Below are 114,938 nucleotides of genomic sequence, written 5' to 3'. Positions count from 1 at the left end.
ACGCTGGTCACCTGCACCCTGGGCGAGGAGGGCGAGGTGCTGGTGCCCGACCTGCACCATCTCGCCGCGGACCACGGGGACGAGCTGGGCGAGCACCGCCTGGGCGAGCTGGCCGACGCGATGGCGTGCCTGGGGGTGACCGACTTCGTCCGGCTGGGCGGCGACCACCGGTTCCGCGACTCCGGGATGGCGTGGGCCGAGGACGGCACGGCCACCGCCCGCGACAGCCTGCGCGAGGGCATCTTCTGGACCACCGACCTGCTCACCGCGGCCAACGAGCTGGTGCCGTTGATCCGGGACCGCCGGCCGCAGGTGCTGATCACCTACAACGAGATCGGGGGCTACGGTCACCCCGACCACGTCCAGGCCCATCGCGTCGCCATGTACGGCTACCAGCTGGCCGGGATGCCGCACTACCGGCCCGATCTGGGGCCGGCCTGGCAGGTGGACCGGGTGCTGTGGACGACCATGAGCGAGAACCGGCTCCGGGAGGGGCTGCGAGCCCTGCGGGCGGCGGGTGACACCGACACCTTCGGCGGGATGGACCCCGAGGGCCCGCTCGGGCCGATGGCCGCGCCCGACGAGGCGATCGCCGTGCAGGTCGACGGCGGTCCCTGGGTCGGTCGCAAACTGGACGCGATGCGCGCGCACGCCACGCAGATCACCGCCGACGGCCAGTTCTTCAGTGGCACCGACGTCCTGGGCGACTCGATGTGGTCGCAGGAGTTCTACCGGCTCGCCGCCGGCACGGCGTACCCGAAGACCGCCGGCTGGGCCGACGACGTCTTCGCCGGTCTCGAGCTCGCGGGCTGAGGGTTGACGGTCGGGTCGGAGGAGGGGGCTTGAGCGTCAGGTCCGAGGAGTTCCGCCACGCGCTCGCGCACTGGGCCACCGGCGTCGCGGTGCTGACCTGCCGTTGGCAGAGCGCGCCGTACGCGCTGACGGTCACGTCGTTCTCCTCGGTGTCGTTGGACCCGCCCCTGGTGCTGGTCTGCATCGGGAAGCAGTCCCGGTTCCACACCCCCGTCACCGCGGCCGGCACCTGGGCCGTGTCGGTGCTCGCCGGCGATCAGGGCGCCCTGGCCCGCCGCTTCTCAGCGCACGGCCGGGCGTACGCGACCCAGTTCGACGACGTCGCGACCACACCGGCGCCCTCGGGGACACCGGTGCTGGACGGTTCGCTGGTGTGGCTCGACTGCCGCACCGTGGCCGAGCACGACGCAGGTGACCACACGATCGTGGTCGGTGAGGTTGTTCACACCGGCCCGCTCAGTCAGACCGGTGCCCCGGTCGCAGAATCGCCCCGTCGGCACCCCCTCACGTACTATCGGGGGGCCTTCAGTGACGTCACCGCGCACTGATGCGTGTCCACTCGACCGCCGTCCGCACGATCGATGGGGTCGTGCTGCGCCCGGTCGGATCGAGCCGTAGCCGCCGGGTGCCGCCGGCCCGGTGAGGTTAGTCCGTGAGCAGCCAGTCCGACCCGTCCAGCGCTTCGCCTGACGACCAGTCCCACGGCTGGTCGGCCGACGACGGGCAGCCCACCGACCCTGACGCCACAGTGGTGCGGGGTCCGCTGCCCCCCGATCCCCGCCACGGGGCGGCCACCAGCAAGCGCTCCGGCGTGGTCGCCGCCCTGGTCGGCGGGGCGCTGATCCTGGTGGTCGGTGCGGTCTACCTGGTCGGCTACCTGATGGCCGGCGACAAGCTCCCGAAGGACGCCGAGATCGCCGGCATCGCCGTGGGCGGCCTGAGCACCGAGGCGGCCGTCCAGAAGCTGGAGACCGAGCTGGGTCCCCGTGCGAGCGCGCCGATCGCGGTGACCGCCGGCGACGAGAAGGCCGAGGTCGTGCCCGCTGACGCCGGACTGGGCGTGGACTACGCCGCCAGCGTCGAGCTCGCCGGCGGTGGACGCAGCCTCGATCCCCGCCACATCTGGCGGGTGCTGACCGGGGGGGCGCAGACCGACCCGGTGATCACCACCGATCAGGCCGAGCTGGATGCGGCGGTCGCCGAACTGGCGAAGACCGTCGATCGCGCCCCCAAGGACGCGAAGCTCTCCTTCGACGGTGGGAAGGTGGTGCAGACCGAGGGCAAGGACGGGGTCGCCCTGGACGCCGACCAGGCGTCGTCGGCCATCGAGAGCGCCTTCCTGGGCGCTGGGGCGCCGGTCCAGCTCCCGGCCGAGGTGACCGAACCCCAGATCACCACCGACGAGGTCGCCGCGGTCGCGACCTCGTACGCGAAGCCGGCCGTCTCCGGACCCGTGACCCTGGACGCCGGAGCCGCCGGCAGCTTCAAGGTGACCGCCGCCATGATCGGCGACTCGATCACCTTCGTCGCCGCCGACGGCACCCTGAAACCGCAGCTGGACGCCGAGAAGCTCCGCCGGGAAGCCGACGACGCGGTGGCCGAGGTCGAGCTGAAGAAGCCGAGGAACGCGACCGTCCGCCTGGTCGACGGCAAGCCGAAGGTGGTCCCGGCGGTCAACGGCACCACCGTCAGCGCCGAAAACCTGGCGGCGGCCGTCCAGCCGCTGCTCACCAAGACCGGCAAGGACCGCACCGGAGCGGTGGAGCTGACCGGGGCCAAGGCCCCCTTCTCCACCGAGGACGCGGAGAACCTCCAGATCAAGCAGGTGACCGGCCAGTTCACCACCCGCTTCCCGTACGCCACCTACCGCAACGTGAACATCGGCCGGGCCGCCGAGCTGATCAACAACACGGTCCTCAAGCCGGGCGACACGTTCTCGCTGAACGGCATCGTGGGAGAGCGGACGGCGAAGAACGGGTTCGTCGAGGGCTACATCATCTCCGGCGGCAAGTTCAAGAAGGAGCTGGGCGGCGGCGTCTCGCAGAGTGCGACGACCACCTACAACGCCATGTTCTTCGCCGGTCTCAAGGACATCCAGCACCAGCCGCACACGCTCTACATCGACCGCTACCCGCCGGGGCGGGAGGCGACGGTGGCCTGGCCGACCCTGGACCTCAAGTTCCAGAACAACACGAAGTACGGCGTGCTGGTGCAGGCGTACGTGAAGAAGGCCACGCCCAGCTCGCAGGGCTCCATCACCGTCAAGATGTGGTCCACCAAGACCTACGACGAGATCGACTCCTCGCCGCTGAAGAAGTCCAGCTTCACGACGGGTCGCGACATCACCGACGACGACCCGAAGTGCGAGCCGCAGGCGCCGGTCCAGGGCTTCACCGTCAACTACTCACGGATCTTCCGCAACGACGGCAAGACCGTGAAGACCGAACCGTTCCGCTGGACCTACGCTCCGACCGACCGCATCACCTGTAAGTAGGGGCGAGCCTGAGACCTCCGCGGACTCAGGTAGTTCTCAGGCGAGAGCAGGCTGAGCCACGCCGATCTGTTTGCCGGCGTCGGTGAGCACGTCGCCCAGGCGGTCGACGATCTCGTCCAGCAGGGCGGCGTCGGCGATCAGGGGCGGGGCGATCTGCATCACGGCGTCACCGCGGTCGTCGGTGCGGGCGATCAGACCGGCCTCGCGGAACCTCTTCGGCAGGAACCCGCGGATCAGGTGGTCACGCTGGGCCTGGTCGAGTCGGCTGTTCTCACCGTCGGCAACCATCTCGACGGCCCAGAAGAAGCCCGCTCCGCGGACGTCGCCGACGATCGGCAGCGACCGCAGCTCGTTCATCCGGGTCTCCAGGTGCGGCGCCAGGGTCCGCACGTTCTCCAGCACCCGGTCCCGCTCGAAGATCTCGATGTTCTTCAGGGCGATGGCGGCGCTGAGCGGGTGACCGGCGAAGGTGATGCCGTGCCGGAAGACCCGACCGGAGCCCTCGGACAGCGGTGCGGTCACCTTCGACCGGGCCAGCACGGCGCCCATCGGCGCGTACGCCGAGGTCAGGCCCTTGGCCACGCTGATCAGGTCCGGTGCCACCCCCTCGCGGGAGCTGGCGAAGAACTCCCCGATCCGGCCGAACCCGGTGATGACCTCGTCGGCCATCAGCAGGATGCCGTAGCGGTCGGCGATCTCCCGGAGTCCGGTCCAGTAGCCGGGCGGCGGGGTGATCGAGCCACCCGCATTCTGCACCGGCTCGGCGATGATCAGCGCCACCTCGTCGGCTCCGGCCGCCAGCGCCGCCTGCTCGACCTCGTTCAGCAGCCGGGCGCAGAAGGCGACCGGGTCGTCGCCGTCGGGGGCGCGGAACGGGTTGGTGTTGCTGACGTGACTGACCTCGATGGGCGAAGGGCCGAAGTCGTCCTTGAACTTGGGGATACCGGTGAACGACAGGGCGCCGAGAGTGACGCCGTGGTACGCCACGTGGCGAGCGATCGCCTTGCGACGCTGCGGCTGGCCCAGCGCGACGTAGTGCTCCCGGACGAGCTTCCAGGCCGACTCGACCGCCTCGGAGCCGCCGCCGGTGAAGTAGACGCGGTAGTCGTCCGCCGGCGCCAGCGACGACACCTTCGCGGCCAGCTCGAGCGCGGCCGGGTGGGCGGTGGCCCAGTTGGTGTTGAACGGCAGGGTGGTCAGCTGCCGGGTGGCGACCTCGGCCATCTCGGCACCGTAGGAGTAACCGATCTGCGCGCAGAAGAGGCTGGACAGGGCGTCGATGTACTGCCGGCCGGCGGTGTCGTAGACGTAGGGTCCCTCGGCTCGCTCCAGCACCAGCAGGTCGGTGACCTGGGGCTTGGCGAAGTGCAGCAGCAGGTGGTCTTCGGCCATCGCCTGGTAGTCGGTCACGATGTCTCCTTGGTCGTTCCGGCAACCGCCACGAGTCTCCTCGTCTCGATCCGATCAGCATAGGCCCGGCGCGGCTGCCAGATCGGCACGGCCACCACCCGCCGTGGACGCCCGCGAGCGGTCGCGGGAGGATGAGGCGTGGCAACCGTACGCGCGGCGATCACCCAGACGACCTGGACCGGCGACAAGGCGTCCATGCTCGACAAGCACGAGGGCTTCGCCCGCGATGCTGCGGCCGACGGCGCCCAGGTGATCTGCTTCCAGGAGCTCTTCTACGGCCCCTACTTCGGCATCACCGAGGACGCGAAGTACTACGACTTCGCCGAGCCGGCCGACGGTCCGGTCGTCCAGCGCTTCGCCGCGCTGGCCGCGGAGCTGTCGCTGGTGATGGTGCTGCCGATCTACGAGGAGGAGCAGCCCGGGGTCTACTACAACACAGCGGTGGTGGTCGACGCCGACGGCAGCGTGCTCGGCAAGTACCGCAAGCACCACATCCCGCACCTGGACAAGTTCTGGGAGAAGTTCTACTTCCGGCCCGGCAACCTCGGCTACCCGGTGTTCCGGACCGCTGTCGGTCCGATCGGGGTCTACATCTGCTACGACCGGCACTTTCCGGAAGGCTGGCGCGAGCTCGGGCTCAACGGGGCGCAGATCGTCTTCAACCCCAACGCCACCAAGCCGGGGCTGTCCAACCGGCTGTGGGAGATCGAGCAGCCCGCCGCCGCGGCGGCCAACGGCTACTTCGTGGCCGCACCGAACCGGGTCGGACGGGAGGACAACGAGTACGGCGAGCAGGCCGTCTCGTTCTACGGCTCCAGCCAGTTCGTCGACCCGCAAGGAAACCTGATCGGTCCGATGGGCAGCGCCGACGACGAGGAGATCGTCATCCGCGATCTCGACCTGGACATGATCAGGCAGGTGCGGAACGCCTGGCAGTTCTACCGGGACCGGCGGCCGGACTCGTACGCGGCGATCACCCGGCCCTGATGACCAGGCCCTGATCACCAGTCCCTGATCACCGGAGGAGCGGACAGATGAGCACGATCTTGATCACCGGCGGCACCGTGGTGAACGCCACCGGCACCGCGCAGGCCGATGTGCTGGTGGACGGAGAGGCGATCGCGGCGGTGCTCGCGCCGGGGTCCCAGCTGCTCGGGGTGGACCTGGCCCGGACGGTGGACCGGGTGATCGACGCGAGCGGTCGGCTGGTCATCCCCGGTGGCATCGACGCCCACACGCACATGGAGCTGCCGTTCGGCGGCACCAACGCCTCCGACACCTTCGAGACCGGCACCCGGGCGGCGGCCTGGGGTGGCACCACCTCGATCATCGACTTCGCCGTCCAACGCTACGGCGAACGGGTCGAGGACGGTCTGGCCGCCTGGCACGCCAAGGCGGCCGGCAACTGCGCGGTCGACTACGGCTTCCACCAGATCATCGGCGGCGTCGACGAGTTCTCCCTCAAGGCGATGGACTCGCTGATCGACGAAGGTATCACCAGCTTCAAGCTGTTCATGGCGTACCCGGGCGTCTTCTACTCCGACGACGCGCAGATCCTGAAGGCGATGCAGAAGTCGGCCGAGACCGGCCTGCTGACGATGATGCACGCCGAGAACGGGCCGGCCATCGACGTGCTGGCCGAGCAGCTCTACAGCGCCGGCAAGACCGGCCCGTACTGGCACGGGATCGCGCGTGCCTGGCAGCTGGAGGAGGAGGCGACCCACCGGGCGATCATGATCGCCGACGTGACCGGGGCGCCGCTCTACGTGGTGCACGTCAGCGCTCAGCAGGCCGTCGCCCAGATCGCGGCGGCCCGGGACCGCGGTCGGAACGTCTTCGGCGAGACCTGCCCGCAGTATCTCTACCTGTCCCTGGAAGACCAGCTCGGCGCCCGCAGCGAGGAGTGGGGTGACTTCGAGGGCGCCAAGTGGGTGTGCTCCACCCCGCTCCGGTCCCGGGCCGAGGGTCACCAGGACGCCATGTGGCAGGGGTTGCGCACCAACGACCTGCAGATGGTGTCCACCGACCACTGCCCGTTCTGCATGAAGGAGCAGAAAGAGCTGGGCCGGGGTGACTTCCGCGCGATCCCGAACGGCATCGGCAGCATCGAGCACCGGATGGACCTGCTCTACCAGGGCGTGGTCACCGGCCGGCTCACCCCGCCGCGCTGGGTGGAGATCACGTCGACCACCCCGGCGAGGATGTTCGGGCTGTACGGCCGCAAGGGCGTCCTCCAGCCGGGTGCCGACGCGGACATCGTGATCTACGACCCGAACGGCCACACCTCGATCGGCGTGGGGGAAGGTCGCAGTCACCACATGGCCATGGACCACTCCGCCTGGGAGGGCTTCGAGGTGGACGGTCACGTCGACCAGGTGCTGAGCCGGGGCGCGGTGATCGTGGACGAGCGTGGCTACCACGGCGCCAAGGGGCACGGTCGCTTCCTCAAGCGCGACCTCAGCCAGTACCTGATCTGACGGCGGAAGAAGAGGAGCTGATCATGGACTTCGGGGTGGTGCTGCAGACCGACCCGCCGGGTTGGCGGACCGTGCAGCTGGCCGAGCTGGCCGAGGCGCACGGTTTCTCCCACCTGTGGACGTTCGACTCCCACCTGCTCTGGCAGGAGCCGTACGTCCTCTACAGCCAGATCCTGGCCCGCACCCAGCGGCTGACCGTGGGGCCGATGGTGACCAACCCGAGCACCCGCGACTGGACGGTGACCGCCTCGCTGTTCGCCACCCTGAACGAGATGTTCGGCAACCGCACGGTGTGCGGGATCGGTCGGGGTGACTCCGCGGTTCGGGTCACGAACGGCAAGCCGGCCACCCTGAAGGAGGTGCGCGAGGCGACCCACGTGATCCGGGAGCTGGCGAACTGCCGACCCGTGGACTACAAGGGCTCCCGGCTGCAGTTCCCCTGGGCGCACAGCTCGTCGCTGGAGGTGTGGGTGGCCGCGTACGGACCGCTGGCCCTGAAGACGGCCGGTGAGGTGGGGGACGGCTTCATCCTGCAGCTGGCCGACGTCGACATCGCCCGCTGGATGATCACCAGCGTTCGCGAGGCGGCCGCGGCCGCCGGCCGGGATCCCGACGCCATCACCTTCTGCGTGGCCGCGCCCAACTACGTCGGGGACGATCTCGCGCACATGCGCGACCAGTGCCGCTGGTTCGGTGGCATGGTCGGCAACCACGTCGCCGACATCGTCGCCCGCTACGGCGACAGCGGCGCCATCCCGTCCGCTCTCACCGACTACGTCAAGAACCGGCAGGGGTACGACTACAACGAGCACGGCCGGGCCGGCAACACCCACACCGCGTTCGTGCCCGACGAGGTCATCGACCGGTTCTGCATCCTCGGCACCGCCGAGGACCACATCGCCAAGCTGAAGCAGCTCAAGGAGATCGGGGTGGACCAGTTCGCCGGCTACCTGCAGCACGACAACAAGGAGGAGACCCTGCGGGTGTACGGCGAGACGATCATCCCGGCGCTGCGCGACCACGTGGTGGCCCGGTCCTGACCTCTGCCGGACGGCCCCGACCCCTCCCGCGGAGCCGCCTGGGCTTGGTCCGGCTGGGTAGCGTCGACAGGCATGAGACGCCGGTGGGGAATCGTCGTGGCCGCGGTCGGACTGCTCGCTGCGTGCACCGCGAGCCCGGAGGGGGAGACGGTCACACCGTCGACCTCGTCGACGCGCACCGCGCCCTCGGGCGCCGAGCCCTCGGCAGCCCAGGGTTCGCCGGGCGGCACCGCACCGGATGGTCGACCCTTCCTGGTCGAGGAGATCGGTGACCTGGACGAGCCGTGGGCGATGACCTTCCTGCCGGACGGCCGGAGCTTGATCACGGGTCGGGGTGGCGAGCTGACGCTGCGGTCCACCGACGGTGACACGACCGAGGTGAGCGGTGTCCCCGACGTGGTGCACCAGGGACAGGGCGGTCTGGGCGACGTCATCGTGGCTCCCGACTTCGACTCGACCCGTCACCTCTACCTCAGCTGGGCCGAAGCCGGTTCGGGCGGCTCGGGTGCCGCGGTGGCCCGGGCGACGCTGACCACCGACGGCGGTGCGGCGAAGCTCGACGACCTGACCACCATCTGGCAACAGCAGCCGAAGGTGTCCGGCAACGGCCACTACGGCCACCGGCTCGCCTTCTCCCCCGACGGCGCGCACCTGTTCGTGTCCTCCGGCGAGCGGCAGAAGATGCAGCCCGCACAGGACCTGGACTCCCACCTGGGCAAGATCATCCGGCTCGATCCCGACGGCTCGGCCGCGGACGGCAACCCCTTCGCCGACCGCGGTGAGGTCGCTGCCGACGTGTGGAGCTACGGCCACCGCAACCCGCTCGGCCTGGCCTTCGACGGCGACGGCAACCTGTGGAACTCCGAGATGGGACCCCAGGGCGGCGACGAGCTGAACCTGGTCCGCGAGGGCGCCAACTACGGCTGGCCGGAGGCCTCCAACGGCTCCCACTACGGTGGCGAGGACATCCCCGACCACACCGCCGAGGACGGGTTCGAGGCGCCCAAGGCGTCCTGGAACCCGAGCATCTCGCCGGGCAGCCTGATGATCTACAGCGGCTCGATGTTCCCGCAGTGGCAGGGGGATGCGTTCATCGGTGCGCTCTCGGGCGAGGCGCTGATCCGCGTCGATCTGGACGGCACGGACGCCGCCGAGGGTGACACCTGGGAGCTGGGCCGGCGGATCCGGGAGGTGGAGCAGGCTCCCGACGGCTCGATCTGGTTGCTGACCGACGAGGGGACGATGCTCCGGCTGGTCGCTCCCTGACCCTGACCATCAGCCGGGGGCGGTGAGATAGCGGTAGCTGTGGTGCCGGACGAATCCCAGCCGACCGTACGCGTCATGGGCTGCGTGATTGTCCTGCGCCACCTGCAGGTAGGCGTTCCGGGCTCCACCCCGGGCGGCCCAGTGACCGAGTGCCCGCATCATCGCCGTCGCCAGTCCGCGGCGCCGGTGCTCGGGCTCGGTCCACACCGCGGCCATCCCCAGCCACGGGCCGCTCAGATGTCCGCGGGCGATGGCCACCGGCTCGTGTGCCGCTTCGGCCGCGTGCGCCCCGGGCGACGGGTCGGCCACTGCCGCGAACGCCCGGGGCGGGTGTCCGTCCAAGATCATCCGCACGGCCGCTCCGTCGGTCCGGTGGCCGGCGTCGGTGCGGAGATCGGCCTGGTGCAGCCGGTTCGGCCGGCTGCGTCCGTACGCCCGCACCCAGCCCTCGCTCAGCTGCTCGGTGACCCCTACGCGCGGATCGGGTAGACCGTCGCGCAGCAGGGTGGTCAGTCGGCAGACCAGCACGTCGGTGACCAGGTAGACCGGCTGCCAGCCGAGCCCCCGCAGAGCGATGTCCTCGGCCGAGTCCACGATCACCTGGACCCAGGGCTCGATGCCGTGGGCGGCGGCGTACGCGACCACCCGGTCCGCTGCCTCGGGCAGCGAGACTCCCGGGTCCCCGACGGCCAGCGCGGAGTTGGCCCGGGCGGTGAAGCCCCCGCCGTCCCGCAGGGTCCACTCGCCGAGTGGTTCGTGGTGCGCGATCCATCCGGGACGCGCCGCCCGTTCCAGCTCCTCGACCGGCGTCCGCATCGGGTCCGGCCCGCCACGGGCCGCGGGGGCACGGCGGGCCAGGATGATCACGTCGCGGTCGACGACGACCGGATCGGACCGCTCGGGGGCGATCTGCACGGTGGCCCGCTCGATCGCGGCGAGCCAGCCGACCACGTCCGTGGCCGAGCCGTCGGGTCGACGGCACCGCAGCACCCACCGTTCGCCCGGTCGGGCGCGGTCGAGTCCGATGTCCATCACGGAGGAGCCCCTCGGAGTCCGACGGCAGGAAGCGCGATACTAGGACCACAGCCGCGTGACCGCAGCGGCCGGGCGCACCGATGCCTGGTCGACCGACCCCAGCGGTCACGCACCAAGATCTGAGGAGAGTCACCCGTGACCTACGTCATCGCGCAGCCCTGTGTGGATCTCAAGGACCGTGCCTGCGTGGAGGAGTGCCCGGTCGACTGCATCTACGAGGGCAAGCGGATGCTCTACATCCACCCCGACGAGTGCGTCGACTGTGGTGCGTGCGAGCCGGTGTGCCCCGTCGAGGCGATCTTCTACGAGGACGACACGCCCGAGGAGTGGAAGGACTACTACAACGCCAACGTCGAGTTCTTCAACGACCTCGGTTCCCCCGGCGGCGCGGCCAAGATGGGCGTGGTGGACTCCGACCACCCGCTGATCGCGGCGCTCCCGCCGCAAGAGACCGCGGAGTGAGTGACGGCGCTCCTGCGAAGGCGCCGCGCCGGAGCCTGACCGCGGCCCTGCCCGACTTCCCGTGGGACTCGCTGGCCGGGGCCAGGACCCGGGCCGGCGCCCACGGCGACGGCATCGTCGACCTCTCGGTCGGCACCCCGGTCGACCCCACGCCGGAGCTCGGGAGACAGGCCCTGGCCGGGGCTGCCGACAGTCCCGGCTACCCGCTCACCTCGGGCACCGCCGCGTTGCGGGAGGCCATCGCGGCCTACCTCACGCAGCGCTGGGGTGCGGCCGGGCTGACGCCGACCGGCACGCTGCCGGCGATCGGCACCAAGGAGCTGGTGGCCTGGCTGCCGACCCTGCTCGGGCTCGGCCCCGACGACCTGGTCGTGTTCCCGACGATGGCCTACCCCACCTACGAGGTGGGTGCGAGGATCGCCGGGTGCCGGATCCAGGCCGCTGACGACCCGGCCGACGTCGACGGGCGTCCCGCCCTGGTCTGGCTCAACTCACCGTCCAACCCGACGGGACAGATCCTGGACGCCGCCGAGCTGCGGCGCCGGGTGGACTGGGCCCGTGGCCTGGGCGCGATCGTGGCCTCCGACGAGTGCTACGGCGAGTTCGGCTGGGACACCGAGCCGGTCTCCGTCCTGCACCCGTCGGTGTCGGGCGGCGACCTGACCGGTCTGTTGGCGCTGCACTCGCTGTCCAAGCGGTCCAACCTGGCGGGCTACCGGGCCGGTTTCGTCGCCGGCGACGAGGCCCTGGTGACCGAGCTGCTGGCCGTCCGCAAGCACGCCGGGATGATTCTGCCGCGCCCGGTGCAGGAAGCCATGCGGGTGCTGCTCGCCGACCAGCAGCATGTCGCCGAGCAGCGGGACCGCTACGCCCGTCGGCGGGCGCTGCTGCGTCCGGCCCTGGAGACGGCCGGCTTCACCATCGACCACTCGGAGGGCTCGCTCTACCTGTGGGCCACCCGCGGCGAGGACGGCCGGACGACCGTGGACTGGCTCGCCGAGCGCGGCATCCTGGTCGCGCCCGGCGACTTCTACGGTCCCGCCGCCGCCCAGCACGTCCGCGTGGCGCTGACCGCGACCGACGAGCGGATCGCCGCCGCCGCCGCCCGCCTCACCGCCTGACGCCACTCAGCCGCTCTGCTCGGGTTCGTGGGTCCTGCTCGATCTACAGCCCGAGCAGAACCGACGAACCCGAGCATCGGGGTGGGCATCAGGCTCAGCGCACCGTGATCCGGACCTGCTTCGCCTTCGCCTCGGTCTCCGCGGCCACCCAGCTGGGAAGGGTCATCGCGTTGGTGTCCCACTGGCGGTCGGCGACCACCACCTGCAACGTGCCGTACTGGGCGGAGTTCGCCACCGCGAACGCCCCGTACGCCCAGGCCAGGTCGGCCGACGCGGCGGCGACGGTGAGCACCTTGCCCTCGCGGGTGGCCTTGGCGTCCGCGCCGAAGGTCCTGGTCAGTGCCGCGGCCAGCCCCTTGGTGTCCCCGTCGGCACCCGTACGGTCCAGGCAGGTGAGGCCGGCCGGTGTCTGACCGGTCAGCGTGCTGGCCAGCACCCGGGCGTCGGCCACGTGATCGCGGTAGGCCTCCGGGTGGCCGCTGATCTGGACCGCCTGGGCCACGTCGTTGATGTCGCGGGTCCGCCAGCTCCTGATCTTGACCAGGGCGTCGTAGAACTCGCCCGTCGCGTAGTGCGGGTCCTTGAGCTGCTCCTCGGTGCCCCAACCCTGGGACGGGCGCTGCTGGAACAGACCCACGGAGTCCCGGTCGCCGTAGTCGAGGTTGCGGATGTCGCTCTCCTGGTACGCCGTGGCCAGGGCGATCGAGGCGGCCCTCGGCGGCAGGTCCCGCTTGACCGACACCCCGGCGATGATCGAGGCGTAGTGCGCCTGCTCGAGGGTGAGGGTCGTGCTGCCGTTCCCGGCGCTCGCCACGCACCGCTGCTGACCCGGGGCGGGTGCCGGCTCCCAACGGGCGGAGAACCAGGAGAAGCCACCGACCGCCAGCGCCACCACGAGGGCGAGCAGCAGGACGGCGACGATGATGCACCCGCCGAAGCGAGCGTTGGAGGGGGCCACGGCGCGGGGGATCTGCCTCAGTTGGCGTGCAGCGAGGCGTTCAGCTCGACCGCCCGGCCGGCCCGGCGGCGCACCTCGATGGCACCGCTGACCGAGTTGCGGAGGTAGAGCAGCCCGCTCTGGCCGGACAGCTCGGCCGCCTTGACCACCTGGCCGCCCGGCAGGCTGACCTTGGTGGCCGCGGTGACGTACAGACCTGCCTCCACGATGCAGTCGTCGCCGAGGGAGATGCCGATGCCGGCGTTGGCGCCCAGCAGGCAGCGCTGACCGACCGAGATCTGCTGCTTGCCGCCGCCGGACAGGGTGCCCATGATCGAGGCGCCCCCGCCGATGTCGGAGTCGGCGCCGACGACCACACCGGCCGAGATCCGGCCCTCGACCATGGAGGTGCCCAGCGTGCCGGCGTTGAAGTTGACGAAACCCTCGTGCATCACCGTGGTGCCGTCGGCCAGGTGCGCGCCCAGCCGGACCCGGTCCGCGTCGGCGATCCGCACCCCGGTCGGCAGCACGTAGTCGACCATCCGCGGGAACTTGTCGACGCCGTAGACGGTCACGGCACCGCGCTGGGCACGCAGTCGGAGCCGTACAGTCTCGAAGTCGAGGACCGCGCACGGGCCGGCGGAGGTCCACACCACGTTGGGCAGGGCGGCGAAGATGCCGTCCAGGTTGATCGACCGGGGCTGCACGAGGCGGTGGCTGAGCAGGTGCAGCCGCAGGTAGGCGTCGGCGGTGTCGGCCGGCGGTCCGTCCAGGTCGATGACGGTGCGGACCAGCTCGGTCCGCACGTCGCGGACGCCGTCCTCGCCGACCAGCGACGCCAGACCCTCCGGCTCGGCGCCGGGATCGGAGCCCAGGACCGGGGCCGGGAAGTACGCGTCCAGGACGCCGGTGGCATGCACGGTGGCGACCCCCCAGGCGGCAGCGGCGCGGGCGGCGTCGTCGATCTCGACCGGAGAGCTCATGGGCCGAGGATACCGGCGTCGGTAGGGTGCCCTGCATGTCCGTCGTCGGCTGTCGCGCTCCGCGCTCCGCGGTCATGAAGCTCCGCGAGTCCCGCTCGTTCGTCGCCGTACCGAACGACGAAAGGCGTGTCGCCCGGTACCGCTCCTGCACTCGCGAGAGGCTCCACACATGACCGAAGCCTCCGCAGACACCGTCCGGCTCGACCTCGCGGGGGACCCCGTCGAGCTGTTGACGACCCTGATCGACATCGAGTCGGTGAGCGGCGACGAGCTCGCGATCACCGACGCGGTCGAGGCAGCCCTGCGGGCGTACGGGCATCTGGAGGTGATCCGGGACGGCAACGTGGTGGTGGCCCGGACCCATCTCGGACGCCCCGAGCGGGTGGTGATCGCCGGCCACCTGGACACGGTGCCGATCGCCGCCAACGTGCCGCACTGGACGGTCAACGAGGGCGACGACCTGGAGGTCTGGGGGCGCGGGGCCTGCGACATGAAGGGCGGGGTGGCCGTCCAGCTGGTCTGCGCCGCCGCGCTCACCGCCCCGCAGCGGGACCTCACCTGGATCTTCTACGACAACGAGGAGGTCGCGGCCGAGCTCAACGGACTCGGCCGGATCGGTCGGGAGCGGCCCGAGCTGCTGGCCGGCGGCTTCGCCGTGCTCTGCGAACCGACGAGCGCCCAGATCGAGGGCGGCTGCCAGGGCACCATGCGGCTGATCTGCGAGCTGCCCGGGATCGCCGCCCACTCGGCCCGGGCCTGGATGGGGCACAACGCGATCCACGACGCCGGCGCCCTGCTGCAGCTGCTGGCCGAGCACGAGCCGGCCCAGGTGGTGGTCGACGGTCTCACCTATCGCGAGGGCCTGAACGCCGTGGCCATCAGCGGCGGCATCGCCGGCAACGTCATCCCCGACCGGTGCCGGATCGAGATCAACTACCGGTTCGCGCCGGACAAGTCGGCGGACGAGGCGGCGGCGTACGTCCGTGGGGTGCTTCCCGGCTACGAGCTGGAGGTTACCGACGTCGCCATCGGGGCCCGGCCCGGTCTGGACCGTCCGGCCGCCGCGGAGTTCCTGGAGGCGGTGGGGGCGAAGGCCAGCGCCAAGTTCGGGTGGACCGACGTGGCGCGGTTCGCCGAGATGGGTATCCCGGCGGTGAACTTCGGCCCGGGCAACCCGAGCAAGGCCCACGCCGACGACGAGTTCTGTCCGGCCGCCGAGGTCTACCGCTGCCGGGACGCCCTGCTCGCCTGGCTGACCTGATGCACGCCCGCCTGGCCTGACGCTCACCTCGCTGACCTGGTGCTCGCCTGTCGTGCGGGAGCACCGGGACCGGGAGCACCGGGGCCTACTAGGGTCGCGGATGTGAGTGACGAGAAGACGTCGGGGAAGCCCGAGCAGGTCGTCCGGAGCGGTCGTCGAGCGCGGTTCTTCCAGGGTCCGGTGATGCGCAGCGAGGACCAGGTGCTGCCGACCACGACCGACGAGCGGCTGCTGGACTCCCGGGGTCCGAGCGACTGGGTGCACACCGACCCCTGGCGGGTGCTGCGGATCCAGAGCGAGTTCGTCGAGGGTTTCGGCACCCTCGCCGAGCTGGGCCCGGCGGTCAGCGTCTTCGGCTCGGCCCGGATCCACCGGGATCACCCCAGCTACGCCGCGGCGGTGGAGGTCGGTCGCCGGCTGGTCGAGCGGGGCTTCACCGTGATCACCGGCGGCGGTCCGGGGATCATGGAGGCCGCCAACAAGGGGGCCGCCGAGGCGGGCGGCGTCTCCGTCGGGCTGGGCATCGAGCTGCCCTTCGAACAGGGTCTGAACGACTACGTCAACCTGGGCATCAACTTCCGGTACTTCTTCGCCCGGAAGACGATGTTCGTCAAGTACGCCCAGGGCTTCATCGTGATGCCCGGCGGTTTCGGCACCTTCGACGAGCTGTTCGAGGCGCTCACCCTGGTCCAGACCCGGAAGGTGACGTCGTTCCCGGTGGTGCTGTTCGGCTCCGACTACTGGCAGGGGCTGCTCGACTGGGCGCGGAGCTCGGTGCTCGGCTACGGGTGCATCGCCGAGCGTGACCTGGCCCTGCTGCGGGTGACCGACGACGTGGAGGAAGCCGTCGCGATCATGGGTGACTCCGGCCCGACGGCCTGACCTGCATCTCCGGCTCGGACCGACGTGGCACGATCGAGGGGTGGAGTGGTTCATCGCGGTGGTCGTGGTCGCCGCGCTCGGAGTGGCTGCGGTCGTCGCGGCAGGAGGACTGGGATCGATGGCGTCCGAACCGACGCGGGACGTGTTCCGCCAGGACCTCCCGGCGGACCGGGTGCTCACCGCCGACGACCTGCAGCGGCTGCGGTTCGGTGTCGCCCTCCGTGGCTACTCCATGAGCCAGGTCGATGACGTGCTGGACCGGCTCAGCGGGGAGCTGGCCGGACGGGACGAGCGGATCGCCGAGCTCGAGGCCCGGCTCGGTGACCAGGCCAGCGAGGCTCGGTTCGGCGACCGGCCCGACGAGGCTCGGTTCGCCGACCAGGGGGATGGGTCGGTGGACGTCGTCGGCACCCCGGGCGCGCACGCGTGAGCGTCGACCTGCGGGTGTCCCAGGACATCGCGGCGCCTTCCGACCTGGTGTGGTCGGTGCTGGTGGACTGGGAGGGCCAACGGCGGTGGATCCCGTTCACCACGGTCCGCGTGATCGGTGACCGCCACGAAGGTCTGGGCGTACGGTGCGTCGCCCTGTCGGGCTTCTGGCTCGGCCGGCTGCCGATCGGACTGCTCGACCGCTTCGTCGTCACCGCCTGGGAACCGCCGACCGACGACCAGCCGGGTCTGCTGGAGGTGCTGCACCTGGGCCCGTTCTTCACCGGACCGGGCACCTTCGTGGTGCACACCGCCGCCGACGGGGGGAGCGTGGTGCGCTGCGCCGAGATCTTCGACGTCGCGGGCGGGTCGCTGCCCACCCGCTTGGCCGGTCTGCTGCTGCCGGTGATGCGCGCCGGTTTCGCCACCAGCCTGCGGGCTCTCGGCCGGGTCTGCGTCGGCCGGGTCGGTTCCGGTGGGTTCAGCTCGCGGCGGGCTCAGTCGAGCTGACCGGTGAACACCGGCGGGCGCTTGGCCAGGAACGCCTCGACGGCCTGCCGGTGGTCCTCGGTCGCGCCGGTCGTCGCCATCATGTCCGCCTCGTACGCCAGCGCCTCGGTCAGCGAGGTGTGCGCCGCGTACGCCACTGACCGACGGATCGCGGCGTACGCCTGCGTCGGACCAGCCGCCAGTCGGCCGGCGACCTCCAGCGCGCGGTTCTCGAGCTCGTCGTCGGGGACCACCTCGGTGGCGATCCCGAGGTCCAGGGCCTCGTCGGCGCCGATGGTCCCGCCCGCGTAGAGGAGGCGTAGCGCCGCCGTCGGGCCCACCAACCGCGGGAGGCTCCAGGACGACCCCGTGTCGCACGAGAGCCCGATCTGGGCGAAAGCCAGGTTGAAGCCTGCCCCGGCCGCGACCAGCCGGAGGTCGGCGAGGAAGGCCAACGAGGCCCCGGCGCCCGCAGCCACCCCGTTCACGGCGGCGATCACCGGTTTGGGCATGGTGTGCACCAGGGTGGCGATCGGGTTGTAGTGCTCGGGCACGGTGACCATCAGGTCGTCGGGACCGCTCTGCTCCAGCTCGGCGCCGTGCTCGCGGAGGTCCTGTCCGACGCAGAACGCGCGGCCCGTCCCGGTGAGCACGACGCAACGGACGCCGGGGTCGGCGGCCACGTCCTGCAGGACGGCGAGCAGCGCGACCCTGGTGGCCCGATCGAGGGCGTTGAGGGCGTCGGGACGGTTCAGCCGGATCAGACCGACCCCGCCGACACGTTCGACCAGCACCGTCGACTCGCTCATGCCAGGGACTGTAGTGGTCGCGGTCCGTGGTTCGGCCGGTGCGGCCGGCCCCGGGCCGTCAGGATCGACCTCGGGGTGGCGACCCGCATGGTACGCAGTTGGCTGAGTACGGAATAATCGGGATCGATAGCTGCCAGTCGACTACAGATGAGGATGGGCACATGGCTGCCATGAAGCCGCGGACGGGTGACGGTCCGATGGAGGTCACCAAAGAGGGCCGGGGGATCGTCATGCGGGTCCCGCTCGAAGGAGGAGGCCGCCTGGTGGTCGAGCTCAACGCCGACGAGGCCGCCGAGCTGGCCGGCGCACTGAAAGAGGTCGTCGGCTAGGACCCTGACAGCCACGAGATGCGCGACGGCTCCCTGCTCCGGCAGGGGGCCGTCGTGGCGTCTCCGGCGAGGTGAGTCGGGCCCGAACGGGCCGCTCGTCGCCCGGCCGATCGCGGGCACCGACCGGATGCCGCCGGGCGACGATGATCACCGGCGCAGTCGACCATGATCAGCAGATCACCGGGTGATCACCGATCGCGGTGATCAACGATCGCGGAGGAGGCCAGCCGAGTCAGGCGCCGTGGACCGCGATCGCCGTGCGGTAGACGTCGACGGTCTCGGCGGCGATCTTGGCCCAGGAGAACTCGTCGATGCAACGCTGCCGACCGGCCCGACCGAAGGCCGCCGCCCGGTCCCGGTCCCGGGTCAGGGAGTTGATCTTGGTCGCCAGCTGCTGCTCGAACTCCGCCACGGCGGCCGGGTCGTCGGCCTTGGCCGGGTCGTACGGGACCAGGTAGCCCGTCTCACCGTCGACCACGACCTCGGGGATGCCGCCGACCGCAGACGCCACCACAGCGGTCTCGCAGGCCATCGCCTCGAGGTTGACGATCCCGAGCGGCTCGTACACCGACGGGCAGGCGAAGACGGTGGCCTGGGAGAGGACCTGACGGACCTGGGCCCGCGGCAGCATCTCCTCGACCCAGATCACGTTGCCCCGGCTCGCCTTGACGGCCGCGAACGCGTCGCCGATCTGCTGGGCGATCTCGGGGGTGTCCGGGGCGCCGGCCAGCAGCACCAGCTGGGTGTCGGGATCCAGGTGCTCGGCGGCCCGCACCAGGTGGATCAGGCCCTTCTGTCGGGTGATGCGGCCGACGAACACCACGGTGGGGCGGTCCGGGTCGATGCCGAGACCGGTGAGGACGTCAGTGCCCGAGTCGGGGGAGAACTCGTCGGTGTCGATGCCGTTGCGCACCACGTGCACCTTGTCCGGGTCGAGGTCGCGGTAGGAGTCCAGGGTGTCCGTCCGCATGCCGGCACTGACCGCGATCACGGCGTCGGCCGCCTCGAAGGCGGTGCGCTCGGCCCAGGACGACAGCCGGTAGCCACCGCCCAGCTGCTCGGCCTTCCACGGGCGGTGGGGTTCGAGGGAGTGGGCGGTCACCACGTGCGGGATGTCCTGCAACATGGCGCCGAGCATCCCGCCGAGCATCGCGTACCAGGTGTGGGAGTGGATCAGGTCCACCGGAGGCACAGCCGCCGCCATGGACAGGTCGGCCCCGAAGACCCGCAGCGCGGTGTTCGCGCCGTCGGGATAGGTCTCCGCGTGCGCCGTCGCGCCCTCGCGGGGCTCACCCATGCACTGCACGTCCACGTCGATGAGCTTGCGCAGCTGGGGCACCAGCTGGGCGACGTGCACCCCGGCGCCGCCGTAGATGGAGGGTGGGTACTCGCGGGTGAACAGGGAGAGGCTGAGTCGGTCACCGCTGGCTGCACTCATGCTCGGCATCGTTGCACAGCGGTGCGGGCGCCGGACAGGGCCTCCGCCCAGGTTCGGCGACAGCCGCCGTTCGCGGTCAGCCGCGCCGGTGAACGCCGGCCGTCGAGGTGATGACCAGACCGCGACATCGCCGGGGGATCTTGTCGGGCCGAGGTCGCACCACCTAGGTTGACACGGGTCCGGCAGTGCCGGGTCCAGCCTCAGAGTCGAGCAACGATAGGTTCACCGCATGGCTACCTCCCGTCCCAAGGTTCTCGCCATCGTCCTCGCCGGCGGTGAAGGAAAGCGGCTGATGCCGTTGACGATGGACCGGGCAAAACCCGCTGTTCCGTTCGGCGGGACCTATCGGTTGATCGACTTCGTGCTGTCGAACCTCGCGAACGCCGGCATGCGACAGATCGCGGTGCTCACCCAGTACAAGTCGCACTCGCTGGACAAGCACATCTCCGTGACCTGGCGGATGTCCACGCTGCTCGGCAACTACGTCACCCCGGTGCCGGCACAGCAGCGACTCGGCCCTCGGTGGTACCAGGGCAGTGCCGACGCGATCTTCCAGTCGATGAACCTGTTCGTCGACGAGGCTCCCGACTACGTGGTGGTCTTCGGCGCCGACAACATCTACCGGATGGACGTCGAGCAGATGCTGGACGCCCACATCGCCGGCGGTCTCGGCTGCACCGTCGCCGGCATCCGGGTGCCGCGTGAGCAGGCCACCGAGTTCGGCGTGATCGACGCCGCCGCTGACCACAAGATCAAGGAGTTCCTGGAGAAGCCGGCCGACCCGCCCGGGCTGCCCGACGACCCCAACGCCTCGTTCGCGTCGATGGGCAACTACATCTTCACCTGCGACGCCTTGGTCGAGGCGCTCTACGCCGACGCCGAGAACCTGGACTCCCGGCACGACATGGGCGGCGACATCATCCCCAGCTTCGTCTCCCAGGGCGAGGCGCAGGTCTACGACTTCACCTCCAACGAGGTGCCCGGGGTCAAGGACCGGGACAAGGCCTACTGGCGCGACGTCGGTTCGATCGACGCCTACCACGAGGCGCACATGGACCTCGTCTCGGTCGACCCGGTGTTCAACCTCTACAACAACGAGTGGCCGATCTGGAGCAACATGGCGCAGCTGCCCGGCGCCAAGTTCACCCTGGCCGGCACGGCGACCGACTCGATCGTCAGCCCCGGCTGCATCATCTCCGGTGGTCGCATCGACGACTGCGTGCTGTCCCCGAACGTGCGGGTGGCCAACCGGGCCACCATCAGCCAGTCGGTGATCCTGCAGAACGCGCGGATCGGCGAGGGCGCGGTGATCGAGCGCGCGATCCTGGACAAGAACGTGCTGGTCGAGCCGGGCGCGACGATCGGCGTCGACGTGGATGCCGACCGGGCCCGCGGCTACACCGTCTCCGCCGGCGGCATCACCGTCGTCGGCAAGGGCATCACTGTCCGCGCCTAGCTGGCGCTCGCCGGCGCTCTGGACAAGTCGTTCGTCGGTCGGAGCAGGACGGAGAGCGTGTCCTGCTCCGACTCTCGTGCACTCCCGGTCGCGCCGGCTTGCGCCGCCCTACGGCGCCGTGAGGTGCGCCTGCGTCAGAGCTTCACCGCGACGAGCAGACCGTCGCCGACGGGGAGCAGGACCGGGCGGAGCTGCTCGTCGTCGCTGACCATGCCGAGGGCGTCACGGACGGCGAGCACCTCGTCGTCCTCGTCGTTCGGGTCGGCGACCCGGTCGCTGCGCAACGCGTTGTCCACGGCCAGGACACCGCCGGCGCGGAGCAGTCGGACGCCCTGCTCGACGTACGCCGGGTACTCCACCTTGTCGGCGTCGATGAAGACCAGGTCGTACGCACCGTCGCTCAGCCGGGGCAGCACGTTCAAGGCGGCGCCGGCGATGAGCCGGAAGCGCTGGGTGGGGATGCCGACCGAGAGGAAGGCCTTGCGGGCGACCCGCTGGTGGTCGGCCTCGATGTCCACGCTGGTCAGGATCCCGTCGGGCGCCATCCCGGCGAAGAGCGCCAGTCCCGAGACGCCTGAGCCGGTGCCGATCTCGACCACGGCCTTGGCGTGCAGCACGGAGGCGAGGAAGGTCAAGGTGCTGGCGCCGCCCCGGCCGATCGGGGTCACTCCGAGGGGCCCGGAAGCGGCACGCGCCTCGGCGGCGGCCTCGGACTCGGCGACGAAGTCCTCCGCGTACGCCCAGGAGGCGGGCTTGGGAGCAGACTTCACAGCGGTCTTCGTGGGTGCAGCGGTCACGGCGGTAAGCGTAGTGGTTGGCGGCGCTCCCGCTCTCCCGGGCAAGCGTCGGAGGCAGCGGCCGCCGATCGGCCCGGCCGGGCGCCACAGCCGAGCGCCACTGCGGGCCGCTCCGTCGCCGGTCCGCCCGTCGGTCGGGGTCGGCCACACTATCTGTGGTTTCCCCGCCGTTGCGGCCGACCTCGCGAGAGATTCCGCGGCCTAGGATGATCCGCATGTCCCCCGCGCCCCCGTTCGGACGTCTGCTGACGGCGATGGTGACACCGTTCACCGACGACGGCGCCCTCGACTGCACCGGCGCGGCCGAGCTGGCCACCTACCTGGTCGACGAGCTGGGCCACGACGGGCTGGTGATCAGCGGCACGACGGGGGAGTCGCCGACCACCTCCGACGCCGAGAAGACCGCGCTGCTCGAGGCGGTGGTCGACGCCGTGGGGGACCGCTGCCACGTCCTCGCCGGGGTCGGCACCTTCGACACCGCGCACACCCTCCGCCTGGCCGCCGCCGCCGAGAAGGCCGACGCCGCCGGTCTGCTGGTGGTCACGCCCTACTACTCGCGGCCGCCGCAGAGCGGCCTGCTCGCGCACTTCCGCGCGGTCGCCGACGGGACCGGGCTGCCGGTGATGCTGTACGACATCCCGCACCGATCGGGAGTGCCGATCGCCACGGACACCTTGCTGGCGCTGGCCGATCACGAGCGGATCGTCGCCGTCAAGGACGCCAAGGGTGACCTGCAGGGGTCGGCGCGGGTGATGGCCGAGACCGGTCTGGCGTACTACGCCGGCGACGACGCCCTGACGCTGCCGTTGCTGTCGGTCGGCGGTGTCGGCGTGGTCGGCACCTCGACCCACTTCAGCGGTGTCGGCATGTCGCGGCTCATCGACGCCTTCGTGGGCGGCGACCCGGTGACCGCGCTCGAGTGGCACCGGCGGCTGCTGCCGATCTTCACCGGTGTGTTCGTCACGCAGGGCTGCATCATGGTCAAGGCCGGTCTTCGGCTCCAGGCCCGCGGCAACGGTCGGCTGCGTCCGCCCATGCCCCCGGCGACCGAGACCGAGACGGCCTCGTTGCGGGCGTCGTTGCGGGCGGCCGGGCTGCCGACCGGGCCGGCGTGAGCCGACCCTCTCCAGGCCGACCGGGAACCCGGCGACCGACTGAGACGTTGGCCACATCGAGGTCCTGCACAGCGTCCTGACAGGCTCGTCTCAGTCTCCGTCCAGGATGCTCCGGAAAGATGAGAGGTCCGTTGGTGAGGAGACTGCTCGGGAGGGGAGGCGTCATGGCCCGTCGGTCGACGCCCGACGCACCTCCTGCCGTGGTGGAGGTGGGGAGTCCTGCCGCGCGCTCCTGGGCCCCGCCCGCCGCGCAGGACTGGACACCGCCCAGCTGGGAGCAGATCGTCCGGGACCACAGCGCCCGCGTCTACCGCCTGGCCTATCGGCTCACCGGCAACTCCCACGACGCCGAGGACCTCACCCAGGACGTGTTCGTCCGTGTCTTCCGGTCCTTGCACACCTTCCAGCCCGGCACCTTCGAAGGCTGGCTCCACCGGATCACCACGAACCTGTTCCTGGACACGGCTCGTCGCAAGCAGAAGATCCGCTTCGACGGGATGGTCGACGGCGCCGACGAGCGGCTGCCCAGCAGCTGGCCCACTCCCTCGGAGGCGCTCGCCGACGCCGACCTCGATCACGACGTCGCCGCCGCTCTCTCGGCCCTCCCCCCGGAGTTCCGGGCGGCGGTCGTGCTCTGCGACATCGAGGGTCTGACGTACGAGGAGATCGCCGCAGTCCTGGACACCAAGCTCGGCACCGTCCGGAGCCGCATCCACCGGGGCCGTGCTCAGCTGCGCACCGCCCTCGCCCATCGCCGTCCCAGCGGTGAGCGGGAGCGGTACCTGGGGATCGAGGCCGAGGGCGGCGCGCCGGTGTCGGTCGGCCTCTCAGCACCGGGGTACGCGAGGCGTTCGTGAGTGCGCGTTCGTGCGCCGATCTCGCCGAGCTGCGGTCGGCTTTCGTCGACGACGCCCTGGCCGACGCCGACCGGGAGCGTCTGCTGGCCCATCTGGTCGACTGCACCGCCTGCCGTCGTGAGGTCGCCGAGCTCCGCCACGTGCGTTCCCTGCTGACCGGCTCGACCGATCCGGGGACGGCTCCCGTCGACCTCTCGCACCGGCTCGTCTCGATCGCCGGGGAGGACGCGACCGAGCCTCTGTGGACGCGTCCGTTCCGTCGGACCCCGAGCGGGGGAGAGCTTCCCAGTCAGCGCCACCTGCTGCACACGCGACTGGTCGCGGGTGTGCTCGGCTGCGGGTTGACGGTCCTGGCCGTGCTCGGGATGGGCTGGGCGGCGGCGCCGTCCACCGACACCGCCCAGGCTGTCGACCCCACGCGCCAAGCGGTCACCGAGTTCACCACCGTCGTCTCCGCCTTCCCCCTCGACGGTCGGGTCAGCGCCGCCCTGCAGGGCCGACCGTCGACCCCCGGTTCCGAGGCGGGCACCCCGACCGGTGTGGACCTGACCGCGAAGCCGCTCTCGGAGGCCAAGGCGGCGAAGCTCCTGGTGCGGGCCGGCCAGGCCGGTGACGAGCTGACCTACACCGGCACCCAGCAGGTCCGCGTCACGCGCGATGACCAGCAGATCGCCAGCTCGGTCCAGGTCAGCAGCCACGGCGGGGCCGGCACCCGGCTCGCTCCGGCCGACGCCGGTCACCAGCCTGCCGGCTACACCACCTACGTCGAAGCCGACTCGTCGACCCGGATGGCCGACGCCGACCTCGTCGACCTCCTCACCGACCGGTACGCGCTGCGCGGGTGGGTCGCCCAGTCCTTCGGCGGCCGCGACGCGGTGGTGATCGAGGCCACCGAGCCGACCGCCCACCCGGCCGACGGCGCGCTCGACGGGGTGGTCGCCCGCTGGTGGCTGGACGCCCGGACCGGTCTGCTGCTGGGTCAGGAGACCTACGACGGCCGCGGCAACCTGGACGTGTCGAGCAGGCTCACCGACCTGCGTTTCGACGCCGTCTCCGACGAGGACGCCGTGGGTGCCGGAGCGGCCGCCAGGACCACGGCCACCCTCACCCTCTCCCGGGCCGCCGAGCTGCGCCGGGACGGCTGGATCTGTGCCGAGCGGCTCGCCGGTCTGTCGCTGATGCGGCTGCGCACCGACCAGGTCGACGACCCGGAGCTGGTGCACCTCGTCTACAGCGACGGTTTGACGACACTCAGCGTGGTCGAGCAGCACGGGCGGCTGAGCGGAGCACCGACGGGGAGCACCCGGAACGAGACCCTGGGGGCATGGGTCACCTCCGGCATGCCGACCACGGCGAGCTGGGTCTCGGGCGACGTGGTCATGACGGTGGTGACGGACGGATCCCGGGAGACGCTGGCGGCCGCGGTGGCTGCGCTTCCCCACGACGAGCCGGAGCAGCCGACTACGATGGAACGCGTTCGCGCGGGCTGGTCCCGCATCTTCGGTCGATGAGCGGTGGCGAGATGGCTGACGAGGACCGCTCGGCGGCCCCCGATGACCGGTCGGGCCGCGACGATCGTTCCGGCCGCGACGACTCGGGTTCCGACTGGTTCTTCGGGGACCGGTGGGACTCGGCCGCCGACGCCGACGTCCAGCCGCCCCCCGCACCGACCGATGCGCCCGGCACCGACCAGCCGGTGGAACAGCTCCGACCCGATCAGACCCGACCTGACCAGACCCGACCTGGCCAGACCCGAACCGATCACTGGCCCCCTGACCGTGCGTCGAGCGAGCACCCCGGTTTCGGCCGCCAGGATGCCCCGGCGAGTCAGTACTACGGTCCGTTCGGCGGGCCACCTCCGCGGGTCGACGAGCCGACCCAGGTGATCCCGGCGTACGGCTCGGCCGCGCCGCCCTCCTTCGCCGCCCCGATGGGCTACCCCGTCTCTCCCGGTCTGCCGCCGCAGCCGCCGAGGACCGGCGGGCCTGCGGGCTCGGCCGGAGTGACGGTCCCGCCCGGGCGTCCGGCCCGCCGTCAACGGACCGGTGTGATCCTGCTCGTCGCCGCCCTGCTGGCCGCCCTGGTCGGCACGGCGGCCGGGTACGGCGGCTCCCGGTTGGCGCAGACCAGCGCCCCGGCCACCTCCGCCGCCCCGGCCCAGCCGTCGGCGGGCCCCACGAACTCGACCGCCGCTCCGACGGGCACGCCCGTGCCGCCGGCCCCGAGCCAGATCGACACCGTCCAGGTCGCCGCCTCGGCGCTGCCGAGCACCGTGATGATCCGGGTCGGCGCGAACGGTTCCGGGGGCACCGGCTCCGGGTTCGTGCTCGACACCGACGGTCACATCATGACCAACAACCACGTGATCGCCGACGCCGCCGACGGGGGCCGGATCACAGTCGTGTTCTCCGACGGGGCCCGCAAGCGGGCCGAGCTCGTGGGCCGCAGCCCCTCGTACGACCTGGCCATCATCAAGCTGACCGACGACCACGCCCTGACCCCGATGCCCGTCGGAGACTCCGACCAGGTGCAGGTGGGGGAGCAGGTGGTGGCGATCGGCTCCCCGCTCGCGCTGGCCAGCACCGTGACCCAGGGCATCGTGAGCGCCAAGAACCGGCCGGTGGTGGTCAACTCCGACGGCGGGGCGGACTCGCCCAGCGCCTACATCAACGGCATCCAGACCGACGCGGCCATCAACCCCGGCAACTCCGGCGGCCCGCTGGTCGACGCGGCGGCTCGGGTGGTCGGGGTCAACTCCGCGATCCTGACCCTCGGACAGAGCCGTACCACCAGCGGCAACATCGGTCTCGGGTTCGCCATCCCGATCAACCAGGCGATGGAGATCGGCAAGCTGCTGATCGCCGACGGCAAGGCGACCTATCCCGTCATCGGGGTGAACCTCGGCCGGGCGGACTCCGACGGCGTACGGCTGTCGGAGGTCGACGGCGGCGGTCCGGCCGACGACGCCGGTCTGCAGGTCGACGACGTCGTCACCGCGATCGACGAGCAGTCGGTCAGCACCGCCGAGGAGCTCATCGTCGCGGTCCGGACCCACCGACCCGGTGACCGGGTGACCGTGACCTACGAACGGGGTGGGCAGCCGCGCACCACCGACGTGACCTTGGGGAGTCGTGTTGGCTAGCGTGAGCGCATGTTCGACGTAGGGGCGCCGGAGCTCCTGGTCCTGGTGGTCATCGCCGTCATCCTCTTCGGACCGGAGAAGCTGCCCGAGTTCGCCCGCAAGGCGGCCCGGGTCATCAAGTACGTCCGGACGATGGCCGGCAGCGCGCAGGAGCAGCTCAGCAAGGAGCTCGGTCCCGAGTTCTCCGACCTGGACGTCCGCGACCTGAACCCGAAGACCTTCATCCAGAAGCACCTGATGGACGACGTGGACCCGATCGTGGCCGACGTCAAGAAGGAGATCGCCGAGTCGACCGCCGCGGGTCGCACCGCGGCCTCGGACGTGACGGCCGCCATGGAGGACGCCAAGTCCTCAGCGCGGACGAACGGTCACCAGGCGGCCATGAACGGCGCCTCGGTGGCGCGGGTGCTGACCCCGTTCGACCCCGACGCGACCTGATCCGGGGCCAGGACCTGGTGGCCGGAACCACCAGCGAGGGCTGACAGCTGGGAGTCTGGTCAGCGGCCGGTGGGAGCCAGACCGAGCTGGCGGCCGACCAGACCACGACCCCGCGCGGCGAGACCCTCTGCGATCGCGGTCAGGGCGGCTCCGGCCGCTGAGTCGGTGTCCCCCGCAGTCACCGGTACGCCGTCGTCGCCCCCGACCCGCAGGGTCGGATCCAGCGGCACCTGACCCAGCAGCGGCACCGGGTAGCCCAGCCGGGTGCTCAGGGTGGTGGCCACGTCCTGTCCGCCGCCGGAGCCGAAGACGTCCATCCGGTGGATGCTGCCGCAGTCCGGGCAGGTGATCTCCAGGTAGGCCATGTTCTCGATCACGCCGATCACCCGCTGGTTCATCATCGACGCCATCGTCCCGGCCCGCTCGGCCACCTCGGCAGCGGCTTGCTGCGGGGTCGTCACCACGATCACCTCGGCGTTGGGCAGCTTCTGGCCCAAGGAGATCGCCACGTCCCCGGTCCCCGGGGGGAGGTCCAGCAGCAGGAAGTCCAGGTCACCCCAGTAGACGTCGGCCAGCATCTGGGTCAGCGCCCGGTCCAGGATCGGGCCCCGCCAGGCGACGACCTGGTCCCGACTCGGCTTCATCATGCCGATCGAGATGGCCTTGAGCCCGTTGGTGGGCACCGGCATGATCATGTCCTCGACCGCCGTCGGTCGCGCGTCGGCCACCCCGAGCATGGCCGGGACCGAGTGTCCGTAGATGTCCGCGTCCAGGATCCCGACCGTGCGCCCGAGGCGGACCAGCGCCATGGCCAGGTTGACGGTGACCGAGGACTTGCCGACGCCGCCCTTGCCGGAGGCGATCGCGATCACGGTGGTCAGCGAACCGGGCTGGGCGAACGGGATCTCGCGCTCGGCCTGGCCGCCCTTCAACAGCTCGCGCAACCCGGCGCGCTGCTCGTCACTCATCACCCCGAGATCGACCTGCACCGTCTCGACGCCGGCGACGGTGGACACCGCCGCGGTCACGTCCCGCCGCAGGGTGTCCTTCATCGGGCAGCCGGAGACGGTGAGGAGCACCTCGATGCGGACGAGACCGGGAGTGGTCTCCTCGACGGCGGCCACCATGCCGAGCTCCGTGATCGGCCGCCGGATCTCGGGATCGTTGACCCGGGTCAGGGCGTCGCGGACGCGATCGAGCAGGGGGGAGGCAGTCGAGACAGGCACTGGGCCAGGTTAGTTCGCTTCCGCGGCGTCGCACGCCGACTGTGGTGGAGCCGACACCGGATGGTCCAGGATCTCCCGCAGCACCCGTCGGGCGTCGTCGGCGGCCGCCACGTCGGTGTCGCGGCTGCCGGCGACGGTGATCAACGCCTTCCACAGCCCCCAACCGCGGCCCCGGGCCCAGGTGTCGTGGTCCAGACCCAGCGCGTCGTGGAAGGCCGCCCGACCGGGGCCCGACAGCAGCGTCCACGCGAGCACGACGTCGCAGGCCGGGTCGCCGATGCCGCTGGTCCCGAAGTCGATCACCGCCGCCAGCCGTCCGTCGCGGACCAGCAGGTTGCCGAAGGCGATGTCGCCGTGGAACCAGACCGGCGGCCCGGACCAGGTGCTGGCCACGGCGGTGTCCAGGATCGCGGTCGCGGCCGGCACGTCGACCTCGTCGGCGAGGACGGCCAGCGCCGCCCGGGCTTCGTCGAGATAGTGGTCGAGCGGTCCGCCCCGCCACCAGTTGTGCTGCCCGGGCAGCGGACCGCCGTCGGCGGGGCACGCCCGCAGGGCCACCAGGAACGTGGCCACCGCGCGGGCGAGGGCGATCTGGTCCTCGATCCGGTCCGGGGTTGCCGGGCGGCCGTCGATCCAGGCGTAGACCGACCAGGTGTGGAGGTAGCCGAGTCCCGGCCGTCCCTGGGCGACCGGCCGGGGGATCGGCACCGGGAGCCGCGGGCCGAGCACCGGCAACCAGCGCTGCTCCTTGGCCACCTGCTCGGCGTAGGAGCGCGAGCGGGGAAGGCGGATCGTCAGCTCGTCACCGAGACGGAAGGTGCGGTTGTCCCAGCCGCTGAGCTCGACCTCGGTGACCGGTAGGTGTGCCCACTCCGGGAACTGTCGGGCCACCAACCGGCGAGCCAGACCGAGGTCCGGCGTCGGGTCCGCCGCGGTCACTCAGCCGTTCCGTTCCCGTTCCCGGTCGCGGTCCCGGTCGCGGTCGCGGTCCCGGTCGCGGTCCCGGTCCCGTTCTCGGTCCTCGTCGTCGAGATCGGCCAGGTCGGCCAGGATGGAGCGGAGCTCGTTGCGCAGCTCCGAGCGGACGTAGTCGCGGGTGGCCAGCTCGCCGACCGACATCCGCAGCCCGGCGATCTCTCGCGCCAGGTAGTCCATGTCCGCCCGGCTCTGGGCGGCCTGCTCGCGGTCCCGCTCGATGGCGACGCGGTCCCGCGACTCCTGCCGGTTCTGCGCGAGCAGGATGAGCGGGGCGGCGTACGAGGCCTGCAGCGACAGCACCAGCGTGAGGAAGATGAACGGGTACTCGTCGAACTGCGGCCGCGTCGGACCGAACGGCACGTTCCACAGCACCCAGCAGATGATGATCACCGTCATCCAGGCGAGGAAGCGCGCGGTGCCCATGAACCGGGCGAAGCCTTCGGCGAAGGCGCCGAACGTGTCGGTGTCCCAGCGCGGCCGGGGCAGGATCGAGCGCTTCCGCCGGCCGGGGGTGTTCAGCCGGTCCGGCTCGCGCTCGGCCCTAGCCACGGCTCACCGACCGCCCGCGAGAGCGCCGCGACCCCAGGTTCGTCTGCGCGGACAGGGCGTCCAGCTGCGTCCCGCGCCAGTCGGGCGGCAGCACGTGGTCGAGCACGTCGTCCACGGTCACCGCGCCCAGCAGCCGCCGGTCGGCGTCCAGCACCGGGGCGTTGACGAGGTTGTACGTGGCGAAGTAGCGGGACACGACGTGGAGCTTGGTCTCGGCCTGCAGCGGTTCCAGGTCGGAGTCCAGCAGCGCCGACACCAGCGTCGAGGGCGGCTCGCGCAGGAGACGCTGGAAGTGGACCCCCCCGACGTAACGGCCGGTCGGGGTCTCCAGCGGGGACCGGCAGACGTAGACCATGCAGGCCAGCGCCGGGGTGAGCTCGGCGTCCCGCACCTTCGCCAGAGCCTCGGCGACTGTCGCATCCGGAGCGAGGATCACCGGCTCCGGGGTCATCATGCCGCCCGCGGTGAAGTCCTCGTAGATCAACAGCCGGCGGACGTCCTTGGCCTCCTCGGGCTCCATCCGGTTCAGCAGCCGCTCGGCCACCTCGGGCGCGAGCTCGCCGATCAGGTCGGCGGCGTCGTCGGGATCCATCTCCTCCAGGACGTCGGCCGCCCGCTCGGGGTCGAGACCCTGGATGAGCTGGACCTGCTCCTCCTCCGGCAGCTCCTCGAGGGCGTCGGCGAGCTTCACGTCGTCGAGCGCGGCCGCGACCTCCGCCCGCCGCTCGGGGGTCATGTTGTGCAGCTCGCGCGCGACGTCGGCGGCCTTCATGTCCTCGAACTCGGCGAGCAGGTGGTCGGTGCCCTGGAAGGTGGCGTCGAAACCGCTGATCCGCACCTCGTCCCAGTCGAGGATGGTGACGTGGCCGCGGCGGCCGAACGCCCGGGGCCGGCTCTCGCGGATGGCGACCTCGCTGAGCTCCCACTCGTGCACCCGGGTGGTCTGCATGGCGACGTCGAAGACGACGGCCGGGGTCTGCTGGTCCGTGCGCTGAGCGGACTGGTCGAAGAGGTCGTCGATGACCAGGATCTCGGAGTCGCGACGCTCGAACCGGCGGGTGTTGAGGACACCGGAGATGACGATCTGGGTGGGGTCCACGTTGCGGACCCGCGCCATCGAGATGAAGATCCGGTGCCGGGCGAACAGCTCCACCAGGAGCCCCTTCACCCGCGGCGGGCGTCCGTCGACCCGGCGCTGGACGATGACGTCGCGCACCCGCCCGAGCTGATCACCGGCCACGTCCAGGACAGGCAGGTTCTTCAGTCGGGAGATGAACACCGAGCTCTCTCGCGACGCCACGGGCCCACGGTATAGGCCGGAGCCGCCGACCGCCCCCCACGCTCAGACACGACGGCACGGTGGGGTGCAGCCAGATGCGACTTACACTGTAAACATGAGTGAATTCGCGTCCGAAGGTTCCCAGGCCGCCGAGGAAGAGGTCGCCTTCATCGGGGCGAGCCCCGATGATCCCGCCCCCGGCGGTGACGACAGCAGCATCAAGGACCCCAGCGACTGGGTGAGTGGCGACGACCCGATGACCGACTCGCAGCGGTCCTACCTCGACTCGCTGGCCCGGCAGGCGGGCGAGACGTTGCCGGCCGACATCAACAAGGCGCAGGCTTCGGAGCACATCGACCGGCTCCGGTCGAAGCTGGACCTGGCCGACGGCTGACGGTTCGGCAGCCGGCGGGAGGTGTCCATGTCGCGGATCGGCGGCCCCACGGGGGACAGGTGTCGGTTCAAGGACCTCTGTCTCGACGCCGCCGACCCGGACCTGCTGGCGGCGTTCTGGGCCGCGACGCTGGGGCTGACCGACGACCGGTTGGACGACGGCGCTCATCGGCTGACTGACGCCATCGCCGAGCACACGGTCTGGATCAACCGGGTGCCGGAACCGAGGACCGTGAAGCAGCGGGTCCACCTGGACGTGCTGGTGCGCGAGGTCCGCGAGCTGGAGTCCCGCGGAGCGACGGTGCTGCGCGAGCTGCCGCGTTGGACCCTGCTGGCCGACCCCGAGGGAGGCGAGCTGTGCGTCTTCGTCCGCCCCCCGGATCCGCCGCTGTCGACCTACCGGCTGCTGGAGATCGTCGTCGACGCCGCCGACCCAGCTGCCCTCGCGGGGTGGTGGGGCGCTCGACTCGGCGCCGCCGCCCACGAGAGCGACGACGGGTCGTTCTGGTGGCTCGAGGCAGGTGACGGGCTGCCGGTCGACTGGTGCTTCCAAGCCGTGCCCGAGCCGAAGACGGTGAAGAACCGCATCCACTGGGACGTGGTCGGCGACCCCGACGGACTGATCGCGACCGGGGCCCGGCTGCTCCGTCGTCGGGGTGACGACCTCGCCTGGGACGTGCTGGCCGATCCCGAGGGCAACGAGTTCTGCGTCTTCCCGCCGGGATGATCTGCGTCTTCCCGCCGGCATGATGGTGGGTTACTGTTCGGACGAGCTCGGGGGAGCACAATCCGAGGAGTTCCCGTGTCCAGATCACTTCCCCGTCTGGGCGCGGTGATCACCGGCCGCCGGCTGCCGTCGATCACCGCCCCGAGAGCGTTGGTCGTCGCCGTGGCCGTCGGCCTGGCGATCTCCGGAGCCGGCTTCGTCGGGCCGCCGGACCACCTGCCCACGGCGGCGGCCAGGGTGTCCGACCCGGCTCTGGCGTCCAAGATCGCGTCGGTGATGAAGGACTCCCGGATCACCAAGGGGCGCACCTCCGCCGTGGTCTACGACGCCGCCACCGGCAGCGAGCTCTACCAGCGGAGCGGCGGCCGCGCCTCCATCCCGGCCTCCAACACCAAGATCGTCACCGCGGCGGCGGCCCTGCACACCCTGGGACCCGGCTACCGGTTCCGCACCGAGGTGATCAGCCGCGCCGCCGTCAGCGGCGGCACCTTGGACGGCCGCCTCTACCTCAAGGGCTACGGGGACCCGACGTCCCGGTCGGGCGACTACGCAGCCCTGGCCCAGCGGGTGCGGGCGGCCGGGATCCGTACGGTGACAGGAAAGCTGGTCGTGGACGCGACCTACTTCGACAGCGTCCGCTACAACCCGACCTGGAAGACCGGCTACGCCGACGACTACTACGCCGCCCCGATCTCGGCGCTGACCCTGGCGCCCAACACCGACTACGACTCCGGCACCGTGATCATCAGGTACCGGGCCGGCTCGGTGGGCAAGAAGGCCAAGATCACCACCACGCCGGCAGCCGCCGCGGCCTCCCTGGATCTGAGGAACCTCACCACCACAGGGAAGAAGGGCAGCTCGACCACGTTCTCGGCGAGCCGCATCCACGGCTCGGACACGATCACGCTCCGGGGCAGGGTGGGCGCCGGTCGCTCCGGCAGTCGGTTGATCACCGTGAACCGCCCCGACCTCTACGCCGCCGCGGTCTTCCGGGCCGAGCTGAAGAAGGCCGGCGTGACCGTCCGGGGTGGGACGACCGTCCTGGTCACGCCGACGTCGGGTCGCCGGGTGCTCGGCACCGACTACTCGATGCCCCTGTCCCAGCTGCTGGTGCCCTTCATGAAGCTGTCCAACAACATGCACGCCGAGGCGCTGACCAAGGCGATGGGCGCGAAGCGGTCCGGGGCTCCCGGCACCTGGGCGAAGGGTCTGGCCGCCACCCGGGCGTACCTGTCGGCGACGGGGGTCCCGTTTACGGGTCTCGTCCTGACCGACGGCTCCGGACTGACCCGTTCCAACACCATCACCCCGCGAGCCATGGGCACGCTGCTGGTCAAGGTGCAGCGCGAGACCTGGTTCGCGGCCTTCAAGGCCTCCCTGCCCGTGGCCGGGAACAGCAACCGGATGGTCGGGGGCACCCTGCGCCGCCGGATGAACGGGACCCGGGCGGCTGACAACGCCTGGGCCAAGACCGGGACCCTGACCGGCGTGACCGCCCTCAGCGGCTACGTCCGGGGACGGGACGGTCGCCTGTACGTGTTCTCGATGCTCAGCCAGTACTCGGGTGCCTCGCCGCGACCGGTGGAGGACAAGCTGGTGGTCGCCCTCGCCGGCTGGCGACGCTGATCCCGAGGGTCGGCGTAGATACACTGGGGTCTTCTTCGTCACGTCAAGAGGTGGGTCCATGTCCGCTCAGCGTCCGCAGGCCGGCTCGATGTTCGAGCTCGAGTTCCCGCAGTCCGTCGGGATCTTCAACAGCTACGCCGACGCCCAGAAGGCGGTCGACTACCTCGCCGACGAGAAGTTCGCCGTGCAGAACCTCGCCATCGTCGGCACCGAGCTCAAGTCCGTGGAGCGGGTGCTGGGACGGAAGAGCTGGAGCACGGTGCTCTCGCAGGGTGTCTCCTCCGGTGTCTCGACCGGTCTGCTGGTCGGCATCATCATGCTCCTCTTCACCCGCCCGGCCAGCGTCCTGGTGCTGATCCTCAGCTGCCTGGCCCTGGGCATCGCCATCGGGATCGCCTTCGCCGCCGCCGGCTACGCGCTGACCCGGGGCAAGCGGGACTTCACCTCGGTGACCCAGACGGTGGCCACGAAGTACGAGGTGCTGTGCGAGCACAAGGTCGCCGCGCAGGCGCGGGAGATGCTGCAGCAGCTGCCCGGCGCGCGCGCCGCCGCGTTCGAGTAGGGCTCTGTCGCCCGCGCTCGCTGTGACCGCCCTCGAACCCGGCTCCTTCGTCGTCGTTCGGAGAGAAGAAGCGCCTCTCCTCTCTCCTCCTCAGCACACCGGCGGGCGATCACGGCCGCTCGCGCTCACGTGAGGGTCGCCCGCGCTCGCTGTGACCGCCCTCGAACCCGGCTTCTTCGTCGTCGTTCGGAGAGAAGAAGCGCCTCTCCTCTCTCCTCCTCAGCACACCGGCGGGCGATCACGGTCGCTCGCGCTCACGTGAGGGTCGCCCGCACTCGCTGTGACCGCCCTCGAACCCGGCTCCTTCGTCGTCGTTCGGAGAGAAGAAGCGCCTCTCCTCTCTCCTCCTCAGCACACCGGCGGGCGGTCACGGCCGCTCGCGCTCACGTGAGCAGGGGGCGGAGCCGGCCGGCGAGGTCGACGGCCGCCTCGATCTCGGTCCGTCGGATCGACACGCTCTCCACGTTGAACCCGTACGGCACGTCGAGACGACGGCAGAAGGCGGCCAGCTCGCCGGCGGCGGCCAGGCACTGCGCGTGGCTGACGGCCAGCGGGTCGTCGGAGTGGACCAGCTCGTTCCGCAGCCACCGCGGGACCTGGACCCCGAGCCACTGCAGGAAGGCCAGCGTGGTGGTCGACCCGCAGACCGCCAGGGTGAACACGACCGGACGGGGCGCGACCCGACGCTCGCGGCAGGCGTAGACGTAGTCCGAGACCAGGCTCTTGGTGTTGTCCACGTCGTAGACCACCTGGCTGACGAAGAAGGCGCAGCCGGCGTCCTGCTTGCCGAGCATCCGTCGGTGCTCGTCGCCGCGGGCGGCGTGCCGCTCTGTGATCATCACGCCACCCAGCGTCAGCTCCGGACGGCGGGTGCGCCGCAGCTGGTGGGCGTCGGCCAGACTGGTCCGGACCTGCTTGGTGCTGGTCGACGGACCGACGAACACCCCGAGCTGACGGCGGGGGTCGAGGGCGTCGAGCCAGCCGGCCAGCTCGTCGGTGGCGTACTTGCCCACGCTCCGGTAGACCACCACCGGCTTGGTCCAGGCGCCGAGGTGCTCGGCGTAGAAGTCGGCCGGGTCGGAGGTGGGCAGGTAGGGGAACGGCCGGTCCCCGCCGGCGCGGTCGCTCTCGTCGTCGATGTCGTACAGGATCAGCCCGTCGACGTCGACCGGTGCGAGCCGCTCCAGGGTCAGCCCCGCGATCCGGCGTCGGTCGTCGGGTGGGGTGCTCGCCTTGGGTGGGGTGATGCCGAACAGCAGGATCCCGCCCCGGCCTTCGGCCACCAGGACGTCCAACGTCGTCCGGCCGGTGTCCTCAGGCACGGGTCAGCAGGGTGGCCATCCAGGCTTCGACGTCGGCGCTGGCGCGGGGGAGGGCGGCGGACAGGTTCTCCGCGCCGTCCGCGGTGATCACGATGTCGTCCTCGATCCGGACGCCGATGCCTCGCAGGTTCTCCGGGACCAGCTCGTCGTCGGCCTTGAAGTACAGCCCGGGCTCGACCGTGATGATCATGCCTTCCGCCAGGGTGCCCTCGCGGTAGTGCTCCCGCCGGGCCTGGGCGCAGTCGTGGACGTCGATGCCCAGGTGGTGCGACGTGCCGTGCACCATCCACCGGCGGTGCTGACCGCCGTCCGGCGACAGCGACTCCTCCGCCGTGACCGGCAGCAGACCCCAGTCGGCGAGCTTGCGGGCCAGCACGGCGATGGCCGCCGCGTGCACGTCGGAGAACTTCGCTCCCGGTCTGGCGGCGTCGATGCCGGCCTGTTGGGCCTCCAGCACCGCCTCGTAGACCATCCGCTGGTCGTCGCTGAAGCGACCGTTGACCGGCAGCGTGCGGGTGACGTCCGCGGTGTAGAGGGTGTCCAGCTCCACCCCGGCGTCCAGCAGCAGCAGGTCGCCGTCCCGGAGGTCGCCGTCGTTGCGGATCCAGTGCAGGGTGCAGGCGTGGTCGCCCGAGGCGGCGATCGTGTCGTAGCCGACTGCGTTGCCGGCGTGCCGGGCGTGCAGCCCGAAGACACCCTCCACCCAGCGCTCGCCCCGGCCACGGCGTACCGCCTCCGGCAGATCGGCGACGACGGCCGCGAAACCCTCGGCGGTCTCCGCGCAGGCCTGGCGCAGCTGCTCGATCTCGAACGCGTCCTTGACCAGTCTGAGCTCGCTCAGTGCCTCGGCCAGCTCGGCGTCGAGGGCCTCCCGCCTCTCCTGCTCGGTCGCCTCCCGGACCTGGTCCAGCTGAGTGGCCAGGGCGGGGTCGGCGTCGCGCAGCACCCGGATCAGGGTCTCCTCGGCGTTCTTGGCCAGGTGCCCGTCCAGCTCGCTGCGCGGCACGCAGCGGATCCCGCACTCGGCGGCCAGCTCCTCCAGTGACGGGCGCCGGCCGACCCACATCTCGCCGTAGCGGGCATCGGAGTAGAACTCCGCCGAGTCCCGTGGCGCCCGCGGGGTGAAGTAGAGGGCCGCGTCGTGACCGTCGTCGGTCGGCTCCAGCACCAGGACCGCGTCCGGCTCCCGGTCGGTGCCCAACCCGGTCAGGTGGGCGAACGCGGAGTGCGGTCGGAACCGGTAGTCGGTGTCGTTCGAGCGGATCTTCAGGCCGCCGGCCGGGATCACCAGGCGCTCACCGGGGAACCTCGCACTCACCCGGACCCGGCGGGCGACCGCGGCCTCGGAGGCGGGCAGCCGGGTCGGCAGCTCGGTCGGATACGGCGCCCAGCCGTCGGCGATGAACGCCTTGAACGCGTCGCTGAAGGGGGTCTGACGATTCGGCAGCTCGGGTCGGGTCTCGCTCATCCGACCAGTCTGTCACCCGTAGGGTGGGTCGGGTGCTGGACGTATGCGAGCGGCTGGCGGTCGACGACCTGCCCGACCGCCTGGACCGACTGGGCTTCCGTCCCGACGACCGGGCGGCCGCCGTGGCCGCCGCGGGAGCGGTGCTGCAGCAACCGACCGAGGTGGAGAGCGTCCGCCAGACGGCGGAGCGGTTGGCCCGCGACGTGGGCCGGATCGGCGACCCGTGGGACGGGTCGCAGGTGTCCCCGTGGCGCCCGGAGGGCACCGACTCGCCGTACGGGGCGGGTGTGCTCGAGCTGCTCGCGCTGGTGGCGACCGCCGACGACGTCCGGGCGTTCCACGCGTCGCGTGGGATCGGTGACGACGACTCGTGGCGGGCGCTGTCCGACCTCGGGCAGCAGGTCTTCGTGCACCGGCTGACGTACGGGTCCTTCGGCATGCACACCCACGACTGGCTCCGGGTCGCCTGGTCGGGCGCCCTCTACTGGCTGGGGCGGCTCCAGTTCAACCTGCAGCCCAGCGCCACGTCGACCACCGGCTGGGTCCTGTCGACCCACATCCCCCGGTCCGGCCCGCTCGCTCCGGCCGAGGTGGACGCCTCCTTCGCGGCCGCCCGGCAGTTCTTCGGCGACCACTTCGCCGATCATCCGACCGACGCCTTCTTCTGCCACAGCTGGCTGCTCGACCCGGATCTGGCCGCCGCGCTGCCGGAGGCGTCCAACATGGCGCTCTTCCAACGACGGTGGACGCTGCAGGGGGAGCCCGGACCGGGCGACGAGGACGCGGTCTTCTTCACCTTCGCCCGACGGCCGCCGGTCGACCTGGTGTCGCTGCCCCGGGACACCACGCTGCAGCGGGCGATCCTCGACCGCCTGGCCGCCGGTGACCACTGGCACGTGTGGGAGGGGCGGATCCCGTTCACCGACCTGGACGATCCCCGGGAGCCCCGATGACCGACCTGTATCTCGTCCGCCACGGTGAGACCGAGTGGAGCGCCAACGGGCGCCACACCTCGGTCACCGACCTCGAGCTGACCGAGAACGGCATCCGCCAGGCGGAGTCGTTGCGCGGGCACCTCGATCCCGCGTCGTTCCAGCTCGTCCTGTCCAGCCCCCGTCGCCGGGCGGTGCAGACCGCGGAGCTGGTCGGGTTCACCGGCGGCCACGCGCCGGAGCTCACCGCTGACCTGGTCGAGTGGTCCTACGGCGACTACGAGGGACTGACCAGCGACCAGATCCACGAGAGCGACCCGGGCTGGACGATCTTCACCCACCCGACCCCGGGCGGCGAGACCGCCGACCAGGTCGCCGAGCGGCTGGACCGGGTGATCGAGCGGGTCCGGGACTCCGGGGTCGAGCGCGCCATCTGCTTCGCCCACGGTCACTCACTCCGGGCCCTGACCGTCCGTTGGCTCGGCCTCGACCTCCGTTGGGCCGGCAGCTTCCCCCTCGAGACGGCCCGGATCTCCATCCTGGGGGAGGAGAAGGGCGAACCGTCCCTGGAGCGCTGGAACAGCTGAGTAGGGAGGTGCCCCCGAGCGAGCGAGCCCGTCGCGAGCGGCCGTGCAGCGGAGCGCCCGGTCCTGTCTGGACTGAGAAGCACGCCGACAACGCTTCACCGTCGGCGTGCGCCGAGGGATGTCAGGACCACTCGGCGCGCAGCGGAGCAGCGAGTGACGACCAGCACGGTTACCGGTAGTCGTACTTCGACAGGGCCTTGCGGGCGGTGAGGAGCAGGACGGCGGCCAGGCCGGTGGTGCCGACCATGATCGCGGCCATCGGCACCGGGGTCCCGTTGCCGAAGACGCCGACCAGCGGGGCGATGGCGCCACCGATCATGAACTGCGACGCTCCGAGCAGGGCGGCCGCGGTGCCGGCGGACTCGCCGTGCCGGTTCAGGGCGATCGCCGGGGCGTTGGGGAACGAGAGGCCCGCCGCGGAGATGACGAAGAACAGCGGGGCCATGAAGGCGAACCAACCGCCGACCCCGAGCAGCATCAGCACCAGCAGCGTGACCGCGCCGGTCACGGCCAGCAGCACACCGAAGCTGAGCACGCTGACCGGGCTGTAGCGCTTGACCAGCCACGGGTTGATCTGGGTCATGGCGATCATGCCGACCGCGTTGGCACTGAAGGCCAGGCCGAACTGCTGCGGCGTCATCCCGTACAGGTCCTGGAGCACGAAGGGAGCACCGGAGATGTACGCGAACAGGGTGGCGAACATCAGCCCGGCGACCAGCACCATGACGATGAACAGCCGGTCGGAGAACAGGGACCGGTACGCCCGCAGCGAGCCCGTGACGCTGACCGGCCGGCGACGCTCGACGGGCAGGGTCTCGGGCAGGGCCAGGAAGGCCAGCACCAGCATGCCCAGGGCGATGACGGCCAGGACCACGAAGATCCCGCGCCAGGAGGTGAGGGCGAGCAGCGCGCTGCCCAGAGAGGGGGCGAGGATCGGCGCGACGCCGAGGACGAGCACCAGCCGGGACAGCAGCTGCGCGGCGCGGATCCCGCTGAACAGGTCGCGGACCACGGCCATCGAGACGACGGCGACAGCGGCACCGGCGAAGCCCTGCAGGGTGCGGGTCACGGTGAGCAGACCGATGCTGGGCGCCAGGGCGCAGAGGATCGACATCAGGGCGTGCAGCACCAGACCGGCCAGCAGCGGCTTGCGACGGCCGACCGAGTCCGACAGCGGGCCGATGATCAGCTGACCGAAGCCGAGTCCGATCAGCAGCCCGGTGATGGTGGCCTGAGCCTGGGCGTCGGTGGCGCCGAGCTGTCGGGACAGGTCCGGCAGGGCCGGCAGGTAGGTGTCGATGGTGAGCGGCCCGATCGCACTCAGTGCGCCCAGGACCAGCACCAGCTGGACGTACTTGCGACCGACGAACCGGCTGGACAGCGCGGAGCGGGCCTCCGGGCCGGTCGGTGGGGCAGGCACGGTGGACGTGGCGGTGACGGGTGCGTCGACTGCGGTCATCGGGCGCTCCTCCAGGAGTGGGATCGGCTGAGCGGGCACCGCCACCTCGATGTGACTGAACGGCCATTCAGGAATACCAGGCAGAACTCACAGGGATCGCCGTTCATTCCCGATCTGCCCGCGCGATCTCGAGGGCGTGCACGCCTTGACGTCCGAGGCCCGGACTGATTCACTATGAATCGTTTCAACGCCGCGGCGCCAGCCCAGGCACCATCCCGCAGAGCTGAGGGGTCCCCCATGGAGTCGGTCGCCTGGAGCGCCGCCCTGATCGAGTCCGGAGCGTCGTCCACCAGTGCGCCGCGGCTGCGGACCGAGATCGCCCTCGAGAGCGGTCACGGCGACGTCCGGTCGGCGGTGTGGCACGTCAGCGCCCGGGGGATCGTGGAGGCCCACCTGGCCGGGGTGCCGGCGAGCGACGACGTGCTCACGCCGGGGTTCTCCAGCTACGAGTGGCGGCTGCGCTACCGGTCGTACGACGTGACGGACCGGGTCACCGACGTCGCCCGGCGAGGTGAGCCGCTCGTCCTCGGTCTCCAGCTCGGGCACGGCTGGTACAGCGGACGGCTGGCCTGGACCGGGGAGCGCGGCGTCTACGGCACCCGTCCCGCGGCCGTCGCCCAGCTCGAGATCGAGTTCGCCGACGGGTACCGGCAGGTGGTGGGCACCGGTGACGACTGGACGTCCGGTCCGTCGCCCGTGCTGGCCGACGACCTCTACGACGGCCAGACCATCGACGGCCGGCTGGTCTCCGACTCCTGGTTGCGACCGCGCTTCACCGACCCCGCCTGGGTGCCCGCGGTGGATCTGGCGGATGCCGACCTCTCCGTCCTCACCCCCTACGTCGGACCCCCGGTCGTCCGGCACGAGGAGATCGCCCCGGTCCGGGTGTGGACGTCGCCCAGCGGCCGGACCCTGCTCGACTTCGGGCAGAACCTGGTCGGCTGGTTGAAGATCACCAGCAGGGGGGCGGCCGGCTCGACCCTCACCGTCCGGCACGCCGAGGTGCTCGAGCACGACGAGCTGGGCACCCGCCCGCTGCGGTCGGCGCTGGCCACCGACACCTTCATCCACAGCGGCGGAGAGGACGTCTTCGAGCCGACGCTGACCTTCCACGGCTTCCGCTACGCCGAGGTGACCGGCCCGGGCGAGGCGATCGGGGCCGGCGACGTGGTGGCCGTGGTGGTGCACTCCGACCTACGGCGGACCGGCACGTTCGCCTGCTCCGACGACCTGGTCAACCGGCTGCACAGCAACGTGGTGTGGAGCCAGCGGGGCAACTTCCTCGACCTGCCGACCGACTGTCCCCAGCGCGACGAGCGCCAGGGCTGGACCGGCGACATCGCGGTGTTCGCCCCGACCGCCGCCTTCCTGTTCGACGTGTCGGGCTTCCTGCGCGACTGGCTGCTGGACCTCGCCGCCGAGCAGCGGGCGGCCGACGACGTCGTGCCGCTCGTGGTGCCCGACGTGCTCAAGCTGCTGGACAACGCCACCGGCTGGCCGTCGGACAGCCCGACCGCCATCTGGAGCGACGCGGCGGTGTGGGTGCCCTGGGCGCTGTGGGAGGCGTACGGCGACCGTGAGGTCCTCGAGCAGTGTCATCCGTCGATGACCGCGCACGTCCGGGCCTGCGCCCGCCGGGTCTCGGCCAGCGGTCTGTGGGACACCGGCTTCCAGCTCGGTGACTGGCTCGATCCGACCGCCCCGCCGGACGACCCGTTCCGGGCCAAGGCGGACAAGTACGTGGTCGCGACGGCCTGTCTCTTCCGCAGCGCCACGTTGACGGCGCGCAGCGCCGCGATCCTCGGTCGGACCGACGACGAGGCCGAGTTCACCGCGTTGGCCGAGCGCATCCGTGCCGCCTTCACCGAGAACTACGTCGCCGCCGACGGTCGCCTCCTCAGCGACAGCCCGACCGTGTACGCCATGGCCATCGCCTTCGACCTGCTGGATCCCGGTCTGCAGGCCCGGGCCGGCGACCGGCTCGCCGTCCTGGCCGCCGAGAACGGGTACAGGATCGCGACCGGGTTCGCCGGCACGCCGTACGTGACCGAGGCCCTCAGCCGCACCGGTCACCTCGACAAGGCCTACCGGCTGCTGCTGGAGACCGAGAACCCGTCCTGGCTCTACCCGGTCACCATGGGTGCCACCACGATCTGGGAGCGCTGGGACTCGATGCTGCCCGACGGCAGCATCAACCCCGGTCAGATGACCAGCTTCAACCACTACGCCCTCGGGGCGGTGGCCGACTGGCTGCACCGGGTGGTTGCCGGGCTGGCGCCCGCCGAACCGGGCTACCGGAGGGTGCGCATCGCCCCGCGACCGGGTGGCGGTCTCACCTGGGCGAGGGCCTCCCTGGTCACCGCTCACGGCCGCATCGGCGTCGGCTGGGAGCTGGCCGGCGACGAGCTGGTCCTCGAGGTCAGCCTCCCCGACGGCGTGACCGCCGAGCTCGATCCACCCGGAGCCGAGCAGTCGACCCTGGGGGCGGGCGACCACGTCCTCCGGATCCCGTACCCCACCGACAGTTCCACCATGATCACCGACGTGGTGACATGACCAGCACTAGCCGACAGGAGACCCGGCGATGATCGACAACGCTGTCCTCGACGTCCTGAGCCGTCAGGCGATCGAGCTGCCCTCGTGGGCGTTCGGCAACTCCGGCACCCGGTTCAAGGTGTTCGCCACCGCCGGCACCCCGCGCACCGTGCAGGAGAAGCTGACCGACGCCGCCAAGGTGAACGAGCTCACCGGGCTCGCCCCGTCGGTCGCCCTGCACATCCCGTGGGACACCGTCGACGACTACGCCACGTTGAAGCAGCACGCCGCCGATCTCGGGGTGGCGCTGGGCACCATCAACTCGAACACGTTCCAGGACGACCTGTACAAGTTCGGGTCGCTGACCCACGTCGACGTCTCGGTGCGCCAGAAGGCGATCGACCACCACTACGAGTGCATCGAGATCATGCACCAGACCGGGTCGCAGGACCTCAAGATCTGGTTGGCCGACGGCACCAACTACCCCGGTCAGGGCGACATCCGCGGCCGCCAGGACCGGCTGGCCGACAGCCTGCGGCAGATCTACGACCGGCTCGGCGACGACCAGCGGCTGGTGCTGGAGTACAAGTTCTTCGAGCCGGCGTTCTACCACACCGACGTCCCCGACTGGGGCACCTCGTACGCGCAGGTGACCGCTCTCGGTGAGCGCGCCCTGGTCTGCCTGGACACCGGCCACCACGCGCCGGGCACCAACATCGAGTTCATCGTGGCTCAGCTGCTGCGGCTCGGGAAGCTCGGTTCGTTCGACTTCAACTCGCGCTTCTACGCCGACGACGACCTCATCGTGGGGGCAGCGGACCCGTTCCAGCTGTTCCGGATCCTGTACGAGGTGGTCCGGGGCGGCGCGCTGGAACCGGACTCGGGCGTGGCCTTCATGCTCGACCAGTGCCACAACGTGGAGGACAAGGTCCCCGGTCAGATCCGTTCGGTGCTGAATGTGCAGGAGATGACGGCACGGGCGCTGCTGGTGGACGCGTCGGCGTTGACGTCGGCGCAGGAGGCCGGTGACGTGTTGGGGGCGAACGCGATCGTGATGGATGCGTTCTACACGGATGTTCGTGGTGATCTTGCCGATTGGCGGGAGTCGCGAGGGTTGCCGCGGGATCCGGTACGGGCTTATGCGGAGTCGGGGTACCAGGGAAAGATCGAGAAGGAGCGGGTCGGCGGGCAGCAAGCCGGTTGGGGGGCTTAGGTCTCCTTCGTGGTCGGGTCGGCACAGGGTCTCCAGGGGTCGTTCGGGGCAACCATCCGCGCTCCGCAAGCTCCGCGCTCCCGCCAGACCCATCCACGCCCCTTCTCGACCCCTGGAGACCCTGCGCCTTTGCGAGGACGTCTCCACCAGTCGAGGGAGGGCTGGGAGTGGTGACCGTGGAGTCGGACGCAGTCCGCAGCTGAATTCGTACGTGTTGATCTCTAGACGAGGAAATGATCATGGCCGTGAATCCGACCGTTGCTGACCTGGTTGGCCGTTCCAACCGGCTCGGCGCCGACCCGAAGAACACCAACTATGCCGGGGGGAACACGTCGGCCAAGGGCACCGAGATCGATCCCGTGACCGGGGAGGCCGCTGAGCTCTTGTGGGTGAAGGGTTCTGGGGGAGACCTCGGCACCCTCACGGAGTCAGGTCTGGCCGTTCTCCGGCTGGATCGGCTGAAGGCGTTGGTGGGCGTGTATCCCGGTGTGGAGCGGGAGGACGAGATGGTGGCGGCGTTCGACTACTGCCTGCATGGCTTGGGTGGGGCGGCGCCGAGCATCGACACGGCGATGCACGGGTTGGTGGACGCGGCGCACGTGGATCATCTGCACCCGGATTCGGGAATCGCGATCGCGACCGCGGCGGATGGCGAGGAGCTGACCGGGAAGATCTTCGGGGACAAGGTGGCGTGGGTGCCCTGGCGGCGACCGGGGTTCCAGCTGGGGCTGGACATCGCCGCGATCAAGGACGCGAACCCGGAGGCGGTCGGCTGCATCCTCGGTGGGCACGGGATCACCGCGTGGGGTGACACCTCCGAGGAGGCCGAGCGGAACTCGTTGTGGATCATCGACACCGCCGCTGCCTACCTCGCCGAGCACTCCGGGGCCGAGCCGTTCGGACCTGCCCTGGAGGGTTACGGGTCGCTGCCCGAGAAGGAGCGGCGCGCCAAGGCGGCTGCCCTCGCGGCGACGCTGCGGTCGATCGCGTCGGCGGATGCGCCGATGGTCGGCCACTTCACCGACGACGCTCGGGTGCTGGAGTTCCTGGCCTCGGCCGAGCATCAGCGGCTGGCCGCGTTGGGCACGTCGTGCCCGGACCACTTCCTGCGGACCAAGGTGAAGCCGCTGGTGCTCGACCTGCCCGCCGGCGCGAGTATGGAGGAGTCGATCGCGCGGTTGCGGGAGCTGCACGAGGCGTACCGGGTCGACTACCAGGGCTACTACGACCGCCACGCCGACGCCGACTCGCCGGCGATCCGCGGCGCCGACCCGGCGATCATCCTGATCCCCGGGGTGGGGATGTTCTCGTACGGCAAGAACAAGCAGACCGCCCGGGTGGCCGGGGAGTTCTACCTGAACGCGATCAACGTGATGCGGGGCGCGGAGGGTCTGTCCACGTACGCACCGATCGACGAGGCGGAGAAGTTCCGGATCGAGTACTGGGCGCTCGAGGAGGCCAAGCTGGCCCGGCTGCCCAAGCCCAAGCCGCTGGCCTCCCGGATCGCTCTGGTCACGGGTGCCGCCTCCGGCATCGGCAAGGCCATCGCCACCCGTCTCGCCGCCGAAGGTGCGTGCGTGGTGGTCGCGGACCTCGATCTGGCCAAGGCGCAGGCCGCGGCGGCGGAGATCGGGACCACCGACGTCGCTGTCGGTGTCGCCGCCGACGTGTCCGACGAGGCCGCGGTCCAGGCCGGCATCGACGCGGCCCTGCTCGCGTTCGGCGGTCTGGACCTGGTGGTGAACAACGCGGGTCTGTCGCTGTCGAAGGCGTTGCTCGACACCACGGTCGCGGACTGGGACCTGCAGCACAACGTGATGGCCAAGGGCTCGTTCCTGGTGTCGCGGGCCGCGGCGAAGGTGCTGATCGAGCAGCAGCTGGGCGGCGACATCGTCTACATCTCGTCCAAGAACTCGGTCTTCGCCGGACCGAACAACATCGCCTACTCGGCGACCAAGGCCGATCAGGCCCACCAGGTGCGGCTGCTGGCCGCCGAGCTCGGTGAGCACGGGGTCAAGGTCAACGGCATCAACCCCGACGGCGTGGTCCGCGGTTCGGGCATCTTCGCCGGCGGGTGGGGCGCGAAGCGGGCCGCCGTGTACGGGGTCGAGGAGGAGGACCTGGGCAGGTACTACGCCCAGCGGACCCTGCTGAAGCGGGAGGTGCTGCCCGAGAACGTGGCCAACGCCGTGTTCGTGCTCTGTTCCGCCGACCTGTCCCACACCACCGGTCTGCACATCCCCGTCGACGCCGGCGTCGCGGCCGCCTTCCTCCGCTGAGGACACGGCGATGACCACCAGCAGCGCCGTCACCGTGGCCGCGATCGACATCGGCGCCTCCAGCGGTCGGGTCGTCGCCGGGATCGTCCGGGACGGGACCGTCACCATCGAGGTGGTGCACCGGTTCGCCAACGGTCTGCGGACTCTGGACGGCCGGCTCCGCTGGGACCTGACCGGTCTGTACGCCGAGGTGCTGACCGGGCTCGAAGCGGTGGCGGCCCGTCACGGAGACGTGGTCAGCATCGGCATCGACACCTGGGCGGTCGACTACGGGCTGCTGGACACCGGTGGCCGGCTGCTGGCCGAGCCGACGGCGTACCGGGACGACCGGACCGAGGCGGTGATCGCGGAGGTGGACGCCCGGATCAGCCGCCGGCGCCAGTACGCGATCAGCGGGCTGCAGTTCCTGCCCTTCAACACCGTCTACCAGCTCGCGGCCGAGCAGCGCGGCGAGCTGTGGGATCGGGCGGCCCACGCCGTGCTGCTGCCCGACCTGCTGGCCTACTGGCTGACGGGCGTGCTGCGGACCGAGATCACGAACGCCTCCACCACCGGACTGCTCGACGCCCGGCTGCGCACCTGGTCGGCCGAGGCGTTCGACGCCCTCGGGCTGCCGCCCGGTCTGTTCCCGCCGCTGATCGAGCCGGGCCAGCCGGTCGGGGCGATCACCGCCGAGGTCCGGACTCGGACGGGGCTGCCTGCGACCACGACCGTGGTGGCCGTCGGCTCCCACGACACCGCGTCGGCGGTCGTGGCCGTGCCCGCGTCGGGTCGCGACGTCGCGTACGTCTCGTCGGGCACCTGGTCGCTGGTCGGTCTGGAGCTCGACGAACCGGTGATCACCGACGAGAGCCGGGCCGCCAACTTCACCAACGAGGGTGGCGTGGACGGTCGGGTGCGGTTCCTGCGCAACGTCGGCGGGCTCTGGCTGCTGCAGGAGAGCCTCCGGGAGTGGTCGGGGCAGGGCGGGGAGACCGATCTGGGCGTGCTGCTCGACGGGGCCACGCAGTGCCCGACCGGGGGACCGGTGATCGACGTCGATGACGACCGGTTCATCGCCCCGGGCGACATGCCCGCCCGGATCCAGCAGGCCTGCCGTGCCTCCGGTCAGCCGGAACCGACGACCCCGGTCGAGATCGTCCGCTGCGTCCTGGACTCACTCGCGACCGCGTACGCGCGCACGGTCGAGCAGGCCGAGCAGCTGACCGGTCGCCGGGTCGCGACGGTGCACGTGGTCGGTGGCGGGTCGCAGAACGCCCTGCTGTGCCAGCTCACCGCCGACCGCACCGGACGTCCGGTGCTGGCCGGTCCGGCCGAGGCGACCGCCCTGGGCAACGTCGTCGTCCAGGCCCGGACGGCCGGGGCCCTCGCCGGGTCCCTGGAGGATCTGCGGACGGTGCTGCGCGCCGGGCTGGAGCTGCGCCGGTTCACCCCGGGCGCGGTCGGCCCGGCGGAGCAGGAACCCTCCGCGGCCATCCCGCCGGCCGGCGGCTGACCCCTCAGGACGGGTCCGGCGGCACCGGCTCGGTGCTGGACTCGCGGACGATCAGCTCCGGCTGGAAGACCACCTCACGCGGCTCCTTGGGCTCCGGTCCGATCTGCTCGATCAGCAGCTCGACGGCCGTCTTGCCGATCAACAGCGACGGTTGCCGGATCGAGGTGAGCGGGACGACCGTCGCCGCGGCGAAGTCGATGTCGTCGTAACCGACGAGCCGGAGGTCGTCGGGGACCTTGAGCCGGGCGAGCATGGTCAGCGACTGCAGCACCCCGACGGCGAGCAGGTCGTTGGCGCAGAACGCACCGTCGGGACGCTCGGCCGGGGACCGCTGCAGGATCGTGCTCCCCGCCTTCCGGCCCTGGTGCACACCCATGCCGTCGTGCGGCAGCACCTCAAGCGCGACGCCGGGGTGGGCGGCGCAGGCCTGGTTGGCGCCGAGCAGACGATCGGCCACCTGCTGGATGCCGAGGTGGCCGCCGATGAAAGCGATCCGCGTGCAGCCCTGCTCGATCAGGTGCGAGACCGCCAGGAAGCCACCCGCCACGTCGTCGACCGACACCGAGGAGAACTGCCGCCCCTCCGCCCGGCGGTCCACCAGCACGGTGACGATGCCCCGGTCCTTGAGACGCTCCAGCCGGTCGGCGATGTCGCCCAGCGGGGAGACCAGGACGCCCTGAACCCGTTGTTGGACGAACAGGTCGAGGTAGTCCGACTCCCGGGCCGGCGACTCGTCGCTGTTGGCCAGCAGCACCGACATGCCGTGCTGTGCGGCCTGCTGCTCCGCGCCCCGGGCGACGTCGGTGAAGAACGGGTTGCGGACGTCGAGCAGGATGAAGCCGATCGAGTTGCTGCGGCCCGCCTTGAGCTGGCGGGCGGCGTCGTTGCGGACGAAGCCGAGCTGGTCGATCGCGGCCCGGACCCGTTCCCGGGTGGCCGGGGCGACCTTCTCGGGGCGGTTCAGCACGTTCGACACGGTGCCGAGAGCGACGCCGGCGCGCTCGGCGACGTCGCGGATGCTGACTTGAGGCACGAAAGAATCATGTCATGGCGGTGCGGTGCCTCGTTCCTCCGCGGCCCGGGGGCGGCGGACCTCGGCCCGACCGAGCCGAGCGGCGGGCGGCACTAGGGTTGGGCCCACCCCAACCAGGAGGTCGCCATCAAGGCCAGCAAGGACGCCCAGCTGCTGCTGTTGCAGGTTCAGTCCCTCGACAGCGCCGTGTTGCAGCTCGCGCACCGGCGCCGCACCCTGCCCGAGCTCGGTGAGCTGCAGCGGCTGGCGGTGGAGGTCGACGAGCTGGAGGACGCGCTGGTGGCGGCCGAGACCAACGTCAGTGACCTGGAGGCCGACCAGGAGCGCGCCGAGGCGGACCTGGAGCCGGTGCGGCAGCGACTGACCCGCAACCAGCAGCGGATCGCCGACGGGACGGTGCCCGATCCGAAGGCCCTGAACTCGATGATCGAGGAGGTCGAGCACCTCCAGCGGCGGATCGGGGTCCTGGAGGACGCCGAGCTGGAGGTGATGGAGGCGCTGGAGGGAGCCACGGCGGTCCGGGATCGCCGCCGGGCCGAGGAGTCGGCGCTGGCGGAGCGCAAGCGGGCGCTCGAGACGCGCCGTGACGAGCAGCTGGCCGTCATCGACGCCGAGATCGCCGAACGGCGACGGGAGCGGGACGCCCTGGCCCCGGACCTGCCGAAGGATCTGTCCACCCTCTACGCCAAGATCGCCGCCTCGCGGGGCGGGGTCGGTGCGGCCGAGCTGGTGCAGCGACGGTGCACCGGCTGTCGGCTGGAGGTGAACGCGGCCGAGCTGAGGGACTACGCGGCGGCCGCCGAGGACGAGGTGCTGCGCTGCGAGGAGTGCACCCGCATCCTCGTCCGTACCGACCAGTCCGGGCTCTGAGGCGCCGTGCCCACCCGGTTCATCGCCCACCCCCAGCCGGCCCCGGTCGAGCCCGGGACCGCGGCCGCCCCGACCACGCTGGCCGAGGCCGTGGCCGAGCTGCGAACCCGGCTGGAGATCCCGGCGGACTTCCCGCCCGAGGTGACTGCCGCAGCGGAGGCCGCTGCCCGTCGGCCGCGGCTGCCGGACCTCGACCGGACCGATCTCGAGCTGCTGACCATCGATCCCCCGGGGTCGAAGGACCTGGACCAGGCGCTGCACATCGCGGCCGCCGGTGCGGGCTTCGTCGTCTCGTACGCCATCGCGGACGTGGCCGCCTTCGTCGCCGCCGGGGACCCGGTCGACGCCGAGGCCCGTCGACGGGGGTTGACGCTCTACGCCCCCGACGTCCGTACGCCGCTCCATCCGCCGGCCCTCAGTGAGGGTGCTGCCAGCCTGCTGCCCGACCAGGTCCGGCCCGCGCTGCTGTGGACCCTGCAGCTGGACGAGGCCGGTGAGCTGAGTGCTGTCGACGTGTCCCGCGCGGTGGTCCGCAGCCGGGCCCAGCTGACGTACGAGCAGGCTCAGGAGGAGATCGACGGCGGCACTCCTCGGGACGTGCTGCGGCTGCTGGTCGAGGTGGGTCGCCGGCGCGAGGCGCTGGAGCGCGAGCGCGGCGGCGTCAGCCTGCAGATCCCCGCCCAGGAGATCGAGGTGGATGCCGCGGGCCGCTACACGCTGACCTACCGCGCGACCCTGGCGGTGGAGGGGTACAACGCCCAGATCTCCCTGCTCACCGGCATGGCCGCCGCGGGTCTGATGCTCGCGGGGAGGATCGGCGTCGTCCGCACGCTGCCGGCCGCCGAACCCGGGGCGTTGCGCCGGTTGCGCCGCACCGCGCAGGCGCTGCGGATCCCCTGGCCCTCGTCCCAGGACTACCCCGAGTTCGTCCGGAGCCTCGATCCGGCCGTCCCCGCCCACGCGGCCATGCTGAACGCGTGCACCGAGCTGTTCCGCGGCGCCGGCTACACCGCCTTCGACGGCGAGCTGCCGGCGAACACCCGGCACGCGGCCCTGGCCACCGACTACGCCCACGTCACCGCCCCCCTGCGGCGCCTCGTGGACCGCTTCGCCGGCGAGGTGTGTCTGGCCCTGTCCGCCGGGCAGCAGGTGCCCGAGTGGACCCGGACGGCGCTGCCCGCTCTGCCGGACCTGATGGCGGCGGCGGAGTCACGCTCGAAGAAGTACGAGCGGGCGGTGATCGACCTGGTCGAGGTGTCGCTGTTGCGTGACCGGGTCGGCGAGGAGTTCGACGGCACGGTCCTGGACGTGGAGAGTGACGGTCGACGCGGGGTGGTGATGCTGGCTGACCCCGCCGTCCAGGGGCGGGTGAAGGGAACCGATCTCCCGCTGGGAGCAGAGGTCCGCGTGCGGCTGGAGTCGGCTGACTGGGCCGCCGGTCGGGTCGAGTTCGTGCGGGTCTGACCGCCGCTCGGGTCTCTCCTCGGTCCTGTTCCGTTCGAGGCGGTAGGGCTGTCGGAATCCTTCACCCCGTGTCACAATAGGGGCGGATCCGGGTGCTGACGCCGGGTCGTGCCACCAGACTCGGGGGAGTAGCCAGCGGGAGCTCACGGGGGAGCCACCGCGGAGGAGCCCTGCGATGTCGAGACCTGAGCCGGAGGGTCGGGCCAGCCGCCCGATCTCCCCCCGTGGCCCGGTGCGCGCCTACCTGCACCGGTTCTTCACCAGCTGGGTGGCCGAGGACCCCGATCCGACCTACTCCCGCCTCGACCGCTGCGACGGCATCGGCCAGGTTCCCGATCCGGTCACCGAACCCGCCGTCGCCGTGCCCGAGTCCGTCGAGGTCGCCGAGCACGTGCCCGGCGGGGAGCGCACGCCGAGCCGGAGCGCCGTGGGGGGACGAGCCGGCCTGTGAGCCGGATTCTGTGCCCGAGCCTGGAGCCCGGGTGTCGGCGATGGGTCCACGATGGTCGACAGTGTGCAGAGGTCTCTGCGATCTAGCCCGTCGGGAAGTCACCGGTCCCTCCACCGCTTCAGTTCCGCCGACACCGGTCCGTAGTACGGCTTACGCGTGAAGTCGTTGCGCAGGATCCCGAACACCTGCTCGCCATCGGTGGACCCAGTGGGGCCCCGGTCACGCAGCTGATACAGCGTGGCGCAGAAGGGGTCGGCGGTCATGATGGCGCTGATCTGGGCCACGACCGCCTTTCCGATCTCTGCAGGCGGGCCGTATCCCGACACTTCGGGAAGCCCGAACTCGAGCACGGCGACGGGTTTGCCATAGCGGGCCCGTAGCTGTCGGATGTACTGCGGCACGCGGGAGATGACGACGGGCGACCTCTCCGGATAGGCGTGAACGCCGATCACATCGATCGAGGACCCGATGCCGTCGAAGAAGGTGACCCACTTGTCGTAGCGGGAGTCGTCGACGGGGTAGCCGAAAGGCGTGGTCGTCAAGGGGGCGGACGAGTGCTTACGCAGTCCCGTCCTTGCGGCCTCGAGTGTGAGCCGTAGGCGATTCAGATAGGTCGGCGTCGCGTTGGTGGGCGCGAAGGTGCGGTAGTCGCGCCCGTCATGCTCGTTGTAGACCTGCCACAGGTCCACATCGTCGCCGAGCCGCGAGGCAACGTGCTCGGTGTACTGGCTCAGGAAGCCCCGATGCTGATCGTCTGTCCAAGCCGCGTCGTTGTCGAAATCCGCCATGACCAGGGCGATCTGGAGGCCAGCCGCATCGGCCCACTCCGCAGCCTGGTCGTAGAAGTTCATGGCGCCGACATCTGGTTGCCACCGGCCGCCACGGACGGATCCGGCCGCACCCTTCGGGATGTCCATCCGGATCCAGGTCGCCCCGGCTTCTCTCAGCGCGGCGATGTCCTTCTCGGTGTTGGTCGGATTCCCGCGATCGGTGAACACCATGGCTCCGACACCACTCCGGGCTGGGGGAACACTCGGCCGGACGGTGACCGAGACGGTCGGCGTCGGCCGCGGGGTCGCGCTCGGGCTCCCGGAGGGCCGGGGGGTCGAGGTGGGAGCAGGGGGCCGCTCAACGGCACGGAGCCGGTCGTCGAGCTCCGCGTACAGACAACGGGTGTAGGCATCACCGGTCAGACCCGCACACAGGTTGCTCGGCGGCGGTTGGGCCACTGCCGGTCCGGCGGCGATCAGCAGACCGACGAGGAGCCCCGCCAGACCCCAGAGAGCGCGGCTGCTCATCGTCCGATCCTGCGGTCGGTGAGGGCCAGGGAGCGCCACAGCGGTATCGCGTGCGACCGGAGTCGAGAGCTGACATCAGTTGACTGTTTTGAAGACGGCGTCCAGCCCCGACCGAGGTGGCGGGCTGTGGATCGAGTGATGCGGAGAAGCACGACAACCTCCAGGGGTCTGAGTCGTCGCACCCCGAGAGTGGCCCCCGGCGAGCGTCGAGCGTCATGCCCGGCGCCGCCACCGCGAACGTTTCTTGATGACATCCTGGGACAGGAGTGACTCCCTGGCTACCACGTCGTCCACAACGTGGACAGCTTTTCTGGGTTGGGCGCTGGGGGGACGAGCCGGCCTGTAAGCCGGATTCTGTGCCCGGGCCGGAGCCCGGGTGGCGATCATCCATCTGCGACGACCGTTGCCGGTCGCCTGGTGCGATCTACCCGGAAGCTCGGGCGAGCAGCCCTCGAACGCTTCCGCGAGTGCCCGGAGGCACCCTTCTTGATCTTGCTCCGGGTGGGGTTTGCCTAGCCACCCCGGTCACCCGGGGTGCTGGTGGTCTCTTACACCGCCGTTTCACCCTTACCCCGATCTCCCTGGCGGGAGGTCGTGGCGGTCTGTTCTCTGTGGCACTGTCCCGCGGGTCGCCCCGGGTGGGTGTTACCCACCACCCTGCTCGTCGGAGTCCGGACTTTCCTCGGTGTCGTGCGACACCGCGACCGCCCGGCCGACTCGTCCACGGTCAGCCTACCGCTTCCCGAGCCGTACGAAACGCGGGCGTTGCTTCACGTCCGGACGTGCTCGTGGTCGTGGGAGCGGTCCCACGCTCGCCGGCACCGATGGCGTGCGGTCCTGCCCTCGGGTTGACAGCGGTCTACCATGACGCCTTATGACGGTCGAGGAGGAACCGAGGGCCTGGTCGGCGCCCTTGCCCTCTCCTCCGCCACCCCTGCTGCCGCCCCGGGTCGAGGACGAGCGGCCCGAGGGGGTGTACGCCCGGCGAACACGGCTGCGGAAGCAGGAGATCCTCGACTCGGCGCTCGTCGCCTTCGGGCAGAAGGGCTTCTACAAGGCCACGTTGGCCGACGTGGCCAGTGCTGCTGGGATCACCGCCGCCGGGCTGCTGCACCACTTCAAGACCAAGGAGGCGCTCCTGGTCGAGCTGCTCGAGCGGCGCGACCTCCTCGGCCTCCAGGACTCGCCCGGCGGCGAGCTGCCCCGTGGCCGCGCGATGCTGCAGCACCTGGTGGACACGATGGCGCGCAACATGACGGCGCCGGTGAGCACCCAGATGTACGCGGTGCTGTCCGTCGAGGCCGCCACCGACGCCCACCCCGCCCGGTGCTGGTTCCTCGACCGCTACCAGCGGCTGCGGACGCTGATCGCGGCGACGCTCGTCGACGGCGCCGCCGACGGCGACTTCGAGGTGGTGGCCGAACCGGTGTCCACCGCAGCCGCGATCATCGCCGTGATGGACGGACTCCAGATCCAGTGGCTGTACGAACCCGACTCCGTCGACATGGCCGAGATCACCTGCCGGGTGATCAACGCCCTGGTGCGACCCGCCGTACCGTTGGTGCCCCGGAACTCGGCAGCGGCGCCACCTCCGGCCTGAGTCGAGCCGACCCGCTCCGGAAGGACCTGACCGATGGATCCCCTCACCGGTTCCGTGCAGCACTACGCCTGGGGCTCCCGCACGGCCCTGCCCGCCTTCCTCGGGGTCGAACCCGACGGTCGTCCCCAGGCCGAGCTGTGGTTGGGGGCCCACCCGGGGGCTCCTTCCCAGGTGGCCGGCTCTCCGCTGCCCGACCGGATCGACGCCGACCCCACCGGGGTCGTGGGGGGCGCCTCGGTGGAAGCGTTCGGTCCCCGGCTGCCCTACCTGCTGAAGGTGCTGGCGGCCGGGGAACCCCTGTCGCTCCAGGCGCACCCGACCCGGGCCCAGGCCGAGGACGGCTACGCCCGTGAGCAGGCCGCCGGTGTCGACCCGGGCGCGCCGACCCGGCTCTACCGCGACGACTGGCCGAAGCCCGAGATGTTCATGGCCCTCGGAGACATCGAGGCGCTCTGCGGTTTCCGGGAGCCGGACACGACGTACGCGCTGTTCAGCCGGCTCGGTGTGACCGCGGCCTCCGAGCTGGTGGCCCCCCTTCAGGGCGGTGGCCCCGAGCAGCTGGCGGAGGTGTTCGCCCGGGTGCTCCGGCTGGCGGAGGGCGATCGGGAGGTCGTGGCCCAGGTCGTGACCGCGGCGGCCGAGCTCATCGAGGCGGGGGAGGGGAGGACCGACGACGAGCTCGCCCTCTTCGCGCGGACGGCGGTCGAGCTGGACGAGCACTACCCGGGCGACCCGGGCGTCCTGGCCGCGCTGCTGATGAACCGGATCGGCTACGGGCGGTTCCAGGCGTTGTTCCTGCCCGCCGGGAACCTGCACGCCTACCTGCACGGGATCGGCGTGGAGGTGATGGCCAACTCCGACAACGTGATGCGCGGCGGTCTGACCCCCAAGCACGTCGACGTGGGCGAGCTGCTGGCCGTCCTGGACTTCACCCCGGGAGTCCCGGACCTGGTCGAGGTGGTCGAGGAGGGTGCTGGCGTCTGGCGCTACCCGACGCCGGCGCCCGAGTTCGCTCTGTGGCGGCTCGACGCCGACGCCGAGGCGGTCACCGTTCCGGCGGCGGGGAGCGGCCGGATCGTGCTGGTCGTCGAAGGCTCGGTGGAGGTCTTCGACGGGTCCCGGGCAACGACGCTGAAGCAGGGGGAGTCGGTCTTCGGGTACCCGGGGGACGTGGTCACGGTGACCGGTGCCGGCGGCACCGGGACCGTGGTGGTGGCGGCGCCGGGGCTCTAGGACGTGGAGGCGAACCGCTCCGCGAACCAGTCCAGCTGCGCGTCGATCTGGTAGGGGCCGCCACCCTCGTGCCCGTTGTGACCGTAGACCCGGATCTCCTTGTCCAGCACGGGATCCGAGGCGTCGGCGCCGTACGCGTGGTAGGCGGCGAACACGGTCGAGGGCGGGCAGATCGGGTCCATCAGCGCCACCGAGAACAGCGTCGGGGCGGTGGCGAGACGGCCGAGGACGGCTCCGTCGATGTAGGCCAGGGTCGCGTACGCCTGCTCGGCGTGGTCCCGCCAGGCCGCCAGGTACTGGGTGATCTCGGCGTACGGCAGCCGGTCGGTCAGCTCCACCGCCCGGCGGATGTGACACAGGAAGGGCACGTCGGGGGCTGCCCCGACCAGCGGGATGTCGGACAGAGCGGCCAGCGCGGCGGCCGCGATGGTGATCCCGCCCCCCTGGCTGCCGCCGGTCACGATGATCTTCGACGCGTCGACCTCGGGCAGGGCGAGGGCGACGTCGAGCAGCCGGACCGCGTCGGCGTACACCCTTCGGTAGTAGTAGTGCCGGGGGTCACTGAGTCCGGAGGTCATGAAGCCCGGCGTGTGGTTCACCCCTGCCTCGGGGGCCCAGTCCGCGGTGCCGCTGGGGCCGCCGGCGCTCCAGCCCTGGCCGCGCGTGTCCATCACCAGGTGGGCGTAGCCGGCCTGGGCCCAGGTCGTGGTGGCGTGCGGGAAGCCTCGTCCACCGGAGTAGCCGTGGTACTGCACGACGGTGGGCAGCGGGCCCTCGACCCCGGCCGGGCGGTGCAGCCACGCCTTGACCGGCGTACCGCCGAAGCCGGCGTAGGTGAGGTCCTCGGTCTCGATCAGGGCGAGCTTGTTGTCGTACGGCGTCCGGTCGAGGGCGAGGTCATGACGACGGGTCTCGGCCAGCGTCTCGGTCCAGAACGGCACCAGGTCCGCCGGGATCGGGATCTCGGGGGAGTAGGACTCGAGCTCGGACAGCGGCAGGTCGAAGAGCGGCACCTGGAGAGGTTACCGATGTCCCGACACCGAGCGTCAGCGAGGCGGAGTCAGTCAGGCGCGCAGAGAACAGCGAGTGACGACTACTCAGTCTTCGCCCCAGTCGTCGTCGTCGTCCCACGACTTGTTGTTCTCCTCGACCTTGGCGAGGGCGCTCTCGGCCTCCTCTCTGGTGGCGTACGGTCCGAGCCGGTCCGTGGCCTTGGTTGCGTTGTCGTCCGTGATCACGGACTTCGTGGTGAGGTCGTACCAGAAGTGCTTGTCGGCCATGGGCGTGACGCTACTCCGTAGCATGCGGGACTGTGACCGGCCTCCGACCCGCCCCGCTCTCGCCCACCCGGTCGGTGCCCGGGTGGATCCCGCGACCGCACTACGTCGGACGGCCGGCGCCCGAACCGTACCGGGGTCCGCACGTGCAGACGGCCGACACCATCGACCGGATGCGGGTGGCCGGCCGGATCGCGGCGCAGGCGGCCCGGGCGGGCGCCGCCGTGGTGGCACCGGGCGTGACCACCGACGCGATCGACGCCGTGGTGCACGACTTCCTGGTCGACCAGGGGGCCTACCCGTCGACGCTGGGCTACCGCGGCTTCCCGAAGTCGTGCTGCACCTCGGTGAACGAGGTGATCTGCCACGGGATCCCGGACACCCGGCCGCTGGAGGACGGCGATCTGGTCAAGATCGACGTCACCGCGTTCGTGGACCGGGTGCACGGCGACACCTGCCTCACCGTGGGGTGCGGGGACGTCGACATCGAGTCACGGCTGCTGAGCGACCGCACCGAGGAGGCGCTGAGGCGGGCCATCGCGGCGGTCCGACCGGGGCGGCGGGTGAACGTCATCGGCCGGGTGATCGAGAGCTACGCGAAGCGGTTCGGCTACCACGTGATCCGCGACTACACCGGTCACGGCGTGCACAGCAGCTTCCACTCCGGGCTGGTCATCCCGCACTACGACAGCCCCCACCACGACACGGTCATGGAGCCGGGCATGACCTTCACCATCGAGCCGATGCTCGCCCTCGGGACCCACGAGTGGGAGCTCTGGGACGACGGCTGGACGGTGCTGACCCTGGACGGTTCTCGCTGCGCCCAGTTCGAGCACACCCTGGTCGTCACCGGCACCGGCGCCGAGGTCCTCACTCTCCCGGGAGCAGCGAGTGACGACACCACAGCAAGGTTGTGTTCTTAAGTGCTCCTGTGACCTTGGTCCGTGGGGAGGTTCACACGTCGCGGAGTCGAATTCGCAGGCCTGATACCAGTAACGTGTCTGGTCTAGTCCAGGGCTCACCTGGTCTGGTCCACGACTCACAGCCGGAGGCCGACGATGGGGATCCCGACACCCGACGGATCACCGGTCGACGCACCGGCGGTGCCGGTGTTCTTCCTCTCCGACAGCACCGGGATCAGCGCCGAGACGATGGGCAACGCCCTGCTGATCCAGTTTCCTGAGCTGCGGTTCGAGCGGCGGCTGATCCCGTTCATCACCACCGTCGAGGAGGCGCGCAAGGTCGTCGCCACCCTGGACGCGGCCATGGACGGACCGATCACCCCACTGGCCTTCTCCACCACCGCCGTCACCGAGATCCGCGACGAGCTGCACCGGTCACGCTGCCCGTTGATCGACTTCTTCGACCTGCACATGACCAAGGTCGAGGCGATCCTCGGCCACGAGGGACAGCGGGTGGCCGCCCGGCTGCACGGCCTCGGCGACGTCAAGCGCTACAACGCACGGATGGCGGCGGTCGAGTACGCGATCGAGCACGACGACGGTCAGAGCATGCGGGCGCTGGACAAGGCCGACGTGATCTTGATCGCCCCGTCCCGCTGCGGCAAGACGCCGACCACCATGTACCTCGCCCTGCAGCACGGCATCTTCGTGGCCAACTACCCCCTGGTGGACGAGGACTTCGACACCAACGAGCTGCCCAAGCCGATCCGTCACCTGCGCGACCGCTGCTTCGGCATCACCACCACGCCGGCCCGACTCAGCCAGGTACGCCACGAGCGGCGTGCGAACTCCCGCTACGCGTCGCTCGAGCAGTGCACCTTCGAGCTGCGGCGGGCCGAGACCCTCTACCGCATCCACAAGATCCCATCGATCAACTCCTCAGCCAAGTCGGTGGAGGAGATGTCGACGGTGATCCTGCAGTCCCGCAGCCCCCAGCCCGCCGCCTGAGCCACTCGCCCCCCGTACGCCCGCCCCGACCGACGACGACCGCCACCCCTCGAGAGGACCCCGGATGACCACCGCGACCCCCACCAGTGCAGGCCCCGCCACCGACAACGTCCGCTGGTTCTCCGAGCTGGGTCTGGCCGACCTCGAGCAGGTCGGCGGCAAGAACTCCTCGCTCGGGGAGATGGTCGCCAACCTCACCTCGGCCGGGGTGATGGTGCCCGACGGTTTCGCCACCACCGCCGACGCGTTCCGTCGCTTCATCTCCCAGACCGGGCTCGGCGACCTGATCAACGCCCAGCTGGCCGATCTCGACACCGATGACGTCGACGAGCTGGCCCGGGTGGGCCAGGGCATCCGTACGGCGATGATCGAGCAGCCGTTCCCGGCCGATCTCGAGGCCGACATCCGGGCGGCGTACGAGAGGCTCGCCGGGGACGACGCGGACGCGTCCTTCGCGGTGCGCTCCAGCGCGACCGCCGAGGACCTGCCGGACGCGTCCTTCGCCGGCCAGCAGGAGACGTTCCTCAACATCCGCGGCATCGACGCGGTGCTGACCGCCGTCCGCGAGGTGTTCGCCTCGCTCTACAACGACCGCGCCATCGCCTACCGGGTGCACCACTCCTTCGAGCACGAGGCCGTGGCGCTGTCGGCCGGGGTGCAGAAGATGGTCCGCTCCGACATCGGTGCCTCGGGCGTGATGTTCACCATGGACACCGAGTCCGGCTTCGACGACGCGGTCTTCATCACGTCCTCGTACGGACTGGGTGAAGCGGTCGTCCAGGGTGCTGTGAACCCCGACGAGTTCTACGTCTACAAGCCGGCCCTGCGGGCGGGTCGACCGGCGATCCTGAAGCGCGGGGTCGGCGGCAAGGCCATCAAGATGATCTACACCGCCGACGCGACGGTGGGCAGGACCACGGAGTTCGTGGACGTGGACGTGGCGCAGCGGGGGCTGCTCAGCCTGACCGACGACGAGGTGACCGAGCTGGCGCGGCAGGCGCTGGCCATCGAGGAGCACTACGGCCGTCCGATGGACATCGAGTGGGGCAAGGACGGCGGCGACGGTGGTCTCTACATCCTGCAGGCGCGGCCCGAGACCGTGCAGTCCCGGGCCGGCTCCACGGTGAAGCGCTACCGGTTGAACGAGAGGGGGCCGGTGGTGATCGAGGGCCGGGCGATCGGCCAGAAGATCGGTGCGGGTCCGGTCCGGGTGCTCAGCTCGGTGGCGCAGATGTCCAGCTTCGTGCCCGGTGAGGTGCTGGTGGCCGACATGACCGATCCCGACTGGGAACCCATCATGAAGCGGGCGTCCGCGATCGTGACCAACCGGGGCGGACGCACCTGCCACGCGGCGATCATCGCTCGCGAGCTCGGGATCCCGGCGGTGGTCGGCACCGGCAGCGCCACGCGCGAGCTGTCGGCCGGGCGTGAGGTCACGGTCTCCTGCGCCGAGGGCGACACCGGTTTCATCTACGACGGGCTGCTCGACTTCACCGTGCAGGAGACGGCGATGGAGGCCATGCCCGACATCCCGGTCAAGATCATGATGAACGTCGGCACCCCGGATCAGGCCTTCTCGTTCGCGAAGCTGCCGAACGCCGGTATCGGCCTGGCCCGGCTGGAGTTCATCATCAACCGGCAGATCGGCATCCACCCCAAGGCGCTGCTCGATCTCGACACCCTCGCCGACGAGGCGCTGAAGCAGCAGATCACCGAGGCGGTGGCGGCGTACGACAGCCCGCGGGACTTCTTCGTGACGCGGGTGGCGGAGGGGGTGTCGATGCTGGGGGCGGCGTTCGCGCCCCACCCGGTGATCGTGCGGATGAGTGACTTCAAGTCCAACGAGTACGCCAACCTGGTGGGCGGTGATCTCTACGAGCCGCACGAGGAGAACCCGATGATCGGCTACCGCGGTGCGTCGCGGTACCTGTCGGCCGACTTCGCTGACTGCTTCGCGATGGAGTGCGAGGCACTGAAGTACGTCCGGGACGAGATGGGTCTGACCAACATCAAGATCATGATCCCGTTCGTGCGGACGCTGACCGAGGCGAAGGGCGTCATCGACCTGCTGGCCCAGCACGGGCTGGTGCGGGGTGAGAACGGTCTGGAGGTGATCATGATGTGCGAGCTGCCCTCGAACGCCGTGATCGCCGACCAGTTCCTCGACCACTTCGACGGCTTCTCGATCGGCTCCAACGACATGACCCAGCTGACGCTCGGCCTCGATCGGGACTCCAGCCTGATCGCGGCCTCGTTCGACGAACGCGACCCGGCGGTCAAGTTCATGATCAGTGCTGCGATCCGGGCCTGCAAGGCCCGCGGCAAGTACGTCGGCATCTGCGGTCAGGGGCCGAGCGACCACGTCGACCTGGCCGAGTGGCTGCTGGCGGAAGGCATCGACAGCATGTCGCTGAACCCCGACACCGTGGTGGAGACCTGGACCCGGCTGGGGCAGCTGAACGCCTGAGTACCGGTCCGACCTCGCGGGTGGTGCGGCCCCGCGGGGTCGGGGTCGGGGCTGGTCATCGCTTTAGTTGAACGATTCCAGAGAACGTGGTTCTCTAGAGAACATGACCACCGCAGTGCAAGCGCTCAGCTGGGCCGAGCGCCTCCGGGCGGTCGGACTGCGGGTGACACAGTCCCGGCTCGCCGTCCTCGACGTCGTGGACGCCGACCCCCACCTGAGCGCCGAGCAGGTGGCGGAGCGGGTGCGGACCGGCATCGGAGCCGTGTCGACGCAGGCGATCTACGACGCCCTCAACACCCTCACCGAGCACCGGATCCTGCGTCGGTTCGAGCCGGCCGGGTCGGCCATGAAGTTCGAGGTGGCCACCGGCGACAACCACCACCACCTGGTCTGCCGGACCTGCGGGTCCGTGCACGACGTGCCCTGCGCCGTCGGTGCGATGCCGTGCGCGGTCCCCGAGGACACGCACGGCTTCCTGGTGGAAGAGGCCGAGGTCACCTACTGGGGGACCTGCCCGACCTGCGCCCAGGCGCGCTCCACGACCTGATCCACCCCGCCCACCGGTTGTCGGGGGCGGTACAACTGAACCTGCGCGGTGTGACGTTCAGCAGCGCGTAATCCGGCGGATCCGACTCCACGACCCCCGAGGAGCACGTCCAGATGACCGAGGTCAAGGCGACCACCCCCGACGGGAACCTCTCGCCCGTCGTCTCCACCACCGACACCGGTGCACCCGCCCCAAGCGACCAGTTCTCCCAGACGGTCGGCCCCGACGGCCCGATCCTGCTGCACGACTTCCACCAGGTGAACCAGATGGCTCACTTCAACCGCGAGCGGGTGCCGGAACGCAACGTCCACGCGAAGGGCGGGGGCGCCTTCGGGCACTTCGAGACCACGCACGACGTGAGCGCGTACACCCGGGCCGCCCTGTTCCAGCCGGGGGTCAGAACCGACATGCTGGCCCGGTTCTCGACAGTGGCCGGTGAGCAGGGCTCCGCCGACACCGTCCGCGACCCTCGTGGCTTCGCGCTGAAGTTCTACACCTCCGAGGGCAACTACGACCTGGTCGGCAACAACACCCCGGTCTTCTTCGTCCGGGACACCATGAAGTTCCCCCACTTCATCCGCTCCCAGAAGCGGCTCCCCGACTCGGGGCTCCAGGACTGGGACATGCGCTGGGACTTCTGGACCCTCCAGCCGGAGTCGGCCCACCAGGTCACCTACCTGATGGGCGACCGCGGCATCCCCAAGACCTGGCGGCACATGAACGGGTACGGCTCGCACACGTACCTGTGGGTCAACGGGGCCGGTGAGAAGCACTGGGTCAAGTACCACTTCCACAGCCACCAGGGCGCCGAGAACCTGACCAACGACGAGGCGGCGCTGACCGCAGCGACGGATCCTGACGCGCACCGCCGGGACCTGTTCACCGCGATCAAGCGGGGCGAGTTCCCCTCCTGGACGCTCCGCGTCCAGCTGATGCCGTACGAGGACGCCCGGACCTACCGGATCAACCCGTTCGACCTGACCAAGATCTGGCCGCACAGCGACTACCCGCTGATCGAGGTCGGCACGATGACCCTCGACCGCAACCCGGAGAACTTCTTCGCCCAGATCGAGCAGGCCGCCTTCGAGCCGAGCGCGGTTGTGCCGGGGATCGGGTTCAGCCCGGACAAGATGCTGCTCGGCCGCGTCTTCGCGTACTCCGACACCCATCGCTACCGGATCGGGCCGAACTACCTGCAGCTGCCCGTCAACAAGCCGCAGGTGCCGGTCAACTCGTACGAGTTCGACGGACCGATGCGCTACGACTTCACTCCGGGACAGCCGGTCTACTCGCCCAACAGCGTGGGCGGTCCGGCGGTGCACCACGACCTGTTCGCCGACACCGGCTGGGAGGCCGACGGCGGGTTCGTGCGGTCGGCATACACGCTGCGGCCGGAGGACGACGACTTCAGCCAGGCGAACGCCCTCGTCAACCAGGTGATGGACCAACCCGAGCGGGACCGGCTCGTGGAGACCGTCGCCTCGACCCTGGGCACCGTCCGGCCGGACATCCGCGAGCGGGTGTTCGGCTACTGGCGCCAGGTGGACAAGACCCTGGGCGACGCCATCGCCGAGCTGGTCGCCGGCCCCGGGGTCGAGCCGCACGGTCCGGCGCCGGCCGGCGCCGACCCGGACACCCCGGTGAACAAGAGCTGAGCCCCCGCCGACCCGCGCCGGTCGCCCGTACCGGGACCGGCGCGGATCGACCGGGCTCACTCCACCCGCAGGTTCGCGATCGTCGAGTCCAGGTTCTTGGCCAGCGCCCGGTTGCCGATGTCCACCGCCCCGATGAACATCGCCAGCGACTCCGGCGCCCCGGTGTCGACCACGGTCACCTCCACGGTGTCGCCCTTGGTCGTCAGCTCCGGGTCGTCGACCCGGATCTCGGCGCGGATCGACCAGCCGGGACGGCCGTCGACGGTGACCTCCTTGGACCACACGGCCTCGCGGCCGGTGAAGTACGGGTAGAGACCGGAGCTGATCACGCACTGCATCACCAGCTCCGCCGACCGTCGTGGCTCCTCGAAGCCGTCCAGGGTGAACAGCGCGCCCACAGCGAGGTTCGCGTACCAGCTGGGCGACTCGGCCTGCTTCCTCTGCTCGCCGACGTCGTAGGCCCAGCTGAACTCGGCGCCGCTGGAGTTCTGCCAGCCCCGCACCTCGGGGAAGGAGAGTCCCCCGCCGTGGACCCGGCCGTCGGAGGGGTGGTCCTGACGGACCGCCGGCTGGCCCTGCGGACAGGCACGGAGCTGTTCGGTGGGCGATGGCCTCGGCGTGGGCGTACGGGTCCGGCTGGGGGTCGGGGTGGGCAGTGACGCCGAGGGTGTCGGCGTGGGGGTCTCGGGATCGGTGGTGGGGCTGCTGTCGTCCCAGCCGGACACGGTCGAGGAGGGGAGCGGGCCGGGGTCCACGATGGGCCGGTTCCCGCTCAGACCGCGGACCACGAAGAACCCCACGAGGACCACCACCAGCAGGGCGGTGACCACGAGGATCAGCGGACCCAGGCGGCGCCGGCGCGACTCGCGCCCGCCGGTGCCGCTCGCGGGCGCGGCGGGGGTGGCTGACGCGGGGTCGTCGGTCGTGTCGTGCGACCAGGTCCGACCGTCCCAGTAGCGGAACCGGTTCGGGGTCCCGGCGGGGTCGGGATACCACCCGGGCTGCGACATTGCCTCAGGTTAACGGCGGCAGGTCCACCGGCCGGTGACCTCCGGACGGCAGGTGTCTCTCGTCTCGTCGGAGAGACACGGGGCACCTCGGTACGCGCCGGTCAGCGTCAGGCGGCAGACTGACGACGTGGACAAGCAGACCGAGTTCGTGTTGAGGGCGATCGAGGAACGAGACGTCCGGTTCGTCCGGATGTGGTTCACCGACGTGCTGGGTTTCCTCAAGTCGGTGGCCATCGCGCCCGCCGAGCTCGAGGGCGCCTTCTCCGAGGGCCTGGGCTTCGACGGCTCGGCGATCGAGGGGTTCGCCCGGGTCTACGAGTCCGACATGGTGCTGCGGCCCGACCCGTCGACCTTCCAGGTGCTGCCGTGGCGCGACGCGAGCCCGGCGACGGCTCGGATGTTCTGCGACATCGCCATGCCCGACGGCTCCCCGTCCTACGCCGATCCGCGGTACGTCCTGAAGCGCACCCTGAAGAAGGCCGCCGATCTGGGCTTCACCTTCTACACCCACCCCGAGGTCGAGTTCTTCCTGTTCAAGGACCCGCTCCTCCCGGGCGTCTCCCCGACCCCGGTGGACTCCTCCGGCTACTTCGACCACACCCCGCAGAGCACCGGGAGCGACTTCCGGCGCAAGGCGATCACGATGCTCGAGCAGATGGGCATCTCGGTCGAGTTCTCCCACCACGAGGGTGCGCCGGGTCAGCAGGAGATCGACCTGCGGTACGCCGACGCGCTGTCCACCGCCGACAACCTGATGACCTTCCGGGTGGTGGTCAAGGAGGTGGCGCTGTCCCAGGGCATCAACGCCTCGTTCATGCCCAAGCCGTTCAGCGACCAGGCCGGCTCGGGCATGCACACGCACATGTCGCTGTTCGAGGGCGACAACAACGCCTTCTACGACGCCAGCGCCGAGTACCACCTGAGCAAGGTGGCCCGCTACTTCATCGCTGGGCTGCTGCGGCACGCGGCGGAGATCACGGCGGTGACCAACCAGTGGGTGAACTCGTACAAGCGGCTGGTCGGTGGCGGCGAGGCACCCAGCTACATCTGCTGGGGTCGCAACAACAGGTCCGCCCTCGTTCGGGTGCCGATGTACAAGCCGAACAAGGGGTCCTCGGCCCGGGTCGAGCTGCGCTCCATCGACTCCGCCGCCAACCCCTACCTGGCCTTCGCCTTGATGCTGGCCGCCGGTCTGGCCGGGATCGAGGGCGAGTACGAGCTTCCCGAGGGGGCCGAGGACGACGTCTGGAGCCTGACCGAGCGGGAGCGTCAGGCGCTCGGCATCGAGCCGCTGCCGCGCAACCTGGACGAGGCGATCCGGATCATGGAGCGCTCCGACCTGGTCGCCGAGACGCTCGGGGACCACGTGTTCGACTTCTTCTTGCGCAACAAGCGGGCCGAGTTCGACGAGTACCGCCGCCAGGTGACCCCGATGGAGCTCCAGAAGCTGCTTCCGGTGTTGTGAGGCCCCCTTATGTGGGGATCTCTCACCGACATCGGTGAAAGATCCCCACCCAACTCAGGACAACAGGGGTAGCGCGCTGGAGAGGTCGGCGCGCAGACCGGAGGCGTGGACCTTGCCGGCGGCGACGGCCTCGGTCCAGGTCTGCCGGCCGGTGGCCAGCCGCAGGAAGGTGAGGGCGTCGGTCTCCACCACGTTCGGCGGGGTGCCGCGGGTGTGGGTGGGTCCGGGATCGCCCAGACCGCACTGCACGGCCGCGTACGGCGGGATCCTGACCTCCACCGACCGCCCCGGGTGCCCGTCGGCCAGGACCTGAGCCAGCGTGCGCATCGTCCGCCCCAGGGCCGGGCGCACCAGTGGCACCGGCTGACGCTCGGGGAAGGTGCGGTTGAGGTCGTCGGCGTGCACGACCAGCTCGACGATCCGGGTCTCGATCCAGTCCTCGGCGCGGAACGGCCCGCGGGGCGCGGCCAGCACGGGTGGGTACGGACCGGCCAGGGCCAACTCGAGAGTCGCCACGGCGTCGCCGAGGGCGGCCGCCAGCTCGGGGCCGGCCTGCGCGCCAGCGGTCTCCACCGTGGACGCGGCGATGGCCTCCATGCTGGGGCGGTAGCGGGCCACGAACGCGGACGGGGTCAGCGGCTTGTCCTTCGTCGGCAGCCCCAGCACCCGGGCGGAGCCGCGGACGACCAGCAGCAGGTGGGCGGTCAGCAGCCGGACGTCCCAGTCCTCCAGCACCGTCGGGCGGGCGTATGCGTCGTCCGGCAGCCCGGTCAACCAGGTGTGCACGGCGCGGCTCTGCTCGAGCAGGGCCGCGGCGGCGGTGGGTCGGCTGCGCACCCCGCTATCTTGGCCCACGTACAGCCCCGGCAGGGCCAGGTTTCACGCAAGTAACATCGGTCTCCGTGAGCCGGATCGAGACGACGCAGGGCGCGCTGGCCAGGCGTGGCTTCGCCGACGCCACCGCCGCCGTGCGGATCCTGTCGCAGTGGGAGGCCGACAACGAGTACCTGCTCGACCTCGTCGCCGACGCCGCCGACCCGGACCTGGCCCTGACCGGACTGGACCGTCTCACCGACGCGGTCCCCGGTCTGCTGAACCGGCTGGCCGGTTCCCACCGACTGGCCACCCATCTGGTGGGCGTGCTGGGCAACAGCGAGTCCCTCGGGCGACACCTGCTGGCCCATCCCGAGCACCTGGACTGGCTCGACGCCGACCTCCGGCCGTTGACCGCGGAAGCCGTCCGGGCCGAGCTGCTGCGCGCCGTCGGGGCGGATCCCGACGCCGCTCTACCGGTGGCCACGGACCCGGTCGGGGACGGGCTGCGGTTGGCCTACCGCGGGCACCTGCTGCGGATCGCGGCCTGGGACGTGTGCGACCCGGAGCCGATCGAGGTGATGCCCCTGGTGGCCTCGGCGCTGTCGGACCTGGCCGATGCCACGCTGGAGGCGGCGCTGTCCATGGGACGTGCCAAGGTCGGCCCGAACGGTCTGCTGACGCGTCTGGCCGTGGTCGGTCTCGGCAAGTGCGGGGCCCAGGAGCTCAACTACGTCAGCGACGTCGACGTCCTCTTCGTCGCCGAGCCGGTGCTCGGCGAGGACGGTGCCCCGTTGATCACCAGCGAGCAGGCGGTGAGTGTGGCGACCCGGATGGCGGCGGAGCTCACCCGGGTCTGCTCGGCGTTCACGGCGGCCGGAACCATCTGGGAGGTCGACTCGGCGCTGCGGCCGGAGGGCAAGGCCGGCCAGCTGGTCCGGACGCTCGCGAGCCATCGCACGTACTACGAGCGCTGGGCCAAGACCTGGGAGTTCCAGGCCATGCTCAAGTCCCGCCCCAGTGCCGGCGACCTGACCCTGGCCCAGGACTTCGTGGACATGGTGGCGCCGATGGTGTGGCGGGCGGCGGAGCGGGAGAACTTCGTGTCCGACACCCAGGCCATGCGGAAGCGGGTCGTCGCCCACATCCCCGCCCGGGATGCCGGTCGCGAGATCAAGCTGGGTGCCGGCGGTCTGCGGGACGTGGAGTTCTCCGTCCAGCTGCTGCAGCTGGTGCACGGCCGGGTCGACGAGCGGCTGCGGGACCGGGCCACCCTCGACGCCCTCAAGGCCCTGATCGACAACGGCTACGTGGGGCGCGACGACGGCAAGGGCTTCGGGCTCGCGTACCAGTTCCTGCGCACGCTGGAGCACCGGATCCAGCTGTTCCACCTGCGCCGCACCCACGTGCTCCCCGACAACGAGAGCGACCTGCGCCGTCTCGGTCGCTCGCTCGGCTACGCCCGGCCCGCCGAGCAGGTGATCTCGATCTGGAAGCACTCCGGGCAGCGGGTGCGCCGCCTGCACGAGCGGCTGTTCTACTCCCCGCTGCTGGACGCCGTCGCCCGGATCCCGTCCAAGGACCTGCGGTTGACCGAGTCCTCGGCGGAGGACAGGCTCAAGGCGCTCGGTTACGCCGACCCCAAGGCCGCGCTGCGCCACATCGCCGCCCTGAGCCAGGGGGTCACCCGGCAGGCCGAGATCCAGCGCCAGCTGCTGCCGGCCATGCTCGGCTGGTTCGCCACGGCCCCCAACCCCGACCACGGGCTGCTCGCTTTCCGGCAGGTGTCGGACACCCTCGGCAGCACCCCCTGGTATCTGCGGGCCCTGCGGGACGAGGGGATGATGGCCGAGCGCCTGGCCCGGATCCTCGCGTCGAGCCGGTACGCGGTGGCGCTGCTCCAGCGGGCGCCCCAGACGATGCAGATGCTGGCCGACGACGCCGAGCTGGCGCCGCGGTCGCAGGCCGATCTGTGTGCGGAGATGCGGTCGGCGGCCGGACGGCACACCGACCCGGTGCACGCCGTCGAGTCGGTCCGCGGCATCCGGCGGCGCGAGCTGTTCCGGATCGCGGCCGGCGACCTGCTGGGGATGAGCGACGTCCTGGTGGTGGGCGACGCCCTCTCCGCCCTGGCGTCGGCCACCATCGACACCACCCTGGAGATAGCCCGACGGGCCTCGGACGCGGCCGAGGTGCCGGAGATCGCGGTGATCGGGATGGGTCGCTGGGGCGGCCGCGAGCTCTCGTACGCCTCCGACGCCGACGCCATGTTCGTGATGGAGGACAGCGAGCCCGGTGCCCCGGACCGGACCAAGATCGCCGGCGCGGCTATCTCCGAGCTCCGCCGGTTGCTGACCCGGCCGAGCGCGGACCCGCCGCTCAGCCTGGACGCCGACCTGCGGCCGGAGGGCAAGGGCGGCGCCCTGATCCGCACGCTGTCGGCCTACCGCAACTACTACAGCCGCTGGTCGTCGACCTGGGAGATGCAGGCCCTGGTCCGGGCGGACGCGCTGGCCGGCAACCGCGAGCTCGGGGCGGCTCTGATGGACCTCATCGACGCGAAGCGGTGGCCCGACGGTGGGTTGACCCCCGCGCAGCTGCACGAGATCCGACGGCTCAAGGCGCGGGTGGAGGCCGAGCGGCTGCCCCGCGGAGCCAACCCGGCCAAGCACACCAAGCTGGGACCGGGCGGTCTGGCCGACATCGAGTGGACCGTCCAGATGCTCCAGCTGGAGCACGCGCACGCCGTGCCGGAGCTGCGCACCTCCCGCACCGTGGAGGCCCTCCGGGCGGCGCAGCGGGCCGGCCTGATCGACCCGCAGGACGCCGGTCACCTGGAGGCGGCGTGGCTGCTGGCCAGCAAGATCAGGAACCAGATCATGCTGGTCCGCGGTCGTGGCTCGGACTCGCTCCCCAGCGACAACCGGGAGCTGGCCGCGCTGGCCGAGCTGATGGGCTACGGACCGGGGGAGTCCTCGCACCTGCTGGCCGACTACCGGCGGGTCACCCGACGCGCGCACGCCGTCGTGGAGCGGGTGTTCTGGGGACTCGCCGAGGGTGATCAGCGGCCACACTGAGCCCGACGCCGTCCGGCCGCACCCGGACCCGACGCGCTGACCCGGTGCGGCTAGCGCAGGCCGTCGGCGGTGACCGTGACCGCCGCCTGGGGCCCGCCGGCGGGGCAGTCCGCCCCGTTGGGGTGGGTTGCGGACGCCAGGACGGTGATCTCGGCCAGCACGGTGCGGCGACCAGAGGCGGTCCACGCGCCGCTGATCTCGACCGGACCGGCTCGCAGCTGCAGCGCGTCCACGAAACCGACCAGCGTGCCGTCCCGGGACGACGAGGCCGAGCAGGTGGCGTCCGGGTCGTCGGCCGTGCACGTCTCTCCGACGGTGACGGCGCCCGGACGCAGGTCGACCAGCTGCTCCACGCACGTGTCCTGACACAGTCGCAGCTCCAACCGGGCCGCGCTCGGGACCGCGTCGCGAGTGACCGTCACGGCGACGCCTGCCGGCGAGCCGATCTCGGTGCAGGCGCGGGCACCCCGGTCGGTGGCGCTGCAGCCGAGCAGGGTGGCCACGGCCACGACCGCCACTCCGGTCCGCCACCACAGGGTCATCCCGCCATGGTGGCCCGACACCGGCCGTCGGGGCCAGCACCCGCGGCGATGTGCGCGCCGCCGGACTCCCGGCGGTGGGCCGGATCAGGGATGGCGGGACCGGGCGTACGCGCGCTGGGCCGCGGCGTAGGCCCGCAGGGTCGAGGCCGCCGTGTTCGACCAGCTGAAGGTGGCCGCATGGACCGCTGCCCCCGCTCCGAGCCACTGAGAGCCCTCCGGGTCGTCCAGGATCGAGCCGATCGCGAGGGCCCACTCGGCCGGGTCGTGGCCGGGCACCAGCAGCCCGGTGGCGCCGTCGTCGACGGCGTGCCGCAGACCCCCCACGTCCGTGGCCACGACCGGTCGACCACAGGCCTGTGCCTCGAGCGCGACCAGACCGAAGGACTCGTTGTGGGAGGGCACTCCCACCACGTCAGAGACGCAGTACCAGCGGAACAGCTCCGCGCGGGGGGAGTGCGGCCGGAACTCCACCACGTCGGCGATGCCGAGCTCCTCCGCCAGCCGGGGCAGGGTCGCCGCCCAGCCCGCCTCCGGTCCGCTCGGGCTGCCGATGATGATCAACCGGAGCCGTCGCCGACGCTCCGGCCGTTCCCGCACGAGTCGGGCCGCCGCCCGGATCAGGACGTCGGGAGCCTTGAGCGGCTGGATCCGGCCCACGAACAAGATCACCTCGGCGTCCTGGGCGACCCCGAGCTGCGCCCGGCTCCTCGGTTGGTCGCAGGGGTGGAAGGTGTGCAGGTCGACGCCCGGTGGCACCACCGCGATCTGGTCGTCGCGGGCGCCGTAGTGGCGCCGCAGCTCGTCGGCCTCGTCGGTGGTGTTGGCCGTCAGGATGTCGGCGTCGGCGACGATCTGCGCCTCGCCGCGCTCCCGGACGTCGGGCTCGGTGGCGTGCCCGTCGCCCCGCAGCTCGTTCTTCACCCGGGCCATCGTGTGCATGGTGTGGACCATCGGCAGCTGGTGCCGGGTGCGCAGCGTGCGGGCCACCAGCCCGGACAGCCAGTAGTGGGAGTGCAGCACCTGGTGGTCGGCGACCTGGGGCTCCATGGCGGTGGCGAAGTCGTCCAGCAGACCGGGGAGCTGCTCCTTGGCGATCTCGGCGACGGGCCCCGCCGTCACCTGGACCACCCGGACGTACTCGTTGACGTGCACGACGTCGGGGACACCAGGGTCCGACCGTCGGGTGAACACGTCGACGCCGAGCCCGCGCTCGCCCAGACGTCGTGCCAGCTCGGCGACGTACACGTTCAGGCCGCCGGCGTCGCCGACCCCCGGGGTGGCCAGCGGGGAGGTGTGCAGGCTGATCATGGCGATGCGCCGCGGATAGGGCATCTGTCCCGCCCGTCGTGGGGCGGGCGACGTGTCGACGGGTCGCGGAGGGAGAGGGGTCGACCGCACGCGCTCAGGCTAGTGCTTGTGGTCGGGAGCCCGTCGCATCGAGGACCTCGGGCGCCCCCGAGGGCCGCACCGGCGGGGCCCGGTCACCCGGCGGCGTCCCCTCCGGACACTAGGGTGGCCGGGTGCCGACCGACCTGATCATCGAGGTGCTCAGCGCACCCGTGGTCAACCACGCGATGGCGCACAACGGACTGCCGTTCCTGCACCGCCTCGTCGTCTCCTGGGGCGGGACGGGCGCCACCGGGACGGCGCCGGCGCCGACCGGTCTGGTGATCCGGGCCCGGGTCGTCGACACCTTCGGTGTCGTGCTGAGTCGCCCCTGGCAGCACCCGGTGGAGCGGCTCGAGGCCGGGCACCCTCTGGTCGTCGACTCCCCGGCGCTCCGTCTCGATCCGGCGTACCTCTCCTCGGTGGAGGAAGAGACCGGGGCCGAGATCGTCGTCGACGTGCAGGTCGCCGACGGCGGCGAGTCGCTGGGCGTCACCACCCACCCGATCCGGGTGCAGGCGGCCCGGCAGTGGGCGCTGGACCCGGGTGCGCCGGTGCTGTCGCTGGAGATGCTGGCAGCGTTCGTCCAGCCCAACCACCCGGCCCTGCCGGCCCTGGTCTCCGAGGCCGCCCAGATCCTGGAGCAGGCCACCGGCAGCGGGGCCCTGGCGGTCAGCCACGCCACCGGTGACCGGAACGACCAGATCGTCGCCGCCGTGTTCACCGCCGTGCACGACCGGGACATCTTCTACGCGCAACCTCCGGCCAGCTGGGGTTACGGCCAGAAGGTGCGCACGCCCGGTGACGTGCTCACCGATCGGCTCGGCACCTGCTTGGACACCACGCTGCTGCTCGCCTCGGCCCTCGAGCACGTGGGCATCACCCCGGTGCTCTGGATCGCCGCCGGCCACGCGTTCCTGGGCTACTGGCGGGAGCCGGAGCGGGGACTGCCGGACGCGGCCAGCACCCAGATCGCGGTCCCTGCGAACGCTGTCGACCTGGAGCTGATGGGCGTCCTGGAGACCACGCTGGTGACCCGCGAGCGTCGGCCGCCCCGCGATCTCGTCCGCCGGGCCCGGCAGGCGCCCCGGGACGCCTACTTCCTCGGCGGCACGGCCGAGCTGCTCGGCGTGGTCGACATCGGCATGGCCCGGATGCTGCGGGTCTTTCCGCTGCCGGCCCGACGCGAGCGGCCCGACGGGGCCGTCGAGGTGGTCGAGTACGTACCGGCGGTGGAGGTGGCCATCCCTCCCGGGCCGAGCGCGCCCGCCGGATCGCCGACCGCATCCCGGTCGGCGCGCTCGCCGGGCGAACCGGCGCCGCCGCGGGTTCAGGCCTGGAAGAACGCCCTGCTGGACCTCACGCTGCGCAACAAGCTGCTGAACCTGCGTCAGCCGATGACGCAGGTGCCGCTGCTGCTGCCGCCCGAGCACCTGGGGGTGCTGGCCGACCAGCTGCAGGACGGCCGGACCATCTCGGTGCGGGCCGTCGACGACCTCACCGGTGCCGTGGTCAGTGAGGGGGCGCGGGATGCGTACGCGCTGCCGGCCGACGTGCAGCGCGCGATGCTGGTGAGCAAGGGGACGATCTACTCCGGTCACGGCCGCGACGAGCACGACCGGGCGTTCGCCCGGTTGCGGTACCGCGCCCGGACCGGGAGGGAGGAGACCGGCGCGAACCCCCTGATGCTGGCCCTCGGCCGCCTGGACTGGCAGCTGGGGGACCGCAGCCTCGCCGCGCCGCTGCTGCTGCTGCCGGTCGACATCAAAGGCGTGGTGATGCCCTACCGGCTCGCGGCGGATCCCTCCGGTGGCGTCACGGTGAACCTCTCGCTGCTGGAGAAGCTGCGGGTCGAGTTCGGTTTCGCCGTGCCCGGCCTGGACGACCTGCCCGTCCGCGCCGACGGCGAGGGGGTTGACGTCGAGGCTGTCGTCCGGCGGTTCCGGGAGGCGATCGCCGCGTCCGGGCTGTCGTTCCGGGTCGAGAGCGAGGCGCGGCTGATCATCGGCGGCTTCACCGGTTTCCTGCTCTGGCGGGACCTGGACGAGCACTGGCCGCGGTTCGTGCAGCGGCCGCTGGTCCGCCAGCTCCTGGACGGCAAGGTCACCGACATCGCCGGGACGTCGTTCTCGTCGCCACCAGGGGCCGACCCAGCGTCCGGGGCCGCCCTGGATGCCGTCGTGGCCACCGCCCCGATCCCGGCCGACGGCGCCCAGGCCCAGGCGATCGCGGCCGCGAGGGACGGACACAGCTTCGTGCTGGAAGGCCCGCCCGGCACGGGGAAGTCGCAGACGATCACCAACATCCTGGCCGACCAGCTGGCCCAGGGTCGTCGGGTCCTGTTCGTGGCCGAGAAGGGTGCCGCGCTCGACGTGGTGCGGCACCGCCTCGGGGAGATCGGGCTGCTGCCGTTCGCCCTCGACCTCCACGACCACAACGCCCGGCCGGCCGAGGTGCGGGCCCGGCTCCGCACCGCCCTGGCCCAGCGCGCCCACCCCGACGACGACGGTTACCGCGCGGCCCTGGGCGAGGTCGAGGGGTCGGCGTCGGCCCTGCGCGGCTACGCCGATCGGCTGCACCGGCCGAACCGTGCCGGGTTGTCGCTGTGGAGCGCACGGGCGACCACGCTGGCCCGCGGACCGGGCCCCTCACTGACCATCCCCCCCGGGGTGCTGAGCACGGACCCGCGGCTGCTCGGACCATCGGCGGGTCTCGACCTCGACGGGCTCCGACGGCTGGTGGCCGGAGCCGCGGACGACCTCGGCGGACTCGATCCGGATGTCGCCCGGGCCTGGGGCTTCGTCGGTCCGGGAGAGGCGCCGGTGGACGCGGCCTCGGTGTTCGCGCTGCTGCCGGCGGCCGACACCGCCGCCGCCGACGCGACGTCCGCGGTCGCGCAGCTGACACCGGGAGCGGCCGGCCTGCTGGAGCGGGCGGCCACCGGGGACGAGCTGCAGGACCTGGTCGGGTTGCTGTCAGCGCCGCTGGACGGTCACGAGCTCGCCGAGCTCAGCAGCGCCCGGTGGTCGGCGGCCCGGGCCGAGCTGACCCGGCGCACCGAGACGCTGCGGCGGGCGTCGTCCCCCGACCTGACCGACTTCGCCCCGGAGGTCCTCGGCGTCGACCTGGGTGCCGTCCGGCAGGATCTGCGCGTCGCGGAGCACTCGTTCTTCCTCGGCCGCAAGGGACGGCTGCTGACCGCGGCCGCGCCGGTGCTGGTCCACCTGCGGCCCGGCCGCGGTGTCCCGCCGAAGGAGCTGACCGCCCGCGTCGACGCCCTCGCCGGGCTGGCCGACCAGCACCGTGCCATGATGGCGGGCTGGCAGGCACTGCCGGGGTTGAGCGGGCTGTCGTCCGGGCTCAACCTGCTGAGCGGGTCGGGCACGGAGCAGCTCGCGGACGCCCTGAGGGTCGTCGACGGGCACCTGGCCGCGCTCGGCCGGCTCGGCGCCCGGACTGCGGCCGAGACGATCGCCGTACGCCGTCGTGAACCCGAGCTGGGTGACGCGCCGGCCGCCGCGCTCGCCGAGGCGCTGACACGGCTGCAGGCGGTGTTCGCCGTGAGCCGCAGCCGCACGTCGGATCAGCAGGCGTACGGTGCGGCCGGGCTGCTGGGCGCCTGGCGGGACGGGACCGACCTCCGGCGATCTGACGGTCCGCACGGAGCCGCGCTGCGGCGCTGGCTCCGGGCGGCAACGGCGGTCGAGCCGCTGGCCGCCGAGCTGCCGGAGGCGCGCTGGCAGCTGCTCAGCGGGGTCGTGCCCGGCACCGAAGCGGTGGCCGCCCTGGAGCGGGGGATGGCCGAAGCCGCCCTGATCGAACGCTGGGACGACGGCGGGTTCACCACCTTCGACGGCGCCGGCCAGGACCGCTTCGTCGCCCGGTTCCTCGGGGCGGCCGAGGCCGTTCGTGCGGCGTCGGTCTCGGTGCTCCCGGCGGCCCTGATCGCCGCCCGCCCGTTCGGCACCGGCACGGTGTTCGCCCGGGTCGCCGCCCTGGAGCGTGAGGTCGGGCGCAGTCGGGGTGGGCTCAGCGTGCGGTCGCTGATCAGCACCTACGGCGAGGTGATCGCCACCATCACCCCGTGCGTGCTGGTCAGTCCGGACTCCCTGGCCCGGTTCATCGCTCCCGAGGCGATGGAGTTCGATCTCGTCGTCTTCGACGAGGCCTCCCAGATCACGGTGCCGGATGCCATCGGCGCGCTCGGTCGCGCCGCCGCGTGCGTGGTGGCCGGCGACTCCCAGCAGATGCCGCCGTACAGCTTCGGCCAGCCCGGTGCCGACGAGGGCGAGGACCTCGAGCACGGAGACTTCGTCGTGGTGCCGGACGAGGAGAGCGTCCTGTCGGAGTGCGTGCAGGCGGGGCTGCCGCGGTTGTGGTTGTCCTGGCACTACCGCAGCCGCGACGAGAGCCTGATCAGCTTCTCGAACGCGCAGTACTACGAGGACCGGCTGTCGTCGTTCCCCGCCTTCCCCGGCCAGCTGTACGACACCGGAGTCAGCTTCACCCGTGTGGACGGCACGTTCCTGCGCAGCGGGACCCGCGGGACGGAGAAGGGCCTGCTGCGGACCAACCCGGCAGAGGCCGCCGCGGTGGTGGACGAGGTGCTGCGACGCTGGCGTCAGCGGGAGCGCTCGATCGGCGTCGTCACGTTCAACATCCAGCAGCGCGCCCTGATCGAGTCGATGCTGTGGGACAGCGAGCTCGAGGGTCTGCGGGAGTCCCTGGCCAGCAAGGACGACGGCCTGTTCGTGAAGAACCTGGAGAACGTCCAGGGCGACGAGCGGGACGTGATCATCTTCTCCACCGGCTTCTCGGTGGACGCGAACGGCGTGCTGCCGTTGAACTTCGGGCCGTTGAACCGCTCCGGCGGCGAGCGGCGGCTGAACGTGGCCGTCACCCGGGCCCGCCGACGCGTCATGGTGTTCTGCTCCTTCGAACCCGAGGACGTGCGGGCCGACCAGACCTCCTCGGTCGGCATCCGCCATCTGCGGGCCTACCTGGAGCAGGCCAAGTACGGCGTGGCGCCGCGGGTGCGCAGTGAGGTGGCGATCGACCGGCACGCCGAGCAGGTCGCCTCGGCCCTGCGGGAGGCGGGGTGCGTGGTCCAGACCGAGGTCGGTCTGTCGGAGTTCCGCATCGACCTCGCGGTTGCCGCGCCCGGCCGAGGCGACACCCCCACCCTGGCCGTGCTGCTGGACGGGCCGGTCTGGGCCGCGCGCTCGACCACCGGCGACCGCGACGGCGCCCCGGTCAGCGTGCTCTCGGCGATCATGGGCTGGCCCGCTGTCGCCCGGGTCTGGCTGCCGGCCTGGTTGTCGGACCCCGAGGGTGTCGTCCGGGAGCTGGTGCAGCGGGCGTACGCCTCGGTGGAGGCACCCCGGCAGGTCGGCGAGGTGACGGCGTCGACGTCCTGGCAGACGTACGAGCAGCCGGGGGAGGGGCCGGCCGAACCCTCGGATCGCAAGTCGGAGCCCGAGGACCCGGAACCGGACGTGACAGCACGGGAGCCAGACGACGACCACGGCGACACGACCGCCGAGCCGGTCGGCAGCACGGAGGAACCGGACGCGACGCCTCCCGATCTGGAGCCGTACGCCGAGAGCGATCTCGGTCCCTTTCCCTCCTCGGTGCTGGAGCGGCTGGACCACGATCCCCGGGCCCGCCGCGAGGTGGTCGACGTGATGCGTCGGATCGTCGAGGAGTCCGGCCCGATCAGCGTCGAGCGACTGGGCCGTCGGCTGGTCAAGGCGTACGGGCGCACCCGGCTCGTCGACCACCGGCTGACCCAGCTGCGGGCGCTGATCCCCGAGGACGTGCGCCGCGACCGCGAGGACGGCTTCTGCTGGCCGGCCGCCCGCGACCCGCGGGACTGGACGGGCTTCCGGGTCTCCCCCGAGGCGAAGGCACGACCGTTGACCGACATCGCGCTGCTGGAGATCGTCAACGCGATGGCGTACGTGGCCGGTCAGGCGATGGGCATCGGCACCGACGAGCTGTACCGGCAGACCTACAGGCTGTTCGGCGGGAACCGGCTGACCGAACCCGTTCGCGCCCGGCTGACCGACGCGCTGCGGGTCGGCGTGGCTCGAGAACGGCTGGTCGAGCGAGCCGGGGTGGTCACGGCGTGACAGACCTGCGGCTCAGTGTGCTCGACCCGGCGTGTCGCGCCGGTTCGGCGGTTTGAGCCCCCCGTTTGTCACGAAAGCCCCGAGTCTCAGGACTCGGGGCTTCCGGACGATCACTCGAGAGCTGTGCTCAGTTCCTCAGCAGTCGTAGTACATCTCGAACTCGTGCGGCGTCGGACGGAGCCGGACCGCGTCGATGTCGGCCCGCTTCAGCTCGACCCAGGTCTCGATCAGGTCGGGCGTGAAGACGTCGCCCTGCAGCAGGAACTCGTGGTCGGCCTCGAGGGCATCGAGGGCGCCACCGAGGCTGTCGGGGACGGTGGGCACGTTGGCGTGCTCCTCCGGCGGCAGCTCGTAGAGGTCCTTGTCGATCGGGGCCGGCGGCTCGGTCTTGTTCTGGATGCCGTCCAGACCGGCGAGCAGCAGGGCCGCGAACGCCAGGTACGGGTTGGACGACGGGTCCGGGCAACGGAACTCGACCCGCTTCGCCTTCGGGTTGGTCCCGGTGATCGGGATCCGCATGGCCGCCGAGCGGTTGCGCGAGCTGTAGACCAGGTTGACCGGCGCCTCGAAGCCCGGCACCAGGCGGTGGAACGAGTTCACGCTGGGGTTGGTGAACGCGAGCAGCGCCGGGGCGTGGGCCAGGATGCCGCCGATGTACCAGCGGGCCAGGTCGGACAGACCGCCGTAGCCGGCCTCGTCGTAGAACAGCGGGTCGCCGCCCTTCCACAGCGAGGAGTGCACGTGCATGCCCGAGCCGTTGTCACCGAAGATCGGCTTCGGCATGAAGGTCGCCGTCTTGCCGGCGGCCCAGGCGGTGTTCTTGATGATGTACTTGAACTTCTGCAGGTCGTCGCCGGCGCTCAGCATGGTGCTGAACCGGTAGTTGATCTCCGCCTGGCCGGCGGTGCCGACCTCGTGGTGGGACCGCTCGACGATGAGGCCCGCGGCCTCCAGGTTCAGCGTCATCACGTCGCGCAGGTCGGCGAAGTGGTCGACCGGCGGAACCGGGAAGTAGCCACCCTTGTACTTGACCTTGTAGCCGCGGTTGCCACCCTCCTCGACCCGCCCGGTGTTCCAGGCTCCGGCCACCGAGTCGATGGCGTACGAGCCGGTGTTCTGCTTGGTCTCGAAGCGCACGTCGTCGAAGACGTAGAACTCGGCCTCGGGGGCGAAGAACGCGGTGTCGCCGATGCCCGTGGAGGCCAGGTAGTTCTCCGCCTTGCGCGCGATGTTGCGCGGGTCGCGGCTGTAGGGCTCCTTGGTCAGCGGGTCGTGCACGAAGAAGTTGAGGCACAGCGTCTTGGCGGCGCGGAAGGGGTCCAGGTACGCGGTGGTCGGGTCCGGGAGCAGAGCCATGTCGGACTCGTGGATCTTCTGGAAGCCGCGGATCGACGATCCGTCGAACGCCAGACCGTCCTCGAACACGCTCATGTCGAACGAGCCCGCCGGGACCGTGAAGTGCTGCATCATGCCGGGCAGGTCGCAGAAGCGGACGTCGACGATCTCGACGCCCTCGTCTTTGATGTAGGCCAACAGCTCGTCGGCGCTTTGGAACATCTGTCCTCCGGTGATCGTGGGTGTACCCGAGGTGCGGCTGGAACCGTACGACCAGGTACGCGTGTGGTCTCGCTGGCGCGCGCCACCCTATCGTCCTCGGCTCCAGCGAAGATACGGAGAACGGGTTTCCGTCGAGTTGCGCGTTTGTTTCACTGGTGTGACACGCGCTGTTCGCGGAAACCCGTTCTCGTCTCCCGTACCTGGTCACCCCACGAGGGGTGCCGGACCGATCAGAGGATGTGCAGCATCTCCTGGTACGTCGGCAGCGGCCACAGGTCGTCGGCCACCAGCTCCTCCAGCCCGTCGGCGGCGGCGCGGACGTCGGCCATCGGCGGGATCAGCTCGTCCTTGGCCTGGGTCGCGTGCTCCAGCGACGAGGAGTCGCCGGCCTCGTGCGCCAGAGCCGTCTCGAGGGCGGCGATCCCGGTGGTCAGCTTGGTGATCTCGGCGGTCACCGCGTCGAGCATGGTCCGGTCGGCCGGGACGTCGACGGCGGTCAGCTTGGCGACGTTGTCGGCGAGCAGCGCCTGGTAGCGCAGCGCTGCCGGCAGGATCGCCGTCTTGCCCACCCGGGCGGTCTCCACCGCCTCGACGTGCACGCTCAGGATGTACTGCTCGAGGTAAACCTCGTACCGGCTGTTCAGCTCGCGCGGGCTGAGCACCTTGTACTTGTCGAGCATCGCGATCACGGCCGGGTCGGCGAGCTCGGGCAGCGCGTCCGGGGTGGTGCGCAGGTTCTTCAGCCCGCGCTGGGCCGCCTCCTCCTGCCACGCCTGGGAGTAGCCGTCGCCGTTGAAGATCACCGCGCCGTGGTCGGTGACGATGCCCTGCAGGACCGTCTGAACCGCGTCGTTGAAGTCGGTGCCCTCGGCGAGCTTCGCCTCGATCTGGGTCGAGATGAAGTCCAGGGAGTCGGCCAGGATCGCGTTGATCGCGACCATCGGACCGGAGATGGACTGCCCCGAACCGGGGGCGCGGAACTCGAACCGGTTGCCGGTGAAGGCGAACGGGCTGGTCCGGTTGCGGTCGCCCGGGTCGGCCTTGAGCTTCGGCAGGGTGTCGACACCGACCTCGAGGGTGCCGCCGCTCTTGGAGCCGGTCGCCCCGCCCTTGGCGATCTGGTCGTACACGTCCATCAGCTGGTCGCCCAGGAAGATCGAGATGATCGCCGGCGGCGCCTCGTTGGCCCCGAGCCGGAAGTCGTTGCTGGCCGACGCGACCACAGCACGCAGCAGCCCGCCGTACAGGTGGACACCGCGGATGATCGCGGCGCAGAAGGTGAGGAACTGCGCGTTCTCGTGCGGGGTGTCACCGGGGTTCAACAGGTTGCCCTGGTTGCTGTTGCCCAGCGAGAAGTTGACGTGCTTGCCGGAGCCATTGACCCCGTTGAAGGGCTTCTCGTGCAGCAGGCAAGTCATCCCGTAGCGTTCGGCCACCTTCTTCAGGGTGGTCATCATCAGCTGCTGGTGATCATGGGCCAGGTTGGACTTCTCGAACAGCGGGGCGATCTCGAACTGACCGGGGGCGACCTCGTTGTGCCGGGTCTTGGCCAGGATGCCCTGCTTGAACAGCTCCCGGTCGACCTCGATCATGAAGGCCAGCACCCGCTCTGGGATGGCGCCGAAGTAGTGATCATCGAACTGCTGGCCCTTGGCCGGCTTGGCCCCGAACAGCGTCCGACCGGCGCTCATCAGGTCCGGGCGCGCGTAGTAGAAGTGCTCGTCGATCAGGAAGTACTCCTGCTCGGCGCCGGCGTAGGACACCACCGTGTCCACGTTGGTGTGGCCGAACAGCTTCAGCAGCCGCGCGGCCTGCACACTCATCGCCTGCTGCGACCGCAGCAGGGGTGTCTTCTTGTCCAGCGCCTCGCCGGTCCAGGAGATGAACACCGTGGGGATGCACAGGGTGTTCCCGTTCGGGTTCTCCAGGATGTACGCCGGGCTGGTCACGTCCCAGGCGGTGTAGCCGCGGGCCTCGAAGGTGCTGCGGATGCCGCCGTTGGGGAAGCTCGAGCCGTCCGGCTCGCCCTGAGTCAGCGTCTTGCCGGTGAACTGGGCCAGCGAGCTGCCGTTCGCATCGGGCTCGAGGAACGAGTCGTGCTTCTCCGCCGTCAGTCCGGTCAGCGGGTAGAAGACGTGCGCGTAGTGCGAGGCGCCGTTCTCCAGCGCCCAGTCCCGCATGGCCGAGGCGACGGAGTCGGCGATCGACGGATCGAGCGGGGCACCCTTCTCGATCGTGGCCAGCACCGAGGTGTAGACGTTCTTCGGCAGCCGGCTCTTCATCCGGGCCAGGTCGAACACGTTCTTGCCGAACAGCTGGCCGAGCGGCTCGGCGAAGTCCTTGTGCGGGATCTCGTACGACGTGACGGCCTCGACGGCGTCGTGCCGGGTGGCGCTTCCACTCATGGGTGCTCCTCGGGTGCGGGGCCCGGCCGGGGTGTGATGAGACCGTGCCCGATGGAGTCGGGGGCGTGCGGGTGGGGATGCCCCGGCGGAACCTCGACAGCGGGTTACCGGGCGAACGTACTGAGCCCACGTGTCCGGCCTGTTTCAGCCTTGTGCCGCGGACATCACAGCCCCCGGTGCGCGATCTCGGCGGCACGGTCCCCACGGTCGTGGGCGGGTAGCCTCGCCGGGTGGCCACGCGTGGAACGCCGGAGGTCCCGGCCGAGCCCTATCCGGGACAACGACTCGGTCTGCCCGAGTCCGGTCGGGGATCGCTGGCCGGCTGGCGGGCCCGGGTGGCTGCGCTGATCGTCGACTGGGCGGCGTCGATGGCCGTGGCCGTGGGGATCTTCGGCACCGTCGTCGTCACCGGCAGCGGCTGGCAGGCCTGGATGATCCTGGCCACCTTCTTCGTCGAGACCACGCTGCTGGTCACCGTGGCCAGCGGCAGCTTCGGTCAGCTGATCTGCCGGATCGCTGTCGTCCGGCTGGACACCGAGCCGGTCGGCTTCCCCAGGGCGGCCCTGCGGCAGGCGCTGATCTGCCTGGCGCTGCCGCCCTTGATCATCGGCCCCGACCGACGGGGTCTGCAGGACCTGGTGGCGACGACCGTGGTGGTAAACCGCAGGTAGGCGTGTGGTCGTGGGCTCTGTGGCCACGTGGTCTCGCTGCTCGAACATTCCGTCAGTCGACGGCATCTAGCGCAAATCCACCCGCACGGCCACGACTCTCCGTCGACTGACGGAATGTTCAACGCCACAGGTACGCCCGTACCCCCGCCAAGGGCCGACATCCCGTCGACTGACGGAATGTTCAACGAGGCGGCGTAGGTCAGCCGCTAGTAGATGGCGCCCGGATTGAGGATGCCGTCCGGGTCGAGCAGCTGCTTCACCTGCCGGTTCAGCTGGGTGACCCGCGGCCCCAGCTGGGTGGGCAGCAGCTCCTTCTTCAGCCGGCCGATCCCGTGCTCGCCGGTGATGGTGCCGCCCAGGGACAGGGCCAGCTCCATGATCTCGGTGAAGGCGAGGGCGGCCCGTTCCCGCGCGGCGGTGTCGGCCGGGTCGAACACGATGGTCGGGTGGGTGTTGCCGTCGCCGGCGTGCGCGACGACCGGGATGTCCACCTGTCGGTGCGCGGCGATGGCGGCGATCCCGGCGAACAGGGCCGGCAGCTCGGGGACCGGGGCGCCCACGTCCTCCAGCAGCAGGGCGCCACGACCCTCGACCGCCGGGAAGAAGATCCGCCGGGCCTCGGCGAACATCTCGCCCTCCTCGGCGTCGTCGGTGGTGAAGCACTCGGTGGCCCCGTTGCTCTGGCAGGCCTCCTCGGCCAGGGCGATCTCCGCGGAGCAGGCCACCCCGGGCGCGTCGGACTGGACCAGCAGCAGTGCGCCGGCTGCCCGGTCCAGCCCCATCGAGCGGTAGTCCTCGACGATGTTGATCGACGCGTTGTCCATCAGCTCGACCATCGACGGGCGGGCCACCATGCCGAGCGCGACCACGGCGCGAGCGGCCGCTTCGGGGTCGGGGAAGGTGGCCACCAGGGTCGCCCGGGGCGGCTGGGCCGGCAGCAGGCGGAGGACGGCCCGCGTGATGATGCCGAGCGTCCCCTCCGACCCCACGAACAGCTTGAGCAGGGAAAGCCCGGCGACGTCCTTGATCCGCTTGCCGCCGAGGGTGATCAGCTCGCCGTCGGCCAGCACCACGTCCAGTCCGAGCACGTAGTCGGTGGTGACGCCGTACTTCACGCAGCACAGACCGCCCGCGTTGGTGGCGATGTTGCCGCCGATCGAGCAGATCTCGTACGAGGAGGGGTCCGGGGGATACCAGAGGCCGTGGGCTGCGGCCGCGGTCTTGACCTCGGCGTTGAAGGCGCCGGGCTCGACCACCGCCACCCGGGTGGTGGTGTCGATCTCGATGGCGCGCATCCGCTCCAGCGACAGCACGATGCCGCCGTCGACGGCCGAGGAGCCGCCGGACAGGCTCGTGCCGGCTCCGCGCGGCACGACGGCGACACGGTTCTCCGCGCACCACCTGACGATGGTCTGCACCTGAGCTGCGTCGGTGGGGCGGGCCACCGCCGACGGCGTGCCGGCGTTCGGGTCCTGGGACCAGTCGCGGCGGTAGTTCTCCAGGACAGCCGGATCCGTCACGATCACGCCCTCGGGCAGGGCGGTGAGCAACGAGTCGACGGTGAGCACGCTCATGGCGCCAACCTACCTGGCGCTGCTCGGGGTCGCGGTCGAGAAGTTTTGGAGCAGAACCCACGTCGGATGTCGATAGCGGTGCAGAAGTCGGGGTGGGGGTGACCCGTCAGTCGAGGGTTTCGGCGGAGGCCAGCCAGGCGTCTTCCAGGCCGGCTTGCTCGGTGGTGGCTGCCGTCAGCTGCTGCTGGAGCTCGGCCAGCTTGCCGTAGTCGCTGGCCGTCTCGGCCATCTGCTCGTGCAGCTTCTTGACCCGACGGTCCAGCTTGGCCAGCTGGCTCTCGATCCGGGCCAGGTCCTTGCGGGCCTGCCGGGTCTCGGCCGGGGAGGGGCCGTCGGTGGCGGAAGCCGCGACCGCTGTGCCCTGGCCGCCGGTGCTCACCGTCCCGGGGCCGGAGCCGGTGCGCTCGGCGGCGTGCCGGATGTCCAGGTACTGGTCGACCCCGCCGGGCAGCAGCACGCAGCTGCCGTCGCCGAGCAGCGCGTACGTGACGTCGCACACGCGCTCGAGGAAGTAGCGGTCGTGGCTGACCACGATCAGGGTGCCGGGCCAGGAGTCGAGGTAGTCCTCCACCACGGTCAAGGTGTCGATGTCGAGGTCGTTGGTCGGCTCGTCGAGCAGCAGCACGTTGGGCTCGCCGATCAGCAGCCGCAGCAGCTGCAGCCGCCGCCGCTCGCCGCCGGACAGGTCGCCGACCCGGGTCGTGAGGCGCTCGCCGGTGAAGCCGAAGTCCTCGAGCAGGCTGGTGGCCGTCACCTCCTTGCCCGACGCGACCTGGGTGACGCGTCGCTCGCGGCTCACCAGGTCCAGCACCCGCTCCCCGGCGGGCAGCTCACCCATGGCCTGGGACAGGTGCCCGATGTCGATGGTCCGGCCGCGCTTGACCCGCCCGGAGTCCGGCGCCAGGTCCCCGGTGAGCAGGCGGAGCAGGGTCGTCTTGCCGGCCCCGTTGATGCCGATCAGACCGATCCGGTCACCCGGTCCGATCGACCAGGACAGGTCGGAGATCAGGGTCCGGCCCGGGATGCTCACGGTGACGTCGGTCAGGTCGAACACGTCCTTGCCGAGCCGGGTGACGGAGAACCGTTCCAGCTCCAGCCGGTCGCGCGGTGGCGGCTCGTCCTCGATCAGCACCGTGGCCGCGTCGATCCGGAACTTGGGCTTCGAGGTGCGGGCCGGGGCGCCGCGGCGCAGCCAGGCCAGTTCCTTGCGAAGCAGGTTCTTGCGCCGGGTGGCCAGCTGCGACGCCTGGCGGGATCGCTCGGCCCGGGCGAGCACGTACGCCGCGTAGCCGCCGTCGTACGCGTCGACCACGCCGTCGTGGACCTCCCAGACCCGCGAGCAGACGGCGTCCAGGAACCACCGGTCGTGGCTGACCACGAGCATCGCCGTGCCGCGGTCCTGGAGGGTGCGCAGGTGCTTGGCCAGCCAGTCCACCGCCTCGACGTCCAGGTGGTTGGTGGGCTCGTCGAGCACCAGCAGGTCGTGGCCGCCGAGCATCAGAGCGACCAGGGCCGTCCGGCGCCGCTCGCCGCCACTCAGCTGACCGACCGGGCTGTCCAGGTCGACGGCACCGAGCAGGTGCTCGACCAGCGCCCGGGTCCAGGAGTCGGCGGCCCACACGTGATCGGCCTCGCCGTGCACGATGACGTCCCGCACGGTCGCCTCCGGCGCGAAGTCGTCAGCCTGGTGCAGGTAGCCGATCGAGGCCGACGCCGTCCGCACCACCCGGCCGGAGTCGGGCTCGTCGATGCCGTTCAGGACCCGCAACAGGGTCGTCTTACCGGAACCGTTGCGTCCCACGACCCCGATGACGTCGCTCGCCGCGACGCCGAGACTCACCTCGTCGAGCACGAGCCGGGTGCCGTACTGCACACTCACGCGCTCGGCGTTCACTACGTTAACCATGCGTCCCCTCGCGAGCGACCGAGAGCGGAGCGCCCGGATCTGTCTGGACCGACAAGTGAGCAGACACGCTTTTCGTCTGCGAACGCGAAGGGAAGACAGATCCCCCTGGCGCGCAGCGAACAGCGAGTGAGGATTATCTGCCGCGCATCGCCTGACGGGAGCCCTTGACCTGGCGTGAGCTGGTCGGCATCGGTCCCTTGGGCATCGGGATCTGCGGGCGGACGGCGTCCAGGGCACGCAACCGCTGGCGGATGTCGGTCACCTGGTTGGACTCCAGGGTCTTCGGCAGCTTCTTGATGTGGTCGGCCAGCTTGTCCAGCGGGACCTGACCTTCCTTGCTGCCCATCACGATGGTCGTCACCTTCACGCCGTACGCCACCCGCTCGTGCTTGCGCACCTCGCCGGCGAGCAGCGCCTTGAGGCGGCCGGGCTCGCCCTCGCCGATCAGCACCAGCCCGCCCGGGCCGAGGGTGCGGTGGATCGCGTCCTGCTGCCGGGTCACGGCGATCACCGGCTTCGACACCCAGGCCTTGGGCAGCATCGACAACGCGACCTCGGCGGAGCCGGCCTGACCGGCGTACCGCTTGTAGGTCGCCTTCTTGGTCCGCCGGACCAAGAAGATCATCGCCGCCAGCATGCCCAGGGTCAGACCCAGGATGCCCGCGTAGATCGGGTGGCCGACGGCGAAGCCGATCACCAGGGCGATCACGAAGACGGCGACCCAGGGGCCGAACACCCACAGCGGCAGCTGCTTGTCGTACTCGTGGGTGAGGCTGTAGGCACGCTTGATCTGCCGCATCCGGCCCATGTCGGCCGGGTCGGTACTGGCCTTGCGGCGCGCCTTCTCGGCCTGCTTCGCGGCCTTCAGCTGCGCTTTGGCTTCCTTACCGGCTTGGTCAGCCATGCCGTACTCCCTCGGGGATCATCTGGTGGATCTGTGGTGTCGACGTCGCGACTCAGCCGGTGACAGCCGATGGTACGAGATCCTCACGGGACTCCATGGCCTGCCGGTAGAGGCGCCCGGCCCGGTAGGAGGAGCGGACCAGGGGACCGCTCAGCGCACCGGCGAACCCGATCTCGGTCGCCTCGGCCTGCAGCTCGACGAACTCCTCGGGCTTGACCCAGCGCTCGACCGGGTGGTGACGGGGCGAGGGCCGGAGGTACTGGGTGATGGTGATGATCTCGGTGCCGGCCCCGTGCAGATCGCGCAGTGCCTCCGACACCTCCTCGCGGGTCTCGCCCATGCCCAGGATCAGGTTGGACTTCGTGACCAGGCCGGCGGCCCGGGAGGCGCGCAGCACGTCCAGTGACCGCTCGTACCGGAAACCGGGCCGGATCCGCTTGAAGATGCGCGGCACTGTCTCCACGTTGTGGGCGAACACCTCGGGCCGGGTGTCGAACAGCTGCTGCAGGTAGTCGGGGTTGCCCGAGAAGTCGGGGGCGAGCATCTCCACGCCGGTGCCGGGGTTGAGCTCGTGGATCTTGCGGATGGTCTCGGCGTACAACCAGGCGCCCTCGTCGGGGAGGTCGTCGCGGCAGACCCCGGTGACAGTGGCGTAGCGCAGACCCATCTTCTGCACCGACTCGGCGACGCGGAGCGGTTCGCCGGCGTCGAAGTCGGCGGGCTTGCCGGTGTCGATCTGGCAGAAGTCGCACCGCCGGGTGCACTGGTCACCGCCGATGAGGAAGGTGGCCTCGCGGTCCTCCCAGCACTCGAAGATGTTGGGGCAGCCGGCTTCCTGGCAGACGGTGTGCAGGTCCTCGTTCTTCACCAGCTGCCGGAACTCGGTGTACTGCGGACCCATCCGTGCGGTGGTCTTGATCCAGGACGGCTTCTTCTCGATCGGCACGCTGGCGTTGCGCACTTCGAGGCGGAGCATCTTGCGTCCTTCGGGGGCGACGGTCACCGGCTCAGCCTACTCGCTGAGCGCCCGGCCGGCTCAGGAGCGGAACGGGGCGGACGCCGGACGGCCTCCTTCAGGACACGTCGCGCCGCCGGAAGACCAGCCACGTCACCACGATGACGGCAACGAGCAGGACCGCCCAGTAGCCGAGGCCGTGGGCCAGGCTCAGCGACCGCTCCGCGACGGTGGCGGAGTCCGGATCGGTGCCCGGTCCGGCGCTGACCGGGTAGGTGGTCCCGGCGTGCACGATCGCGGTGAGATTCACCTCCGGGCTCCACGGTGCGAGGTGCTCGGCCCAGCGGGCGGTGACCGAGAGGATGAGTCGGACGTAGGTGAGGAAGAGACCGCCGAGCAGCACCCCGATGCTGGCGCCGGTGGAGCCGGTGAGCATCCCGACGCAGAAGCCGAGGACGCCCAGGACCGCCACCACCACCACTCCCCGCCCGGCCATCGCCACCAGCTGCTCGAGCCCGGTCAGTGGCTGTCGGTGCACCAGGGCCAGCACCGAGGACGCGGCTACCGTCAGTCCGGTGGCCGCCACTCCCACGAGGACGGCGAACACGGCGGCGACGGCGAGCTTGCTGGTCAGCACGACGCGCCGGTCGGGGATGAAGGTCAGCCAGTTCGCCAGGGACCCCGTGGTCGCCTCCGCACCGATGAACGAGGCGAGGGCCACGAAGAGCACCAACCCGGTCAGGTAGACGGCGAAGCTCACCGCGCCGGACACCACCTCGCGGAACGAGGTCGGGCCGAGCCCCCAGTCCGCGGGTTCCGGTGGCGGCACCGCGCACTCGTCGGGAGCGCCGCCGGAGTCGAGGCACTCTGCTTCCCACGTCTCGTGGTTGGCCTCCCAGTCGCGCTGGTACTGGTCGTACTCGGCCTGGGTCTGGGCGACCTCGGCGGCCGACGGCGGCGTGATCTGGGAGTTCACCTCGAGCTGGAACAGCGCGACCATCCCGAACAGCACCAGCAGGGCCACCACCGTGAGCCGCCGGCTCAGCAGCCGGCGGGCCTCGGCTCGCAGCGCGTTCCTCATCGTCGCCCCGATCCGTCGGGCGGCGGGACGTCTGCCCCCGCGGGGGGTGGCTGGCGCAGAACCGGAGGGTGTGTGGCCGGCGGAGCGGGGGGAACCGTGCCCAGGGTGTCGGCGGCGGTGAGCTGCAGGAAGACCTGTTCGAGGTTGGCCAGGTCACGACTCAGCTCGGACGCGTACACACCGCGCTCGGCGAGGAAGCGGTTGAGGCCGCCGGGGTCGACCGGTGAGCCGTCCGGCGCCGTGGAGACGTTCATCGCGCCGTCGGCGGCGGTGACGCAGCCGAAACCGGCTTCGGTCAGGAGGCGATGAGCGGCGGGTGGGTCGGGCACCCGGACCCGGACCCCGTGCGCGGCACCCGCGAGGATGTCGTCCACCCGTCCCTCGGCGAGCAGCCGTCCGCGGCCGATGATCGACACCGTGTCGGCGACCTGCTGCACCTCGGCCAGGATGTGGCTGGAGACGAGGACGGTCTTCCCCTGCTGCGTCAGGTGCCGCATCGTCTGCCGGATCGCGTGGATGCCGGCGGGGTCGAGGCCGTTGGTGGGCTCGTCGAAGATCAGCAGATCCGGGTCCTTCAGCAGCGTCGCTGCGATCGCCAGCCGCTGCTTCATCCCCAGTGAGTACGTCTTGTAGCGATCCCGGGATCGTTGGGCGAGTCCGACCTCCTCCAGCACGGCCCCGACGCGCTCGTCGGGCACCCCGATCCCGGTGGCCAGGAGCTCGAGGTTGCGGCGGGCGGTGAAGGCGGGGAAGAACTTGGGCTGCTCGACGATGGCCCCGACCCGGTTGACCACCTCGGGCAGGTGCCGGGGCACCTCGGTGCCGAAGATCTCGATCCGGCCGGCGTCGGCCCGGATCAGACCGAGCACCATCCGGATGGTGGTGGTCTTGCCGGATCCGTTCGGCCCGAGGAAGCCGTGCACCCCACCGGCCGGCACGTTGAGGTCGAGTCGGTCGACCGCAGGGACGGGAACGCGACGGCCCGGGTACGTCTTGTGCAGGCCTGCGGTGCGCAGCGCCCACGCTGTCGTCGGCTCGGACACGTCACCCCCTGACCTCGGTCGACTCCGACCGCTGGTTGATGGCCAGAGCCTGCCAGAGTCCGGTGTCCCCGTCGGGCTGCGACCCGCTCCGACCCGGGACGAGAGCGCACCGCCCCGGCGGTTCGAGGCCGCCGGGCGGTGAGGGCGCTCAGGTCAGGCGACGGCCAGCCCGTAGGTGACCGTCGGCTTGTCCTGCGTCGGCGCCTGGCTGAGCGGGGCCGACTGCTCATACGGCAGGAAGGACAGGTACCGCTCCAGGTGCGGACGGAGCAGGTGCGCGACCTCGGGCAGCCCGGGGGACTCACCGGTCTCGGCCGCCAGCGAGGTGACGCCCGCGTCGGTGATGCCGCACGGGATGATCGCGTCGAAGGCCCGCAGGTCGGGGTCGACGTTGAGGGCGAACCCGTGCATCGTCACCCCGGCCGCGACCCGGACCCCGATGGCCGCGATCTTCCGCTCGGGCTTGTCACCGTCGGCGGGCAGCCAGACGCCGGAGCGACCGGCGACGCGGGCGGCCGCGTGGAGGCCGTAATCCGCGCACAGGTCGATCAGTGCCTCCTCCAGCCGGCGGACGTAGTCGACGACGTAGACGGCCTCGGGGAGCTTCACGATCGGGTAGCCGACCAGCTGGCCCGGACCGTGCCAGGTGATCTTGCCGCCCCGGTCGACGTCGACCACCGGGGTGCCGTCCAGCGGCCGCTCCTGCGGCTCGGTCCGCTTGCCGGCGGTGTAGACGCTGGCGTGCTCCAGCAGCAGCACCGTGTTCGGTCGCTCGCCGGCTTTGACCTCCGCGTGGATCTGGCGCTGCGACTCCCAGGCGGCGAGGTAGTCGACCTCGCGCGTCCCGAGAGGACCGGGGTAGAGGAAGTCGAGGTTCATGACCGGAGTCTAGGCCGCGGGCGGGGTGGGGGGTGGGCGGCAATATCCGTCCACGGACGAGTACTCCGGCCTTCGGCCGACGTGGGACGCACACTTTCCACCCGTGGATGGAAAGTGTGCGTCCAGGCCGGTGCGCTGTGTCGCACGTTCGTGCACCCTTTCCGCGTTGGTGCACCTTCTTGCGGCTCGTGCACCGGCTATAGCGGGTGTACGGGCGGGGAGCGGGTGCAGCGACGGGTGAAGGGTGCAGCTGTGTGGCGGGGTGAGCACACGTGAGGTGCCGACGATGCGGGCCGGTTCGAGGAGTGGAGCGGTCAGTCGCGCAGAGAGTGCGCGATGGCCGTCGCGACGTCCGGTGCCTGGAACGTGAAGCCCTGGTCGGTCGCCTGCTGGGGCAGGAGCCAGACGTCCCCGAGGAGCTGCTCCGCGAAGTCGCCGAGGACCGCCGACAGCACCGCCTTCGGCGCCTTGAGGAAGCGCGGCCGGCGGAGCTGGCCGGCGAGCTCGTCGGTGAACTCGGCGTTGGTGGTCGGTGTGGGAAGCGTCAGGTTGTACGGCCCCGAGGCTTCGTGGTGCTCCGCGGCCCAGAGCACGAAGCGGAGGTAGTCGCCGAGCTGGATCAGCGGCATGTGCTGGGTGCCGTCGCCGAGCACCGCCCCGGCGCCCAGTGACCACGCTCTCCTCATCACCGGGAACAGCCCACCGCTGGAGTCGATCACCGGACTGGTGCGCAACAGCACCACCCGGACACCGGCGTCGGCGGCGGGCTGAGCCGTACGCTCCCACTCCGCCACCAACCCGGAGATCCAGCTGGCTCCCGCCGGCGCGGACTCGGTCAGCGGCTGATCGGATCCCTCGGACGGGTAGTAGCCGGTGGCGCTGGCCTGCAGCAGCACCGGAGCCGACCCCGTCCGCTCGAGCCGGGCGGTCAGGGCGCCGGTCAGCGTGCGCGTCGGGTTGATCCGGGAGGACCGGACGATCTCCTTGCGCTTGGTCGTGAGCGGGCGATCGGCGATACCGACCCCGCACAGGTTGACCACGGCGTCGACGCCGTCGAGGACGGCGTCGTGCAGCGTCCCGGCGTCGGGGTCCCAGCGGAACTCGGTGGCCGAGCCCGGCTCGCGACGGACGAGCCGGACCACCTCGTGACCCTCCGACGCCAACCGGACCCGGAGGGCCGTTCCCAGGAAGCCCGACGCCCCGGCCAGCAGGTAGCGGATGGCTACAGCCCCAGCTCGGCGCCGAAGTCGCCCTCTTCCAACCGGGCCTTGACCAGGGAGAGGAAGCGGGCCGCGTCGGCGCCGTCGACGATGCGGTGGTCGTACGACATGGACAGGTACATCATGTCGCGGACCGCGATGACCTCACCGAGGTTGGCGTCCTTGATCACCACCGGCCGCTTGACCAGCGCGCCGGTGCCCAGGATGGCGACCTGGGGCTGGTTGATGATCGGGGTGTCCATCAGGGTCCCGGCGGAACCGTAGTTGGTGATGGTGAAGGTGCCGCCGCTGAGCTCGTCCGGCCCGACCTTGCTCTGCCGGGTGCGGGCGGCCAGGTCGCCGATCTTCTTGGCGATCCCGGCGAGGTTCAGGTCGCCGGCGTCCTTGATCACCGGCACCAGCAGGCCACGCTCGGTGTCGACCGCGATGCCGATGTGCTCGGCGTCGGGGTAGGTCACCACCCCGGCCTCGGTGTCGATGGTCGCGTTGACCTTCGGGAACACCTTCAACGCCTCGATGGCGGCCTTGGTGATGAAGGGCAGGTACGACAAGCTCGCACCCTCGCGGGCCTTGAAGTCGTCCTTGGCCTTGGCTCGGATCCGGGAGATCGCGGTGAGGTCGACCTCGACGGTCGCGGTCAGCTGGGCCGAGACCTGGAGCGACTCCACCATCCGCTTGGCGATGGTCTTGCGCAGCCGGGACAGCTTCTCCGTCGTCCCGCGCAGGTTGCTCGGCTCGGCCGCCGGCTTCTTCGCCGCGGGGGCGGGAGCCGATGCCGCAGCGGCCGGTGCGGCCGCCGGCGCCGGTGCCTCGGCGGCCTTCTTGGCCTCCTCGGCCGCCGCCAGCACGTCCTGCTTTCGGATCCGACCGCCGACGCCGGTGCCGGTCACCGAGGACAGGTCGACGGAGTGCTCGGCCGCCAGCTTCCGGACCAGGGGGGTGACGTAGCTGCGGTCACCCTCCGCCGTCTCGCTCTTGGCGGTCTCCGACTTGGTGGGCTCGCTCTTGGTGGGCTCGCTCTTGGCGGGCTCGGACGTCGCCTCCGGCTCGGGCGTCTTGGCCTCTGGCTCGGACGTGCCCCCCGGCTGAGCCGGGATCGGCGCCTGGCCGCCCTCGTCGCCGGCGGCAGTCTGCTCCTCGATCGTGTCAGCGCTGTCCACCTGGGCCGTCTCGTTGTCCGGCGACTCGTTGTCCGGAGCCGAACCGGCCTGTGAACCGTCACCGATGACGACCAGCACGGCCCCCACCTCGACGGTCTCGTCCTCGGCCACCCGGATCTCCAGGATGGTGCCGGCGACCGGCGAGGGGATCTCGGTGTCCACCTTGTCGGTCGAGATCTCCAGCAGCGCCTCGTCGGCCTCGACGGTGTCACCCACCTGCTTCAGCCAGCGGCTGACGGTGCCCTCGGTGACGCTCTCGCCCAGGGCCGGCAACGTGACCTCGGTCCCGCCGCCACCGCCGCCGGCGGTTCCGGCCGACGGCCCGCTCGCACTGGCGTCGGCCGCGCGACCGGCGTCGGCATCCGAGCTGGGGTCTGGCTCTGTCTCCTGCTGCTCCTGCGACACCGGTGCCGCCTGCTCACCGGCATCGGGCTCGTTCTCCGACTGAGCCTCGCCGCCACCGGAGTCGCCGGCCGGCGCCTCGTCGGCGTCACCGATGACGGCCAGCTCGCCGCCGACCTCGACCGTCTCGTCCTCGGCGGCCTTGATCTCCAGCAGCACACCGGCCACGGGCGAGGGGATCTCGGTGTCGACCTTGTCGGTCGAGACCTCGAGCAACGGCTCGTCGGCCTCCACCGCATCACCGACCTGCTTCAGCCACCGGGTGACGGTGCCCTCGGTGACGCTTTCGCCGAGTGCGGGGAGAGTTACGGAAGTCGACATGAGGTGGTGGGACTCCTTCTGGCGCAGAACCGGGGGGTCAGACGCTGGTCGCGTGTGACCTGAGCGTAACGGTGTCTCTCACCCTAGTGGTCAGGGCCGGGGAGTCCATCGGGGTGTCCGAACGCCCCGGCGCGCACCCGCGGCGCCCCGCCCGGCTGCGCCCCGCCCGGCTGCGGCCCGCCTGGCGGGGTCAGCCGTGCACGTGCAGCGGCTTGCCGGCCAGGGCGAGGTGCGCCTCCCCGAGCGCCTCGGACTGCGTCGGGTGGGCGTGCAGCAGACCGGCGACGTCGGCGGGGAAGGCGTCCCAGCCGGTGATCAGCTGCGCCTCACCGATCAGCTCGCTGATCCGTGAGCCGACCAGGTGCACCCCCACCACCGGGCCGTCCACCCGGCGGATCAGCTTGACGAAGCCCTGGGTCTTCAGGATCTGGGACTTGCCGTTGCCGCCGAGGTCGTAGACCAGGGTCTGAACCTCCCCGTACGCCTCCCGGGCCGCCGCCTCACCCAGACCCACCGACGCGACCTCGGGATCGCTGTAGGTGACCCGGGGCAGGTCTTGGTCACGGACCGGGACCGGCGGGGAGTCCAGCCGGCCGGCGCGATGGGCGATCTCCTCAGCCACGAAGATCCCGTGGGCGAAGCCGCGGTGGGCGAGCTGCGGGCCGGCGACCAGGTCGCCCACCGCGTACACGCCGGCCACGGTGGTGCGGAGCCGTTCGTCCACCGTCACCAGCCCGCGGTCCAGGGCCACGCCGGCCTCGGCGTAGCCGAGACCGTCGCTCACCGGGCCGCGCCCGACGGCGACGAGCACCAGGTCGGCCACGACCTCGGAGCCGTCACCCAGCTGCAGCCGTACGCCGTCGTCGGTGGTCGTGACCTCGGTGACGCCGACACCGGTGCGCAGGGTCATACCGCGCTTGCGGAAGGCCCGCTCGACGGCCGTCGAGACCTCCGGCTCCTCGCCGGCGAGCAGCCGGGGGAGTGCCTCCACGATCGTCACCTCCACCCCGAGCGAGGTCCACGCGGACGCGAACTCCGACCCGATCACGCCGCCGCCCAGCACCACCGCGCGCTGCGGCAGCGTCTCCAGCCGGAGCGCGTGCTCACTGGTCAGCACCCGGACGCCGTCGGGGGAGACGCCGGGCAGCGTCCTGGACGCTGAACCGCTGGCCAGCACGGTGGCCGGCGCGGTGATCAGCTCGCCGCCGACCCGCACGCCGATGGTGCCGCCGACCGACTCCAGCCGTCCCTCGCCCTGCACGACGGTGATGCCGCGGCTCGAGACCAGTCCGGTGAGGCCCTTGAACAGCCGGGTCACGACCGCGTCCGCGTACGCGGTGATCTCCTTCGCGTCGATCCGGTCGAGCGTGGCGTGGATGCCGAACCGGCTGCCGTGCCGGGCCGCGTCGGCCACCTCCGCGGCGTGCAGGATCGCCTTGGTCGGGATGCACCCGCGGTGCAGGCAGGTACCGCCCAGCTTGCCCTTCTCCACCAGGCTCACCTGAAGGCCCAGCTCGGCGGCGCGCAGGGCGGCGGCGTACCCGCCACTGCCTCCGCCGAGGACGACCAGATCCGGCTGTTCCGTCATGGGAGAAAGTTAGCGCCGCGATCCCGGCGTCGGTGGTGAAGCGCTAGCCGCGTTCGATCAGGCGGGACAGCACGATGATCGACTCGGTGTGGTCGATGGTGTCGTCGCCGCGGATCCGCTCCAGGGCGCGTTCCAGGTCGCGGACGTTGCGCGCCCGGACGCGCAGGATGGCGTCCGCCTGGCCGGTGACGGTCGACGCGCTCACCACCTCGGGGATGGACTCCCAGGTGTTGAACAGCGCCTGCGGCGAGACGGTGCCCTTGCAGTAGACCTGCACGTACGCCTCGGTGCCCCAGCCGAGGGACTCCGGGTCGACGATGGTGGTGAACCCGGCGATCGTCTCGTCAGCGATCATCCGGTCCACTCGTCGCTTCACCGCCGGAGCCGACAGATTCACCTCGGCGCCGATGTCGGCGAAGGTCGCGCGCGCGTTGCGGACCAGGTGGTGCAGGATGCGTTCGTCCACGACGTCCATGGGTTCCAACCTAGTCGCGCAACGGATCGATGCTCAAGCGGAACAGACCACTGGAACAGCGGGTGAAGTCGCAAGATCCGGCGATTGATTGCGTCGATCGCGATTCCTAGGCTGAGGGGGACCGTGCCTCACCAGGACCGGCGGAGGGACGCGGTCCCTCGATCTCGTCGATCGGAGCCCACCCATGACCCATCTCGCCTACGCGCCCACCGGCAGCACGCAGCGCGTGCCCCGGCCGCGCCACTTCCTGATGACGCCGCCGCGGCACTTCGCCGTGGAGTACGCGATCAACCCCTGGATGCACCCGGGTGTGGAGGTCGACCGCGACCTCGCGCTGCGGCAGTGGCAGACGCTGGGCGACACCTACTGCCGCCTCGGGCACCGCGTGGACGTGCTCGAACCCGTCCCCGGCCTCCCCGACATGGTGTACGCGGCCAACGGCGCCCTGGTGACGCGCCGAGCGACGATCGCGGCCCGGTTCGCCTACCCGCAGCGGTCCGCCGAGTCGGGGGCGTACGCGAGCTGGCTGGAGGCACACGGACTGGGTCCGGTCCACCAGCCCGTGGAGGTGAACGAGGGGGAGGGCGACTTCCTCGTCGTCGGTGACACCATCCTGGCCGGGACCGGGTTCCGCACCACCCCCGCCGCCCACGCCGAGGTCGCTCGACTGACCGGGATGGAGGTGGTCAGCCTGGAACTCGTCGACCCCGCGTACTACCACCTCGACACGGCCCTGGCCGTGCTCGACGACCGCACGGTGGCCTACTACCCGGCGGCGTTCTCCCCGGTCGCCCAGGCGGTGCTGGCCACCCTGTATCCGGACGCCGTCATCGCCACGGCGGCCGACGCTGCCGTGCTGGGGTTGAACGCGGTGTCTGACGGCCGGCACGTCGTGCTGGCCCCGGGGGCGACCGCTCTCGCCGCGCAGCTGACCGCCCGTGGCTTCGAGGTGCTGCCGGTGGACCTGTCGGAGCTGCTCAAGGGCGGGGGCGGCGTCAAGTGCTGCACCCTCGAGCTGCGGCGCCCGCTCGCCGGCGGCGCGTCCGGGCCGGAGCTGGGAGCATGAGCCCGACCATGACCGACCGCAGCGCTGAGACCGGGACCGTGCCCGCTGAGACCGCGATCGTGCCCGCCGAGACCGGTGTCGCCGATCCCACGGCCGACGAGATCGCCCTCGAGGACGCCCACGTCGCCCACAACTACCACCCGCTGCCCATCGTCATCACCGAGGCCGAGGGCGCCTGGGTGACCGACGTGACGGGTCGGCGCTATCTCGACTGCCTGGCGGCCTACTCAGCTGTCAACTTCGGGCATCGTCACCCGACCGTGGTGCAGGCGGCCAAGGAGCAGCTGGACAAGGTCACATTGGTCAGCCGGGCCTTCCACTCCGACCAGCTCGGCACGTTCGCAGCCGAGCTGTGCGCCCTGGCCGGCAAGGACATGATGCTGCCGATGAACACCGGCGCCGAGGCGGTGGAGAGCGGACTGAAGGTGGCCCGGAAGTGGGGCCACGACGTCCGGGGGATCGAGAACCCGACCATCATCGTCGCCGCCGGCAACTTCCACGGGCGCACGATCTCCATCATCTCGTTCTCCGACGATCCCGATGCCCGCGCGGGCTTCGGTCCCTACACGCCCGGCTTCCGCACCGTCCCGTACGGCGACGTGGCCGCCGTGGAGGCCGCCTGCGACGCGAGCACTGTCGCGGTGCTGGTGGAGCCGATCCAGGGGGAGGGCGGGGTGGTGATCCCGCCGGCGGACTACCTGCCGGGACTCCGTGAGCTGTGCGACCGACGCCGGATGCTGCTGATCTGCGACGAGATCCAGTCGGGACTGGGACGGACCGGGAGGACCTTCGCGTCGGAGCACGTCGGCGTGGAGCCCGACCTGTACCTGCTGGGCAAGGCCCTGGGTGGTGGCGTGGTCCCCGTGTCGGCCGTGGTCGGCGACGCCGACGTGCTCGGCGTGCTGCATCCCGGCCAGCACGGCTCCACCTTCGGCGGCAACCCGCTGGCGGCGGCCGTCGGCCTGAGCGTGGTCCGGATGCTGGCCGACGGATCCTGGCAGCGACGGGCGACCGAGCTCGGGGCCGTGCTCGGGAACCGGCTGCGCGCCCTGGTCGGCCACGGGGTGACGGACGTGCGGTGCGTCGGGTTGTGGGCCGGAGTGGACATCGACCCCACCCTGGGCACCGGTCGCGAGGTCAGCGAGCGCCTGATGGCACGGGGGATCCTGGTCAAGGACACCCACGGCTCGACCATCCGCCTCGCCCCGCCGCTGGTGGTCACCGCCGACGAGCTGCACTGGGCCGTCGACCAGCTCGCCGAGGTCCTGGCCGACCTCGGGCGACCGCCCGTCCACCACTGACGCACTCCTCGGAGGCCCGCGCCCGTGCTGCAAGCCGTCCGCGGGCGCACCAGCCCGCCAGCGGGTCGCCGTCGTTGGGTCGGCGCTCCCTGGTCGGTCGCTCGTTCCCGGGCGCGCCTAGGACATCACCTTCATACTGGCGTCATGGGCTGGTGGAAACGGGGCACGCAGAAGCTGCGGCGGGGAGGCGGTGCGGGTAGGAGCTCGGGCAAGGTCGACGACGCCATCACGATGCACCTGCAGGAGTTCGCGAGCAGCCACCGGGGGGTCGAGGCGTTCATCGAGCCGCGCACGTCGGTCACCCAGACGACGCTGCTGCTGGTCGCCTGGGACGGGGAGTGGACCCGCCGGGTGGTGCCGTCACCGGAATGGGGACACAAGTTCGCCGAGAGCCTGCAGATCCCGGGCTACGACGCCGCCGTGGTCGGCTACCCGCAGCGGATGCGGGACTACAACACCCGCAACAAGAAGCACCCCGACCTGCGCTGAGTCACTGCGCTGCTCGCCGGCGCTCTGGGCCGCTCGTTCGTCGCGGATCAGCCCGGGACGAAGAGCGCGTCCCTGCCGATCCGCTCCTGCACTCCCGGCCGCGCCGGCCTCCGCTGGAACACTGCGCTGAGTGGCGACGCCGCTGAGCAGCGCCAGAGAGTCAGTCCTCCAGCGAGCGGGCCAGTGCGACGAGGGTGCGGACCCCGAAGCCGGTGCCTCCCGGCGACACGTAGCCGCTCCCGCCGCCGTCGGTCCAGGCGGGGCCGGCGATGTCCACGTGCGCCCAGGCGACGCCCTCGCCGACGAACTCGCGCAGGAACGCGGCCGCGACCAGTGCCCCACCCGAGCGCTCGCCGCTGGTGGACCGGATGTCGGCCACCTTGGAGTCGAGCTTCGGGCGGATGTGCTTGGGGATCGGTAGCTGCCAGACGTCCTCGCCGGCCGCCTCCGCCGCGTCCAGCACCCGGTCGGCGGTGTCGTCGTCGCTCGCCATCAGCCCGGCGGTCCGGTCACCGAGCGCGACGACGGCGGCGCCGGTCAGGGTGGCGACGTCCACGATCAGGTCGGGGGCGTCCTCGCTGGCCCGGGCGATGGCGTCGGCCATCACCAGCCGTCCCTCGGCGTCGGTGTTGCCGTTCTCCACGGTCTTGCCGCCGTACATGGTGAGCACGTCCGACGGCCGGTAGGCGGTGTCGGACGGCAGGTTCTCCGCCAGGGACGCGTACGCGGTGACCTTGACCCGCAGACCGAGGTCGGCGATCGCCCGGACTGCGGCGATGACGGCGGCGGCACCGGCCATGTCGCACTTCATCGTGTACATGCTGTCGCCGGGCTTGAGGTTCAGGCCGCCGGAGTCGAAGGTGATGCCCTTGCCGACCAGGGCCAGGTGGTGCTTCGCCCCCCGCGGGGAGTACGCCAGCCGGACCAGCCGGGGCGGCCGGGACGAGCCGCCCCCCACGGCGAGGATGCCGCCGTAGCCGCCCTTGGCGAGTGCCTTGTCGTCGAGCACCTCGACGGCCACCTTGGAGTCCCGGAGGAACGCCTTGGCCTCCTCGGCGAACGAGGCGGGGTAGAGCAGGTTCGGCGGGATGTTGACCCACTCCCGGGCCGCGGCCACCGCCTGGGCGATCGTCGCCGCGCTGGTCACCGCCTCTGTCGTGCTCACCCGACGCCCCGCCAGCGGCGTGATCACCGAGACCGAGGCCACGGCGGCGGGCTTGTCCCCCTGGCCGTTCGGGCGGTAGCCGTAGCTGCCCAGCAACGCGCCCTCGGCCACCGCCTGCACCGTCTCCGGCTCGTCCGCCCCGAGCGCCACGGCGACGTGAGCGCCACCATCGGTCTGCTTGGCCGCCTGCTTCACCCCGGCGCCCGCTGCCTGCCGCAGATCCTCGGGCGTCGGTGACTCCTCGCCCAGACCGACCACGATGACGACGGGCCAACCGCCGACCGCGGGGAGCGTCCGGGTGTGGCCGGCGTCGGTCTTGGCGCCGATGCTCGCGGCCAGGGCACTGAGCTCCAGGCCGAGCCGCTTGCTGTACTCCTTGTCCAGGCCGCTGGGCGCACCGACCACGCCGGCGGCGCCGTAGCCGACGACGAGCGCGGTCGCGGTCTTGTCGGGCGTCCGGGCGACGGTCAGGGTCGGCAGGCTGGGGACGGGCACGGGGGCTCCTTCACTCGCAGGTTCACTCGGCGGATCACCCCGGGGCAGAACTCGGGACCAGCCCACAGTAGTGGGGTAGGTTCGGCTGCGTGTCCACCGCATCATCGGCTGCTTCCCCGCCGACCGGTGGGAGCCCGCCCGAGCCACCGGCGGGTGACCCGGCCCCCGCGGCGCCCCGATCGAAGCGGTCCCCGGTCCACGATCGTCACGAGGCGGCCGGCGCCAGGTTCTCGGAGTTCGGCGGCTGGTCGATGCCCTTGGAGTACGCCGGAGCCGGCGTCCTGGCCGAGCACGTCGCGGTCCGGACCGCTGTCGGTCTGTTCGACGTCAGCCACCTCGGCAAGATTGCGGTCACGGGCTCCGGGGCTGCCGACTTCGTCAACCGCTGCCTGACGGCCGACCTGGGCAAGATCACTCCGGGCCAGGCGCAGTACTCGCTCCTCTGCAACGACGACGGCGGGGTCGTGGACGACCTCATCGCCTATCTCGCCGGGCCGGACGAGGTCCTGCTGATCCCCAACGCCGCCAACTGCGCGGAGGTCGCGAGCCTGCTGGCCGCCGCCGCGCCGGAGGGTGTCGCGGTCGAGAACCGGCACGAGGCGTACGCGGTCTTCGCCGTGCAGGGTCCCCACAGCGACGAGGTGCTGGAGGCCGCGGGGCTGCCGACGGGTCACGCCTACATGTCCTTCGCCCGGGCCGAGCTGGACGGCGTCCCGCTGACGGTCTGCCGCACCGGCTACACCGGCGAGCGCGGCTACGAGCTGGTGGTGCCCAGCGAGCAGGCGGGGCTGGTCTGGGACGCGTTGGTCGCGGCCGGCGAGCCGTACGGGATCCAGCTCGCCGGGCTCGCGGCCCGGGACACCCTGCGGACGGAGATGGGCTATCCGCTGCACGGCCAGGACATCTCGCCCGACATCTCCCCGGTGCAGGCCCGGCTGGGCTGGGCCGTCGGCTGGAAGAAGGACGCCTTCTTCGGCGACGCCGCGCTGCGGGCGGAGAAGGAAGCCACCCCGAACCGCTTGCTGTGGGGGCTTCGAGCCGTGGGCCGCGGCATCCCCCGGCCGGGGATGCTGGTCCGCGACGACGAGGGTCACGAGATCGGCTCGGTCACCTCCGGCACCTTCTCGCCCACGTTGAAGACCGGGATCGCGCTGGCCCTGCTGGACCCCCGGTTCGTGCTGGGCGAACAGGTCGCGGTCGACGTGCGTCGGCGCCGCGAGGCGTTCACGATCGTGAAGCCGCCGTTCGTCACCCCGGGCGTCCGCGAGCCGTGACGCGCCCATGACCGGACGTCGTCTGTCCCACCTGCTCCTCGCCCTGGCCGGCCTGCTGGTGGCGCTCTACCCCTTCACCCTGGGGGCCGATCCCACAGTGAGCTGTCGGGGGGTGGAGCTGAGCCCCGGGCAGAGCTGCGCCAAGGCCGACGGCAGCGCGGCGCAGAGCTATGAGGCCAGGGCCGCCGACGCGCGCAACGCCGCCCCGGTGATCGTCGGCGTCGGACTGCTGGTGGCCGCCTTCGGCGCCGGCCTCTTCGTCGCCGACGTCCGACGCGATCGGCGGGTCACAGCTGCGGAGAGCTGAGGGTCAGCCGGCGGTGAGGAAGGCGCAGGCCTGATCGGCGGACAGGGCCGCCGCGATCCGTTGCCGCCCCCGCTCGCTGAGGTCAGCGGGCAGGGCGTCGAGGTCGAACCAGCCGACCGCCAGCGACTCGTCGTCACCGACCGCCGCCTGTCCGGAGGCGTAGCGGCAGCGGAACGTCATCGAGATGTACTGACAGCGATCACCGTTCGGGTAGGTGACCTCCGGATCGGCGATCAGGCTGACCAGCCCTTCGACGACCACCCTGACCCGGGTCTCCTCCCAGAGCTCTCGGGCGAGGCTGTCCGCCGGCTGCTCACCGGGTTCGACGATCCCGGCCGGCAGGCTCCAGCGGCCGTTGTCCGACCGCTGCCCCAACAGGATCTGCTCGTGCCCGGGATCGCCCCGCAGCACGACACCGGAGACCCCCGGCAACAGCAGCGGTCGGTGACCCCAGACCTCCCGCAGCTCGGTGATGTAGGCGGGTGTCGGCATGCTCAGGGCATCCGGATGATCTGACCCGCGTACGCCAGCCCGCCCCCGAAGGCGAAGAGCAGCACCGGTGCTCCCGAGGGGAGCGGCGCCTTCTCCTGCAGCTTGGACAGGGCGAGCGGGATCGACGCGGCAGACGTGTTCCCGGACTCGGTCACGTCGGTGGCGACCACGGCGTTCACCGCCCCGATCTTGGCCGCGAGCGGTTCGATGATGCGCAGGTTGGCCTGGTGCAGCACGATCGCGGCCAGGTCCTCGGGAGCCAGAGACGCCTTGTCGATGACCTCGCGGGCGATCCGCGGCAGCTCGAAGGTGGTCCAGCGGTAGACGGCCCGCCCGTTCTGGGCGAACTTGTCGCCACCGGAGCGCTCGATCCTGACGGCGTCGCCGAGCTCGGGGACACAGCCCCACAGCACCGGGGAGATGTGCTCCTCGGGGTCGGCGGTGAGGAGGAACGCCCCGGCTCCGTCCGCGGTCAGCACGCAGGTCGTGCGGTCGGTGAAGTCGGTGACGTCGGTCAGCTTCTCCGCGCCGATCACCAGGGCCGTGGTGGAGGCGCCGGCAGCGATCGCGTGCTGCGCGATCGCGACGGCGTGCGGGAAGCCGGAGCACGCCGTGTTGATGTCCATGGTGGCCGGGGCCCCGGGGATCCCCAGCCGGTGCGCGACCCGGGCGGCCATATTGGGGGAGCGGTCCAGGGCGCTGCAGGTGGCCACGATGACCAGGTCGATCTGGTCGGCGGTCATCCCGGCCTTGGCCAGGGTGTCCAGCGCCGCCTTCTCCGCCATCACGTCGACGGTCTCGTCAGGCCCGGCCCACCGGCGTTCCCTGATCCCGACCCGCCGCTGGATCCACTCGTCGCTGGTCTCCACCATGGTCTCCAGCTCGGAGTTCGGGACCACCCGCTCCGGCTGGAAGTGCCCGACCGCCACCACTCGCGACCCGGTCACGAACGCGCCTTCTCGATCATGACCGGAGCGTATCGCCACCCTGACACGCGGTCGCAGCCGTCTCGGACGACCCCATCGGACGACCCAGCGGTCGACCCGGCCTGGACCCGGTCGGGCCGGATCAGGCCGGGGTGACCTGCGCGGGACGGCTCCGAGCCAGGCGGGTCACTCGGGGTCGGTCACTTGGGGTCGAGTGACATCGGACCGTAGACGAGACGGTCCTCCTCGTAGAGGCGAACGGCCCTGACCCCCGCCTCGCGCAGCTCGGGATAGAACTCCCCGAGCCAGGTCTCGGCATCGCCCTGACTGTGCCACCGCTGCTCCAGATCGGCCGGGATCGGTGGTTCGCCCACCCAGCGCCACGCCATCGTCGTCCCCGTCCGGCTCAGGTGAGGCGTTCGGTCGGGGAGGCCTTGCCGACGACCGACCCGTCGCGCTGCACAGCGTCGCCGAGCGCGTCGTCGATGCCGGCGAGCGTCTCGGCCGACAGCTTCTTGCCGGCCGCCTCGACGTTGGCGGTGATCTGCTCGGGACGCGAGCCACCGGTGATGGCAGAGGCGACGTTGTCGTTCTGCAGCACCCAGGCCACGGCCAGCTGCGCCATGGTCAGCCCTTCGGCCTCGGCCAGCGGCTGGAGCTTCTGGACCCTGGTCAAGGTGTCGTCGGTCAGCAGGTTCTTGATGAACGCCGAACCGCTCGGGTCGGTCGCCCGAGAGCCTTCCGGCACCGGCTGACCCGGCTGGTACTTGCCGGTCAGCACGCCCTGGGCGATCGGGGAGAAGACGACCTGGCTGATGCCCAGCTCACGGCTGGTCGGCACGACCTCGGCCTCGATCACCCGGTAGAGCGCGCTGTACTGCGGCTGGTTCGACACGAAGGGGATCCGCAGCTCGCGGGCCAGCGCGTGACCGGCGCGCAGCTGGTCCGGGGTCCACTCGCTCACCCCGATGTAGAGGGCCTTGCCCGCGCGGACGACGTCGGCGAAGGCCTCCATCGTCTCCTCGAGCGGGGTGAAGTGGTCGTACCGGTGCGCCTGGTAGAGATCGACGTAGTCGGTCTTCAGCCGCTTCAGCGAGCCGTTGATGGACTCGTGGATGTGCTTGCGGGACAGCCCGGTGTCGTTGGGTCCCTTGGGACCGGTCGGGAAGTAGACCTTGGTGAAGATCTCCAGGCTCTCGCGCCGCTGGCCGTCGAGCGCGTCCCCCAGGATCTCCTCCGCCTTGGTGTTGGCGTACACGTCGGCGGTGTCGAAGGTCGTGATGCCGGCCTCGAGGGCGGCCCGCACGCAGACGGCCGCCTTCTCGGCCTCGACCTGGGAGCCGTGGGTGACCCAGTTGCCGTAGCTGATCGCCGAGACCTTCAGCCCGCTGTTGCCGAGATACCTGAACTCCATCGTCGTCTTCCACTCCTACGTACGTCGTCGTCGAGCCAGCAGGACACCGACCCGACGTCAGACCATACTCAGCCGCACCGACAGGAACCGAGCGAGCGCTAGCGAGCGAGCCCGTCGCGAGCGGCCGTGCAGCGAAGCGCCCGGCTCCCCGAACGGGCGCAGCGAGTCGGCCCCGTCGCGAGCGACCGCGCAGCGGAGCGCCAATCGGCCCGCAGCGGAACAGCGAGTGACGACCAGCACAGGACTAATACGCATCTCCGCGCTTGATCCGCGGGGCGGGGATCCGGAACCGGCGGATCTGGATCATCCGGTTCATGCCGTACATCAGCAGACCCTTCGGCGACACCCGCGGCAGCCGCTCGGCCAGCACCCGCTTGAACCCGCGCCACATGATGAAGCCGTCGGCCAGCACGGCGAGGATGTAGACGTACATCGTGATCGTGGCGAACAACGTCATGGCCGGCCAGACCGAGTTCAAGAAGCTGAGCGCGAGGATGATCACCAGCGACGGGAGAAGGAACTCACCGACGCTGAAGCGGGCGTCGATGTAGTCGCGCATCAGCGCCTTCTCCGGGGTGGCCTCGCGGGCGTTCAGGCTCCGCATCCGCTCCGCCCGGTTCTTGGCCGCGTTCTCCTTGCGGGCCTCCTTGGGGGAGAGCTGCCGCGTCACCCGCTGCCGGCGCAGGGCCTCGGCCTCCCGGCGCGACGGCGTGGGCCCGCTCTTCTTCCGTCCGGACTCGGCGATCGTGGTCGGCAGCCCGTCGTCGGGCTCCGACTCCGGGTCCTGCGACTTGTTCCGACGGAAGAGTGCCACTGCTGCCTCTCGATGGTGCGTCCGTTGAGCACCCCGGCCGGATGGGCCACCGGGCTGGGTGACGAGGGTGGTCGTCCCTGGATTCTGTCAGGGGATACCCGCGATCTCGAATCTCGCGGCCGGTTCGGTGTCGCGGTTTCGGCGACGGGGATACGGTAGAAGCCTGTGCACGACCGCTCCGGGCGCACGGTCCGGGACTCCGAAGGGACCAGTTGAGGACACGATGGCCGGCATCTTCCAGCGAATGTCATTGATTTTCCGCGCCAAGACGGACAAGGCCCTGGACAAGTTCGAGGATCCGCGCGAGACGCTCGACTACTCCTACCAGCGTCAGCTCGATCTGCTGCAGAAGGTGCGCCGTGGGGTGGCCGACGTGGCGACGAGCCGCAAGCGGGTGGAGCTGCAGGCCAACGGCCTCAACACGCAGGTGGAGAAGCTGACCGAGCAGGCGCAGAAGGCGCTCGAGGTCGGCCGCGAGGACCTCGCCCGCGAGGCCCTGACGCGGCGGTCCGGTGTCCAGCAGCAGCTGAGCGACCTCCAGGTCCAGCACGCGCAGCTGCAGGGCGAGGAGGAGAAGCTCACCCGGGCCAGCCAGCGGCTGCAGGCGAAGGTGGACTCCTTCCGCACCCGCAAGGAGACGATCAAGGCCACCTACTCCGCCGCCGAGGCCCAGACCCGGATCAACGAGGCGTTCTCGGGGATCAGCGAGGAGATGGGCGACGTCGGCCTCGCCATCCAGCGGGCCGAGGACAAGACCCAGCAGATGCAGGCGCGAGCTGGCGCGATCGACGAGCTGCTCGCGTCCGGTGCGCTGGACGACCCGACCGGCACGGCCAAGGACGACATCACCCGCGAGCTCGAGCAGCTCGCCTCCACCTCCGAGGTCGAGGACGAGCTGAGCCGGATGAAGGCGCAGCTCGGGGCCGGACCGGCGAGCGCGCCGCAGGCCATCGAAGGGGCCGGCCAGCCTCCGGTCGCGCAGCCGGTGCAGAACCAGACGTACGCCCCGCCGCCCGCCGCCCCCCAGCCCAACCAGGGGGACCTGCGATGATCGTCCGGATCCTCAGTGAGGGTCAGTGGCGGATCGAGAGCGACGCACGGAACGCGCTGAACGCTCTCGACGATGCGGTCGAGGCCGCGGTCAAGGTCGGGGACCAGGATCAGCTGGCCCAGGCGCTGCGGTCGCTGCACGACCAGGTGCGTGCCGTAGGGGTCGTGGTGCCCGACGACGAGATCACCGACTCCGACCTGATCCTGCCGGACGTGGACGCCTCGCTCGACGAGGTGCGTGCCCTGCTCAGCGAGAGCGACGAGGGCCTCATCCCGAACTGAGGTCCGCTTTTCGGGCGCGACTAGGGTCGTGATCATGGAACTGTTCCCCCTGGGCCCGTACGAGGTCTCCCGTGTCGGCTTCGGCGCCATGCAGCTGCCCGGCCCCGGGGTGAAGGGTCCGCCGAAGGACCGCGACCAGGCTCTGGCCGTGCTGCGGCGGGCGGTGCAGGCGGGCGTCAACCACATCGACACCGCCCAGTACTACGGCCCCGACGTCTCCAACGAGCTCATCCGCGAGGCACTGCACCCGTACGCCGACAACCTGGCCCTGGTCTCCAAGGTCGGGGCCCGGCGCGACGAGAAGGGCGGCTGGATCCCCTGGGACGCGCCCGACGAGCTGCGCCAGGGGATCGAGGACAACCTCCGCAGCCTGCAGACCGAGCGCCTGGCGGCGGTCAACCTGCGGATCATGGACAGCCCCGGGCCGGACCAGAAGTTCGACGACCAGCTGACGGCGATGATCAAGGCCCAGGCGGACGGGCTCATCGCCGGCATCGGTCTCAGCACCATCACCGTCGAGCACCTCGAGCACGCCCTCCAGCGCACCGACGTGCTGTGCGTGCAGAACCCGTACAACCTGCTGGAGCGTGAGTCGCAGCCGGTGCTGGATCTCTGCGCGGACTACGGCATCGCCTTCGTGCCCTACTTCCCGCTCGGCTCCGCGTTCCGGGCGAAGAACCCGGTGCTCAACCACCCCGAGGTGGCGGCGGCCGCGGAGCGGCTCGGCCGCACCCCGGCCCAGACGGTGCTGGCCTGGACGTTGACCCGAGGAGCGAACGTGTTGTTGATCCCCGGCACCTCGTCTCTGGCCCACCTGGAGGAGAACCTCGCCGTAGCCGACATCGAGCTCGACCCGGAGTCGAAGACCGCCCTGGACGGGCTGGCCTGAGTCGGCTCAGGCCCGCAGACAGAGGTCGCGGAGAAGGGCGATCTCCGCGAGGTGGTGGATCAGCTCGCGGTGGATGTGGAGCACCAGGTCGGCCATCGGCGACGCCTCGAAACCGGGCTCGCCGCAGGGGGCCACGAGTGCCTCCGGGCTGAGGGCGCGGACGCCGGTGATCCACCGGGCGTAGTACCCGTCCAGCAGGTCGAGTGACCGGTCCGCCGAGATCGGGTAGTCGAACTCCTGGTACGACACCGGTGGACCGCCGAAGTAGCGCCCGTTCCGCTCGCCCAGCACGCCGACGATCACGTGCCCGAGTCGCCAGGCGATCGTCGTCACGGGGGCCGGCGAGGGTTCGGGCTGGTCGAAGTCGATGACGAAGTCCCCGGCGCCCACCGGCATCGCCACCGCCTCGGCGCGGGGCCGGATGCTCCAGCAGCCGGCCACCGGCTCCCAGAGGTACTCCCGGTCGGTGAGCCCGTCGAGGCGGGGCCGTGCCTGGTGCTGCCAGTGCCAGTCGATCTGATCAGCGAGAGAGGTGGTCCAGTCCATGGTGCGAACCTGCCACCGCCCACCGACACTCCTGCTGCGTCACCGCCTGACAGGATGCCTGCCGTGCGTGTGCTGATCTGTCCCGATCGGATGGGGGCCCTGTCCTCGGCCGAGGCAGGGCGTGCGCTGGCCGAGGGCTGGCCGGACGCCGAGCTCCGTCCGGTGGGTGAGGCGGGTCGGGGGTTCGTCGAGGCCACCGCCGATGGTGGCGGTGGCACCCTGCAGCGCGCGGTCTGGGACGGCCTGCCGGTCGAGTGGGCGTGCGACGGGACCGACGCCGTGCTGGCCGTGAGCGGGGTCGGCGGTGCAGCCGTGGAGGGCAGCCCGATCCCGTACGGGTCCGGCTCGACGCTCCTCGGCCGAGCCATGGCGACGATCCTGACCGAGCAGCGCCCCCGCCGCCTGCTCGTCGACCTCGCCGGGATCGACGTGCACGACGCCGGAGCGGGGCTGCTGGCCGGACTCGGCGCACGGTCGTCGGGTGCCGACCTGACGTTCGGTGTGGCCGGGTTGGCCGGACTCTCCGCGGTGGATCTGGGCCCCGCCCGGGATCTGCTCGACGGTGTCGAGCTGGTCGGGGTGGTTCCGACACCCGAGCGGGAAGCCCAGCTGCTGGGCCTGCGCGGGATCACGTCCCGGCGCGGCCGGGCGGCAGGCGAGGACCCGGCCCCGCTGCTGGCCGCGGACTCGGCCCTGCAGCACCTCACCGAGCTGGTGGCGCCCGGGCAGGCAGGGGTTCCCGGCGCCGGTGCCTGCGGGGGCCTGGGGTGGGTCGTCCTCGCTCTCGGCGGACGTCTGGCCACCGGGCCCGACCTCGCGCTGGCCGATCCGGGTCACCGACCGGATCTGGTGGTGTCGGGATGCGGTGTGTTCGACTTCGCGTCGCGGGGCGGGGGAGTGGTGGCGGCCGCGGCTCGGATCGCCGCCGACCACCTCGCGCCGTGCGTGATCGTGGCCGGCGAGGTCCTGATCGGCGCCCGGGAGATGCGGACCATGGGGATCGAGGCCGCGTACCCGATCCGGGTCTCGAGCCTGGACCACCCCACCGGCGGCGACCTGACGGCCGACGAGATCGCGCAGGCCGCCGTGCGGGTCGCGCGCAGCTGGCACTGGTGACCCCCACCACACGATCTTCCGACCCTCGCGGTACCGGTCTAGACTGACTGGTGGATGATGTCCGCCCTCGGGGGTGGGCTCACCCCAGACCAGCGAGTTCCCACCCCTGTGGAGAGTGATATGACGGCAATCGACCAGAGCACCACCCCCGTCTCGGACGGAGTCATCCTGAGCGAGGGTGCGGCCGGCAAGGTCAAGGCCCTGCTCGAGGGTGAGGGCCGCGACGACCTGGCCCTGCGGATCGCGGTGCAGCCCGGCGGCTGCTCGGGGCTGCGCTACCAGCTGTTCTTCGACGAGCGCAGCCTGGACGGGGACATCGTCGCCGACTTCGGCGGGGTCAACGTGGTCACCGACCGGATGAGCGCTCCGTACCTGATGGGCGCCACGATCGACTTCGTGGACACGATCGAGAAGCAAGGCTTCACGATCGACAACCCCAACGCCACCGGATCCTGCGCCTGCGGGGACAGCTTCCACTGAGTCCTCCCGGCCCGGCCACGTGCCGACCGGTCCCGAAGCTCCCTGCCCCTTCTCGGGGCGGGGAGCTTCGTCGTTCTCCGGGTGATGCGACGAGCCAGGGTGCCTCTGACCCGCCCCCCGGAAGAGAACCAACGACGTGTCCAGCACCCGTCAGCGCCACGGCATCGCCACGAGCGACCGGCGCGACCCACTGCCACCGTCGCCGGTGATCTCCTGCGTTATGGTTTCCCAAGAGGACTGGCTCCCCCCGCGACCCTCGCACCCGAACTCTTGTCGGGTCATCGCCGGGGACCGGCTGGGACTCCCGGCTCAAACCGACGAAAGGCGCGATGTGGGTGGCGTGGAGATGCCTGAACTGACGCGGCGGTCACGCCCGTCAGCTCGATGGCAGCAGCTGCGACGACCGGCAGCGGTCGCCGGGGGGCTGAGCATGCTGTTCCTGGCTTCCTGCTCCATCCAGGACACCACCAACGAGTTCCAGCGGCTGGGTCTGCCGGAACCGGCCAGCAGCAACGCCATCCCGATCGGTGACCTGTGGATCGGCACCTGGATCGCGGCGGGTGCCGTCGGCATCCTCGTGTGGGGACTGATCGGTTGGGCGGTGCTGCGGTACCGGCGGCGGTCGAACCTGCTGCCACGGCAGAACCGCTACAACCTGCCGATGGAGATCATGTACACGATCGTCCCGTTCGTGATCATCGGCGTGCTGTTCTACTTCACCGTCATCGCCCAGAACAAGGTGCTGGAGCGGGATCCGGACCCGGCCGTCACCGTCGAGGTCGTCGGCCAGAAGTGGTCGTGGACCTTCAACTACAAGTCGGCCGACAACCCGGACGTGGGCACCGACGTCTACAACGCCGGCACGATCAGCGAGACCCCGGACCTCTACCTGCCGGTCGGGCAGCGGGTCCAGTTCGATCTCCGGTCACCCGACGTCATCCACTCCTTCTGGGTCCCGGCCTTCTACCAGAAGATGGACGTCGTCCCCGGTCGCGACAACTCCTTTCAGACCACGCCCACCAAAGAGGGTGTGTTCGCCGGCAAGTGCGCGGAGCTGTGTGGCACCTACCACTCGGCGATGCTGTTCAACGTCCACGTGGTGAGCGAGGCCGAGTACACCGCCTACCTCAAGACACTGGTGGCCAAGGGTCAGACCGGTGAGGCCACGGGACCCGCCAACGCCAACAAATTCGGCCCAGCCGGTGAGGGGCAGACCCGATGACCACGATGCAGCGCACGGTGACCGGAACCGAGGTCGCCGAGCCGACCCGGGCGCTCGGCACCAAGGTCTGGAAGTGGACGACCACCACCGATCACAAGGTGATCGGCAACCTGTACTTCGTCACGTCGCTGCTGTTCTTCGCCTTCGGCGGTGTGCTGGCCCTGGCCATCCGGGCCGAGCTGGCGTTCCCCGGGCTGCAGTTCCTGTCCTACGAGACCTACAACCAGTTCTTCACCATGCACGGCGCGATCATGCTGCTGTTGTTCGCGACCCCGCTGTTCGCCGGCTTCGCCAACGCGATCATGCCGCTGCAGATCGGCGCCCCGGACGTCGCGTTCCCGCGACTGAACATGTTCTCGTACTGGCTCTACCTGTTCGGCGGTCTGATGGCCTGCTCGGGCTTCCTGACCCCGCAGGGAGCGGCCAGCTTCGGCTGGTTCGCGTACGTACCGCTGAGCGACGCGGTGAACTCGCCCGGCGTCGGCGGCGACCTGTGGATCATGGGCTTCTACATGGCCGGCCTCGGCACCATCCTCGGCTCGGTCAACTTCGTCACCACGATCATCTGCATGCGCGCCCCGGGCATGACCATGTTCCGGCTGCCGATCTTCACCTGGAACATCCTGGTGACGTCGATCCTGGTGCTGATCGTGTTCCCGATCCTCGCGGCGGCCCTGCTGGTGCTGGAGGCGGACCGGGTCCTGGGCGCGCACATCTTCGACGCGGCCACGGGCGGAGCCATGCTCTGGCAGCACCTGTTCTGGTTCTTCGGGCACCCCGAGGTCTACATCATCGCGCTGCCGTTCTTCGGCATCATCACCGAGGTGCTGCCGGTCTTCAGCAAGAAGCCCGTGTTCGGCTACATCGGTCTGGTCAGTGCGACCCTGCTGATCGCCGCCCTGTCGGTGGCCGTCTGGGCGCACCACATGTACGTGACGGGCGCGGTCAACCTGCCGTTCTTCTCCTTCATGACGTTCCTCATCGCGGTCCCGACCGGAGTGAAGTTCTTCAACTGGATCGGCACCATGTGGGGCGGCAACATCACGATGGCGACGCCCATGCTCTGGGCGGTCGGCTTCCTGACCACGTTCCTCTTCGGTGGTCTGACCGGTGTGGTGCTGGCCAGCCCGCCGCTGGACTTCGCGCTCTCCGACTCCTACTTCGTGGTCGCTCACTTCCACTACGTGGTGTTCGGCACCGTCGTGTTCGCGATGTTCGCCGGCTTCTACTTCTGGTGGCCGAAGTTCACCGGGCACATGCTGGACGAGCGGCTCGGCAAGATCCACTTCTGGCTGCTGTTCGTGGGCTTCCACACCACCTTCCTCGTCCAGCACTGGCTCGGGGTCGAGGGGATGCCGCGGCGCTACGCCGACTACCTGCCCAACGACGGCTTCACCGTCTTGAACCAGGTCTCGTCGGTCGGGGCGATCCTGCTGGGTGCGTCGATGCTGCCCTTCGTCTACAACGTGTGGAAGAGCCGCAACAACCCGAAGGTCACCACCGACGACCCGTGGGGTTGGGGTCGGTCGCTCGAGTGGGCGACGTCCTGCCCGCCGCCTCGGCACAACTTCGCGTCGTTGCCCCGGATCCGTTCGGAGTCCCCGGCCTTCGATCTGCACCACCCGGAGGTGGCGTTGGCCGAGTACCCGGCGAACGACGCCGACGCGGGCGACTTCGCCGGCGCCGACGCGCCGGATGACGCCGGACGGGTCGAGGAGCTCCAGGCTCGGATGGCCGGCGAGTCGGACGACGTGATCGGTCAGTCCACCGATCAGACCAAGGGAGAGGGCGGCAAGTGAAGGTCGAAGCCTGGATCTTCGGGGCGCTGGTCATCTTCCTGGTGATCGTGACGCCGGTCTACTGGTTCATGAGCCACGAGATCACCGGCACCGTCGCCCTCATCCTGACCTTCTTCCTGGTCCTGATGATCGCCGGGTACCTGGCGCTGATCGCCCGGCGGATCCCCGCCCGCCCGGAGGACCGCAAAGACGGTGACATCGCGGAGGGCGCCGGCGAGCTCGGCTTCTTTCCGCCGCACAGCAAGTGGCCGCTCTTCTGCGCCCTCACCTTCGGCCTGTTCATCCTCGGGCCGATCTTCGGGTGGTGGCTGTCGATCCTGGCCACCGGCATCGCCGTGGCCACCATCACGGGCTGGATCTACGAGTTCTACCGCGGCGACTACGCGCACTGACGGTCGTCACTCGGGAGCCGTCTCGCTGACGCTCGTCGGCGGGGCGGTTGTTGGTTGCTGGGGCTCGTCTCCCCCTGGGGCGACGGCTTAGGCTCGGGGCATGTGCCGGAACATCCGTCAGCTCCACAACTTCGAGCCACCGGCTACGAGCCGTGAGGTCCACGAGGCAGCCCTGCAGTACGTCCGCAAGATCGCCGGGACCACGAAGCCGTCCCAGGCGAACCAGGAGGCCTTCGACGCGGCGGTGCACGAGATCGCTCACGCCACCGAGCACCTGCTGGCTCACCTGAGCACCTCGGCACCCCCGAAGAACCGCGAGGAGGAGGCCCTCAAGGCGCGGGCGCGGGCAGCCAAGCGGTACGCGACCGCCTGAGGTCGCCTCCACTCACCGGGGGGACACTGGTGCGCCGCCGGACCCCGGATCTACACTCGTCCCGAGCAGGATTCGACAGGCGAGGCGGCGGATGATGTCGACGGCGGCAGGCTCGGCCGGTGGTGCTGCGCACCCGGCGCGGCGACCCGTGCTGCTGGTCGAGGACAACCCGCTGAACCAGATGGTGGCCGAGGGCATGCTCCGGCTGCTGGGCGAGACCAGCAGGTGCGTGTCCAACGGGCTCGAGGCGGTGGAGGAGCTCAGTGCCACGCCGTACGCGATCGTGTTGATGGACGTCCAGATGCCCGAGCTCGACGGCTACCAGGCCACCCGGCGGATCCGCGCTGAGCTGCCGGCCGAGCAGCAGCCCTACATCATCGCGTTGACCGCCAACGCCATGGCCGAGGACGCCGAGCGCTGTCGGGCCGCCGGCATGGACGACTACGTGGCGAAGCCGCTGACCAAGGACGCTTTGCGGGCGGCTCTGGAGCGCGCGGCGCGCGCGCCCCGCGCCTGATCTGATCGTCTGGTCCGCGTATGATCTCGATGTCGTTCGTCGCGCTCGG

101 protein-coding genes and 1 other RNA gene (1 of these 102 cut by a window edge) are annotated in these 114,938 nt (G+C 70.9%); 59 read left to right on the top strand and 43 right to left on the bottom strand.

Going from position 1 to position 114,938, the window contains the following annotated elements; all coding sequences use genetic code 11:
* The 3 genes from mshB to ABD714_RS15420 all read left to right on the top strand — a co-directional run.
* Positions 1-813: the 3' portion of an N-acetyl-1-D-myo-inositol-2-amino-2-deoxy-alpha-D-glucopyranoside deacetylase gene (mshB, locus tag ABD714_RS15430; protein ID WP_344813276.1), read on the top strand. Its footprint begins 138 nt before the window's first position; only the last 813 of its 951 coding nucleotides appear in the window; the start codon falls outside the window, past its left edge; the stop codon is at positions 811-813.
* A gap of 29 nt (positions 814-842) precedes the next feature.
* Positions 843-1,361, top strand: coding sequence for a flavin reductase family protein (locus tag ABD714_RS15425; protein ID WP_344813275.1), 519 nt, complete (start codon positions 843-845; stop codon positions 1,359-1,361).
* Between the two features lie 104 nt (positions 1,362-1,465).
* Positions 1,466-3,307: a VanW family protein gene (locus ABD714_RS15420; RefSeq protein WP_344813274.1), complete on the top strand. Its 1,842-nt coding sequence runs from the start codon at positions 1,466-1,468 to the stop codon at positions 3,305-3,307.
* Between the two features lie 36 nt (positions 3,308-3,343).
* Here ABD714_RS15420 and ABD714_RS15415 read toward each other — a convergent pair whose 3' ends face one another.
* The gene (locus ABD714_RS15415; RefSeq protein WP_344813273.1) at positions 3,344-4,717 is read right to left on the bottom strand and encodes an aminotransferase class III-fold pyridoxal phosphate-dependent enzyme; all 1,374 of its coding nucleotides are present in this window, start codon (positions 4,715-4,717) and stop codon (positions 3,344-3,346) included.
* A gap of 138 nt (positions 4,718-4,855) precedes the next feature.
* On the opposite strand from ABD714_RS15415, the gene ABD714_RS15410 reads away from it, so the two are divergent.
* The 4 genes from ABD714_RS15410 (at position 4,856) to ABD714_RS15395 (ending at position 9,500) form a co-directional block, all read left to right on the top strand.
* On the top strand, positions 4,856-5,704 hold the full coding sequence (locus ABD714_RS15410; RefSeq protein WP_344813272.1) for a nitrilase-related carbon-nitrogen hydrolase: 849 nt from the start codon (positions 4,856-4,858) through the stop codon (positions 5,702-5,704).
* Positions 5,705-5,751: 47 nt separating this feature from the next.
* On the top strand, positions 5,752-7,194 hold the full coding sequence (gene hydA / locus ABD714_RS15405) for a dihydropyrimidinase (RefSeq protein WP_344813271.1): 1,443 nt from the start codon (positions 5,752-5,754) through the stop codon (positions 7,192-7,194).
* Between the two features lie 23 nt (positions 7,195-7,217).
* Positions 7,218-8,234, top strand: a complete 1,017-nt coding sequence (locus tag ABD714_RS15400; RefSeq protein WP_344813270.1) for a TIGR03842 family LLM class F420-dependent oxidoreductase — start codon at positions 7,218-7,220, stop codon at positions 8,232-8,234.
* Between the two features lie 72 nt (positions 8,235-8,306).
* Entirely contained in the window at positions 8,307-9,500 is a 1,194-nt protein-coding gene (locus ABD714_RS15395; RefSeq protein ID WP_344813269.1) for a PQQ-dependent sugar dehydrogenase, read from the top strand.
* 9 nt (positions 9,501-9,509) lie between these two features.
* Here the strand turns inward: ABD714_RS15395 and ABD714_RS15390 are convergent, their stop codons facing one another.
* Positions 9,510-10,532, bottom strand: a complete 1,023-nt coding sequence (locus ABD714_RS15390) for a GNAT family N-acetyltransferase (RefSeq protein ID WP_344813590.1) — start codon at positions 10,530-10,532, stop codon at positions 9,510-9,512.
* A 138-nt stretch (positions 10,533-10,670) separates the two neighbouring features.
* Here ABD714_RS15390 and fdxA point away from each other — a divergent pair, with 138 nt between their 5' ends.
* Together fdxA and dapC are read left to right on the top strand one after the other, a co-directional pair.
* Positions 10,671-10,997 carry a ferredoxin gene (fdxA, locus tag ABD714_RS15385; RefSeq protein ID WP_344813268.1) on the top strand — a complete coding sequence of 109 codons (327 nt, stop codon included), beginning with the start codon at positions 10,671-10,673 and terminating at the stop codon, positions 10,995-10,997.
* Entirely contained in the window at positions 10,994-12,118 is a 1,125-nt protein-coding gene (gene dapC, locus ABD714_RS15380; RefSeq protein ID WP_344813267.1) for a succinyldiaminopimelate transaminase, read from the top strand. The genes fdxA and dapC overlap by 4 nt, the downstream gene beginning before the upstream one ends.
* 94 nt (positions 12,119-12,212) lie before the next feature.
* On the opposite strand, the gene ABD714_RS15375 is transcribed toward dapC, so the two are convergent.
* On the bottom strand, positions 12,213-13,076 hold the full coding sequence (locus ABD714_RS15375; RefSeq protein ID WP_344813266.1) for a hypothetical protein: 864 nt from the start codon (positions 13,074-13,076) through the stop codon (positions 12,213-12,215).
* Between the two features lie 17 nt (positions 13,077-13,093).
* Positions 13,094-14,038, bottom strand: a complete 945-nt coding sequence (gene dapD, locus ABD714_RS15370) for a 2,3,4,5-tetrahydropyridine-2,6-dicarboxylate N-succinyltransferase (protein WP_344813265.1) — start codon at positions 14,036-14,038, stop codon at positions 13,094-13,096.
* A gap of 169 nt (positions 14,039-14,207) precedes the next feature.
* Between dapD and dapE the strand changes: the two genes are divergently transcribed.
* The 4 genes from dapE to ABD714_RS15350 all read left to right on the top strand — a co-directional run bounded on the left by dapE (position 14,208) and on the right by ABD714_RS15350 (position 17,120).
* Positions 14,208-15,299, top strand: coding sequence for a succinyl-diaminopimelate desuccinylase (dapE, locus tag ABD714_RS15365; RefSeq protein WP_344813264.1), 1,092 nt, complete (start codon positions 14,208-14,210; stop codon positions 15,297-15,299).
* Positions 15,300-15,482: 183 nt separating this feature from the next.
* Positions 15,483-16,181, top strand: a complete 699-nt coding sequence (locus tag ABD714_RS15360) for an LOG family protein (RefSeq protein ID WP_344813589.1) — start codon at positions 15,483-15,485, stop codon at positions 16,179-16,181.
* Between the two features lie 40 nt (positions 16,182-16,221).
* Positions 16,222-16,611, top strand: coding sequence for a DivIVA domain-containing protein (locus ABD714_RS15355; protein WP_344813263.1), 390 nt, complete (start codon positions 16,222-16,224; stop codon positions 16,609-16,611).
* Positions 16,608-17,120, top strand: a complete 513-nt coding sequence (locus ABD714_RS15350; protein ID WP_344813262.1) for an SRPBCC family protein — start codon at positions 16,608-16,610, stop codon at positions 17,118-17,120. Before ABD714_RS15355 ends, ABD714_RS15350 begins: the two co-directional genes overlap by 4 nt.
* Here ABD714_RS15350 and ABD714_RS15345 read toward each other — a convergent pair.
* Positions 17,108-17,908, bottom strand: a complete 801-nt coding sequence (locus ABD714_RS15345; protein WP_344813261.1) for an enoyl-CoA hydratase/isomerase family protein — start codon at positions 17,906-17,908, stop codon at positions 17,108-17,110. The two genes, ABD714_RS15350 and ABD714_RS15345, sit on opposite strands and share 13 nt — an antisense overlap.
* Positions 17,909-18,069: 161 nt before the next feature.
* On the opposite strand from ABD714_RS15345, the gene ABD714_RS15340 reads away from it, so the two are divergent.
* Positions 18,070-18,237, top strand: coding sequence for a DUF3117 domain-containing protein (locus tag ABD714_RS15340; protein WP_344809328.1), 168 nt, complete (start codon positions 18,070-18,072; stop codon positions 18,235-18,237).
* Between the two features lie 232 nt (positions 18,238-18,469).
* Here ABD714_RS15340 and glgA read toward each other — a convergent pair whose 3' ends face one another.
* Positions 18,470-19,675 carry a glycogen synthase gene (glgA, locus tag ABD714_RS15335; protein ID WP_344813260.1) on the bottom strand — a complete coding sequence of 402 codons (1,206 nt, stop codon included), beginning with the start codon at positions 19,673-19,675 and terminating at the stop codon, positions 18,470-18,472.
* Positions 19,676-19,904: 229 nt separating this feature from the next.
* Between glgA and glgC the strand changes: the two genes are divergently transcribed.
* On the top strand, positions 19,905-21,131 hold the full coding sequence (glgC, locus tag ABD714_RS15330; RefSeq protein ID WP_344813259.1) for a glucose-1-phosphate adenylyltransferase: 1,227 nt from the start codon (positions 19,905-19,907) through the stop codon (positions 21,129-21,131).
* A gap of 134 nt (positions 21,132-21,265) precedes the next feature.
* On the opposite strand, the gene ABD714_RS15325 is transcribed toward glgC, so the two are convergent.
* Positions 21,266-21,928 carry an O-methyltransferase gene (locus ABD714_RS15325; RefSeq protein ID WP_344813257.1) on the bottom strand — a complete coding sequence of 221 codons (663 nt, stop codon included), beginning with the start codon at positions 21,926-21,928 and terminating at the stop codon, positions 21,266-21,268.
* A gap of 215 nt (positions 21,929-22,143) precedes the next feature.
* Between ABD714_RS15325 and dapA the strand changes: the two genes are divergently transcribed.
* The 5 genes from dapA to ABD714_RS15300 all read left to right on the top strand — a co-directional run bounded on the left by dapA (position 22,144) and on the right by ABD714_RS15300 (position 27,480).
* Positions 22,144-23,043, top strand: coding sequence for a 4-hydroxy-tetrahydrodipicolinate synthase (gene dapA, locus ABD714_RS15320; protein WP_344813255.1), 900 nt, complete (start codon positions 22,144-22,146; stop codon positions 23,041-23,043).
* A gap of 164 nt (positions 23,044-23,207) precedes the next feature.
* Positions 23,208-23,900 (top strand): RNA polymerase sigma factor SigE, encoded by a 693-nt coding sequence (sigE, locus tag ABD714_RS15315; protein WP_344813253.1) that lies wholly within the window; start codon positions 23,208-23,210, stop codon positions 23,898-23,900.
* Positions 23,897-25,411: a zf-HC2 domain-containing protein gene (locus tag ABD714_RS15310; protein ID WP_344813251.1), complete on the top strand. Its 1,515-nt coding sequence runs from the start codon at positions 23,897-23,899 to the stop codon at positions 25,409-25,411. The genes sigE and ABD714_RS15310 overlap by 4 nt, the downstream gene beginning before the upstream one ends.
* Positions 25,408-27,042, top strand: coding sequence for a S1C family serine protease (locus ABD714_RS15305; protein WP_344813249.1), 1,635 nt, complete (start codon positions 25,408-25,410; stop codon positions 27,040-27,042). Before ABD714_RS15310 ends, ABD714_RS15305 begins: the two co-directional genes overlap by 4 nt.
* 9 nt (positions 27,043-27,051) lie before the next feature.
* The gene (locus ABD714_RS15300) at positions 27,052-27,480 is read left to right on the top strand and encodes a sec-independent translocase (protein ID WP_344813248.1); all 429 of its coding nucleotides are present in this window, start codon (positions 27,052-27,054) and stop codon (positions 27,478-27,480) included.
* 59 nt (positions 27,481-27,539) lie between these two features.
* Here ABD714_RS15300 and ABD714_RS15295 read toward each other — a convergent pair whose 3' ends face one another.
* From ABD714_RS15295 to ABD714_RS15280, 4 genes are read right to left on the bottom strand one after another with little or no spacing between them, the layout of a single operon-like run.
* Entirely contained in the window at positions 27,540-28,706 is a 1,167-nt protein-coding gene (locus tag ABD714_RS15295; RefSeq protein WP_344813247.1) for an Mrp/NBP35 family ATP-binding protein, read from the bottom strand.
* Between the two features lie 9 nt (positions 28,707-28,715).
* On the bottom strand, positions 28,716-29,645 hold the full coding sequence (locus ABD714_RS15290; RefSeq protein ID WP_344813246.1) for an aminoglycoside phosphotransferase family protein: 930 nt from the start codon (positions 29,643-29,645) through the stop codon (positions 28,716-28,718).
* Entirely contained in the window at positions 29,646-30,233 is a 588-nt protein-coding gene (locus ABD714_RS15285) for a DUF1003 domain-containing protein (protein WP_344813245.1), read from the bottom strand.
* A complete protein-coding gene (locus ABD714_RS15280) occupies positions 30,226-31,533 on the bottom strand; it encodes a magnesium transporter MgtE N-terminal domain-containing protein (RefSeq protein ID WP_425562401.1) in 1,308 nt (435 codons plus the stop codon). The genes ABD714_RS15285 and ABD714_RS15280 overlap by 8 nt, the downstream gene beginning before the upstream one ends.
* A 94-nt stretch (positions 31,534-31,627) precedes the next feature.
* On the opposite strand from ABD714_RS15280, the gene ABD714_RS15275 reads away from it, so the two are divergent.
* The 4 genes from ABD714_RS15275 to ABD714_RS15260 all read left to right on the top strand — a co-directional run bounded on the left by ABD714_RS15275 (position 31,628) and on the right by ABD714_RS15260 (position 34,820).
* Entirely contained in the window at positions 31,628-31,906 is a 279-nt protein-coding gene (locus ABD714_RS15275; RefSeq protein WP_344813244.1) for a DUF3072 domain-containing protein, read from the top strand.
* A 27-nt stretch (positions 31,907-31,933) separates the two neighbouring features.
* Positions 31,934-32,632 carry a VOC family protein gene (locus ABD714_RS15270; protein WP_344813243.1) on the top strand — a complete coding sequence of 233 codons (699 nt, stop codon included), beginning with the start codon at positions 31,934-31,936 and terminating at the stop codon, positions 32,630-32,632.
* A gap of 75 nt (positions 32,633-32,707) precedes the next feature.
* Positions 32,708-34,258 carry a D-alanyl-D-alanine carboxypeptidase/D-alanyl-D-alanine endopeptidase gene (gene dacB / locus ABD714_RS15265; protein WP_344813242.1) on the top strand — a complete coding sequence of 517 codons (1,551 nt, stop codon included), beginning with the start codon at positions 32,708-32,710 and terminating at the stop codon, positions 34,256-34,258.
* 58 nt (positions 34,259-34,316) lie between these two features.
* Positions 34,317-34,820, top strand: a complete 504-nt coding sequence (locus ABD714_RS15260; protein ID WP_344813241.1) for a YflT domain-containing protein — start codon at positions 34,317-34,319, stop codon at positions 34,818-34,820.
* A gap of 383 nt (positions 34,821-35,203) precedes the next feature.
* Here ABD714_RS15260 and ABD714_RS15255 read toward each other — a convergent pair whose 3' ends face one another.
* Positions 35,204-36,142, bottom strand: a complete 939-nt coding sequence (locus ABD714_RS15255; protein WP_344813239.1) for a 5,10-methylenetetrahydrofolate reductase — start codon at positions 36,140-36,142, stop codon at positions 35,204-35,206.
* Complete coding sequence (locus ABD714_RS15250) at positions 36,135-37,610, bottom strand: aminopeptidase P family protein (protein WP_344813236.1); 1,476 nt, start codon at positions 37,608-37,610, stop codon at positions 36,135-36,137. The genes ABD714_RS15255 and ABD714_RS15250 overlap by 8 nt, the downstream gene beginning before the upstream one ends.
* Before the next feature lie 32 nt (positions 37,611-37,642).
* On the opposite strand from ABD714_RS15250, the gene ABD714_RS15245 reads away from it, so the two are divergent.
* Entirely contained in the window at positions 37,643-38,563 is a 921-nt protein-coding gene (locus ABD714_RS15245; RefSeq protein WP_344813235.1) for an acyltransferase domain-containing protein, read from the top strand.
* The gene (locus tag ABD714_RS15240; protein ID WP_344813234.1) at positions 38,560-39,129 is read left to right on the top strand and encodes a histidine phosphatase family protein; all 570 of its coding nucleotides are present in this window, start codon (positions 38,560-38,562) and stop codon (positions 39,127-39,129) included. The genes ABD714_RS15245 and ABD714_RS15240 overlap by 4 nt, the downstream gene beginning before the upstream one ends.
* Before the next feature lie 169 nt (positions 39,130-39,298).
* Here the strand turns inward: ABD714_RS15240 and ABD714_RS15235 are convergent, their stop codons facing one another.
* On the bottom strand, positions 39,299-40,588 hold the full coding sequence (locus tag ABD714_RS15235) for a multidrug effflux MFS transporter (protein ID WP_344813233.1): 1,290 nt from the start codon (positions 40,586-40,588) through the stop codon (positions 39,299-39,301).
* A 237-nt stretch (positions 40,589-40,825) separates the two neighbouring features.
* Here ABD714_RS15235 and ABD714_RS15230 point away from each other — a divergent pair, with 237 nt between their 5' ends.
* The 4 genes from ABD714_RS15230 (at position 40,826) to ABD714_RS15215 (ending at position 48,110) form a co-directional block, all read left to right on the top strand.
* Positions 40,826-43,144, top strand: coding sequence for an alpha-L-rhamnosidase (locus ABD714_RS15230; RefSeq protein WP_344813232.1), 2,319 nt, complete (start codon positions 40,826-40,828; stop codon positions 43,142-43,144).
* Positions 43,145-43,172: 28 nt separating this feature from the next.
* A complete protein-coding gene (gene rhaI, locus ABD714_RS15225; protein ID WP_344813231.1) occupies positions 43,173-44,336 on the top strand; it encodes an L-rhamnose isomerase in 1,164 nt (387 codons plus the stop codon).
* A 239-nt stretch (positions 44,337-44,575) separates the two neighbouring features.
* A complete protein-coding gene (locus ABD714_RS15220; RefSeq protein WP_344813230.1) occupies positions 44,576-46,615 on the top strand; it encodes a bifunctional aldolase/short-chain dehydrogenase in 2,040 nt (679 codons plus the stop codon).
* Positions 46,616-46,625: 10 nt separating this feature from the next.
* Positions 46,626-48,110, top strand: coding sequence for a rhamnulokinase (locus ABD714_RS15215; protein WP_344813229.1), 1,485 nt, complete (start codon positions 46,626-46,628; stop codon positions 48,108-48,110).
* Between the two features lie 4 nt (positions 48,111-48,114).
* Here the strand turns inward: ABD714_RS15215 and ABD714_RS15210 are convergent, their stop codons facing one another.
* On the bottom strand, positions 48,115-49,143 hold the full coding sequence (locus ABD714_RS15210; protein WP_344813228.1) for a LacI family DNA-binding transcriptional regulator: 1,029 nt from the start codon (positions 49,141-49,143) through the stop codon (positions 48,115-48,117).
* A gap of 159 nt (positions 49,144-49,302) precedes the next feature.
* On the opposite strand from ABD714_RS15210, the gene ABD714_RS15205 reads away from it, so the two are divergent.
* From ABD714_RS15205 to ABD714_RS15195, 3 genes are all read left to right on the top strand, one after another.
* Positions 49,303-50,013, top strand: coding sequence for a zinc ribbon domain-containing protein (locus ABD714_RS15205; RefSeq protein ID WP_344813227.1), 711 nt, complete (start codon positions 49,303-49,305; stop codon positions 50,011-50,013).
* A gap of 6 nt (positions 50,014-50,019) precedes the next feature.
* Complete coding sequence (locus ABD714_RS15200; RefSeq protein ID WP_344813226.1) at positions 50,020-51,477, top strand: RNB domain-containing ribonuclease; 1,458 nt, start codon at positions 50,020-50,022, stop codon at positions 51,475-51,477.
* Between the two features lie 175 nt (positions 51,478-51,652).
* A complete protein-coding gene (locus ABD714_RS15195) occupies positions 51,653-51,928 on the top strand; it encodes a hypothetical protein (protein WP_344813225.1) in 276 nt (91 codons plus the stop codon).
* A 98-nt stretch (positions 51,929-52,026) separates the two neighbouring features.
* Here ABD714_RS15195 and ABD714_RS15190 read toward each other — a convergent pair whose 3' ends face one another.
* Entirely contained in the window at positions 52,027-53,226 is a 1,200-nt protein-coding gene (locus ABD714_RS15190) for a glycosyl hydrolase 53 family protein (RefSeq protein WP_344813224.1), read from the bottom strand.
* A gap of 327 nt (positions 53,227-53,553) precedes the next feature.
* An RNA gene (gene rnpB / locus ABD714_RS15185) (RNase P RNA component class A) lies at positions 53,554-53,946 on the bottom strand.
* A 154-nt stretch (positions 53,947-54,100) separates the two neighbouring features.
* Here rnpB and ABD714_RS15180 point away from each other — a divergent pair.
* Both ABD714_RS15180 and manA read left to right on the top strand, forming a co-directional pair.
* On the top strand, positions 54,101-54,826 hold the full coding sequence (locus ABD714_RS15180; RefSeq protein ID WP_344813223.1) for a TetR/AcrR family transcriptional regulator: 726 nt from the start codon (positions 54,101-54,103) through the stop codon (positions 54,824-54,826).
* 33 nt (positions 54,827-54,859) lie between these two features.
* Positions 54,860-56,059 (top strand): mannose-6-phosphate isomerase, class I, encoded by a 1,200-nt coding sequence (gene manA / locus ABD714_RS15175; protein ID WP_344813222.1) that lies wholly within the window; start codon positions 54,860-54,862, stop codon positions 56,057-56,059.
* Here manA and ABD714_RS15170 read toward each other — a convergent pair.
* Positions 56,056-57,072 (bottom strand): acetylxylan esterase, encoded by a 1,017-nt coding sequence (locus ABD714_RS15170; protein ID WP_344813221.1) that lies wholly within the window; start codon positions 57,070-57,072, stop codon positions 56,056-56,058. The genes manA and ABD714_RS15170 overlap by 4 nt on opposite strands.
* 84 nt (positions 57,073-57,156) lie before the next feature.
* Positions 57,157-57,339: an SPOR domain-containing protein gene (locus ABD714_RS15165; RefSeq protein ID WP_344813220.1), complete on the bottom strand. Its 183-nt coding sequence runs from the start codon at positions 57,337-57,339 to the stop codon at positions 57,157-57,159.
* A 32-nt stretch (positions 57,340-57,371) separates the two neighbouring features.
* On the opposite strand from ABD714_RS15165, the gene map reads away from it, so the two are divergent.
* The 5 genes from map to ABD714_RS15140 all read left to right on the top strand — a co-directional run bounded on the left by map (position 57,372) and on the right by ABD714_RS15140 (position 63,915).
* A complete protein-coding gene (gene map / locus ABD714_RS15160) occupies positions 57,372-58,259 on the top strand; it encodes a type I methionyl aminopeptidase (protein WP_344813219.1) in 888 nt (295 codons plus the stop codon).
* Between the two features lie 135 nt (positions 58,260-58,394).
* The gene (locus ABD714_RS15155) at positions 58,395-59,246 is read left to right on the top strand and encodes a pyruvate, water dikinase regulatory protein (protein WP_344813218.1); all 852 of its coding nucleotides are present in this window, start codon (positions 58,395-58,397) and stop codon (positions 59,244-59,246) included.
* A gap of 64 nt (positions 59,247-59,310) precedes the next feature.
* Positions 59,311-61,713: a phosphoenolpyruvate synthase gene (gene ppsA, locus ABD714_RS15150; protein ID WP_344813217.1), complete on the top strand. Its 2,403-nt coding sequence runs from the start codon at positions 59,311-59,313 to the stop codon at positions 61,711-61,713.
* A gap of 103 nt (positions 61,714-61,816) precedes the next feature.
* The gene (locus ABD714_RS15145; RefSeq protein WP_344813216.1) at positions 61,817-62,260 is read left to right on the top strand and encodes a Fur family transcriptional regulator; all 444 of its coding nucleotides are present in this window, start codon (positions 61,817-61,819) and stop codon (positions 62,258-62,260) included.
* Between the two features lie 113 nt (positions 62,261-62,373).
* Positions 62,374-63,915: a catalase gene (locus tag ABD714_RS15140; RefSeq protein WP_344813215.1), complete on the top strand. Its 1,542-nt coding sequence runs from the start codon at positions 62,374-62,376 to the stop codon at positions 63,913-63,915.
* Positions 63,916-63,971: 56 nt separating this feature from the next.
* Here the strand turns inward: ABD714_RS15140 and ABD714_RS15135 are convergent, their stop codons facing one another.
* On the bottom strand, positions 63,972-64,925 hold the full coding sequence (locus tag ABD714_RS15135; RefSeq protein ID WP_344813214.1) for a DUF2510 domain-containing protein: 954 nt from the start codon (positions 64,923-64,925) through the stop codon (positions 63,972-63,974).
* A 127-nt stretch (positions 64,926-65,052) separates the two neighbouring features.
* On the opposite strand from ABD714_RS15135, the gene ABD714_RS15130 reads away from it, so the two are divergent.
* Positions 65,053-66,390 carry a glutamine synthetase family protein gene (locus tag ABD714_RS15130; RefSeq protein WP_344813213.1) on the top strand — a complete coding sequence of 446 codons (1,338 nt, stop codon included), beginning with the start codon at positions 65,053-65,055 and terminating at the stop codon, positions 66,388-66,390.
* Between the two features lie 54 nt (positions 66,391-66,444).
* Here the strand turns inward: ABD714_RS15130 and ABD714_RS15125 are convergent, their stop codons facing one another.
* On the bottom strand, positions 66,445-67,227 hold the full coding sequence (locus ABD714_RS15125; RefSeq protein ID WP_344813212.1) for a maleylpyruvate isomerase family mycothiol-dependent enzyme: 783 nt from the start codon (positions 67,225-67,227) through the stop codon (positions 66,445-66,447).
* Between the two features lie 65 nt (positions 67,228-67,292).
* Here ABD714_RS15125 and ABD714_RS15120 point away from each other — a divergent pair, with 65 nt between their 5' ends.
* Positions 67,293-70,280 carry a bifunctional [glutamine synthetase] adenylyltransferase/[glutamine synthetase]-adenylyl-L-tyrosine phosphorylase gene (locus ABD714_RS15120; protein WP_344813211.1) on the top strand — a complete coding sequence of 996 codons (2,988 nt, stop codon included), beginning with the start codon at positions 67,293-67,295 and terminating at the stop codon, positions 70,278-70,280.
* 50 nt (positions 70,281-70,330) lie between these two features.
* Here ABD714_RS15120 and ABD714_RS15115 read toward each other — a convergent pair whose 3' ends face one another.
* A complete protein-coding gene (locus ABD714_RS15115; RefSeq protein WP_344813210.1) occupies positions 70,331-70,822 on the bottom strand; it encodes a hypothetical protein in 492 nt (163 codons plus the stop codon).
* 84 nt (positions 70,823-70,906) lie between these two features.
* Positions 70,907-72,154, bottom strand: coding sequence for a D-inositol-3-phosphate glycosyltransferase (gene mshA, locus ABD714_RS15110; protein WP_344813209.1), 1,248 nt, complete (start codon positions 72,152-72,154; stop codon positions 70,907-70,909).
* A 188-nt stretch (positions 72,155-72,342) separates the two neighbouring features.
* On the opposite strand from mshA, the gene ABD714_RS15105 reads away from it, so the two are divergent.
* Entirely contained in the window at positions 72,343-78,339 is a 5,997-nt protein-coding gene (locus ABD714_RS15105; RefSeq protein WP_344813208.1) for a DUF4011 domain-containing protein, read from the top strand.
* A 135-nt stretch (positions 78,340-78,474) separates the two neighbouring features.
* Here the strand turns inward: ABD714_RS15105 and glnA are convergent, their stop codons facing one another.
* A complete protein-coding gene (gene glnA, locus ABD714_RS15100; protein ID WP_344813207.1) occupies positions 78,475-79,896 on the bottom strand; it encodes a type I glutamate--ammonia ligase in 1,422 nt (473 codons plus the stop codon).
* Between the two features lie 230 nt (positions 79,897-80,126).
* Positions 80,127-82,301 carry a glutamine synthetase III family protein gene (locus tag ABD714_RS15095; RefSeq protein WP_344813206.1) on the bottom strand — a complete coding sequence of 725 codons (2,175 nt, stop codon included), beginning with the start codon at positions 82,299-82,301 and terminating at the stop codon, positions 80,127-80,129.
* A gap of 230 nt (positions 82,302-82,531) precedes the next feature.
* Between ABD714_RS15095 and ABD714_RS15090 the strand changes: the two genes are divergently transcribed.
* Entirely contained in the window at positions 82,532-82,972 is a 441-nt protein-coding gene (locus tag ABD714_RS15090) for an RDD family protein (RefSeq protein ID WP_344813205.1), read from the top strand.
* 206 nt (positions 82,973-83,178) lie between these two features.
* Here the strand turns inward: ABD714_RS15090 and ABD714_RS15085 are convergent, their stop codons facing one another.
* The 11 genes from ABD714_RS15085 to ABD714_RS15035 all read right to left on the bottom strand — a co-directional run bounded on the left by ABD714_RS15085 (position 83,179) and on the right by ABD714_RS15035 (position 96,480).
* The gene (locus ABD714_RS15085) at positions 83,179-84,546 is read right to left on the bottom strand and encodes an FAD-binding oxidoreductase (RefSeq protein WP_344813204.1); all 1,368 of its coding nucleotides are present in this window, start codon (positions 84,544-84,546) and stop codon (positions 83,179-83,181) included.
* Between the two features lie 106 nt (positions 84,547-84,652).
* Positions 84,653-86,452 (bottom strand): ABC-F family ATP-binding cassette domain-containing protein, encoded by a 1,800-nt coding sequence (locus tag ABD714_RS15080; RefSeq protein ID WP_344813203.1) that lies wholly within the window; start codon positions 86,450-86,452, stop codon positions 84,653-84,655.
* Between the two features lie 133 nt (positions 86,453-86,585).
* A complete protein-coding gene (locus ABD714_RS15075; RefSeq protein WP_344813202.1) occupies positions 86,586-87,356 on the bottom strand; it encodes a DUF4191 domain-containing protein in 771 nt (256 codons plus the stop codon).
* Positions 87,357-87,408: 52 nt separating this feature from the next.
* Positions 87,409-88,332, bottom strand: a complete 924-nt coding sequence (gene lipA / locus ABD714_RS15070; protein ID WP_344813587.1) for a lipoyl synthase — start codon at positions 88,330-88,332, stop codon at positions 87,409-87,411.
* Between the two features lie 97 nt (positions 88,333-88,429).
* Complete coding sequence (locus ABD714_RS15065; protein WP_344813201.1) at positions 88,430-89,392, bottom strand: ABC transporter permease subunit; 963 nt, start codon at positions 89,390-89,392, stop codon at positions 88,430-88,432.
* Entirely contained in the window at positions 89,389-90,435 is a 1,047-nt protein-coding gene (locus tag ABD714_RS15060) for an ABC transporter ATP-binding protein (protein ID WP_344813200.1), read from the bottom strand. Before ABD714_RS15060 ends, ABD714_RS15065 begins: the two co-directional genes overlap by 4 nt.
* A 153-nt stretch (positions 90,436-90,588) precedes the next feature.
* Positions 90,589-91,314: a lipoyl(octanoyl) transferase LipB gene (gene lipB, locus ABD714_RS15055; protein ID WP_344813199.1), complete on the bottom strand. Its 726-nt coding sequence runs from the start codon at positions 91,312-91,314 to the stop codon at positions 90,589-90,591.
* Positions 91,315-91,628: 314 nt separating this feature from the next.
* Complete coding sequence (locus ABD714_RS15050) at positions 91,629-92,522, bottom strand: TIGR01777 family oxidoreductase (RefSeq protein ID WP_344813586.1); 894 nt, start codon at positions 92,520-92,522, stop codon at positions 91,629-91,631.
* 14 nt (positions 92,523-92,536) lie between these two features.
* Positions 92,537-94,417: a 2-oxoglutarate dehydrogenase, E2 component, dihydrolipoamide succinyltransferase gene (gene sucB / locus ABD714_RS15045; RefSeq protein WP_344813198.1), complete on the bottom strand. Its 1,881-nt coding sequence runs from the start codon at positions 94,415-94,417 to the stop codon at positions 92,537-92,539.
* A 190-nt stretch (positions 94,418-94,607) separates the two neighbouring features.
* Complete coding sequence (gene lpdA, locus ABD714_RS15040; RefSeq protein ID WP_344813197.1) at positions 94,608-96,005, bottom strand: dihydrolipoyl dehydrogenase; 1,398 nt, start codon at positions 96,003-96,005, stop codon at positions 94,608-94,610.
* A gap of 43 nt (positions 96,006-96,048) precedes the next feature.
* Positions 96,049-96,480, bottom strand: coding sequence for an Lrp/AsnC family transcriptional regulator (locus ABD714_RS15035; protein ID WP_344813196.1), 432 nt, complete (start codon positions 96,478-96,480; stop codon positions 96,049-96,051).
* A gap of 184 nt (positions 96,481-96,664) precedes the next feature.
* Here ABD714_RS15035 and ddaH point away from each other — a divergent pair, with 184 nt between their 5' ends.
* The 3 genes from ddaH to ABD714_RS15020 all read left to right on the top strand — a co-directional run bounded on the left by ddaH (position 96,665) and on the right by ABD714_RS15020 (position 99,336).
* The gene (ddaH, locus tag ABD714_RS15030) at positions 96,665-97,546 is read left to right on the top strand and encodes a dimethylargininase (RefSeq protein ID WP_344813195.1); all 882 of its coding nucleotides are present in this window, start codon (positions 96,665-96,667) and stop codon (positions 97,544-97,546) included.
* Positions 97,547-97,554: 8 nt separating this feature from the next.
* Entirely contained in the window at positions 97,555-98,847 is a 1,293-nt protein-coding gene (rocD, locus tag ABD714_RS15025; protein WP_344813194.1) for an ornithine--oxo-acid transaminase, read from the top strand.
* A 144-nt stretch (positions 98,848-98,991) separates the two neighbouring features.
* Positions 98,992-99,336 (top strand): hypothetical protein, encoded by a 345-nt coding sequence (locus ABD714_RS15020; RefSeq protein WP_344813193.1) that lies wholly within the window; start codon positions 98,992-98,994, stop codon positions 99,334-99,336.
* Positions 99,337-99,496: 160 nt separating this feature from the next.
* On the opposite strand, the gene ABD714_RS15015 is transcribed toward ABD714_RS15020, so the two are convergent.
* On the bottom strand, positions 99,497-100,996 hold the full coding sequence (locus tag ABD714_RS15015; protein ID WP_344813192.1) for a leucyl aminopeptidase: 1,500 nt from the start codon (positions 100,994-100,996) through the stop codon (positions 99,497-99,499).
* Positions 100,997-101,085: 89 nt separating this feature from the next.
* On the opposite strand from ABD714_RS15015, the gene gcvT reads away from it, so the two are divergent.
* Positions 101,086-102,270, top strand: a complete 1,185-nt coding sequence (gene gcvT, locus ABD714_RS15010) for a glycine cleavage system aminomethyltransferase GcvT (RefSeq protein ID WP_344813191.1) — start codon at positions 101,086-101,088, stop codon at positions 102,268-102,270.
* 7 nt (positions 102,271-102,277) lie between these two features.
* Positions 102,278-102,577 carry a hypothetical protein gene (locus ABD714_RS15005; RefSeq protein ID WP_344813190.1) on the top strand — a complete coding sequence of 100 codons (300 nt, stop codon included), beginning with the start codon at positions 102,278-102,280 and terminating at the stop codon, positions 102,575-102,577.
* 3 nt (positions 102,578-102,580) lie between these two features.
* Here the strand turns inward: ABD714_RS15005 and ABD714_RS15000 are convergent, their stop codons facing one another.
* The 5 genes from ABD714_RS15000 to ABD714_RS14980 form a co-directional block, all read right to left on the bottom strand.
* A complete protein-coding gene (locus tag ABD714_RS15000; RefSeq protein WP_344813189.1) occupies positions 102,581-103,069 on the bottom strand; it encodes an NUDIX hydrolase in 489 nt (162 codons plus the stop codon).
* Between the two features lie 2 nt (positions 103,070-103,071).
* Positions 103,072-104,016 carry a beta-ketoacyl-ACP synthase III gene (locus ABD714_RS14995; RefSeq protein WP_344813188.1) on the bottom strand — a complete coding sequence of 315 codons (945 nt, stop codon included), beginning with the start codon at positions 104,014-104,016 and terminating at the stop codon, positions 103,072-103,074.
* Between the two features lie 179 nt (positions 104,017-104,195).
* Entirely contained in the window at positions 104,196-104,369 is a 174-nt protein-coding gene (locus ABD714_RS14990; RefSeq protein WP_344813187.1) for a hypothetical protein, read from the bottom strand.
* A 32-nt stretch (positions 104,370-104,401) separates the two neighbouring features.
* Positions 104,402-105,409 (bottom strand): aldo/keto reductase family protein, encoded by a 1,008-nt coding sequence (locus tag ABD714_RS14985; RefSeq protein ID WP_344813186.1) that lies wholly within the window; start codon positions 105,407-105,409, stop codon positions 104,402-104,404.
* A 244-nt stretch (positions 105,410-105,653) separates the two neighbouring features.
* Positions 105,654-106,223 (bottom strand): DUF3043 domain-containing protein, encoded by a 570-nt coding sequence (locus ABD714_RS14980; RefSeq protein ID WP_344813185.1) that lies wholly within the window; start codon positions 106,221-106,223, stop codon positions 105,654-105,656.
* 223 nt (positions 106,224-106,446) lie between these two features.
* On the opposite strand from ABD714_RS14980, the gene ABD714_RS14975 reads away from it, so the two are divergent.
* Genes ABD714_RS14975 through ABD714_RS14965 form a run of 3 tightly spaced genes read left to right on the top strand, consistent with a single transcriptional unit; the run spans position 106,447 to position 108,444 of the window.
* Positions 106,447-107,274: a PspA/IM30 family protein gene (locus ABD714_RS14975; RefSeq protein ID WP_344813184.1), complete on the top strand. Its 828-nt coding sequence runs from the start codon at positions 106,447-106,449 to the stop codon at positions 107,272-107,274.
* A complete protein-coding gene (pspAA, locus tag ABD714_RS14970; RefSeq protein WP_344813183.1) occupies positions 107,271-107,555 on the top strand; it encodes a PspA-associated protein PspAA in 285 nt (94 codons plus the stop codon). The genes ABD714_RS14975 and pspAA overlap by 4 nt, the downstream gene beginning before the upstream one ends.
* 34 nt (positions 107,556-107,589) lie before the next feature.
* Positions 107,590-108,444, top strand: a complete 855-nt coding sequence (locus ABD714_RS14965; protein ID WP_344813182.1) for an oxidoreductase — start codon at positions 107,590-107,592, stop codon at positions 108,442-108,444.
* Between the two features lie 6 nt (positions 108,445-108,450).
* Here ABD714_RS14965 and ABD714_RS14960 read toward each other — a convergent pair whose 3' ends face one another.
* Positions 108,451-108,990, bottom strand: coding sequence for a DinB family protein (locus tag ABD714_RS14960; protein ID WP_344813181.1), 540 nt, complete (start codon positions 108,988-108,990; stop codon positions 108,451-108,453).
* A gap of 63 nt (positions 108,991-109,053) precedes the next feature.
* Here ABD714_RS14960 and ABD714_RS14955 point away from each other — a divergent pair, with 63 nt between their 5' ends.
* From ABD714_RS14955 to ABD714_RS14925, 7 genes are all read left to right on the top strand, one after another.
* A complete protein-coding gene (locus ABD714_RS14955) occupies positions 109,054-110,106 on the top strand; it encodes a glycerate kinase (RefSeq protein WP_344813180.1) in 1,053 nt (350 codons plus the stop codon).
* A 120-nt stretch (positions 110,107-110,226) separates the two neighbouring features.
* Complete coding sequence (locus tag ABD714_RS14950; protein ID WP_344813179.1) at positions 110,227-110,586, top strand: HesB/IscA family protein; 360 nt, start codon at positions 110,227-110,229, stop codon at positions 110,584-110,586.
* 346 nt (positions 110,587-110,932) lie between these two features.
* The gene (gene ctaC / locus ABD714_RS14945; RefSeq protein ID WP_486348155.1) at positions 110,933-111,808 is read left to right on the top strand and encodes an aa3-type cytochrome oxidase subunit II; all 876 of its coding nucleotides are present in this window, start codon (positions 110,933-110,935) and stop codon (positions 111,806-111,808) included.
* Positions 111,805-113,607, top strand: a complete 1,803-nt coding sequence (gene ctaD / locus ABD714_RS14940) for an aa3-type cytochrome oxidase subunit I (RefSeq protein ID WP_344813177.1) — start codon at positions 111,805-111,807, stop codon at positions 113,605-113,607. The genes ctaC and ctaD overlap by 4 nt, the downstream gene beginning before the upstream one ends.
* Positions 113,604-113,999, top strand: coding sequence for a cytochrome c oxidase subunit 4 (locus ABD714_RS14935; RefSeq protein ID WP_344813176.1), 396 nt, complete (start codon positions 113,604-113,606; stop codon positions 113,997-113,999). The genes ctaD and ABD714_RS14935 overlap by 4 nt, the downstream gene beginning before the upstream one ends.
* 100 nt (positions 114,000-114,099) lie before the next feature.
* A complete protein-coding gene (locus ABD714_RS14930) occupies positions 114,100-114,372 on the top strand; it encodes a DUF2277 domain-containing protein (protein ID WP_344813175.1) in 273 nt (90 codons plus the stop codon).
* 94 nt (positions 114,373-114,466) lie between these two features.
* Positions 114,467-114,889 (top strand): response regulator, encoded by a 423-nt coding sequence (locus ABD714_RS14925; protein WP_344813174.1) that lies wholly within the window; start codon positions 114,467-114,469, stop codon positions 114,887-114,889.
* The last annotated feature ends 49 nt before the right edge of the window (positions 114,890-114,938 follow it).

The organism is Microlunatus aurantiacus (assembly GCF_039536605.1).
Classification (GTDB): Bacteria; Actinomycetota; Actinomycetes; order Propionibacteriales; family Propionibacteriaceae; genus Microlunatus; species Microlunatus aurantiacus.
This window is presented reverse-complemented; position numbering and strand designations above follow the sequence as displayed.

What these genes read in the sequence shown, in the direction of transcription:
- hydA (WP_344813271.1), top strand. Translation starts at nt 5,752, where the DNA reads ATGAGCACGATCTTGATCACCGGCGGCACCGTGGTGAACGCCACCGGC.
- ABD714_RS15400 (WP_344813270.1), top strand. Translation starts at nt 7,218, where the DNA reads ATGGACTTCGGGGTGGTGCTGCAGACCGACCCGCCGGGTTGGCGGACC.
- ABD714_RS15395 (WP_344813269.1), top strand. Translation starts at nt 8,307, where the DNA reads ATGAGACGCCGGTGGGGAATCGTCGTGGCCGCGGTCGGACTGCTCGCT.
- ABD714_RS15390 (WP_344813590.1), bottom strand. Translation starts at nt 10,532, where the DNA reads ATGGACATCGGACTCGACCGCGCCCGACCGGGCGAACGGTGGGTGCTG.
- dapD (WP_344813265.1), bottom strand. Translation starts at nt 14,038, where the DNA reads ATGAGCTCTCCGGTCGAGATCGACGACGCCGCCCGCGCCGCTGCCGCC.
- dapE (WP_344813264.1), top strand. Translation starts at nt 14,208, where the DNA reads ATGACCGAAGCCTCCGCAGACACCGTCCGGCTCGACCTCGCGGGGGAC.
- ABD714_RS15360 (WP_344813589.1), top strand. Translation starts at nt 15,483, where the DNA reads ATGCGCAGCGAGGACCAGGTGCTGCCGACCACGACCGACGAGCGGCTG.
- ABD714_RS15345 (WP_344813261.1), bottom strand. Translation starts at nt 17,908, where the DNA reads ATGAGCGAGTCGACGGTGCTGGTCGAACGTGTCGGCGGGGTCGGTCTG.
- ABD714_RS15340 (WP_344809328.1), top strand. Translation starts at nt 18,070, where the DNA reads ATGGCTGCCATGAAGCCGCGGACGGGTGACGGTCCGATGGAGGTCACC.
- glgA (WP_344813260.1), bottom strand. Translation starts at nt 19,675, where the DNA reads ATGAGTGCAGCCAGCGGTGACCGACTCAGCCTCTCCCTGTTCACCCGC.
- glgC (WP_344813259.1), top strand. Translation starts at nt 19,905, where the DNA reads ATGGCTACCTCCCGTCCCAAGGTTCTCGCCATCGTCCTCGCCGGCGGT.
- dapA (WP_344813255.1), top strand. Translation starts at nt 22,144, where the DNA reads ATGTCCCCCGCGCCCCCGTTCGGACGTCTGCTGACGGCGATGGTGACA.
- sigE (WP_344813253.1), top strand. Translation starts at nt 23,208, where the DNA reads ATGGCCCGTCGGTCGACGCCCGACGCACCTCCTGCCGTGGTGGAGGTG.
- ABD714_RS15305 (WP_344813249.1), top strand. Translation starts at nt 25,408, where the DNA reads ATGAGCGGTGGCGAGATGGCTGACGAGGACCGCTCGGCGGCCCCCGAT.
- ABD714_RS15300 (WP_344813248.1), top strand. Translation starts at nt 27,052, where the DNA reads ATGTTCGACGTAGGGGCGCCGGAGCTCCTGGTCCTGGTGGTCATCGCC.
- ABD714_RS15275 (WP_344813244.1), top strand. Translation starts at nt 31,628, where the DNA reads ATGAGTGAATTCGCGTCCGAAGGTTCCCAGGCCGCCGAGGAAGAGGTC.
- ABD714_RS15270 (WP_344813243.1), top strand. Translation starts at nt 31,934, where the DNA reads ATGTCGCGGATCGGCGGCCCCACGGGGGACAGGTGTCGGTTCAAGGAC.
- ABD714_RS15260 (WP_344813241.1), top strand. Translation starts at nt 34,317, where the DNA reads ATGTCCGCTCAGCGTCCGCAGGCCGGCTCGATGTTCGAGCTCGAGTTC.
- ABD714_RS15250 (WP_344813236.1), bottom strand. Translation starts at nt 37,610, where the DNA reads ATGAGCGAGACCCGACCCGAGCTGCCGAATCGTCAGACCCCCTTCAGC.
- ABD714_RS15240 (WP_344813234.1), top strand. Translation starts at nt 38,560, where the DNA reads ATGACCGACCTGTATCTCGTCCGCCACGGTGAGACCGAGTGGAGCGCC.
- ABD714_RS15235 (WP_344813233.1), bottom strand. Translation starts at nt 40,588, where the DNA reads ATGACCGCAGTCGACGCACCCGTCACCGCCACGTCCACCGTGCCTGCC.
- ABD714_RS15230 (WP_344813232.1), top strand. Translation starts at nt 40,826, where the DNA reads ATGGAGTCGGTCGCCTGGAGCGCCGCCCTGATCGAGTCCGGAGCGTCG.
- rhaI (WP_344813231.1), top strand. Translation starts at nt 43,173, where the DNA reads ATGATCGACAACGCTGTCCTCGACGTCCTGAGCCGTCAGGCGATCGAG.
- ABD714_RS15220 (WP_344813230.1), top strand. Translation starts at nt 44,576, where the DNA reads ATGGCCGTGAATCCGACCGTTGCTGACCTGGTTGGCCGTTCCAACCGG.
- ABD714_RS15215 (WP_344813229.1), top strand. Translation starts at nt 46,626, where the DNA reads ATGACCACCAGCAGCGCCGTCACCGTGGCCGCGATCGACATCGGCGCC.
- ABD714_RS15195 (WP_344813225.1), top strand. Translation starts at nt 51,653, where the DNA reads ATGTCGAGACCTGAGCCGGAGGGTCGGGCCAGCCGCCCGATCTCCCCC.
- ABD714_RS15190 (WP_344813224.1), bottom strand. Translation starts at nt 53,226, where the DNA reads ATGAGCAGCCGCGCTCTCTGGGGTCTGGCGGGGCTCCTCGTCGGTCTG.
- ABD714_RS15180 (WP_344813223.1), top strand. Translation starts at nt 54,101, where the DNA reads ATGACGGTCGAGGAGGAACCGAGGGCCTGGTCGGCGCCCTTGCCCTCT.
- manA (WP_344813222.1), top strand. Translation starts at nt 54,860, where the DNA reads ATGGATCCCCTCACCGGTTCCGTGCAGCACTACGCCTGGGGCTCCCGC.
- ABD714_RS15165 (WP_344813220.1), bottom strand. Translation starts at nt 57,339, where the DNA reads ATGGCCGACAAGCACTTCTGGTACGACCTCACCACGAAGTCCGTGATC.
- ABD714_RS15155 (WP_344813218.1), top strand. Translation starts at nt 58,395, where the DNA reads ATGGGGATCCCGACACCCGACGGATCACCGGTCGACGCACCGGCGGTG.
- ppsA (WP_344813217.1), top strand. Translation starts at nt 59,311, where the DNA reads ATGACCACCGCGACCCCCACCAGTGCAGGCCCCGCCACCGACAACGTC.
- ABD714_RS15145 (WP_344813216.1), top strand. Translation starts at nt 61,817, where the DNA reads ATGACCACCGCAGTGCAAGCGCTCAGCTGGGCCGAGCGCCTCCGGGCG.
- ABD714_RS15140 (WP_344813215.1), top strand. Translation starts at nt 62,374, where the DNA reads ATGACCGAGGTCAAGGCGACCACCCCCGACGGGAACCTCTCGCCCGTC.
- ABD714_RS15135 (WP_344813214.1), bottom strand. Translation starts at nt 64,925, where the DNA reads ATGTCGCAGCCCGGGTGGTATCCCGACCCCGCCGGGACCCCGAACCGG.
- ABD714_RS15115 (WP_344813210.1), bottom strand. Translation starts at nt 70,822, where the DNA reads ATGACCCTGTGGTGGCGGACCGGAGTGGCGGTCGTGGCCGTGGCCACC.
- mshA (WP_344813209.1), bottom strand. Translation starts at nt 72,154, where the DNA reads ATGCCCTATCCGCGGCGCATCGCCATGATCAGCCTGCACACCTCCCCG.
- glnA (WP_344813207.1), bottom strand. Translation starts at nt 79,896, where the DNA reads ATGTTCCAAAGCGCCGACGAGCTGTTGGCCTACATCAAAGACGAGGGC.
- ABD714_RS15095 (WP_344813206.1), bottom strand. Translation starts at nt 82,301, where the DNA reads ATGAGTGGAAGCGCCACCCGGCACGACGCCGTCGAGGCCGTCACGTCG.
- ABD714_RS15085 (WP_344813204.1), bottom strand. Translation starts at nt 84,546, where the DNA reads ATGAGCGTGCTCACCGTCGACTCGTTGCTCACCGCCCTGCCCGAGGGC.
- ABD714_RS15080 (WP_344813203.1), bottom strand. Translation starts at nt 86,452, where the DNA reads ATGGTTAACGTAGTGAACGCCGAGCGCGTGAGTGTGCAGTACGGCACC.
- ABD714_RS15075 (WP_344813202.1), bottom strand. Translation starts at nt 87,356, where the DNA reads ATGGCTGACCAAGCCGGTAAGGAAGCCAAAGCGCAGCTGAAGGCCGCG.
- lipA (WP_344813587.1), bottom strand. Translation starts at nt 88,332, where the DNA reads ATGCTCCGCCTCGAAGTGCGCAACGCCAGCGTGCCGATCGAGAAGAAG.
- ABD714_RS15065 (WP_344813201.1), bottom strand. Translation starts at nt 89,392, where the DNA reads ATGAGGAACGCGCTGCGAGCCGAGGCCCGCCGGCTGCTGAGCCGGCGG.
- lipB (WP_344813199.1), bottom strand. Translation starts at nt 91,314, where the DNA reads ATGAACCTCGACTTCCTCTACCCCGGTCCTCTCGGGACGCGCGAGGTC.
- sucB (WP_344813198.1), bottom strand. Translation starts at nt 94,417, where the DNA reads ATGTCGACTTCCGTAACTCTCCCCGCACTCGGCGAAAGCGTCACCGAG.
- lpdA (WP_344813197.1), bottom strand. Translation starts at nt 96,005, where the DNA reads ATGACGGAACAGCCGGATCTGGTCGTCCTCGGCGGAGGCAGTGGCGGG.
- ABD714_RS15035 (WP_344813196.1), bottom strand. Translation starts at nt 96,480, where the DNA reads ATGGACGTCGTGGACGAACGCATCCTGCACCACCTGGTCCGCAACGCG.
- ddaH (WP_344813195.1), top strand. Translation starts at nt 96,665, where the DNA reads ATGACCCATCTCGCCTACGCGCCCACCGGCAGCACGCAGCGCGTGCCC.
- rocD (WP_344813194.1), top strand. Translation starts at nt 97,555, where the DNA reads ATGACCGACCGCAGCGCTGAGACCGGGACCGTGCCCGCTGAGACCGCG.
- ABD714_RS15020 (WP_344813193.1), top strand. Translation starts at nt 98,992, where the DNA reads ATGGGCTGGTGGAAACGGGGCACGCAGAAGCTGCGGCGGGGAGGCGGT.
- ABD714_RS15005 (WP_344813190.1), top strand. Translation starts at nt 102,278, where the DNA reads ATGACCGGACGTCGTCTGTCCCACCTGCTCCTCGCCCTGGCCGGCCTG.
- ABD714_RS15000 (WP_344813189.1), bottom strand. Translation starts at nt 103,069, where the DNA reads ATGCCGACACCCGCCTACATCACCGAGCTGCGGGAGGTCTGGGGTCAC.
- ABD714_RS14985 (WP_344813186.1), bottom strand. Translation starts at nt 105,409, where the DNA reads ATGGAGTTCAGGTATCTCGGCAACAGCGGGCTGAAGGTCTCGGCGATC.
- ABD714_RS14975 (WP_344813184.1), top strand. Translation starts at nt 106,447, where the DNA reads ATGGCCGGCATCTTCCAGCGAATGTCATTGATTTTCCGCGCCAAGACG.
- pspAA (WP_344813183.1), top strand. Translation starts at nt 107,271, where the DNA reads ATGATCGTCCGGATCCTCAGTGAGGGTCAGTGGCGGATCGAGAGCGAC.
- ABD714_RS14965 (WP_344813182.1), top strand. Translation starts at nt 107,590, where the DNA reads ATGGAACTGTTCCCCCTGGGCCCGTACGAGGTCTCCCGTGTCGGCTTC.
- ABD714_RS14960 (WP_344813181.1), bottom strand. Translation starts at nt 108,990, where the DNA reads ATGGACTGGACCACCTCTCTCGCTGATCAGATCGACTGGCACTGGCAG.
- ABD714_RS14950 (WP_344813179.1), top strand. Translation starts at nt 110,227, where the DNA reads ATGACGGCAATCGACCAGAGCACCACCCCCGTCTCGGACGGAGTCATC.
- ctaC (WP_486348155.1), top strand. Translation starts at nt 110,933, where the DNA reads ATGCCTGAACTGACGCGGCGGTCACGCCCGTCAGCTCGATGGCAGCAG.
- ctaD (WP_344813177.1), top strand. Translation starts at nt 111,805, where the DNA reads ATGACCACGATGCAGCGCACGGTGACCGGAACCGAGGTCGCCGAGCCG.
- ABD714_RS14930 (WP_344813175.1), top strand. Translation starts at nt 114,100, where the DNA reads ATGTGCCGGAACATCCGTCAGCTCCACAACTTCGAGCCACCGGCTACG.
- ABD714_RS14925 (WP_344813174.1), top strand. Translation starts at nt 114,467, where the DNA reads ATGTCGACGGCGGCAGGCTCGGCCGGTGGTGCTGCGCACCCGGCGCGG.